This is a genomic window from Kocuria soli (assembly GCF_003797835.1).
Lineage (GTDB): Bacteria > Actinomycetota > Actinomycetes > Actinomycetales > Micrococcaceae > Kocuria > Kocuria soli.
In genome coordinates this window covers 1-115343 of the sequence record NZ_RKMF01000009.1, presented here as the reverse complement: position 1 = coordinate 115343, position 115343 = coordinate 1, and the positions used below count along the sequence as shown (strand labels likewise).

Here is a 115343-nt window from a genome sequence, read left to right as displayed (position 1 = left end):
CCGGACGTCACCGACCCCTACGGGCGGGACGACGCCGCGTTCGACGTCATGGTGGACCAGCTCATGCCCGCTCTGAGGACGATCCTCGACGCCGAGCGCGCGTGGCGCGACTGAAGGGCACCGCGTCGGGGCCGGGGCGTACGGGCTCCTCGCTCGGTCAGGCGCGTGCCGGGGTCACCCAGTTGCCGCCGTCGGAGGCCGGATTCCGGTTCTCGGTGTTGTCCGGGTACCTCGTGACGTTGTCGTAGCCGTTGTTCGTGATCAGCCTGGACCAGCGGATGGTGGGGTAGGCGCTCTGGCCGCCACTCCTGGTCCGGTAGACGTGCGGTGTGCGACCCGTGCTGTTGACACTGCTGGGGTGGCGGCGTGCCACGGTGTAACTCAGCGAGGAGTCCACCACGCTGCCCTGGTTGGACGGGACGGTTCCGGTGGAGGGACTCACGCTCAGGGTCCAGGCATTGTTCTGGGAGTAGTTGGTGGTCGGGGACTCGTTGGTGCCGCCGGTTCCCGTGCCGCCTCCGCTGACCTGGACCGTCCATGTCAGGACGGTTCCCCTGGGGACCACGCCTTCGGTCGAGGTCACGCCCAGGTAGATGCTGTGGGTCTGATAGCTGATCCTGCCGCCGCGGTAGAAGAGCTGACACACGCTGGTGGTGATCTGGTTCTGGGAGGCCGCGTAGGCCGGTGCCGCGGTTGCCGCCAGGACCGCCGGCGCGGTCCAGGCTGCGGTGGTGACGATGCGGCGTCGGGTGATCTGGTGAGTGGGCACGCCGGGCGCGGAGGAGGGGGGTTCCTGCGGCATGTTCGTCCTTGGATCAGTGACGGCTGCTCGATGAGTAGTAGTACGCATCTGAATAGTAACCGTACTCATTGGCCCCCGAGCCCTTGCGGGGAACCTGGTTGAGCACAGCTCCCAGGATCGTGGCGCCGACCGTGTGGAGCCGCGCGACCGCCTTGGTCAGGTCGTCCAGATTGGTCTTGTTGGCCTGCGTCACGATCACCACGCCGTCGGCACCCTTGGCCAGCACGGACGGGTCCGTGACGGGCAACAGGGGCGGCGAATCGATGACCACCATGTAGTCCTGCCCCATGCGCGCCAGCAGGTTGCGCATGGTCTTGGAGCCCAGCAGTTCGGAGGGGTTCGGCGGCGTCCGTCCCGCGCCCAGGAGATGGACGTTGGAACCGGGTTCCCAGTCCTGCAGGACGTCCTCGAGTTCGGCCGCACCGGCCAGGACGTCCGTCAGACCCGCACCCTCCGTGAGCCCGAACAGTTCGGTCTGCACAGGCCTCCGGAGGTCGGCGTCGACGAGCACCGTCGGCTGACCCAGGGCTCCCAGCGTGACCGCGAGATTGGCCGCGACGGACGATTTCCCTTCCCCAGCCACGGAGGAAGTCACGACGACGGTGCGTGGCGGATCGTCCACGTTGGCGAATGTCAGATTGGTCCGGAGCTGGCGGAAGGCCTCCGAGGTGGCCCAGGCCTCCCGGTCCTTGCGTGGGGGAGCGGTGGGGATGACCCCCCGCTTGGCCGTGAGTCGCTTGTCCAGCGGGATGGTGCCCAGGATTGCCAGGCCGGTGGCATTTGCGACGGCCTCCGAGGAACGGACCTTTCGGTCGAACAGGCTCCGGGCGAGCACGTAGAGGGCAGCCAGCAGCAGGCCGACGCCTACGCCCACTAGGAGGTTCAGGCGGAGATCCGGGGACACGGGGGATTCCGGGACGGATGCGGAGCTCACCGGGACGACCTGGACCAGACCGGTGCCGTCCTCGGAGGATTCGGGAGACGCTTCCTCCCCACCGTCTTCGGAGGGCGACGGGGACGGTGGCTCGTAGTTGTTGCCTTCCGTGGCGATCGACTCGATGCGTTGCACTTCCTGGGTCAGCGCCCCGGCGTAGGCGTCGGCGACCTTGGCGGATCCTTCGGGGGAATCAGAGCGGCCCTCGACCTTGATCTGAGAGGTTCCTGGGACCACGGAGAAAGCGACGTCGTGGACCGGGGTTCCGTCCAAGGACTCGGCCGCGATCTGGGCAACTTCGGGGGATCCCCCGAGTTGCATGTACGAGTCGGCTTTCGACAGGGAGACGCTGTCAGCGGTCATGTAATCGCCCAGCGTGTTGCTGTTGCCCGTGACCACCATGACGGTGTTCGTGGACGAATAGACCTTGGGCATGAGCAACGCGATGGCTGCTCCGGCTGCCACGGACAGGACAATCAGTGCTAGAGCGACTTTCCAGTACCATCCCGCGGCCCGGGCGACGGCCCGGAGTCTGTGCGCGATGTGCACGGGGGCGTCGAGGTATTGCTCGTCCGAGGTGTCCTGCTGGGGCACGGGGTCTCCGCTTCAAGAGTCGTGGGTGGACCGACCAGGGTGGTGGCCGACAGGTCGGCCTTGCCCCGGATGCCAAGCACCCCCCTGTGCAGCCCACACGGGGTACGTACTTGGAATGTCAACTATATTCTGTAGCATCGTGTTTGCCCATTTCGGCAGAGGCCACGGCCGGTCGGATGCTCGCCCCCCGAGGGCACCCGAGAACCCCGGCTGCCCCGTACCCCCCTCGGCCGCGAACACCCGCGGTGATGTCAAGGAGATCAGGCGTGGACGATTCCACTCGACTGTCACCGGTCACCGTCGTCATCCCGCATTACGGGGACCCCGCCCAGGCCGATGGGCTCATCCACCTGCTCCTCGGTGACGACAGCGACGACGGCGGGAAGCACGCCGGCCCCACCGGCGACGGTGACCGCCGCACGGGTGAGGCCGGTGCGCCGTCGATCATCGTGTGCGACGACGCCTCACCCTCACCCTTTCCGTTGCCGTGGCCCTCGCCCGAGCGACCCGACCCGCGGGTCCAGGTGATCCGCCGCTCGACCAACGGGGGATTCGGGGCCGCCGTCAACACGGCACTCGCGCAGGTCAACACGCCGTTGGCGCTCGTGCTGAACTCCGACGTCGTGATGACCGCCGAACAGGTGGCCGAGCTGGTCCGTGCCGCTGAACCCTGGCAGCCGGCCGTGGCCAGCCCGGCCGTTACCCACCCGGACGGGACCTGGCAATGGGCCGGACGCCAATTCCCCACGATCGCCCACCAGGTCACCGAGTGGCTCACGCCCCTGGCGCGCTGGCGGACCCACCTGCACGACGCCGTGGGGCACGACGTCCGCGCCCAACAGTCCGAGACGACCACGCCCGTGGACTGGGTCATGGGAGCCGCGATGCTGCTGCCCCTGGCGGAGGTTCGCGCCGTCGGCGGGTTCGACGAAGGGTTCCACATGAACTGTGAGGAGGTCGACCTGCAGCGCCGCCTCCGGATGCGCTCCGTGCCCTCCGTGCTGGTTCCCACGGTGCGGGTCTCCCACGTCGGGGGAGGCTCGTCCGCAGCCGGGAAGCGACGGGAATGGCTGGTCGAATCCCGGTTCCGCTACGCCCGGAAGTGGGGGCACCCCGAGGTGCTCCGCTGGAGTCTGCGAGCCGCGACTCTGGTGAACTTCTCCGTCAACGGCCTGCGGCGCCTCCGGGGCACTCCGGTACGCCCCGTGGAGGTTCTTCGGCAGGAAATGGGGCTGCTCCGATGACGCCCTCCGCCGACGGCCGTCGGCTCTTGTTGATCTCGCCGGCATTCCACGGCTACCACCACGGCATTGCCCGGGGTTTCGAAGAGGTGGGCTACGACGTCGTGACCCACCGCTACGACGCCCTGGACAGCTTCGCCATGAAGGCCCGGAACAAGGCGTGGTTGGAACTGCCCGAGCGTTGGGGAGTCGACCGGCACCGCGCCAGGTCCGACTGGGACACCCGCCGAGCGGTCGAGGCCGTGCGGAGGACCGAGCCGGACCGGGTGATCGTGATCAAAGGCGACACCCTGGGGGAGGACCTCTGGGGAGAACTGGCTGACCGGCGGATTCCCGTCATCCTCTGGCTCTACGACGACCTGGCACGGCACCGACACTCGATCGAGTTCCTGCGCACCGTGGGACCGGTGCTGAGTTACGCGGCAACGGAGGCCCAGCAGCTGCGAGCAATGGGAGTGCGGGCGCACCATCTTCCCAACGCCTACGACCCCCACCTGCTCCACACCGCGGCCCGTCCCGGACACGGCTGTGCAGCCGGAATCGGGGAGGTGGTCTTCGTGGGCTCCCGCTACCCGAACCGCGTGGACCTGCTGAACCACCTGCACGGCAACGGCGTCTCCGTGCGCGTCTACGGTCGGCAGTGGAGCGGGCACCCCGTGGACCGATTGCGCACGTGGGAATGGGCCCGCCCCGGCCTGCCGTGGCACCGTGACATCTCCCTGTCCGAAGCCTATGCGGTCCAGGCGGAGGCGGCGGCCGCGGTCAACATTCACGGCCGACAGGGGGGACTGTCCATGCGGACTTTCGAGGTGCCCGGGGCCGGTGGGCTCCAGCTGGTCGACCGGGCGGACGTGGCCGAGTTCTACGAACCGGCCAAGGAAGTGCTCGTCTTTTCCGATCGGGACGAACTGCTGGATCTGTCGCGTCGTGCCGTGGCAGACCCCGCGTGGGGCCGTCGCATCCGGGAAGCGGGACGGCGCCGGTCCCTGGCCGAGCACACGTTTGCCCATCGGGCTCACAGCGTCGAACAGTGGTGGGAGTCATGAGCCCGGGCCCCGCATTTCCCGGCCCGGCGTTTCCAAGCCCGGAGGACCTTGCCGCGTGGCACCGATGGCAGTGTGGGCGGCAACCCCTGCCGCGCCGGGCGCGGGCGGTCCTCCGAGCCGAGCGCGCGCCGCTGTACCTGCAGCACGACGGCGCCCCCGTGCACACCCTGGTCGCACTGGACTCGCTGGGTCCCACCCAGACGGCTGCGCTGCTCCGGCCGACGGAGCGCGCCGCTCTGCTTCAGGGCGTGGCGGACGGGGTCGCCTATCTCCTTCCGCAGGAACTGTCCGTGCGGGTGGTCACGGACATGGTGACCGGGTCACGGCACAGCCCACTGCCCACCCGAGCCCGGGTGGTGGACACGGTTGCGGACATCTCACGCGTCCCCGAGGTACTGCGACACCTTGACCAGGTCCTGGCGGTGGGCAACTACCTGGCCCCCGGAGCAGCTGCGTACCGCTGGGCGTGTGCCACCGGGGCCCGTTTCACTGTGGTGCAGCACGGGCTGTTGGCCCACCAGGTGCCGCCCTTGCCGGCGCAGTCGCACCTGCTGGCCTTCACCGAAAGGGACGCCGACTGGTGGCGGGCGGGGCGAACCGACGTGACCACGACGACCGTCGGCTCCCAGCTGCTGTGGGAGGCCGCCCGCGGCGTCGGGACCCCCGAGGAGCCGTCCCGGCCCGGAGCCGGCACAGGAGCCGGTACAGGAGCGGGCGCCGGAACCGGTGCCGACGGCGCGGCCACCACCTTCGATCCCGGGGTGTTCCTGGGCCAGCTCCACGGAGCGGAACTGGCCCGCCGCGATGCCGCCCGCGCCGCTCTGACGTACTGCCGGGCCACGGGTGCCGTGTACCGACCCCACCCGGCCGAGACCGACAAGCTCTCCCGCATGACCCACGCCGTGTGGCAGCGTCAAGGTCTGACGATCGGTTCCTCGGCCACGCCTTTGGCCCGCACCACGGGTCCCGTGGCGGCGGTCTTCTCGACCGGGGTGCTGGAAGCTGCTGCGGCTGGCCGTCCCGCGTGGGTCACCCACCCCGCACCGCCCGCGTGGCTGCTCGAATTCTGGGATCGGTACGGCATGACCAGGTGGCAGCCGGGGACGGATCCCACTCCCACCCTCGCCCTGCCCGAACCCACGACCGAACCGGCCACCGCGATTGCCGCTCACCTGTTCCCGGGCGCTGCGCCGCACACCGAGCGCGATTCCGGCTCCTCGTCCCACCATCCGGGGCCGAACACCCTGCGACCGAGAGGCGGACAGCCGTGACCATTCTGTGCGTGATCCCCGTACGCGGCGGGTCCAAGGGCGTCCCGGGCAAGAACATCCGTGACCTGGGCGGACTGCCGCTGGTCGCCTGGACCATCCGGTCCGCATTGGCCGCCGAGGCCGACCTTCGCGTGCTGGTCTCGACCGACTCTCCCGAGATCCGCGAAGTCGCCCTCGAACACGGCGCGGAGGTTCCGTTCCTGCGCCCGTCGGAACTGGCCGAGGACCTGACCCCCAGCGAACCGGTGATCGAACACGCACTGTCCCATCACCGCGCCGAAGCCGGCGAACCCGAGGGCGTGCTCTTCCTGCAGGCAACCAGCCCGCTGCGGTTCCCGGGGACCCTGGACCGAGCGGTGGACCAGTTCCGTGCCACGCGGGTGGATAGCCTGGTGGGGGTGGTTCCCGTGACTCCGTTCCTGTGGCGCTACGATGCCGAACCCTCAAAGGAGGCACCCACGGGGCACCCGGTGGCCGACTACGACGTCTACGCCCGCTTGCGGCGCCAGGACATGTCCCGGATCGACCTCCGGTACCGGGAGAACGGCTCGCTCTACCTGACCCGCCCCGGGATCTACGACCGCCTCCACAACCGCATCGGCGGCACGGTGGGCCTGTTCGAACTGGACGACCTCGAAGGAACCGACATCGACACCGAACTCGACTTCACCCTGGCCGAGCAACTGGTGGCCCGGCACGCCAAGGCGCTGGGGAACGACGGCGCCGCGACCACCGCAGCGGCGGCACCGTCGTCCGCGGATCGGCCGGGGGGCCGCCGATGATCATCGAACGTCGACTCACCCCGTACCTGGTCTTCGCCGAAGACTCAGTGCTGGTCGCGTTGCGGAAGATGACGGAGAACAAGGACCGGATCGTGTTCTGCGTGGACAGCCGCGGACAGCTCCACGGCTCCATCTCCGACGGCGACTTCCGCCGCTGGATCATCGCGAACCCGCAGGCCGACCTGGAGGTGGCCTCCGCCGTCGTGGCCAATCGAGACGTGGTGACGCTGCCGTTTGGGGCCGACACCGCCGAGATCCTGGCCGCCTTGCCCGTCGGCGCCGCGCACCTCCCGCTGCTGGACGAGCGCGGGCGGCTGGCGGCACTGGCGATCAACAAGGACGCCGAACTACGGATCGGCGAGCACGCCGTCGGCCCCGGACAGCCGTGCTTCGTGATCGCCGAAATCGGCAACAACCACAACGGCTCCGTGGACCTGGCGCGTGAGCTGGTCGACCGGGCGGCGGAGGCCGGGGCCCAGGCCGTGAAGTTCCAGCTGCGGGACATGGGCGCTCTTTACCGGCAGACCGGTTCGGCCGGGGAAGACCTGGGGGTCCAGTACACCCTGGACCTGCTGACCAAGTTCGCGCTGCCCGCCCCGGACCTGCTCCCCGTGTTCGACCACGCCCGGGACCGTGGACTGGCCGTCATGTGCACGCCCTGGGATTCCCCGAGTGTGAAGGCCCTGGCGGATTACGGCGTGGACGCCCTCAAGATCGCCTCCGCGGACCTGACCAACCACGACCTGCTGAAGGACGCGGGATCACACCGTCTCCCCATGGTGCTCTCCACGGGCATGAGCAGGGAGGAGGAGATCAGGGAATCGGTGGACCTGGTGCGCTCGTTGGGTGTCCCGTTCGCGCTGCTGCACTGCCAGTCGACCTACCCGGCACCGTTCAAGGACATCAACCTGGCCTACATGGACCGGCTCGGCGAGATCGGGGGCTGCCCGATCGGCTACTCCGGCCACGAACGCGGCATCCACGTCCCGGTGGCCGCAGTGGCGCGCGGTGCCAAGATCATCGAGAAACACCTGACCTGGGACCGTGCGATGGAGGGCAACGACCACAAGGTCTCCCTCCTGTCCGAGGAGTTCTCGCGCATGACCGCACAGATCCGGGAGGTCGAAGCGTCCCTGGGCAGCACCCGGCCCCGCGTGGTCTCCACGGGGGAGGCCATGAACCGGATCAACCTGTCCAAGTCCCTGGTGGCCAGCCGCCAGCTGGAACCCGGGCATGTGGTCGGGGAGGCCGACGTCGAGGTCAAGAGCCCCGGACGTGGCCTGCAGCCGAACTCGCGGCACCGCCTGATCGGCCGAACGCTGCACCGGTCCGTGGGACAGGGGGAGTTCTTCTTCGAAGGCGACCTGCACGACGTCGTCCCCACGGCCCGTCAGTTCCACTTCGACCGCCCGTGGGGTCTTCCCGTCCGCTACCACGACATCGCGGCGCTCACCACTGATTGCACGCCGGACTTCCTGGAATTCCATTTCTCCTACAAGGACCTGGAGATCGATCCGGCTGACGTCCTGCCGCAAGCGCTCACGGGACGCAGCATCCGGGCGTTCACCACCCACCTCCCGGATCTGTTCGCGGGGGACTTCCTGGTGGACCTGGCCTCCCGGGACGCCGAACACCGGGCGGAGTCCATCCGCCAGGTGCAGCGCACGATCGACGTCACCCGGGCCCTGAGCACCTGGTTCCCGGACGCCGACGACGAACCCCTCATGGTGGTCACGATGGGTGGCTTCACCACGGATCGTCACCTGGGTGCCGGCCGCCGCGCTCCGGCCTACGAACGGGTTGCGGAGGCCTTGGGGAAGCTGGACACGACCGGGGTGCGGATCGCGGCCCAGACCCTGCCGCCCTACCCCTGGCTCATGGGTGGCCAGCAGTTCCACAACCTGTTCCTTGACCCCGCGGACACGGCCGAGTTCGCCCGGACCACGGGCACCGGGTTGTGCCTGGACATCTCCCACACCAAGCTCGCCGTCACGTTCCTGGGGCTTTCGTTGTCCGAAGCCGTTGAGCAGTTGGCCCCGTACACGACGCACCTTCACCTGGTCGACGCGGTCGGTGTGGACGGCGAAGGCGTCCAGATCGGGGAGGGCGAGGTCGACTGGCCCGCCCTGGCCTCGCAACTGCGCCGTTCGGCCCCCGGGGTCCCGTTCATCCCGGAGATCTGGCAGGGCCATGTCAACGGCGGCGCCGGGTTCTGGACCGCCCTGGAACGTCTGGAGGAATGGCTGTGACGGCGATTCCGGAGCAACCTTTCGCGGACCCAGTGACGCTCTGGGCGGTCCCCGTCGGCGAGCTCGGCGGGGTGGGGCGGCATGTGCTCGACGTTGCGCGTACGGGACTCGACGGGCTCCGGCTGGTCGTGCTGTGCCCGCCCGGACCGTTGGCCCGTGAGTTGGAGGCCGTAGGGGCCGCGGTGGTCGTGTCGCCAGACTTCGGCCCGGCGGCCGGCGTTCGTGCCTCCGTCCGCGCGCTCCGCCGCAACGCACGCCGTGTGGGAGCGGCGGTGGTGCACACCCACCTGGCCTACGCAGACGTCGTCGCCGCCTGTGCCTTCGCCACGGACCGCAGCGTCCAGCTGATCTCGACCGAGCACGGTATTGCGGGCGAGGACCTCCTGTATCACGGCACCCGGTGGCGCTCCCGGCTCAGCACTCACCTGCACTCGGCACGGCTGCGTCGCTTCGACGCCCTGATCGCGGTCTCGGAATCCACCCGGCGCACCATGCTGGACAAGTGGAACGTGCCGCTGCCGGTCACTGTGATTCCCAACGCGGTGAACGCACGGCCCGTGCGGACCCGCGCGGAGGAGGGCGGTCCGCGGATCCTCTCCCTGTCCCGCCTGGCACCGGAGAAGCGCATCGACCTCCTGCTGCGCGCCATGCCGTTGATCCTGGAACGTGCCCCCGGGGCTCGTCTGACGGTGGCCGGCACGGGACCGGATCTCGAGTCCTTGCGTGAGCTGGCCGCCGACCTCGGAATCGTGGCGGCAGTCCGTTGGCCGGGTTTCGTGGACGCCTGGGAGGCCATGGGACGGCACGACGTCGTGGTCCAGCTCTCCGCATGGGAGAACCTGAGCTACACCCTGCTCGATGCTCGCGCGGCGGGTCTGCGCGTGGTGGCCACGGACGTCGGCGGCAATTCCGAGATCCTGCCGCCCGCGAACCTGCTCACGGGCCCGACGCCGCAACGGGTTGCCGACGCGGTGCTGACGGCCCCGGCCGTGACCGCTCCGGAGGACCGGCCCGGGTCGGTCGCCGACATGGTCCGGGCCATATCCGCCGTGACCACAGAGGTGATCCCGTGAGCCCGGTGACCCCCGTGACGCCGGTGACCGTTCCCGGCCGGAGCCGTCCTGCCCGGAGGCCACCGGGCCCTCGTTCGTTGACCCGCCAGCGGTGGCTGCGCGCCGTGCGCGCGGAGAAGACCCGGTGGCCCACCGCCGTGCTCGGGTTCTTCCTGGTCATGGACGGCAGCACCATGCCCTGGTGGCCGACCACCGTGCCACCGGCCCAGCTCGCCCTGGCCGGCCTGGCGGCCCTGGTGCTGTTGCGGATCACTCCGCCCACCCGTGGGACGCGTCTGCTGGCCATTGCCCTGGGCTGTGTGCTGGGCAGCGTGTTGCTCTCCACGCTCAGTGCCGGTCACGTGGAGGCCAAACGGTTGGGGACCGTGTTCGCGTGGGCGCTGGTCATGTACGGCGTGGCCCGCGGCAGCGTCTCGATCGCATCCCTCGCCCGCGGCATCGGGCTCGGCCTGTTCGTGGGGCTGGTCTACGGTGTGGTGTTCTGGTCCTCGAGTCTCTACGAGAACCGGCTGACCGGTGTCCTGGGCGATCCGAACACCGCCGGGCTGGCGCTGGCCACCTTGGGACCCCTGGCCGTCGTGTTCCTTCGGCACCGCTGGACCAGGGTGGCTCTGGCACTCACGGTTCTCACGGCGGTGATCCTGACCGCCTCGCGGACCTCCATGTTCGCCCTCGCCGTGGCCGGGGTCCTGATTCTGCTCGCCCACAAGCTCCACCCGGTGGTGGTGGCGGGCCTGCTGTGGCTGGCCGTGTGGTGGCTCTCCAGCACCGCGCACTCCGGAACGGCGGAGACGTTCTTCGACCGCGGGTACTTCGCCGACCGGGAGGGCAGCGACCACCTGCGCAGCATGCTCGCACCGCTCGAGGAACAGAAGCGCCTGGCCGGCGGTTGGTTCGGCCACGGACCTGGCGAGGCCTACGTGGTCCTGGGCAACGACTTCCAGATGTTCTCCCACGACAGCTACTCGGCCTTCCAGATGGAGTTCGGCAAGCTCGGGGTGGTGGCGCTCGTGCTCCTGGCGTTGACCCTGCTCCTGCGACAGCTCCACCGCGGCGGGTACTTGGACCCCCTGATGAACTGGCCGGTGGCCGCTTGCGGCGTGGTGCTGGTGTGTTCCACCAACCTGGGGGAGTCCCTGCTGACCCCGTCGGCCGCCGTCGCTGCCGGTGCGCTGGTCCTCGTCTCGCGCCACGCACGACGACGCCGTCCGCCCACCACCCGCCCCGAGCGTCCCCCGGCGACCGGTGGCCGCCAGGAGGCGGCGGACACGCACGGGGAGGTGGACACGCCCGTGGCCGACGCTCCGTGGAACACTCCGGCGCCGTGGCAGGTGGGGTCATGATCGTTCATCTGGCGGCCAATCACGGTGCGTTGGGCGGAGGTGAGGTCATGCTGATCCGTACCGCCCAGATCCTGCGCGACCTCGGACAGGACCCGCACGTCGTGTGCCCTGCGGCCCCCGCCGACCTCGCCGACCGTGCACGAGAGGCGGGATTCCCCGTTACCACACTGGGCGGGGCGGGGACTGTCAGCTACCTGTGGGCACTGCGGTGCTGGGCCACCCGGCACCGGAACGACCTCACATGGTGCCACGGCCTGCGGCCCTCCCTGGCGCTCGCGGGTCAGGACCGGCGGTTCGTACACCTGCACCAGATCCCGCGTGGCAGTCACCGGATCCTGACCCGGGTTGCGCGATGGCGCGCGTCCCGCACTCTGGTCCCGTCGGAGACCGCGGCGCTCGCCGTCCCGGGAGCCCAAGCGTTGGGCAACTGGACGGACGAGATTTCCACCGGGACGGGTGAGGACCGGAGTCCGGCGTCGATCACATCGCGCCCCGAGGAACTGACCGTGGGGTACCTCGGTCGGATCAGCGAGGGCAAGGGGGTCCCGGAGCTGCTGACGGCCTTCGAGGACTTCCGTCGCGCCGGGTGCCGGTCGGGCAGCGACGGCGGGGATCCCGGCAGCCCGGATCACGACGGCGGAGATCACGACGGCGCGGGCCACGTGTCCTCCGGCCCCCGCCTGCTGGTCGGCGGGGCGGCACGGTTCGTCCCGCCGGAGAAGGCCCGTGACCTGGACCGGCGCCTGCGTGATGTCCCGGGCGTGGAGCCCCTCGGATGGATCGCCCCGGCAGACCTGTTCGAGCGCGTGGACGTGCTGGTGTGTCCGTCGGTGGCGCCCGAGAGCTTCGGTCTGGTGGTGGCCGAGGCGATGGTCGCCCGCGTCCCCGTCGTCGCCACGAGTGTCGGAGCGCTCCCGGAGGTGCTCGGCACCGATCACCCGCTGCTCGTGGAACCCGGCGACACCGCTGGTCTGGTGCGAGCGCTGGATACGTTCGAGGCCATGTCCACCCGGCAGCGGGCGGAGCTGACGGATGCGCAGTACGACCGCTGGTCGGAGCGCTGGTCGCCGTCGGCCGGACGCCGGCGTGTCGCCGCATTGCTGGGACTGCCCTCGGATCCGGACCCGGAATCCGGCCCCGCAACGGTGGCAGGGGGTCGCTCATGACCGCAGCCCGCCTGTCTGTCCTGGTGCCCACGCACGGGGGAGCGGACCGACTGCCCGTCCTCCTGGCCGCCCTCGCCACCCAGAACCAGGCTCCGCCCTTCGAGGTCTGCGTGGTCGTCGACGGTGACGTGGACGGCACGGAAGCGGTCCTGACCGCTGCCGCGGCCCAATACCCCGATCTCGCGCTCCGGTACCGGATTCATCCCGGGAACCGCGGACGAGTCGCAGCACTGGAGACAGCCGCCGAGATGGCCCGCGGCGAGATCCTGGTGCGTTGCGACGACGACCTGGAACCCGACGAGCACTTCGTCGGACACCATGCCCGTGCGCACGCGGACGGGACGACGCGCGGCGTCGTCGGCCTGTACCGCAACCGGTACCCGGACACGCCGTACGCCCGTGCCTACGGCCGCGAGCAGGACCGCCTCTTCCGGCGCGAGGCCTACTCGGCCTCGAGCTCCCTGCGGTGGCGGTACTGGGCCGGTAACGCCTCGGTCCCCGCCGCCGCCTACCGTGAACTGGGTGGATACGACCCCGACTACCGACGCTACGGCTGGGAGGACGTCGACTTCGGCTACCGGCTCAACCGGGCCGGTGTCCCTGTCGTCCTGGAGCCCGCGTTGGAGACCGTGCACCGCGTCGCGGCCACCACGACGGCGCAGCGCGCGACGCGGGCCCTTCACGCCGGGGCGGCTCGGGCCACGTTCGTCGAGAAGCACGGGGCCGACGTCCTCCCCGGGCCCGCAACTCACGGCTTGTGGGGCCGCTGCATCCGACTTGCCGCGAGGGCCACGGGCGTGGGCACCACTCGAACCGTCGGCCACCTCATAGACTTCTTGCTTCCGGCATTCCCCCGGAAGATCGCCAGGAAGTGCATCGCCTTCATCATCGAGACGGCAGATCTTGCCGGCTTCCTGTACCCGGAGAGAGCACGTGACACGTTCTGAGAATCCCCCCAAGGGCATTGTGATCGCCCACGACTACCTCACCCAACGCGGTGGGGCCGAACGCGTCGTTCTCACCCTCCACCGGATGTTCCCCGACGCGCCGATCTACACGACCCTATATCACCCGGAGGGCACCTTTCCCGAGTTCGCCGAGGCCAAGATCATCACGTCGCGACTCAACCGGGTGGGGCTGTTCCGACACCATCACCGCGCGGCGCTGCCCCTGTTGCCGCTGGCGTCGTCGCTCATGAAGGTACCGTCGGGGACGGCCATCGTCTCGAGTTCCGGATGGGCCCACGGGTTCCGCTACAAGGGCCCCACCGTGGTGTACTGCCACACTCCCGCGCGGTGGGTCTACCTCATGGAGGAGTACCTGGGAACGCGCTGGTGGAAGCGCCCCCGCGGTGTGGCGGTGAAGTTGCTCCACCCGCTGCTCAAGCGGTGGGACCACCACGCGATGGCGCAACGGGACTACTACCTGGGTAACTCGACCGTGGTCCAGGAACGGATCCGGAACATCTACGGTCGGCAGGACGTGGGCCTGATCCACCCGCCGCACGCCGTGGACACCGGAGGGGAGCTGCAGCCCGTGCCGGAGGCCGAGCACCTCCTGGACGGCAACGGGTACTTCCTGGTTGTCTCACGCCTGCTGCCCTACAAGAACGTGGACGCGGTGATCGAGGCGGCAGCGGTCGCCGGGAAACGTCTCCTGGTCGTGGGCCGTGGTCCGCTGGAGATGGAGTTGCGCAGCATGGCCCACGACGACGTGCTGTTCGTCAAGGACCTCACGGAGCCGCAACTGCGGTGGGCCTACGCCCACGCCACAGCCTTGGTGGCCGTCAGCTACGAGGACTTCGGCATCACACCCCTGGAGGCCTCCGCCTGGGGTGTGCCGACGATCGCCCTGCGGGCCGGGGGCTACCTGGACACGATCCGCCCCGGGGTCAACGGGATCTTCACGGATACGGCCACGGCCCCGGACATCGCCCGCGCCATGCAGGAGGTCCAGGAGCTGCCGTGGGACCCCGAGGCCATGAAGGCGCACGCGGACCTGTTCTCCGAACAACGGTTCGCCCGGGAGATCGACGAATTGCTGAGGCGCTTCACCGGTCCGCCGTCCGACGCACCACCCCGGTGAGCTCGAGCTGGTGCAGGACGTGTAGCAGGCCGGCGCGTAGTTCATCGGCTTCCGGGGCCGAGCCGATGAAGCTGGTGCGCGACAGGAAGCCTTCTGCCAGCTCGTCCAAGGTCCGAGGGCGAGTCCCGGGCTCTTCGTCGTTTTGGGAGGTCTCGGTGCGGGTCGAGCCGTCGGGGTCGGCGTCCTGGTCACCGGCCAGGAGCTCCCACACCGTTGCCGCCGGCTCGTTCAGGACGTGGGGGACAGGGTGCGCGAAGTGCAGCACGGCCACGGTGCCGGTGGCCGTCCGGGTCCAACTGACGTGGTGCGCGGCCGCCCACCGGTCCCCGGGGCTCGTGGAGCCGTGCGTCGGTGCGGCGGGCACGGCGTCCTCCGTCGGTTTTCCGGTCATGACCCCTCCCGGACGTGAGTTGCGACGGCGGCGATCCTACGCCGGTACTCGCGCAGATAGTCCCTCCGGCGCGGCGCGCGGCCCAAGGCCATGTGCAGGTGAGCGCGGTTCACCACGACCGCGGCGGCCAGCACCCGCAGCTTCCGGGCGGGGGTGCGGGCCGCGTGCAGCCGGGCCGAGAGCAGCGTGGCCCGATCGGCGTCGTCGTGGACGGCCTGCCACACGCGGACCTGGCTGGGGTCTGCCCCCAGGTCCTCACCGGTGGCGACCAGCCACGGGTCCTCGGCGCCCCAATCGCGCACGCTGCGCTGCAGGGTTGCTCGCTGTGCTCCGGTGAGCCCGCTCAGGACGTGGTCCACGTCCTGCTTCCCGCGGCTCGGATTGCGCGCGGCATGCAGCACGATGATGAGCACGTGGTCCAGGGGCGCGGCGACAGGGCATGGCCAGTGCGCCACGTCCACGACGGTGCGACGGTCCCACAACGCCTCGAAGACTTCTGCGGGCCGTGCTCGGAACCCCGGCAGGTGCCGGTGAACGTCCACGTACCCCAGGTGGGCGTGCCACAGCGTGGCGGCGTGCCGGAAGATCGACCCTTCGTCGTACCCCGTTACCAGCTCCCACCCGGCGTTCTGCAGCGCGTCCAGCGCGGCGTCGGTACGGGTGGGATCGACGACGACGTCCACGTCCGAACTCGACCGTTCGGGCGGGAAGATCGTGGCCGCCGCGTAGCCCTTGACGTGCAGCGCGCGGATACCGGCCTGCTGCAGGGTGTGGTCCACCAGGCCATGGGAGAGGCGGATACGTGTTTCGAGGTCCACCTCGGCCTTCGCGGAGGTGCCGGGCGCCCCGGGGGAGGCGGGTTCGGGCGTGTGTTCTGCCGGCGTGTTCACCGGCCCCGCTCCAGAAGATCCAGGAGATAGCTGCCGTACCCGCTCTTGGTCAGGGGCTCCGCCCGCTCCCGCAATTCGTCGTCCGTCAGCAGTCCGGTCCGCCACGCGACCTCCTCGGGACAGCCGACCTTGAGCCCCTGGCGTGATTCGACCGTCCGGATGAAGTTGGAGGCGTCGTTGAGATCGGCGAAGGTCCCCGTGTCCAGCCAAGCCGTACCGCGGGGGAGGACCTGCACGTCAAGTGTCCCGCGGTCCAGATACACCTTGTTGACGTCCGTGATTTCCAATTCGCCGCGCGCGGACGGCTTGAGGTCACGTGCGATGTTCACGACGTCGTTGTCATAGAAATACAATCCCGGAACCGCATACTGACTCTTGGGATGCTTCGGCTTTTCCTCGAGAGAAAGAATTTTCCCCTGTTCGTTGAATTCCACGACGCCGTAAGAATGTGGGTTGCGGACCCAGTAACCGAATATGCTGCCGCCGTGGACGTCCCTGTGGGCGCGCAATTGTGTGCCCATGCCGGGGCCGTAAAAAATGTTGTCACCCAGGATGAGAGCAACATTGTCTGCCCCGATGTGGTCTTCGCCCAGCAAGAACGCCTGAGCCAGGCCGTCGGGTGACGGCTGTTCGGCATACGTGATGTTCACCCCGAACCGTGCGCCGTCGCCCAACAAGCGCCTGAACTGTGCGGCGTCCTGCGGCGTGGTGATGACCAGGATGTCCTGGATTCCCGCGAGTATCAGGGTCGACAACGGGTAATAGATCATCGGTTTGTCGAAAACGGCAACCAATTGTTTGGAGACACCCAAGGTGATGGGGTGCAGACGCGACCCCGTGCCACCGGCCAGAATGATGCCCTTCATCATGGGGCAACCCTACCGTGTGCCTCCGACGGTTCTCCCGGGCTCGTCAACGCTGCGCATCCGGAAGGCGTGCGAGAATGAGCCCATTCCCGGTCGACCCTCGCAGTCAAAGCCCTGCCGTGGTCGGGCGGTGAGTCAGTGGTGGCGAGAGCCCGAGTGGCCCGGAAAGGAAAAGTCGGTGGCGGTGCGTTTGTGGCTGTACACCCCGTGGGCACCGGCAGATCCTTCCGCCTGGTCCGGGGTGGTAGCACCCATGGTGAACGTGGTACAGGCATTGGCCGGCACTCAGCCTGACGTGGAAGTTCACCTGCTCGATCCGGTCACGGTCCGCGACGCGCCCGTCGAACGATTACGTGCCCGCATCCGGGGCCTGACCGGAGGCGGCCGGACCCTCCCGCGGCACACCCCGGCCACGGCACGGCGGCGCAGCAGAGCCCTGCGCGCGGAATATCTCCGACGCCGAGCCCGCCTGACCGCATCATCCGGGGACACCGGGGATCTCCAAGGTGACCGGGAGGTTGTGGACGTCATGGTCGCCGTGGCCGCATCGACCGACGTCCTGGACCTGCCCCCGGAACTCCACCTGATCCAGGTCACGGACGCCACGTTCCATGCCCTGGACGGTTTCTATCCCATGTTCCGTGACTTGGGGCCCGGTGACCGACGTCGTGGCCGCGCGGTCGAGCACGCGGCGGCGCAGCGCACCGATCGCTACCTCGTGGCCAGCGAATGGGCAGCCCGGTCCTTGACGAAGGACGTGGGCGTGCCCCCGGAGCGGATCCACGTGGCGCCCTTCGGCCCGGGTGTCCCCGCCGTGCCGTCCCGGTCGACACGGACAGACCCGGCAGATCAGCGGGAGGTGGGTGCTGCCGAAGCCGCAGGCCACCTCAAGGTCCTGTTCGTCAGCAGCGACTGGGTCCGCAAGGGCGGTGACCGAGCCCTTGCCGTCGTGGAAGCGGGGCGGCGTCGACGTCCGGTGGTCTTCACGGTCGTCGGCGATGTTCCGGAGCACCTGCCGGAGTGGGTCACCGGGACCGGGCGCGTGGATCGCGGCCACCTGAGCGAGCTGTATCGCAGGCACGACGTACTCCTGGAACCGGCCCGGGCAAACGCGGCGGGTGTGGTGATGACGGATGCGCTGACCCACGGGCTACCCGTGCTCGCGGCGAAGGTCGGCGGGGTCGAGAGCATCGTGATCGACGGCGTGACTGGGTGGCTGGTGACGGGAACAGACGGTGACACCGGCTCAGAGGAGGAGGCCGCCGCCTATGTCGAGGTTCTGACCTCCCTGGACCGGGCACGACTGGATGCGGCCGCGCAGGCCGCCCGCATGGATGCCTCGCGTCGCCTGACCTGGACTGCCTGGGTGGAGCGGCTGTCGGCCGTGGTGCACGAGGTGGCGGTAGAGGCCACCGCTCCCAGGGGCTCCGCCGTCATGATCTCGCCCGTGCTCCCCAGCGCGGTGGCCCAGGAATCGGCCGGAGAACTGTTCGCCCTGCGCCTGCACCAGGTAATCGCCAAGAACAGGCGGGTTCTCACGGTGGCAGTGGACGGCCCGGCCAACGGCCGCGCCGTGGCACGGGGAGGAACCCCTCCGCACCGGCTGATCGCACCGCACGGGCCGAACGGCGCGAGCCGGCTGTGGTGGCGCGTCGCCGGGATGCACCCCTGCCTGACACCCCGGGACCTGGAAACCGTGCGAGGTCTGCTGACACGTGCGGCGCTCATTGATCTCCAATGGGAGGAGCAAGCCGCACTGCTGCCCTGGCTGCGCCGACTCAATCCCACAGCGCGGATCGTGGTGACCTTGCACGACGTTCTCTCCCAACGCTTCGAACGCCAGTCCCGACTGGCCACCGGGCCGCTGCGCACCGTCGCCTGGCGCGGTCGGGCGTTCCTCGCCCGGCGGCTGGAACGACAAATCCTGGCCACCGCAGACGAGGTGATCGTGCTCAGTCGGAAGGACGCCGACCTGCTTCCTGCACCTGTTCACGGTGGCCGGACAGGAACGACTGCCCGGGTTTCCGTGGTCCCGGCGCCGGTCAGTGGGCAGCCTCGGGAGAAGGACCGGGCGCCGGAGGGCCCACCACGGTTGTTGTTCGTCGGGTACATGGCGCGGTGGGAGAACGAGCACGCGATCCTGTGGTTCGCACGGGAGGTCCTGCCGCTGATCCGCCAAGCGGTGCCGGAGGTAGTTGTGTCGGTCGTGGGTGAGGGCCGGCGGGACCCCGTGGCCCGGGAACTCGAGGCGGCCGGGGTGGAACTCTTGGGCTACGTCGAAGACCTCGACGTGCAGTACCGGGCGGCGTCGGCCGTCGTCGTCCCGCTGCGGCTGGGGGCGGGGGTCAAGTTCAAAGTGGTCGAGGCCATGCTGCGCGCGGTGCCTGTGGTCACCACGTCCGTCGGTATGGAAGGTGTCGGCGACGGCAGCTGGGCCCGAGTGGCCGATACCCCCCCGGAATTCGCTGCAGAGGTCCTAGAAGTGTTGGCGGCTCCTGCGGCGGCCGAGCAACGGGCACAGACCGTGGCACGGGAAGTCGCCGAAGTCTTCGGGCCCGAGGCCTTTGACGTCGCGGTAGGTAGGGTGTACCGATGAACGGGGCTACGAGCGGCTCGGTGTCGGTGGTCGTGCCGGTCCGCAACGCAGCGGCAACCGTGGCCACGCAGGTACGCGCCGTGTTGGCCCAGTTGCACGACGGCGACCGGGTGGTCGCGGTCGACAACCGTTCGACCGATGCCACGGCCCGGGTGCTCTATGAACTTCGCCGGGAGGACCCCCGGGTACGGATTGTCGAGGCCCCGTTGCGTGCGGGTGTGGCCCACGCCCGCAACGCGGGTGTCGCGGCCACGGACACGGACCTCGTGCTGTTCTGCGACGCCGATGACCGGGTCCACCCGGGCTGGCGTGACGCCATGGTGGACGGCCTGATGCGTCACGACCTGGTCGGGGGAGGGCTGCACCGTGTTTCCGGACATCGGCCGGGCCCGGGGGAGCAGGAGCGCACGCCCGACCTTGCGGTGGAGGTCCCGGGTGAGCTCCCCACGATCTTCGACCACCACAGATACCCGGTGGGCGCCAACATGGGCGTGCGGCGTACGGTTCTGCAGCGCATCGGAGGCTTCGACGAATCCTTCGTGCGGGGGCACGAGGAAACCGATTTCGCGTGGCGGGCGCAGGACACCGGGTACACCCTCGGGTACGTCCCGGATGCCGTCGTGGACTACACCGAGCGGGCGGACGCCCGGGGTGAGCTGCGGCGCTTCCGCCATTACGGCCGAACGTCCCTCCAGCTCTGGTGCCGTCATCGCGACAAGTTACCGCCCCACGGCGTGAGTGCCCGCGGTGCCGTGCGCGCGCTGGTCACCCTCTTGCCGAGTGCCCTGGGTCTTGTCCGGGGCACGGCGGAGCATCACAGTGCGCGCCGACTGGGTTGGGCGCTGGGCGTGGTGGAAGGCCACGCGCGATACCGCGTGCTGGGCCGCGTCCCGGAGGCGCGAATTCCTGGCTTCCCCGCTGGCTGCCCTACGGAGTGAACTTCGATGCCCGGTGAGGGCTAGATCGCGGCGGAAGAGTAAATGTCGGGGCGGTCAGAATCGAGGGTATCGGATTCCCCTTCTCCGGGCTGTCGACCATTCTCGTCGAGATCGTTCTCATCAATCTCGGTGGTCGACGACGGATCCTTGGGATCCTCTGGCGTCTTCGACGCCGCAGCGCCGGGGGTACCGCGGTCACTCGGCGTGTTGGTGCCGTCCGCGGCCTTGGCCGTTTCGGTGGAGGGACGGTCTGTTTGCTCGACGGCTGAATTCGGCACAGCAGAGGAAGCGGGCTGGCCTTGGGTCTCCGGTGCAGGGGTGCTGTCCATGATGGCTCTCTCTCGATCTCAGAAGTACGCGGTCAGATGTAAACGGGGCCGCGGCGGATCTCGTAGGTCCGGCCGTCGACAGTGGCCTTGCGGTAGGAGTAGACGGACAGGTCTTGCGCGCAGGCGGTATAGCTGGGGAGGCGGCCCGAAAAACGGGGTTGACCGACGGACAACAGGACGTTGTTGGCGGGGTCGTGACGCCATGTCCCCGAGTAACGGGTCGTGTACGCGGTGTACCCGGCACGCCGCGGTGCTGAAGCGTCCACCACGGGGACCGACCATCCCGTGTTGCCAGCGCGGGCGGACCAAGGGATGGTGCCCAAGCTGCTGGACAGATACACGGTGAGGCTGGCGCTGGTCACCGTCGAGTCGCCATCTCCGCCGATGACCCACAGGCCGCGGTCGGGGTATCTCCCGGACGTGGCATCGATGGTGACGACGCTGCCTTGGGTGGTGGACGAACAGCTCTTGGCGACGGACACCCACCCCTGTAGCCCGAGTTCCTCTGACGGAGAGGCCGCGTAGGCGGGCGCCGCGGTTGCGGCAACCACAACGGGTGTGGTCCACATGACGTTTCTGACGACGGTGCGCCTGGAAACGCCCTGACCGTCGCGTGTTGTGTTGGATTGGATTTCAGACATGCTCCCGCTCATCCCCCCAAAGGACATAGTCACCATGTCGGTGTGGCTGCGAGGTCCCCGAGCCAGACCAGCCCAAGTACCTACCGAGCAGTATCCTATGCGGTTTCAAAGAAGATCTGAAGATGAGTGCCACGGTTGCCAGTGATTGATCACGGTCTTGGGCCCCCTCTGCGGCCATCAAGATTTCGACCCGGTAGGTTGTTGGTGCAGGAGGCGCCGACGCGGTCACGGAGGCTGTGCGTGCTGAGAGGGAGGACGGGCTTGAGGACAGCATCACGGCATCTGCTGGTCACCGGGGGTGCCGGCTTCATCGGTGCGAACTTTGTTCGCCACGTCCTGCGTACCACGGAGGACCGAGTCACGGTCCTGGACAAGCTCACCTACGCGGGGGACCTGAGTTCCCTGGCGGGTTTGGACGAGCACCGGATGAACCTGGTGGTCGGGGACGTCTGCGACCAGGACCTGGTGCACTCCCTGGTGGCCCGGGCCGACGCCGTCGTCCACTTCGCCGCGGAGTCGCACAACGACAACTCCTTGGCCGACCCCGCCCCGTTCGTGCAGACCAATCTGGTGGGGACCTTCACCCTGCTGGAAGCGGTCCGGCGCCATGACGTGCGGTTCCACCACGTCTCGACGGACGAGGTCTACGGCGACCTGGAGCTGGAGGACCTCGCGCGGTTCACGGAAGCCACCCCTTACAACCCGTCGAGTCCCTACTCCGCGTCCAAGGCCGGCGCCGATCACCTGGTGCGCGCGTGGTCCCGGTCCTTCGGGGTCGCGGCGACCCTGAGCAACTGCTCCAACAACTACGGCCCGTACCAACACGTCGAGAAGTTCGTCCCGCGGCAGATCACCAACGTGCTGGACGGTCGCCGCCCCAAGCTCTACGGCGACGGTCGCAACGTCCGGGACTGGATCCACGTCGAGGACCACTGCGCGGCAGTCCTCCGTGTCCTGGACCGCGGAACCATCGGCAGGACCTACCTGATCGGGGCCGACGGCGAACACGACAACATCACCGTGATGCGCGCGATTCTGGAGCTCATGGGCCAAGATCCGGCAGCCTTCGACCACGTTCCGGACCGCGCGGGGCACGACCGTCGCTACGCGATCGACGCCGGCGCCGTCCGCTCGGAACTGGGCTGGTCCCCGACCCACGTCGATCTGCGCGCCGGGCTGGCCGACACGATCGAGTGGTACCGGGAGCACCAGGACTGGTGGCGGAGCAAGAAGGCCGTGACCGAGGACCGTTACGCGGAGACGGGCCGATGAGCGGCGGCCCCGTGGTTCACCGAACCTTGATCCCGGGCCTGTTGTTCGTGGACCTGCCCGTCCACGGGGACGCCCGCGGGTGGTTCAAGGAGAACTGGCAGCGCGCCAAGATGGTGCCCGCCGGGCTGCCGGATGTGGACTTCGTGCAACACAACATCTCCTTCAACGACGACGTCGGCACCACCCGGGGGATTCACGCCGAGCCGTGGGACAAATACGTGTCCGTGACCCAGGGCCGGGTCTTCGGGACCTGGGTGGATCTGCGTGAGGGGCCCGGATTCGGGGCTGTCGTGACCCGCGAATTCGGTCCGGACCAGGCGGTGTTCGTCCCGCGAGGGGTGGGCAACGGCTTCCAGACCCTTGCCCCGGGGACCGGCTACACGTACCTGGTCACGCAGCACTGGTCGCCCGCGGCACAGGCGGACTACGTCTACGTCAATGCCGCAGATCCCGAACTGGGCATCACCTGGCCCACCCCGTTGGACCGCGCAACCCGCTCCGCCAAGGACCTGGAGCACCCGCCCTTGCGGGACGTGTCGCCCGTGCCCGCCCCGCCGCTGGTGATTCTCGGCGCCGGGGGACAACTCGGGCGCGCGCTGACAAGTCGTTGCACCGAACGCGGCATCCCGTTCCTGGCCTTCGGTCACCGGGAATGGGACCTCAGCAGCCCCTCCACCTGGCCGCTGGACACCGTCTCACCGTCCCTGCGCGGGGTCCGGGCGGTGGTCAACGCCGCCGCCCACACGGACGTGGACTCGGCCGAGACCCCGGAGGGACGGCGTCATGCCTGGGAGGTGAACGCCACGGGGGTGGCGGCGCTGACCGCGGCCTGCCGAGAGGCCGACGTCCCACTGCTGCACGTGTCCACCGACTACGTGTTCGACGGCGAGGCACCGGCACCTGACACCGGAACGTCCCTCAGGACGGCCGACGGGGTCCGAGCCATCGGGTACCCCGTGGACCACCCGGTGGCGCCGCTGTCCGTCTACGGCCAGTCCAAGGCCGCCGGTGAAGCGGCGGTGCGGGCATGGCACAAGACCTGGATCCTGCGGACCAGCTGGGTGATCGGCGAAGGCCGCAATTTCGTGGACACCATGCGTGATCTCGCCCGACGGGGTGTGAACCCGCGGGTGGTCGACGACCAGACGGGGCGGCTGACCTTCGCCGGGGACTTGGCCGACGTCGTGCTGCAGATCGTGACCCGGCAAGTGCCCTACGGCACGTTCCACGTGACCAACGGCGGCCCGGTCGTGTCCTGGGCGGAGGTGGCCCGCTGGGTCTTCGAGATCGACGGGCACGACCCCGGGCGCGTGCAGGCCGTCAGCACGGCCGAGTTCTTCGGGGAGCGGCCGCACGCCCCGCGCCCGGCTCGCAGCGCGCTGGACACCTCGGCCCTGACGGCCGCGGGTATCCACCTCCCGGACGCCAGGGAACAGCTGGTCAACCACCTGGGACGTGAGCCCCGGTGATCCGCAGACTGCTCCGAGTCCACGATCAACTCCTGCCGTCGGAAGGCAAAGCCTGGCTGGTCTGGGCCGTCTTGGGGTCGCTGGTCGTGGCCCTGTTGGACATGGTGGGGATCGCGGCGATGATGCCGCTCATGCTTGTGGCCACCAGGGCACCGGGGCACGAGTCGGTGCTGGACCGGCTGGCCCCGTTCGGGGTCCACGGAGTCGGAGCCGGAATCGTCGTGCTGGCCGCAGCCGTGGGCGGCGTGTTTCTGCTCAAGACCGTGGCCGCGATCATGTTCCGGTGGTGGCTCCTGGGGCGCACCAGCCGGCTCGAAGGTCTGGCCGCGGCCAACATGTTGGAACGGTACGCGGAGGCGCCTTACGTCGTGCACCGCACGCGCAGCAATGCCCAGATGAACCGGCAGCTGGACTTCTCCATGTCGCAGGTTTTCGGGGGGCTGCTCAACGGGTACCTCATGATCACGGTGGACGCGCTGACCCTGATCCTGGCCACCGTGGTCCTGGCCTGGATCTCCCCGGTCGGCACGGTGGCCGCGGTGGTGGTCCTGGGCGGGGTGCTCGCGGTGATCCAGCTGGTCCTCAGATCGCATCAGCGGCGCATCGGGCGGGAACTCTCGGACGTCGCTGCGGAGCAGTGGAACGCGCGGATCCCGGTCGTGGAGGGCTTCCGGGACGTTCGGCTGACCACCAGCGTCCCCTTCTTCACCCAGCAGTTCCGGGAGACCCGGGCTCGCCAGGCACGAGCGGTCCGCAAGCTCTCGATCCTGTCGGAGGCGCCGCGGTACCTGCTGGAGGTCGCCATGGTCGTGGGCATCGGCGCCATTGCCGCTGCGATCCAGCTCATGGGGGACACGGGGCAGATGATCGCAATCCTGGGCGTTTTCACGGCCGCCGCCGGACGCATGTTGCCCACGCTGAACCGGCTCGGGGCCAACCTCGGCGAGGCACGCGCTGCCACGGTGGGGCTCGAGGAGACCGAGTCCACGCTGGCCGCACTCCCCGCCGCGGTCACGACGCACCACTCACCCCAGGACGACGGCAGCGGACCCGCCCCGTTGCAGGGGGACATCGAGCTGCAGGGGGTCGGCTTCCGCTTCCCGGATTCCCGCGACTGGACCCTGCGGGGAGTGAACCTGCGCATCCCGGAGGGCAGCACGGTGGCCCTGGTGGGTTCCAGCGGTGCCGGGAAGTCAACGGTCCTGGACGTGTTGCTCGGACTCTTCGCCCCCACCGAGGGGCGAGTCATGTGCGGCGGTCAGGACATCGCCGCGCGTCCCGCGGACTGGCACCGGTCCCTCGGCGTCGTCTCCCAGGACGTCTTCCTGATCAACTCCTCCTTGCGCCGCAACGTGGCCTTCGGGGTTCCGGAGGGGGAGATCGACGACGAACGCCTGGCCCGGGCCCTGCATTCCGCGCAGTTGGACGATCTGGTCGCCGATCTGCCGGAGGGTGCCGAGACCGTGTTGGGGGAACGCGGGATCCGCATCTCCGGTGGGCAGCGTCAGCGCATCGGGATCGCCCGGGCCCTGTACCGGGAACCGAAGGTCCTGATCCTGGACGAGGCGACGTCGGCCCTGGACAACCTCACGGAGAAGAAGCTGTCGATGACCCTGGAGGAACTCGCGGGTCGCCTGACCATCGTCATGGTTGCCCACCGTCTCTCGACGGTGCGTTCGGCGGACACGATCGTGTTCATGGACCAGGGCGAGGTGACGGACGTGGGGACCTTCGAGGAAGTGCGCCGGAGCAATGAGCACTTCGCCCAGCTGGTTGCGCTGGGCCGGGTCGGCTGATCCGCGACCGTAGGATGGGTCAGCCGAGACCCGTGCACGCACACCCTTGCAGCACGAACCCTCAACCGCGAACCCTGAACCACGAACCCTGGAGCCGATCCGCCATGACCCGAACGCCCGACCAACGCCGTCGGCGGCAGGCCGTCGGAGGCACGATGTTCGGCGTCGGCATCGTCCTGTTGTTCATGGCCACGTGGATGTTCCCGGAGGGACTGATCCACGTGGCACGGGCCACCGCGGAGATCGATCCGGTTCCGATGACGGGACGTGGGTGGTTCACCGCGATCTTCGGGTCCATCGCCCTGGTGGTCAGCGGCGTCCTGATCTTCTGGGGTTTCTGGCTTCGACAGGCCAACACCGATGCCGTGACAGACGAGGACCGTGCCCTGGACGAGGCCTGGGGCGAGGAGGCGTTCACGGACTACGACCTGGAAAGCTTCCACCCCACGCGGTTCAGTCCGGAGGACGACGGCGGAGCGGGCAGCCGCTTCCGCTGAGGGCAGGCGCCGAGTCGGGGGCAAGAGGGCATGAAAAGTGCCCGAGATAGGATTCGAACCTACGACTTCTTGCTCCGGAGGCAAGCGCTCTATCCACTGAGCTACTCGGGCATGACCGTCGCGGGATCACCGTGACGGACCCCAAGACTGTATCACCGGTCAGACGGTGTCACTGACCCAGCGGGGGCGCGACACCTTCCGGATACACTGTCCCGGTGACCCCCGAAGAACTGAGTGCCGCCGTATCCGCATGCCTGGGCGAGAGTGTTGCCCAGGGAGAGCTCTCCCTGGGCGAGGGCCAGGAGTTGCCTCCCGTGAAGGTCGAACGTCCCAGGAACCGGGACCACGGCGACTGGGCCACCAACATCGCCATGCAGCTGACCAAGAAGGTCGGCCGACCACCGCGTGAAGTAGCCGAGATTCTCAAGGGCCGCCTCGAGGCGCTCGACGGCGTGGCCTCCGTGGACATCGCCGGGCCCGGCTTCCTGAACATCACCCTGGACGCCGCCGCTGCTGGGGAGCTCGCCCGCACCGTCGTCGAGCAGGGGCGCGCTTACGGCCGTACGGACTCGATGGCCGGACAGGCCATCAACCTCGAATTCGTCTCCGCCAACCCGACCGGCCCCATCCATCTGGGTGGCACGCGCTGGGCAGCCGTGGGTGACTCCCTGGCGCGCGTCTTCGAATCCCAGGGCGCTGCGGTCACCCGCGAGTACTACTTCAACGACCACGGTGCCCAGATCGACCGGTTCGCCCAGTCGCTGCTGGCCGCCGCCCGCAACGAACCCGCCCCGGAGGACGGCTACGGCGGCGCGTACATCGCCGAGATCGCGGACCGGATCCTGGCCCAGGACCCGCAGGCGCTCGAGTCCGAGGACCCGCAGGAGACCTTCCGTGCCGCGGGTGTGGACTTCATGTTCGGCGACATCAAGGAGTCGCTGCGGGAGTTCGGGGTGGACTTCGACGTCTGGTTCCACGAGAACTCGCTGTTCGAGGACGGCGCGGTGGACACCTTGCTCGAACAGCTCAAGCAGCAGGACTCGCTCTACTTCAACGACGGCGCCTGGTGGCTGCGTTCCACCGACCACGGTGACGACAAGGACCGCGTGGTCATCAAGTCCGACGGCAACGCCGCCTACATCGCCGGGGACATCGCCTACTTCAAGAACAAGCGTGACCGCGGGGCCGACCTGTGCATCTACATGCTCGGTGCCGACCACCACGGCTACGTCGCCCGGCTCAAGGCCGTGGCCGCCAGCCTGGGGGACGATCCCGCCAAGGTCGAGGTCATGATCGGCCAGATGGTCAACCTGGTGAAGGACGGCGTGGCGGTTCGCATGTCCAAGCGCGCGGGGACCGTGGTGACCATGGAGGACCTGGTCGGGGCCGTCGGCGTGGATGCCGCACGGTACTCGCTCACCCGGTACTCGGTGGACTCCAACATCGACATCGACCTGGACCTGCTGGCCAAGCGCTCCAACGAGAACCCCGTGTTCTACGTCCAGTACGCGCACGCCCGGACCTGCGCCGTCGACCGCAACGCCGAGGCCGCCGGGGTCACCCGGGAGGCCTTCGACGCCGCGCTGCTGACCCACGAGACCGAAGGCGAGCTGCTCGCGGCACTGGGTGCGTACCCGTCGGTCGTGGCGGAGGCCGCGGCACTGCGGGAACCGCACCGCGTGGCCCGACACCTGGAGGCCCTCGCGGGCGCCTACCACCGCTGGTACGGTGCCTGCCGTGTGACCCCGCAGACGGAGGAGACTGTCACGGACACCCACCGCACTCGCCTGTGGCTCAACGACGCCACCCGACAGGTCCTGGCCAACGGGCTGGAGCTGCTGGGCGTGTCGGCACCCGAAAGGATGTGACGGTGAGCAATTTCGAGGAATTCGACCAGTACGACGACGAGAACGACGTCGTCACCACCGGCTTCCGGCTGCGTCCCGTTCCCGTGGTCGAGCCCGCCGCGGAGGACACCTGGCAGACCGGCGTCAACGACCTGGCTCCGGAATGGCTCTCCGTGCCCGGTACCTGGGACGAACTCGATCGCACCATCTGGCCGGAGGCGTTCGGGCGCGCCGACACGGGTGAACTGACCGTGTCCGGAATCAGTGCGACGTCGTTGGCCGAGACCTACGGAACCCCGCTCTACGTGCTCTCCGAGGACACCTTCCGGGAACGCGCCCGCCGCTTCCGTGAGGCCTTCGAGGACGCGTTCTCCGGGATCGGCGCGGAGGTCTCCGTGTACTTCGCGGGCAAGTCCTTCCTGACCCCGGAGGTCGCCCGCTGGGTGCGTGAAGAAGGCCTGTGCCTGGACACGGCCTCGGGCGGGGAAATGGCCTGCGGCCTGCGCGGCGGCATGGACCCCGCGCGCATGGCATTGCACGGCAACAACAAGTCGGCGGCCGAGATCACTCGCGCGTTGGACGCCGGGATCGGGCGGATCGTCGTCGACTCCCTCCCGGAGATCGAACTTGTGGGCCGACTGGCCCGCGCCCTGGGGGTCACGGCCGCCGTGATGCTCAGGGTCACCCCGGGGATCCACGCGGAGACCCACGAGTTCATCGCCACGGCACACGAGGACCAGAAGTTCGGGCTGTCCTTGGCCGCCGCCGAAACCCCGGAGGACACCTCCGGGGTGGGCGCGACCGCCGACGGGGCCGAACCGTCTCCGGCAATGCGCGCGGTGAGCGCCTGCGTGGCCCACCCCAACATCGACCTCCAGGGGATCCACTGCCACATCGGGTCCCAGATCTTCTCCCCAGACGGCTTCGCGCAGGCGGCCGAGCGCGTCCTGACCTTCATGGCCGAGGTCAAGGACAGGTTCGGTGTCAGCCTGCCCCAGGTGGACCTGGGCGGCGGCTACGGCATCGCCTACACAGAGGCGGACACACCGCGTTCGGCCAAGGACGTGGCCCAGGCCCTGGCCGCATCCGTCGGCGAGACCTGCCGGCGCCTGGACCTGCCGGTCCCACACTTCTCGGTCGAACCCGGGCGTGCGATCGCCGGGCCTTCGGGGGTGACCCTCTACACCGTGGGAACGCTCAAGGGTGTGACCGTGGAACCCGGCCGTCAGCGCCGCTACGTCTCCGTGGACGGTGGCATGTCCGACAATCCCCGGCCCGTGCTCTACGGCGCCGACTACTCCGTCGTCGTCGCCGACGAACGGGCGGGCGAGAACCACTCGGAACCCGTGTTCTCCCGCGTGGTCGGCAAGCACTGCGAATCCGGGGACATCGTGGTCAACGCGACCTACCTCCCCGCCGACCTCGCCCCCGGCGACCTGTTGGCCGTGCCCGCGACCGGCGCGTACTGCTGGGCGTTGTCGAGCAACTACAACTGGTTGCCCCGCCCCACTGTGGTGGCCGTCCGCACCGTGGACGGCGTGCCGGAAGCCCGCGTCATCGTCCGCGGTGAAACGGAACAGGACCTGTTCGCCCGCATGAGCTGACCCGCTCGCCGCCGGAACCACCCGACGTCGATCCCTCGACCCACGCCCGCTGTGCCCCGCTAGACCTCTGGAGCCCCACGTGTCCCGACCGGATTCCGAAACCTCGCCCGCGCCCCACACCGCAGCATCGACGGCTGCCGTGCACCGGGCCGATCTACCCCTCGTCAGGGTGGCACTGCTGGGTGCCGGGAACGTGGGGGCCGAGGTTGCGCGGATTCTTCTCGAGGACTCCGAGGAACTCGGCGACCGGATCGGAGCCCGCCCGGAACTGATCGGAATCGCGGTTCGTGACGTGTCGGCACCGCGCACCGTGGACCTGCCCCAGGAACTCCTGACCACCGACGCGGAGGCCCTGATCGAGGCGGCGGACGTCGTCGTGGAGCTGACCGGCGGAATCGAACCGGCCCGCACCCGCATCCTGTCCGCACTGCGTGCGGGCAAGCCGGTGGTCTCCGGCAACAAGGCGCTGCTGGCCCAACACGGCCCCGAACTGCATGCTGCGGCCGCGGAGGCGGCGGGGACCAGCATCTCCTACGAAGCCGCAGTCGCCGGGGCCATCCCGATCGTGCGCCCGATGCTCGATTCGTTGTCCGGGGACAAGGTCAACCGCGTTCTGGGCATCATGAACGGGACCACCAACTACATCCTGGACCAGATGGACTCCACGGGTGCCGACTTCAACGACGCCCTGGCCGAGGCCCAACGCCTGGGCTACGCGGAGGCCGACCCAACCGCGGACATCGAAGGCCACGACGCCGCGGCCAAGGTGGCGATCCTGGGGTCCATCGCCTTCCACTCGTCCTACACGATCGATGACGTGTACTGCCGCGGGATCACCGGGGTCACGGCCGAGGACGTGGAGGCGGCACGGGACGCCGGTTACGTCATCAAGCTGCTCGGAGTGGCCGAGCGGGTTACCGCCGAGGCACACGACGACGGGTCCGGGGCGACTGCTGCGACACCGACCTCGACATCCGCGGGCGTGAACCTTCGCGTGGTCCCCACCATGATTCCCCGTCAGCATCCTCTGGCCGGTGTCCGCGGGGCGTTCAACGCCGTGTTCGTGGAGGCGGAGAACGCCGGGGAACTCATGTTCTACGGGCCCGGTGCCGGCGGGGCGCCCACCGCGTCGGCGGTCATGGGCGACCTTGTGGCCGCCCTGCGTCGCTCTGTGGCCGGTGGCCCCGCCGTCGCCCCGAGTTTCCACGCGGGACTGCCCGCGACCAACGTCGACGACGTGCGGACCAGCTTCTCCCTGACCCTGCTGTGCCCGGATCGCGCGGGAGTGCTGGCGGCGATCTCCACGGTCTTCGCACAGCACGGCGTGTCCATTTCGACCATGCAGCAGCGTGACCTCCCCGATGCCCCCGAGCGCCCGGGAGAGTGCCTGGCCGAACTGCGCATCGTGACCCACCGCGCGCGCAACGCGGACCTGGTGCGTACCGTGGAGACCATCCGTGAACTCGACGAGGTGTTGGACCTGCGGGGTCTGATCCGGGTCGAAAGCGCCGACTGACCGCACTCGTCACTGTTTCCAGTCCAGACCACTTTCACACCAAACTTCTTTCACTACCTCTTTCAGTCCAGCTCTTTCAGTCCAGGAGATGAACCCATGGCCCACCTGTGGCAAGGCGTGATCAACGAATACCGCGACCGCCTCCCGGTCACCGACTCGACCCCCGTCGTCACCATGGGGGAGGGCGGGACCCCGCTGATCCAGGCGCGGGCGCTGTCCGAGCTGACCGGCAACCAGGTGTGGGTCAAGTTCGAAGGCATGAACCCCACCGGTTCCTTCAAGGACCGCGGGATGACCATGGCGATCACGCGGGCCAAGGAGGAAGGCGCCAAGGCAGTGGTGTGCGCGTCCACGGGCAACACCTCCGCCTCGGCTGCGGCCTACGCCAAGCAGGCCGGGATGCGTTGCGCCGTCCTGGTCCCCGAAGGCAAGATCTCCATGGGCAAGATGGCCCAGGCTGTGGCCCACGGTGCCGACATCATCCAGATCGACGGCAACTTCGACAACTGCCTGGACGTCGCGCGCAAGCTCTCCGACTCCTACCCCGTGTTCCTGGTCAACTCCGTGAACCCCTACCGCATCGAAGGCCAGAAGACCGCGGCGTTCGAAGTCGTGGACGCCCTCGGGGACGCCCCGGACTACCACATCCTGCCCGTGGGCAACGCCGGGAACATCACCGGCTACTGGAAGGGCTACACGGAGTACTCCCGGCCTTACGTCAATGCGGTCGGCGAGGAACTGCCCGCCGTGGCCACCAAGACCCCCGTCATGTGGGGTTTCCAGGCGGCCGGAGCCGCACCGTTGGTCGCGGGGCACCCGATCGACCAGCCGGAGACGATCGCCACGGCCATCCGCATCGGCAACCCCGCCTCCTGGGACTCGGCCATCGGCGCCCGTGACGAATCCGGCGGCCTGATCGAATCCGTCACCGACGAACAGATCATCGAAGCACAGCGCTTCCTGTCCTCCCGCGACGGCGTGTTCGTGGAACCCGGGTCTGCCGCGGGCGTGGCCGGTCTGATCAAGAAGTATCGTGAGGGAGCCGCCCCCACCGGCGCCAAGATCGTGATCACCGTGACCGGTCACGGCCTCAAGGACCCGCAGTGGGCCGTCAAGGGTGCCGAACTCGAGGACCCCACCGCGGCCGAACCCAAGCGCGTGGACTTCGACGTCGTCTCCGTGGCCGCCGCTCTCGGACTGGACTGAGGCCCGGCCGTGGGTGCAGCGATGGGGAAACCGAAGGACTGGCGCGAGGTCCTGACCGTCGGTGAGGCGATCACGGTCGACGTGCCCGCGTCCTCGGGCAACGTGGGGCCAGGATTCGACAGCCTGGGCCTAGCCCTCGGGCACTACGACACGGTGGAAATCGCCGTGCAGGAGTCCGGGCTCGCGTTCGAACTGCACGGGGAGGGCTCGGAATCCGTCCCACGGACCGAGGAGCACCTGCTGGTCCGCTCCGTGCGAGCGGCGTGGACCGCTGCGGGCCTGGTCGACCAGCCCGGGCTGGCCGTCGTGGCGCGCAACCGGATCCCGCACGGCCGGGGCATGGGGTCCTCCGCCTCCTGTGCGGTGGCGGGCGTTGTTGCGGCCAATGCCCTCCTGGCGCCGTCCGCGCGACTCGACGACGCAGCGATCCTGCAAGTTTGCGCCGGGATGGAGGGGCATCCGGACAACGTGGCCCCGTCCCTCTACGGGGGCCTCACGATTTCCTGGGGGGAGCCCGGTTCCTGGCACAGTGCGCCCGTCGCCGTCCATGACGACGTCGTCCCCGTGGTGGCCATCCCGAACTACGAGGTTTCGACCGCCCTGGCCCGTTCCTTGCTGCCCGCCCAGGTGGATCACCGCAGCGCCGCAGCGAACGCCGGACGGGCTGCGCTGCTGGTCGAGGCGATGACCCGTCGACCGGACCTGCTGCTGCCCGCAACGGCCGATGCCCTGCACCAGCGGTTCCGTGCACCGGCCATGCCGCCCAGCGCAGCACTGGTCGCCACCCTGCGTGAGCAGGGCCATGCGGCCTTGATCTCCGGAGCCGGCCCCACGGTCCTGACCCTGGCGCCCTCCGCAGAGGACGCCGCCGAGGTCGAAGCGGCCATCGCCGAATTCGTCGCGCACCCCGACGCGGAGAGGGAACACGTCACGTGGCGTGTTCTCAGGCTGACCGTGCCCGCGCATGGTGCTAGGGTGGTCACGCACCCACAGTAGTAATTCTCCGGGTGCGTCCAATGTTCACCGGCCGACAGGGCTCGGGCTCGATGACTTCGAGTTGTCCACCGGAGAACATGTCTTGGATTCGATGGTGTTTTGACCACGGGCGCTTCGGCGGTTTCCCAGAAACGGCTGAGCCGAACGGTTCACCCACATCCGCTGGGTGAACACCCGGTCGAATCAGCTCCTCCGCCACGACCACCGCCTTTCGGTGGGATTCGGTGTGCCTGACCGGTGCATCGGATCTGGGTGGACCGAGCGCCGTCGATCCGGTCGCACCCGTCTGAGAGTGTGCGGCCCGGCCCGCTTGTCAGCGGCCCGAACCACCAGTAACGGCCACCGGCGTCTGAGTGCCGGGGCTCCCATCGAGGGAAAAGGAAACCTTCGTGACCGAAACCACCGACCTGAATGCAGGTACGGAACAGGCCACCTCTGAGGCCAAGAGCACCGGGCTGTCCGGGCTCAAGCTTGCCCAGTTGCAGGCCCTTGCGGGCCAGCTCGGCATCACGGGTGCGCGCCGCATGCGGAAGTCCCTGCTCGTGGACGCCATCGAGGCCCACCAGCGTGGCGGCAGCGTGGCCGACCGTGACCGCAAGGTCACCGAGCAGATCGAACAGACCGCGCAGCGGGCTTCCGCCAAGGCCGGCGTGACCCAGCCCCAGGACACCGCAGCAGGCTCCGAGGGCAACGACGACGCGTCGAGCTCCGAGGCCCCCGCAGTGGCCGCCCGGACCGGTCGCGGACGCAGCCGCCGTGCATCATCGTCGGCAGGCTCCAACGGGTCGCAGTCCAACGGGTCGCAGTCGAACACTTCCGACTCCGCTTCCACGGACTCCACCTCCAATGACTCCTCCGCGGCCGATTCCGCGGATGCCGCCGGCTCCGGCGAGTCCTCGCGTGAGGAATCCGGTGCCAAGGACGGGGAGTCCGGCAACGGCCGTGAGCGCCCGTCGCGTTCGCAACGCCGCAACCGCCAGGGCCGCAACCAGGACGGACAGGGCGAGTCCAACGGCACCGCCGACGGCGCAGAGGGTTCGCAGCAGGACGACGGCGAGGGCCGCTCGGAGGATGCCAACCGCGGTGACTCCGGCAACCGCCGTAACCGCCAGGGTCGCAACCAAGACGGTCGCAACCAGGACGGCCAGAAGAACAACCGCAACAACGACCGGAACAACGATCGCAACGGCGACCGTGACGATTCGGACCGCAACGACCAGGGCGGCAAGAACGACCAGGGCGGCAAGAAAAAGGAAGGTCAGCAGGGCGGCAAGAACAAGCAGGGCCAGCAGGGCGGCAACAACAACGGTCCGGACGACGACGGCGGATCGCGCCGCAACCGTCGTAACCGGAATCGCAACGACCGCAATGACCGTCGCAACCGTCGCAACCGCAACCAGGGCCCCGAGGTGGACGACACCGAGCCCACCGAGGACGACGTCCTGCTGCCGGTCGCGGGCATCCTGGACGTGCTGGACAACTACGCGTTCGTCCGCACCTCCGGCTACCTCCCCGGGCCCAACGACGTCTACGTCTCCTTGGCCCAGGTCAAGAAGAACAACCTGCGCAAGGGCGACGCCGTCGTGGGTGCCATTCGTGCCCCGCGCGACGGTGAGGACAACAACCGCAACCAGCGGCAGAAGTTCAACGCCCTGGTGCAGCTGACCAGCGTCAACGGCAAGAAGCCGGAGGAACTCACCGACCGCGTGGACTTCTCCAAGCTGGTGCCGTTGTACCCGCAGGAGCGGCTGCGCCTGGAGAACGAGCCCAAGAAGATCGGCCCGCGCGTGGTCGACCTGGTGGCTCCGATCGGTAAGGGCCAGCGCGGTCTGATCGTCTCCCCGCCCAAGGCGGGCAAGACCCTCATGCTGCAGTCGATCGCCAACGCGATCACCACGAACAACCCCGAAGTCCACCTGATGATGGTCCTCGTCGACGAACGTCCCGAGGAAGTCACAGACATGCAGCGCACGGTCAAGGGTGAGGTCATCGCCTCGACCTTCGACCGTCCCGCCGACGACCACACCACGGTGGCCGAACTGGCCATCGAGCGCGCCAAGCGCCTGGTGGAGCTCGGCATGGACGTTGTGGTCCTGCTGGACTCGATGACCCGCCTGGGTCGCGCCTACAACCTGGCCGCCCCGGCCTCCGGGCGCATCCTCTCCGGTGGTGTGGACTCCGCCGCGCTGTACCCGCCCAAGCGGTTCTTCGGCGCAGCCCGCAACATCGAAGGCGGCGGTTCCCTGACCATCCTGGCCACCGCCCTGGTGGAGACCGGTTCCAAGATGGACGAGGTCATCTTCGAGGAGTTCAAGGGCACCGGCAACATGGAGCTGCGCCTGTCCCGCCAGCTGGCGGACAAGCGGATCTTCCCGGCCGTGGACGTCAACTCCTCGGGCACCCGCCGCGAGGAGAACCTCATGTCCGGCGACGAGCTCAAGATCATGTGGAAGCTGCGTCGTGTGCTCTCGAGCCTGGACCAGCAGCAGGCCCTGGAACTGCTCACCAACCGGCTGCGGGACACCCAGTCCAACGCCGAGTTCCTGATGCAGGTCCAGAAGACCACGCTCAACGTGAAGGCCGACGACGACCGCTAGCCGACGCATTCCGGCCCCGGGGCTGCCCGCCCGTCGTACCCAGCGCCACCGGCGCACGGTCGACGACGGCGCAACCCCGGGGCCGTCGTCGTCGGTGCGAAACACACCGCGACCCGACCCGGGTGACCAACCCATTTTTCCGACCCAGTTTCCGACCCGTTGAAAGGAAGCCGCCCGCGTGGCCGATCCCATCCAGGCGCTGCTCGACGAGCACGCCGAACTCCAGGTGCGCCTCGCCGACCCCGCGGTGCACGCCGATCCTCTCCTGGCCAAGCGGCTCAACCGCCGGTACTCGGAGCTGGACAAGGTGGTTTCCGCCCACGGTGACCTCACCCGGCTGCGGGAGGACCGGGACGCCGCGCAGGAACTGGCGGGGGAGGACCCCGAGTTCGCCCGTGAGGCCGAGGCTTTGGAACCCCGGATCGAACAGGCCCAGGAGAAGCTGCGACTGCTGTTGGTCCCCAGGGACCCCGACGACGCCCGGGACGCGATCCTGGAGATCAAGGCGGGCGAAGGCGGAGCCGAATCGGCCCTGTTCGCCGGTGACCTGCTGCGCATGTACCTGCGCTACGCCGAGTCCAAGGGCTGGCGGACCGAGATGCTGGGGGAAACCCCGGCCGAACTCGGCGGGTACAAGGACGTCCAGTTCGCGGTCAAGGGCCGTTCGGACGACCCCGCCGAAGGGGTGTGGGCGCACCTGAAGTACGAAGGCGGCGTGCACCGGGTGCAGCGGGTTCCCGCGACCGAGTCCCAGGGCAGGATCCACACCTCTGCTGCGGGCGTGCTGGCCTTCGCGGAGGTCGAGGCCCCGGAGGAGATCGAGATCCAGCAGAACGATCTCAAGATCGACGTCTACCGGTCCTCCGGGCCCGGTGGGCAGTCCGTGAACACCACCGACTCCGCGGTGCGCATCACCCACCTTCCGACGGGCATCGTGGTGGCCATGCAGAACGAGAAGTCTCAGCTGCAGAACAAGGAAGCCGCCATGCGTGTGCTCCGTGCGCGGTTGCTGGCGCACCAACAGGAGCAGCAGCAGGCGGAGGCCTCCGCGGCCCGGCGTTCCCAGCTCCGGACAGTGGACCGTTCCGAGCGCATCCGCACCTACAACTTCCCGGAGAACCGCATCGCGGACCATCGCACGGGTTACAAGGCCTACAACCTGGACCAGGTCCTGGACGGGGACCTGGGTCCGGTGATCGCGTCCGCGATAGAGATGGACGAACAGGACCGTCTGGCTGCCATCGGTCAGCAGGACTGAGGAGCGGACGCCATGACGACCTCCCTTGCGCAGGCGTTGCGGTGGGCGACCACCGAACTCGATGCCGCGGGCCTGGCCTCCGCGGAAGCTGACGCCGTGCTGATCGCCGCCCACCTGCTCGGCCTGGACCGGGGGGAGGTGCAGGCCAAGGCCATCATCGGGGCACCCGTGCCGCAGGGCTTCGAGGACCTTGTCCGACAGCGCGCCCGGCGGATCCCGCTGCAGCACCTCACGGGCACGGCCCCGTTCCGGCGGATCGAGCTGGCTGTCGGGCCCGGAGTTTTCGTGCCGCGTCCGGAGACGGAACTGCTCGTTGAACTGGCGGTCCAACGGCTGCGCACCGATCAGGGCGAAGGCGTGACCCGCCCCGTCGTCGTCGACCTGTGCACCGGATCCGGGGCCATTGCGGCGGCCCTGGCTGACGAGGTCCCGCACGCCAAGGTGCACGCGATCGAACTCTCCGAGCAGGCCCACGCCTGGGCGCTCCGCAACCTGGAAGGCCGCCGCGTGGACCTCCGCCTGGGGGATGCCACGGTGGTTCCCGAGGACCTCCGAGGCCGGGTCCACGTGGTGGTCTCCAATCCGCCCTACGTCCCGGACCGCGAGCCGCCCACGGACCCGGAGGTGGCCGAACACGATCCCGCCCTGGCCCTGTGGGGTGGCGGCGAGGACGGGATGCGGGTCCCGGACGCGGTGATCGCCGCCGCGGCCGGGCTGTTGGTGCCCGGTGGGTGGTGCGTCGTCGAACATGCCGAATCCCAGCGCCAGGCGATCGCGGCCGCCTTCCACCGGCACGGGTTCGTGGACGTCGAATGCCACAACGACCTCACCGGACGCCCCCGTGCCACGAGCGCGCTCCTCCCCGCCCTGAATCATCCGCAACAGCAGGAAGTGCAACAATGACCGGCGTGAATGAGACAGCCCAGGAGAGCTCACCGCAAGGAGCGACCGACTCGGAGCAAGCGCCAGAGACCGCGACGACGTACGACGTCCGCGATGCCAAACAGCGCCGGGTCGCGATCAAACACGCCCAGCAGGCCCTGGCGGCCGACGAGTGCGTGGTCATGCCCACGGACACGGTGTACGGGATCGCGGCCAACGCGTTCTCCGCCACCGGGGTGCAACGGCTCCTGGAGACCAAGGGCCGCAACCGCAACATGCCCCCGCCGGTGCTCATCGCCCACGCGGGTGTTCTGGACGGGCTGGCCGACCAGGTGTCGGAGGAGGCCCGGGCCCTGGCCGAGGCCTTCTGGCCCGGCGGCCTGACCTTGATCTGCCACGCCCAGCCCTCCCTGCAGTGGGACCTGGGTGAGACCAGCGGCACCGTGGCCCTGCGCGTCCCGGACGACGAGGTCGCCACCGAACTGCTCGGTCAAACCGGCCCCCTGGCCGTCTCCTCGGCCAATCGCACGGGGCTCCCCGCGGCGGGTTCCGCCGAGGAGGCCCGCGGAATGCTGGGCGACAAGGTTCAGGTCTACCTGGACGCCGGACACCGCGGGACCGTGGCCGAGGGCCTGCATCCGGTGGCCTCGACCATCGTCGACTGCACGGGGTCCACCCCGGTGGTCGTGCGAGACGGGGCGGTCTCACTGACGCAGCTGCGCTCGGTCGTCCCCTCGGTCATCGGCGTCGACGGGCAGGCCCCGGCGGATTCCGCCCCGGAGGATTCAGGCGACCGGGACACCGACGACGCCGCGGGCACGGGTGCGAGTGAAGCCGGCGAAACCTCGGCCGAGGACGTGCCGGAGGGGGACACTCTCGTCCATCCCCGGCCGGAGCCGGTCGAAGCCGAGGAGGACAAGACCTCCGCGAACGCGCTCCCCGAAGACACGACGCCGGAGGACGCGCCGTCGGGACACGAGACTCCGGCTGAACCCACGGAAAGGCAAGAGGCGCACTCGACGCGCCCCGCCCCGTCCTCGCCGGCTCGCGACGCCGCAGCGGCGCTCGTCGCCGGTGCGGGGCAGGCCGTGGGCGCTCGGAGCGGGGAGGGATTGCCGGATCAGGACCGGACGCGCCCCCGCCCGGCGCAGGCCAAGGACGGCGTGGTGCAGCCCCTGGACCGGGCCACCGCGGCCGCGATCGTCGCCAGCGGGGTCACGGACGAACACCCCGGTCCGGAAGGCACCGACCAGGCCCGCTCCTGAGCCATGAGCCCTGAGCCCTGGGTCGTGGATCCAGGCCTCAGGCCCGGTCCAGGTGCACGGAGCGCAGGAGCTCGGAGATCCTGGGGGTCGGGAGCAGACCCTGTTCCTGGCCCCACCCGGGGACCTGGTTCTGCCCGAACCAGGTGACCTCGATCCGTCGAACGGCCCCGTGCCACCGGTTCTGGGCCAGCCCCGAGAGGACGTAACCGGTGGCCACGGCCGCGCAACACAGGACCGTGGGCAGCTTGATCGGGTTGCGACGTCCGGCGTCACGCAGGATGGACGACGTCGTCGCCCCCTCCCACGGGAGCAGCACGATCTGCGGGACCTCGCCGCGGTGCGAACCGACGGTGACCGTGAACTCGGCCAACGCGTCGACCGAGGTCACCGGGGTGTGCGCGGTGCCGTCACCGGCCACCGAACACAGGGGGGAGGACGCGAACGCCGCGAGCCGCTTGGTCGTGGCGCGGCCGCGACCCTGGACCGAGGTCGCCCGCAGGATCACGAGTTCCGGGTGCGTCGGGCGGTCCTCGCGGGCGGCCAGGCGCTGCAGCGCTGACTCACCCAAGGCCTTGGAATAGGAGTACGGGGAGAACGGCGTGGTGCGGGAGGTCTCGTCCAGGAAGTGCGTCTTGCCCTGCACGGCCGCGGAGCTGATGTGCACCACGCGCTTGACACCGGTGCGTTCCGCCGCGGCCAGAATCAGGACGGGCAGCATCGCGTTGGCGCCCACCAGAGCATCCTGGTCCTTGCCGTCCGGTGCCGCGATACCCGCGGCGTTGACCACGATGTCCGCCCCGGCAAAGGAATCCGCCAGGTAGTCGATGACGGACTCCAGGTCACGGGCGCGGCCCAGCAGATGGTGGACCGTGCGGGCTCCGCTCGAGAGCCGGGGGGCCGAAACGGCCTGAACGGTGTGGCCGTCCGCACGCAGTCGTTGCGTCACCGCGGAGCCGACGAACCCCGTTGCTCCCACCACGCGCCATGCTCTGGACGTCACAGACGTTCTCCTCTCGATCGAGTCGGGCCCTTGGCTGTACCCGTCGCCATATCGTACAGAGAACAACCTGGCACGAGCCTCAGGAAGCGGCTCATGACCGGGTGCTAATCTCGGCTGGTCCGGTCCTCCGGGGCGCTCCGGCCTCGGCGGCTCCCCGCTCGAACCGGAGGGGACAACGGATGCGGAGACCGACGAAGAGAGCTAGGTGGTTGGGGCGTGGTCGTGAGGCCGGCACCGCGTGTGGTCGCGGTCGTGGTGAGTTTCAACAGGCGCGAGCTGTTGGAGTCCACGCTGCGGGGAATCATGGGGGCCAACCTGGTTCCGGACGTGACCGTGGTGGTGGACAACGCGTCCACGGACGATTCCGTGGAGTTCATCCGGAGTTTCAGCGCCGATCATCAGGCCTCGGGCGCGCCGGGTGAGATCGAACTCATCACGCTGACCGGGAACCTGGGAGGTGCCGGTGGTTTCACGGTCGGCATCGACCGGGCAGCCAACGGCTTGCAGGCCGACCTGGTCTGGGTCATGGACGACGACACGGAACCCCTGCGCGAAACCCTCGAAGAAGCCGTCCGCGCCTGGCGGAACTACGACGCCGACGGCGCACGGCGCCCCGTGTTCGTGGCCAGCCAGGTGCTGTGGACCGACGGGAGCGAGCACCCGATGAACTCGATGATCGAGCGGATCGGCGCGGGCCGCGACCGAAAGGCACGCGCGGCAGCCGTGGGCGGTCGCAGCATCCGTTCGGGCTCCTTCGTCTCCCTGCTCATGGACGGCGACGCCGTACGCGCCGCCGGTCTGCCCGTGGCCGACTACTTCATCTGGAACGACGACTTCGAGTTCTCCACCCGGCTGGCCCGGTGGGAGGACGCCATCCAGGTCCCGGCCTCCAAGGTCATGCACCACACCAAGCAGCCGGGCAACACGGACGCCGACCCCGGCCAGCGTTTTTACAACGACGTGCGCAACAAGCTGTGGGTCTTCACGCGCTCGCGGTCGCTGGCGCCGTGGGAGAAGGTGCTCTACGGCGGGGCCACGGCGCGGTTGTGGGTGCGCACGCTGCGTGGCTCGGCGGACCGCCGCGCCGTTGTCGAGCGGTTCGGGCGCGGTGTGCGTGACGCCCTGAAGGCACCGCGGAGCAACCAGGACGTCCTGCGAGGCGTCTGGGAACTGCACGAACAGGGCACGGGCGCCACGGCGCAGGACCCCTCGACCGACGCGCAGGGCCGCCCCGAGTTCTCCCTGTTGATGCCCGTCTACGGGGGAGACACCCCCGAACGCTTCCACCGCGCACTGGTCTCGTCGACGCTTGAACAGGCCGTGGCGCCGTCGGAGGTCGTGATCGTGCGCGACGGCCCCGTCGCACCCGAACTGCAGCGGGAGATCGACGCCCTCACGGAGCGTCTGCGCGCGGCCACACCGCCGATCGCCGTCGTCCGGGAGGACCTGGAGGTCAACGCGGGGCTGACCAACGCCCTGCGACGGGGCCTGGAGCTGTGCTCCCATGACGTCGTGGCCCGGGCGGACGCCGACGACGTCTCCTACCCCGACCGCTTCGCCCGTCAGCTGCCCCTGATCCAGGACGGAGCCGACGTCGTGGGTGCCGGGATGGACGAGATCGGCGACGACGAGACGCAGCCGCTGGCCCACCGGGAGGCGCCCGTGGGTGCAGCGAACATCCGGCGGGTGTCCAAGCTCCGCAACCCCGTCTCCCACCCGACGGTCGTGTTCCGGCGGCCCGCCGTGGAGGCCGTGGGCGGGTACGAGTACGTTCCCCTAGCCGAGGACTACTGGCTGTGGGTCCGCATGCTGCGCGCGGGAGCCGACATCCGCAACATCGCCGACCCGTTGGTCGGCTACCGGGTGTCGGGTGGCGCCTATCAGCGCCGCGGTGGACTACGCGTTTTCCGTGCGGAGATCGAGTTGCAGAGCCGCCTTCACGGAATCGGGCACCTGAGTTTCCTAGAATGGGGCAGAAACGTCGCCGTGCGGGGCGGGTACCGATTCGTGCCCCGTGTTCTTCGGGAACGTGCCTACCGGAACATGGTGGGCGGTTACCCCAACACTCGGTAGGTCCACCTCGATCGTGGACGTGACCGACGCCGACCCACGTGGCCGGTCGCCGAGTGCCCACGACGCGCGGCTGACAACGAACGCACAGGGCGACGGTCGACCCCTCGGACCGGCCCCGCCCACGGAAGGACCCCCACATGCAGAGCCCGGACGACAGCGGGACCCCAGGTCCTGGAACGGACGGGCCGACGAATGCGTCGGCGTCCGGTGTTCGGCAGAACACCCGACCGACGGCGCGCCGGGCGCAGGGAGGGTCCGAGGCGGAACGCCCCACCGCCTGGCTGTGGATCCAGATGATCCTGGACTCCATGGCCTGGGTGGCGGCCATGGGCGTCGCGCTGGTCCTGCGCTACGAGCTCAGCGTCCAGTTCATCAACGTTCCGAGCCTGTTGATCGTGTGCCTCGTGGCCGTCGGTGCGCAGTTGGCGATCGGGTACTCCTTCGCGCTGTACCGCGGGCGCTATTCCTACGGCAGCTTCGACGAGGGCAAGCTGCTCATCGTCGTCACCCTGATCGTGACCGGGCTGCTGCAGATCGTCCTCCTGGTGGCGGGCAACGCGATCGGGATTCCACGGTCCGTGGCCATGATCGCCTTCCCCTTCGCGGCCTTGTTCATGGCGGCCTTCCGCTACCTCAAGCGCATGTACCAGGAATCGACGTCGAAACCCCAGGGCAACGCGCAGCACGTGGTGGTCTACGGTGCCGGGCAGTCCGGGACGTTCATCGTCCAGCGCATGATGCAGGACCCGGATTCGGAGTACCTGCCGGTGGCCCTCCTGGACGACGACCCGGCCAAGAAACACCTCCGTGTCTCCTCCGTGCCTGTTCTGGGCACCATCGCCGATGCCCCCGACGTCTTGGCGCAGACCCGTTCCAGCATTCTCCTGGTGGCGCAGTCCAACGCCTCCTCCAAGCTCATGCAGCGGGTGTCCGACATCGTGGCCGGGACCAACACGCGCGTGATGACGGTTCCGCCGGTCCGGGACATGCTCACCGGCTCGGGGACCAGCGTGGACATCCGCGACATCAGCCTCGAGGACCTGATCGGGCGCACCCCCGTGGACATCGACGTCGCGGGGATCGCCGACTACATCTCGGGCAAGCGCGTCCTGGTGACGGGTGCCGGTGGATCCATCGGGTCCGAACTGTGCCGCCAGTTGCTGGCCTTCGATCCCGGTGAACTCATGATGCTGGACCGGGACGAGACGAACCTGCAGGCCACGCAGATCTCCATCACCGGCCGCGGTCTGTTGGACGGGCAGGACACGGTGCTCGCCGACATCCGCGACGGGGAGAACCTTGCCCGGATCTTCGAACGCCGCCGCCCCGAGGTCGTTTTCCACGCCGCCGCCCTGAAGCACGTGTCACTGCTCGAGACCTACCCGGACGAGGCCTGGAAGACCAATGTCCTGGGCACGCTCAACGTTCTCGAGGCCGCCCGAGCGGCCGACGTCGAGGTCTTCGTGAACGTCTCCACGGACAAAGCCGCGAACCCGACCACCACGCTGGGCCACTCCAAGCGGGTGGCAGAGAAACTGACCGCGTGGATGGCCCAGCAGACGGGGAAACGCTACACCTCCGTGCGCTTCGGCAACGTGTTCGGCTCCCGTGGTTCGATGCTGCCCCTGTTCACCGAGCAGATCCGCCAGGGCGGGCCGATCACCGTCACGGACGAGAACGCCACGCGCTACTTCATGACCATCCCGGAGGCCTGCCAGCTGGTGGTCCAGGCCGGGGCGATCGGAAGCGGCGGAGAGGTGCTGATCCTGGACATGGGGGAGCCCGTGCGGATTCTCGACGTCGCCAAACGGCTCCGTTCGCTCTCCGGCCAGGAGGGGATCGAGATCGTGATCACCGGCCTGCGCCCGGGGGAGAAGCTGCATGAGGAACTCATCGGTCTGGGGGAAACCGACCGCCGTCCCTTCCACCCCAAGATTTCCCACGCCCAGGCCGACGCCCTGGCCCCGATCAATTTGGACCGACACATCTGGAAGGTCCGCGGTGGTATGGCCACCACGGGCACCATCCCGGTGGTCCGGACCTCCACGCAGCCCGCGCTGACCAAGTTCCACGGTGCGCGCAAGTCCGGCGTGCAGGCTGAAAGCGTGCAAGCCGAAGAGGACGGGACCGAGCCGTCGCCGTCGGGGAGGGCGTCATGATCGGCATGCCGAGCGTTCTCTCCGTCAACCCGGGTGCCACGCCCACTCCGGAGGAGCTGCGTCATCTCCTGATGCTGGTGGCGACCTTCGGAGTGGCGGCCTTCGTCCTCAGCGTGCTCCTTCCGTTCCTCGTCAAACCGCTGCTGACGCGGTGGGGCGTGGTGGACATCCCCAATGAACGCTCCTCCCACACGCGCACGGTCATCCGTGGCATGGGCCTGGCGGTCGCGATCGCCGTCGTGGTCGTGCAGCTGGCCGGGGTTCTCACCGGAACCGTGGCCACGGACCGTTCGATCGCGTTGACGGTCCTGGCCGGGACGGCAGCCTGTGCGGCGCTGGGCTGGACGGAGGACTTCAAGGGAGTTTCCGTCCGAGTGCGTCTCCTGGCGCAGGTCCTGATCGGCGGTGGCTGTGCAGCCGTCCTGGTGTGGGCCATCGGCACCACGCCGCTGTGGTGGATCGTGTGCACCGTCGCCGTGGTGGTCTACGTCAACGTCGCCAATTTCATGGACGGGGTCAACGGCATCTCTGGGCTGCACGGCGTCGTGGTCGGACTCCTGTACGCCTGGGCCGGGGCCTGCAACGACCTCCCGTGGATGATGGTCGCCGCCTTGGTGGTCGCGGGGGCCTTCGCCGGCTTCCTGCCCTGGAATCTCACCCGCGGTGCAGTGTTCCTGGGGGACGTGGGCTCCTACCTGTTGGGTGGGGCGATCATCCTGATTGCCGTCGCTGCCTTCCTCGCCGGCGTCTACGTCGAATACCTGCTGCCCCCGCTCTCCGTGTACCTGGCCGACACCTCCTGGACCCTGCTCCGCCGCATCCGCGCGGGGGAGCCCTGGTGGCGGCCGCACCGTCAACACACCTACCAGCGGTTGACCGACGTGGGCTTCTCACACGTCGCCTCCTCCCTGGTCGTGGCGGGCACCACGGTCCTGGTCTCCCTGATCACGCTCGCGGGACTCCGGCTCAGCGGGGTGGCCCTCGTCGCCGCGGGGACCGTCGTGGTTCTTCTGTTGGTCCTCTACCTCGCGCTGCCGTCGCTGATCGGTCGCCGGTCCGAACACCGTCGGGAAGCTGGTACCGAGCAGGAGGCGGCTCGGCCGTGAGCATTGGATTCAGGAACCGCCCCGGGGCCACCGTGGCCGGTAACGTCTGGTCGCGGATGTTGCGGATCTCCGTGACCGTGGGCGCGATCATTGCTGCGGGTTGCGTCGCACCGGCAGCACTCATGGCCGGGGCGGCCGGAGCCGGCAGCGCGGGCTTGGGCACGGTGATCGTCGCCGTCGTCTTCACGATCTCACTTGCAGGGCTGTGGTGGTCCGCTCGATACCCCGCCCCCGTCGCCGCTCTGGTCATGCTCGTGCTCTACGCCGCTCTGGTGGCCGCCGGGACCATGATTCTGTTCAGCGCACCGAAGCCCGACTGGGTGCTCCCACCCTGGATGGGGGCGGCGGTCATCGGACAGGTCGTGGCCTGGCTCGGCGGGTCCGCCCTGGCCCTGCGCCGTAGTCGGCTTCCCGTGTTCGACGTCGACACCCGTCCGCGGCCCACCGAGGAGGCCGCATGACATCCCCCAACCAGCCTGCGGGGCAGCCCATGGAGGGCTCCGACAAGGAACCCGGCACCGCCTCGGGGCCTGCATCGACCGGCCCCTCCGGTGACCCTGCAGGAGCGGACTCGCGGGTCCCGACGACGCCTGGCACGAGCGACCGTCGTGGCTCCCGATTGAGCACCGTCGGCGAACTCGTGGAGGCCGGAGGAAACCGCGGCGCGCTGGGCATCCTGGCCTACCTTGTGATTGGGACCGCGTTTTGGAGTCTGGTAGGGTTTCTGCTGGATTACCTGGTGGGGACGCAGTGGCTTGTCCTGCTCGGGGCAGGTCTCGGTCTAGCCGCCGGGGTCACACTTGCCTACCTCCACCTGCAAGCCGGACTGGGAGCCAATGACGGTTCAGCAGCCGGTGATGACGCCCGGAACCGCACCGCAGATTCGCACCACCGTGACCACGGCCAGGGCCCTGCGGGTGGAAGCAGAAAGGACCGCCATTGATCGTCGCCCCAGTTCTTGAGGGACAAGGCTTCCAGGCTCCCAGCGTTTCGGACATGCACCTCCCGCCGTTCTTCGAGATCGGCTCCTTCGAATTCGGCAAGCACACCGTGCTGATCCTGCTCTCGGTCGCCCTCATCGCGGGCTTCTTCCTCTGGGCGATCCGCAAGCAGGCACTCGTGCCGTCCAAGGGCCAGTACCTGGGCGAGATCGGCTACGGGTTCGTTCGCAACTCCCTGGGCCGCGACATCATCGGCGAGAAGGAATTCCGCCCCTGGATCCCGCTGCTGTTCACCTTCTTCTTCTTCATCCTGGTGAACAACCTGTTCGGCTCCATCCCGGTCTTGCAGCTCCCGACCTTCTCACACCCGGGCTCGGCCTACGTCCTGGCCGGCGTCGCCTACGTCGCCTGGGTCTTCATCGGCATCAAGCGGCACGGCTTCGCCCACTTCATGGGCAAGATGACCATGCCGCCGGACGTGCCCAAGGTGCTCTACGTCTTCCTGATCCCGATCGAGTTCATCTCGAACCTGATCATCCGTCCCGTTACGCACGCACTGCGTGTGTTCGCCACCATGTTCGCCGGCCACATGGCCATCATGGTCGCAGCGGGTCTTCTCGGTTACCTGGTCAGCGAGGTCGGGGGTCTGGGGATTCTCGGTGGAGCGGGGGCACTGTTCCTGGGCATCTTCATCTTCTTCCTCGAAATCCTGATCCAGGTCCTGCAGGCCTACATCTTCACCCTGCTGTTCGCCGTCTACGTCGACGGTGCCCTGCAGGAAGGCCACTGACCCCAAGATTTGGCTCGGCTGCGGCCGGGTCGACCAACGGAGCACTCTCCGACACGTCAACCGCCATTCGTGGCACACGGCCCGCACCCGGGCAGTACGAAAGGAAACACCAAGAATGGACATCACCGGTTCCCTCTCCGTCATCGGTTTCGGTCTCGCAGCCATCGGCGGTGGCATCGGCGTCGGTCTGATCTTCGCCGCCTACATGCAGGCAGTGTCCCGTCAGCCCGAGACCCAGCGCATCATCCAGCCGATGCTCTTCATGGGCTTCGCCGTGGTTGAGGCCCTGGCCATCCTGGGCTTCGTGCTGGCACTGATCTTCTGATTCTTCCTCCGGGAAGGTTCAGGAAGTTCAGCCCAAGAGAACAGGAAATTCGTCCATGACCACACACATCATGGCGGCCAGCGAGAATCCGCTGATCCCGAACGGTTGGGAGATGCTGATCACCGCGATCGGCTTCTCCATCCTGCTGTTCGTTGCTGTCAAGTGGATCGTGCCCATGTTCGAGCGGACCTACGCCGAGCGCACGGACGCGATCGAGGGCGGCCTGGCCAAGGCCGAGGCAGCCCAGGCCGAGGCCGACAGGGCCCGCGACGAGTACAACCAGCAGTTGGAGTCCGCTCGCCTCGAGGCCCAGAAGATCCGTGAGGAAGCTCGCGCCGAAGGCGAGAAGATCCTGGCAGACTTCAAGGACCGCGCCAACGTGGAATCCGCGCGCATCACCGAGAACGCTCACACGGCCATCGCCGCCGAGCGTTCCGCCGCCGTGGCCTCCCTGCGCAACGAGGTCGGTTCGCTGGCCATCCAGCTGTCCTCCAAGGTCGTGGGGGAGTCCCTGTCCGACGACGAGCGTTCGCGCCGCGTCGTCGACCGGTTCCTCGCCGACCTTGAGCAGAACCCGACCGATGCGGGTGCTCAGCGGTGACGGGGGCAGGATCCGACGGAAACCGTCTCGACCTGTCACGGGTGCTCGAGCGCTGGACCGGTGCGGCCCAGCCCGCATTGGCACGTGATGTCTTCGGGATCGCCGCCGTGCTCGACGAGCAGGGCAGCCTCCGCCGGGCCCTGACCGACCCTGCCCACTCCGACGACCAGCGCGTGGCCCTGGCCTGGCGGGTCTTCGAGGGCCGTACCTCGCGGGAAGCCTGCGAGGTACTGGACGCTCTGGTGCGTCAGCGCTGGAGCGGGGACCGCGGTCTGGCTGACGGGCTCGAAGCAGCGGGCGTGACCCTCACCGGTCACGCGGCGGAGAATCGCGCGGGTGCCGAGGGCCTGGACGCCGTCGTCGACGATCTGCTGGGCGTTCAGAGCCTGTTGGATTCCGACGCCGAGCTCCAGCGCGCCTTCACCGACGCCCGTGCCACGGACGATGCCAAGCGCATGTTGCTCGGTCGCGTCGCCCCGAACCTCAGCGAGGAAGGGCGCGTGCTCGTGGAGCAGGCGGTGACCCATCCCCGCGGCGCCCTCCCACAGCGGCTGCTGGGCGACTTCGCGGACCGGTTGGCCGAACTGCGCGAACGCTGGATCGCCCGAGTCGCCACGCCCTACCCGCTCGATGATTCCCAGGTGGAGCGCCTGCGCGTGGCTCTGGGACGCATCTACGGTCGGGACCTGAAGGTCGTGGTGGACACGGACCGATCGCTGGTCGGTGGGTTGCGCGTCACGGTGGGGGACCAAGTCATCGATGGCTCTGTCGCCACCCGACTCAACGAACTGCAGCTCAAGCTCGGGGCCTGAACCGCCGCGCACCCGCGCGTCGGATCGAGTCACCCCGATGCCGAACAACTGAAGCCACAGCCACTAGGGCACCGTACGGAATCTGTCGGGGCACGACAGAATCCGTCGGACGAAACAGCTGGTCATCGGCACGATGATCACGAACCAGGAAGCAGGGACACCAGATGGCCGAAGTGACCATCAATGCCGATGAGGTCCGCAGCGCGCTACAAGAGTTCGCCGCGTCCTACGACCCCGGCACCACCGAACGTAAGGAAGTCGGCCGCGTCATCTCCGCAGCTGACGGCATCGCCCGTGTGGAGGGCCTGCCCTCCGTCATGGCCAATGAGTTGCTGCGCTTCGAGAACGGCGTGCTCGGTCTGGCTCAGGACCTGGACACCCGTGACCTCGGCGTCGTGGTCCTGGGTGACTTCCAGGAGATCGAGGAAGGTCAGACCGTCGAGCGGACCGGTGAGATTCTCTCCGTGCCGGTCGGCGACGGCTTCCTGGGACGTGTGGTCGACACGCTCGGCCAGCCCATCGACGACCTGGGCCCGATCGAGGCCGAAGGTCGGCGCGCTCTGGAGCTCCAGGCACCCGGTGTGACCATGCGTAAGTCGGTTCACGAACCGCTGCAGACCGGCCTCAAGGCAATCGACGCCATGATCCCGATCGGTCGTGGTCAGCGTCAGCTGATCATCGGTGACCGTCAGACGGGTAAGACCGCCATCGCGATCGACGCGATCCTCAACCAGCGCGCGAACTGGGAGACCGGGGACGCGGACAAGCAGGTGCGTTGCATCTACGTCGCGATCGGTCAGAAGGCTTCCACCATCGCCTCGGTCCGCAAGACCCTCGAGGACAACGGTGCCCTGGAATACACCACCATCGTGGCCGCTTCGGCCTCCGACTCCGCGGGCGTCAAGTACCTGGCCCCCTACGCCGGCTCGGCCATCGGCCAGCACTGGATGTACGGCGGCAAGCACGTCCTGATCATCTTCGACGACCTGTCCAAGCAGGCGGAGGCCTACCGTGCGACGTCGCTGCTGCTGCGCCGCCCGCCGGGACGTGAGGCCTACCCGGGTGACGTGTTCTACCTGCACTCCCGCCTGCTCGAGCGTTGCGCCAAGCTCTCGGACGACCTGGGCGCGGGTTCCATGACGGGCCTGCCGATCGTGGAGACCAAGGCCAACGACGTCTCCGCGTTCATTCCGACCAACGTCATCTCGATCACCGACGGGCAGATCTTCCTGCAGTCGGACCTGTTCAACGCCGACCAGCGTCCCGCCGTCGACGTGGGCATCTCGGTGTCCCGCGTGGGCGGTGCGGCGCAGGTCAAGGCCATGAAGAAGGTTTCCGGCACGCTCAAGCTCGAGCTGGCCTCCTACCGCTCCATGCAGGCCTTCGCGATGTTCGCCTCCGACCTGGACGCCGCCTCCCGTCAGCAGCTGACCCGTGATGCGCGTCTGACCGAGCTCCTGCGCCAGAAGCAGTACAACCCGTACTCCGTCGAGGAGCAGGTCGTCTCCATCTGGGCCGGCACCAACGGTCACCTGGACGAGATCGAGGTCGCCGACGTCCTGGACTTCGAGTCCGCTCTGCTGGACCAGGTCCGGCGGACGACCAACGTCATGGACTCGATCGCCTCGACCGGCAAGCTCGAGGACGACACCGTGTCAGCACTGGAGACGGCCGTGGCCGAGGTCAAGCGCGACTTCAAGGGTCACAACCGCGACATCCACGCCCCGGGCCGCGAGGAGCACCAGGCCATGGATTCCGAGGACGTCGCCCAGGAACAGCTGTCCGCCGGCGGCTCGACGGCCAGCCGCTGATCAGCCTCGAACTGCAGTCTCCGCCCGGGTGCCGCGTCATGCGGCGCCCCGGGCGGTAACGAAAGGAAGCTACATGGGAGCGCAGATCCGGGTCTACCGGAACAAGATCTCCTCCACGCAGTCGATGAAGAAGATCTTCAAGGCGATGGAGATGATCGCGACCTCGCGTATCAACAAGGCTCGCCAGCGGATCAGCTCTGCCTCGCCGTACGCCAACGCACTGACGCGACTGCTGTCGCAGGTGGTCACCCAGACCTCGGGTGATCACCCGTTCCTGCGCGGCACCGACGACGTCCGGCGCTCCGCCGTCGTCGTCTTCAGCTCCGACCGCGGTCTGGCCGGGTCCTACTCGGCCAACGTGCTCAAGCAGGCCGAGGGACTCCTGGAGATGCTGCACAACGACGGCCGTGAGGTGAAGATCTACCTGGTCGGACGAAAGGCCAAGCAGTACTTCGACTTCCGCGGACGCGATTACGAGAAGTTCTGGGAGGGTGAGACGGACAACGCCAGCACGGAGCGTGCGCACGAAGTCGCCGACGTGCTGCTGGACGCCTTCACTGCGGACTACGAGGCCGGTGGGATCGACGAGATTCACCTGGTCTACACGCGGTTCCACTCGATGGTCACCCAGGAGCCGAAGGTTCTCCGCCTGCTTCCGCTGGAAGTCGTGGACGCCAACGCGCTCAACGACGACATCACCAAGTCGTTGCCGGAGCTGGAGAGCAACTCCCAGGAGTTCGAGTTCGAGCCCAACGCCGAGGAGTTCCTTGACAAGGCGCTGCCGCGGTACTTCCGGGCCCGGATCTACTCGTGCCTGTGCCAGGCCGCTGCCTCCGAGCTCGCCTCGCGTCAGCGGGCCATGAAGTCGGCCGGTGACAACGCGGATGAACTCATTCGCAAGTACACGCGTCTGATGAACAACGCCCGCCAGGCCGAAGTGACCACCGAATTGACCGAGATCGTTTCCGCCTCCGAAGCACTCTGACCGTCGTCGGGCCCTCGGGCCCGCCAACGACGGCGACGCGCGTCACGCGCCCACCCCACACCCGCCACACACGACAAGTGAAGTGAGAGACATGACTGCCACCATCAACGAGCAGCAGGACACCCAGCCTGCCGCTGGCGCCATCGGCCGCGTCGCGCGCGTCAAGGGCTCGGTCGTGGACATCGAGTTCCCCGAGAACCAGATGCCCGACATCTACAACGCTCTGACCACCGAGCTGACCTTCGAGGGCGAGTCCAAGACCATCTACCTGGAGACCGCTCAGCACCTGGGTGACAACCTGGTGCGTGCGATCTCCCTGCAGCTGACCGACGGCCTGGTTCGCGGCACCGAGGTGCAGGACACCGGCGCCCCGATCTCGGTCCCCGTGGGCGACGTCGTCAAGGGCCACATCTTCAACGTCGTCGGCAACGCCCTGGACGTGGACAACAGCGAACTTGAGATCAAGGACCGCTGGCCGATTCACCGCCCTGCACCGGGTTTCGCCGATCTCGAGGGTTCGACCGAGATGCTGGAGACCGGCATCAAGTCCATCGACCTGTTGACCCCCTACATCAAGGGCGGAAAGATCGGTCTGTTCGGTGGCGCCGGTGTGGGCAAGACCGTGCTGATCCAGGAAATGATCACCCGTGTGGCCCGCAACTTCGGCGGTACCTCCGTGTTCGCCGGTGTGGGCGAGCGCACCCGTGAGGGCAACGACCTCTGGGTCGAGATGGAAGAGGCCGGGGTGCTCAAGGACACCGCCCTGGTGTTCGGCCAGATGGACGAGCCCCCTGGAACGCGTCTGCGAATCGCCCTGACCGGCCTGACCATGGCGGAGTACTTCCGCGACGTTCAGAACCAGGACGTGCTGTTGTTCATCGACAACATCTTCCGGTTCACCCAGGCCGGTTCCGAGGTCTCGACCCTGCTGGGCCGCATCCCCTCGGCCGTGGGCTACCAGCCCACCCTGGCGGACGAGATGGGTGTGCTCCAGGAGCGCATCACCTCGACCCGTGGCCACTCGATCACCTCCATGCAGGCGATCTACGTCCCGGCCGATGACTACACGGACCCGGCACCGGCCACCACGTTCGCCCACCTGGACGCGACCACCAACCTCTCGCGTGACATTGCCTCCCGTGGCCTGTATCCCGCGATCGACCCGCTGGCCTCGACCTCGCGCATTCTCGACCCGCAGTACGTGGGCCAGGAGCACTACGACGTCGCCACCCGTGTGAAGTCGATCCTGCAGGAGAACAAGGAACTGCAGGACATCATCGCGATCCTGGGTGTAGAGGAGCTCTCCGAGGAGCAGAAGGTCGTCGTGTCCCGTGCCCGGCGCATCGAGCAGTTCCTGTCGCAGAACACCTACACCGCCCTGCAGTTCACGGGTGTCGAGGGCTCGACCGTTCCCGTGGCCGAGACCATCGACTCCTTCAAGAAGATCTGCGACGGCGAGCTGGACCACGTTCCCGAGCAGGCGTTCTACAACGTCGGTGGCCTGGACGACGTCATGGCCAAGTGGGACGAGATCAAGCGCTCCACCGGAGAGAAGTGACCATGGCTGCTCCGCTGATCGTCGAGATCGTCGAGCTCTCCGAGCCCGTGTGGCACGGCGAGGCCCGCCAGGTCATCGTGCGCACCACCGATGGTGACCTCGGCATCCTCTCGGGTCGCGTGGCCACCGCCGGTGTGCTGGTTCCCGGGCGGGTCGTGATCGACCCCGTGGACGGGCAGCGCATCGAAGGCCAGATCGACGGCGGTTTCGTCTCCGTCGACGGCAATCGTGTGACGATCGTCGCCGACCACTACGAAGGCCCCGGCGAAAGCCGCTGACCGGTATCCGTGCGAAGCCCCCGTACAGTCTGTGCGGGGGCCTCGCTCTGTGCGGGCCCCGGACAGCACCCGAGAAGACTCGAGCCGGCAAGTGCAGGAGAAGTGATGGAAGAGAAGATCGTCGTCCACGGACCGACCGCTGTGAACGGCACGCTTCCCGTGTACGGAGCCAAGAACAGTGTTCTGAAGCTCATGGCCGCAACTCTGTTGGCCGTGGGGCGCTCCCGCATCACCAACGTCCCGGAGATCCAGGACGTGACCATCATGGCGGAACTGCTCCGTCGGCTGGGTTGCCAGGTCACCTACAACCGCGGTGAGCGGTGGGTTGACATCGACGTTCCGGAGTCGCTGCACCACCAGGCCGACTACGACCTGGTCCGGGCCATGCGCGCGTCGGTCTCCGTCCTGGGGCCGCTGATCGCGCGGTGCAACGCCGCGGAGGTCGCGTTGCCCGGAGGCGATGCCATCGGTACCCGTGGCCTGGACATGCACCGGGCCGGACTCGAGGCGATGGGTGCCCGGTTCCGCACGGAAGCCGGGTACCTCAAGGCCTCCGTGTCGGACCACCTGCGCGGAGCAGAGTACCACCTGTCGTACCCGTCCGTGGGCGCCACGGAGAATCTCATGACTGCTGCCTCCCTGGCGGACGGGGTCACCGTTCTGGAGAACGTGGCCCGGGAGCCGGAGATCGTGGACATCTGCCAGATGTTGGTGGAGATGGGTGCACAGATCGAGGGCATCGGCACCTCACGCCTGACCATCACGGGTGTGGAGTCCCTGCGTCCGGTCGAACACCGAACGGTTCCGGACCGGATCGTGGCGGGAACCTGGGCGTTCGCGGCGGCAATCACCGGTGGGCGTGTGTTCGTCCAGGGTGCCGAGGCCGAGCACCTGAGCATCGTGCTGGACAAGCTGCGGGGTGCCGGATGCGAGATCACGCTGCGTCAGGACGGGTTCGAGGTCCAGGGACCGGAGCGGCCCAAGGCGGTCAACATCTCGACCTTCCCGTATCCGGGGTTTCCCACGGATCTCCAGCCGTTCGCCGTCGCCATGAACGCAGTGGCCGAAGGCTCCGGAATGATCACGGAGAACGTGTTCGAGGCCAGGTGGGGATTCACCGCCGAACTCGAGCGGCTCGGGGCCTACGTGCGACTCGACGGTCACCACGCCTGGCTGGACGGCATGGAGCAGCTCTCCGGGGCTCCGGTCGAGGCCAAGGACATTCGGGCCGGTGCGGCTCTGGTCATTGCGGGCATGCGCGCCGAAGGCGCCACCGAGGTGATCGGCATCGGGCACATCGACCGCGGGTACGAACACTTCGTGGAGAACCTCACCAACGCGGGTGCCACCGTGGAACGGCACCTGGCGGCGCCGCTGTTCTGAGCCCTGAGTGGGTCAGTCCGCAACGGACAGCCGGACTCAGAACAGCCGGGCGTCCTTGTCGTCGACGTCGCGCATGGCGTCGTAGTCCAGGGTCATGCAGTCGATCCCGCGGTCGGTAGCCAGCACCTTGGCCTGCGGTTTGATCTGCTGGGCCGCGAAGATGCCGCGCACCGGGGCCAGACGCGGATCGCGGTTGAGCAGCTCCAGGTACCTGGTCAACTGCTCCACGCCGTCGATGTCCCCGCGACGCTTGAGTTCGATCGCAACCGTGGCACCGTCGGCGTCGCGGGCCAGGATGTCCACGGGACCGATGGCGGTCGGGTACTCCCGGCGGATGAGGGTGGATCCCGTGCCGACCAACTCGATCTGTTCGGCCAACAGACGCTGGAGGTCCGCCTCCACGCCATCCTTGGTCAGTCCGGGGTCCACACCGAGTTCGTGGGAGATTTCCTCGTGCACTTCATGCACCAGGATGCGCAGTTTGTCGTCCGACTTGGTGGCCGAAACGGTCCAGACGTCGGTCACCCCCACGGCGGCCTGGTCCGGGGTCGGGGCCGCCGTGGTCAACCGGGCCGGGGGTGACATCCAGTTCAGGGGCTTGTAGCTGCCGCCGTCGGAGTGCACCAGCACGGAACCGTCAGCCTTGAGAATGAGCAGGCGGCGGGCCAGCGGCAGGTGGGCCGTCAGACGGCCTTCGTAGTCCACGGAGCAGTCAGCGATCACAACACGCACGGCGGACAGTCTCCCACAGGGGACGGGGGTGGTCGTCCCGCGCAACGGGGGAGTCCGACGGCGGTTCTGCCCGCCTCCGGGGACACCATTAGACTCGAGCCCATGAGCATGAACCCGCAGAATCCCGCAGCCCGTGCCCAGCCCGACGACGCCGTTCCCGCCTCGGTCCGAGGGGCCGTGGACCTGGGTGCCGCAGCCACGGTGGGTGGCCACGCCGGGACGAACTCGGCAGCCCCCCAGGCGGGACCGGACGGCTCGACGCCGGGGGACGCGGGGGCGTCGTACCGACGGGACGTGGGGGACATCCAGCAGTTCCAGGAGGTCGCAGAACTTTCCGCCCAGGTGCCCGTGGTTCTGGTTCTGACCGCGAGCTATTCACCCGAATCCACCCAGTTCGCCGATCAGGTCTCGGCGGAGATCGACCGGTTCGACGGGCGGCTTCTGCTGGCGGTGGCGGACATCGAGCGACTGCCCGAAATGGCTCAGGCTCTCCAGGTGCAGTCGGTGCCCACGGTCGTCGCAATGATCGGTGGGCGACCCGTCCCGATCGCCCAGTCCACGGTCCCCGTCGAGCAACTGGCGCCCGTGTTCACGGAACTGCTGACGCTGGCCGAACAGAACGGCGTCAACGGTCGCGTCGAACCCACCACGTCCGCCGAGCCGGAACCCCTGCCGCCGCTGCACCAGGAGGCGGTTGACAAGCTGGAAGCGGGTGATCTCGACGGCGCCCAGGCGGCCTACGAACAGGCCATTCGGGAGAACCCGGGGGACAACCAGGCCAAGCTCGCCCTGGCACAGGTGCAGTTGCTCAAGCGCGTGACCACCATGGACGCCAACGCCGTCCGGAAGGCCGCCGCTGATGACCCGGCGGACGTCACGGCCCAGCTCGACGTGGCGGACCTGGATGTCTCCGGCGGCCACGTGGAGGACGCCTTCCGTCGCCTGCTCGACGTGGTCCGTCGTACCGCGGGTGAGGAACGCGAAACCGTGCGGCAGCGCCTGGTCGAACTCTTCGGCGTGGTGGGGGCGGAGGACCCCCGCGTGGTGTCCGCCCGTTCACAGCTGATGCGCGCCCTGTTCTGAGGCCTTGTCCCGGGGTCCCCCGGGAGGAGGAGGCGCAGGTGACCTCGCGGGGGAGACGGTGCTCCGGTGACGTAGGAGCTCATCCTTTCGACGGGTGGGGTGGTGTGAGCCCGGTCGCTAGCCTGGACGTATGAGCCAAGAGTCGCCTCCTGTCCAGCCCACCGAACAAGAGTCGCCATCCGGTGCGGCCGCGCCTTACCCCGGATCGGGCGAGGTCCGCACGGGCTTCCTGCCACCGGCCCCCGGTCCTGAGCCCGACCCGAACTCGGCGGTGAGCCTGCGCGGTCTGACCAAGGTCTTCGGCATCGGGACCGCCCAGTCCAAGATCGCGGTGAACCGCCTCAGCCTGGACGTTCCGCACGGGGCCTTCTACGGGCTGGTCGGGCGTAACGGCGCGGGCAAGACCACGGCGCTGTCCATGCTCACCGGACTGCTGCGGCCGACCGAAGGACGCGCCACGGTGTCCGGCATCGACGTCTGGGGTGATCCGCGGGCGGCAAAGATGGCGATGGGCGTGTTGCCGGACGGCATGAATCTCTTCGAGCGCCTCTCCGGCCGCCAGCTGGTCACCTACGCCGGGCTGTTGCGCGGAATGGACCGTGACACGGTGCGGGAACGGACCGAGGACCTGCTGCGCGCCATGGACCTCACCGACGACGGCGGAACGGCCGTCCAGGACTACTCGGCCGGTATGCGGAAGAAGATCATGCTGGCCGCCGCCATGGTGCACGCACCGGGACTGTTGGTGCTCGACGAACCGTTCGAGGCCGTCGACCCCGTCTCCGCGGCCAACATCCGCGAACTGCTCCAGGACTATGCGGCCTCCGGCGGCACCGTGATCGTCTCCAGCCACGTCATGGACCTGGTGCAGCGCATGTGCGACCACGTGGCCGTCGTGGACAACGGGCGGTTGCTGGCGGCGGGCACGGTCGAACAGGTCCGGGGTGATTCGTCCCTGGAGGAGACCTTCGTCGACCTGGTCGGTGGACGGACGCACGTGGGAGAGGGGCTGACATGGCTTCGTCCTCGGTGACCAGTCTCGGCCCCGGCACGGCGCCGTCGTCGGGCCGCGCCACCACACCGTCGCCTGGCCGTGAATCCGCACACGGACGCGGGCCCGGGACGTTGCGGACGGCACGATTGCTGTTCGGCCTCAAGGCGCGCCTCACCTGGGCCGTACTCACCCGCAGCATCGCCGTGATCGTCGGCGTCGCCCTGGGTGGGCTGTGGGGCCTGTTCATGATGTCACTCGCGGGCATCGCGCTGGTGAGCGTACCGGGCATCCTTCCACCCGAAGGGGTCCGCGCGACGGCGATCCTGGTCGCCGCGGGCGGGACGGTCCTGTGGTGGGTGTTCGCCATCGTGTCCGGCCGGGCGGATGCCACTCTGCACGCGAGCCAGTTCGCGGTGTTTCCGTTGCCGCGGAGGGGAATCGCCACGGGCCAGATCCTGGGTGCCCTGGTCGGAATCGCGGGGCCCCTGACGCTGGTCGCGTTGATTGTCCACGCGTTCGTCTGGCGTCAGGATGCAGCTGCGTTGGTGACGGCCCTCCTCCTGGGCCCCGTCGGTTGGTTCTTCATGGTCCTGGGCAATCGTTGTCTCACGGCACTGGCCGAGAGGATCTCCGCCAAACGGCGGGTGGGGGATGCGATCACCCTGATCTTCCTGGTGTTGCTCATGCTGGCCGGGCCGATCCTCACGGGGCTGTTCGCCGGTGTGGACTCCCTGGGCGAACGGTTGTACTCGATCGCCGACGTCGTGGCCTGGACACCGGTGGGTGCCCTGTGGGCAGTTCCCGCGGACGTGGCCGCCGGGAACTGGTTGGCCGCGGCCGCGCGGTTGGCCGTCGTCGTGCTGACGGTGGGCTTGCTGCTGTGGGCGTGGGACGCTGCGCTGCGCAGGTCCCTGGAGCAGGCAACGGGTGCGGTCAATTCCGGTGGGGGACGCAACCGGATCAAGGGAGCGGGACTCTTCGACCGGCTTCCGGCCAAACCGTGGGCGGCCGTGACGGCCCGTACGCTGACCTACTGGCTCAAGGATCCCCGGTACTCGGGTTCGCTCGTGATCATCCCGGTGATGTTCGTGCTGTTCTGGTTCTCCTCCATGAACGGGGCCAACCTCCTGATCTTCGCGGGGCCCTTCGTGGGGTTCCTGATGGCCTATGCCATCTCCGCGGACGTGGCCTACGACCACAAGGCCTTCGCCCTGCACCTGTTGACCGGTGTTCCCGGGTGGGCGGATCGACTGGGGCGGGTGATCGGCATGCTGCTGCCGGGTGTCCCGCTCACCGGGCTCGGTGTGGCTCTGTCGGCAATCTTCACGGATCGGCTGGACCTGCTGCCCGCCCTGGTGGGTGTGGCGACCATGTCTCTGCTGGGCGGTGCCGGGCTGAGTTCCGTGGTCTCGGCCCGGTACACGTACCCGGTGCCGCTGCCGGGCCAGTCGCCGTTCAAGACACCGCAGGGTTTCACCGTGCTGAACGTCCTGGTCCAGTTCGTGGTCTTCGCGGTCATGGTCGTGATGGCGTTGCCCGTGGTCGTACTGCTCATCGTGCAAATGGTCACAGGGGCACCCGGATGGGGATTCGCCGCGCTGGCGGTCGGCGTCGTTCTGGGGCCCCTGCTGTGCGCCGGTGGCGTGTGGTTGGGCGGCAAATGGCTCGACGCGCGGGGCCCCGAGCTGCTGGCCACGGTCTCCACGTATCGGTGAACCGGCATGCCCCGGGTCGCGGCGTCGTCGGGCCCGGCGAGTACACTGGCGCGCATGACTTCCCACGATTCGCACCTGACCGTGGCCGGCCCCTGGCCGTTCTCCCGCAGCACCTCCACGGAGCCCGTGGGCGGCACCTCCACGATCGAACGCGAGGAGACGCGGGAACTGCAGGAGCCGGGCGACCACGAGCGGTTTGCCCACTACGTGCGCAAAGAGAAGATCATGGAGTCGGCGTTGTCCGGGGAGCCCGTGATCGCGTTGTGCGGCAAGGTGTGGGTCCCCGGGCGTGACCCCCAGAAGTTCCCGGTCTGCCCCACCTGCAAGGAAATCTACGACGGGTTGAAGGCACCCAAGGACGGCGGGGACACCCCCTCCAACTGACCGGCCCACCCCGCCCCGTCCCACCCCTGCCGAGTGTCCGAGTTCGGACATTTCCGCCCCCGTTGGGCGACCGTAAACGGACACTCGGCGGGATTGTCATGTGTGAAAGGTTCTGCTTCGCCCGTGTCCGATGAGATGCAACCCACGCTCTTCGGCGGTTCAGCCGCCGAAATGCCTCCGGCATACCCCGAACGAGCGGCGTGGGGCACTGCGGGCAAGTTGCGCGCCTGGCAGGCAGAGGCACTGGAGCGCTACTTCGCCACCCAGCCCCGCGACTACATGGCCGTGGCCACCCCCGGTGCGGGGAAGACCACCTTCGCCCTGCGCCTCGCCCGGGAACTCGTGGACCGCGGTGCGATCAACCGGATCACCGTCGTATGCCCCACCGAGCATCTCAAACGCCAGTGGGCGGATGCCGCCGCGCGGGTGGGCTTGGCCATCGACCCCAATTTCAAGAACGCCGACGGCCAGCACGCCCGGGGCTACATCGGCGTGGCTCTGACCTACGCGCAGGTCGGCATGAAGCCGCTGCTGCACCGGGCCCGGACCGAGCAGGGCCGCACCCTGGTCATCATGGACGAGATCCATCACGCCGGTGACTCCCTGTCCTGGGGCGACGGGCTCCGCGAGGCCTTCGAACCGGCCGCTCATCGTCTGTCCCTGACGGGTACGCCGTTCCGCTCGGACACGGCACCCATCCCGTTCGTGACCTACCAGGAGGACGCGGACGGCATCCGGCGCTCCAAGGCCGACTACACCTACGGGTACGGGGACGCGCTCAAGGACCACGTGGTCCGCCCCGTGATCTTCATGGCCTACTCCGGGCAGATGCGGTGGCGCACCTCGGCCGGCGAGGAGATGGCCGCGGAACTGGGAGAGGGCTTCACCAAGTCCATCACCGGCCATGCCTGGCGTACCGCGCTGGCCCCGGACGGGCAGTGGATCCCGGCGGTTCTGCAGGGGGCCGACCGTCGACTCTCCGAGGTACGACGCACGGTCCCGGACGCCGGCGCCCTGGTGATCGCCACGGACCACCAGGACGCCAAGGCCTATGCACAACTGCTGGAGAAGCTCACTGGCGAGAAGCCCACGGTGGTGCTTTCCGACGATAAGGAGGCCTCGCGTCGGATCGAGGAGTTCTCCGAAGGCGAGCAGCGCTGGATGGTCGCGGTCCGCATGGTCTCCGAGGGCGTGGACGTTCCGCGTCTGGCGGTCGGGGTCTACGCGACGTCGACCTCCACGCCGCTGTTCTTCGCCCAGGCCGTGGGGCGCTTCGTCCGCGCCCGCAAACGCGGGGAGATCGCCTCCGTATTCCTGCCGTCCGTCCCGGTCCTGATGGGCCACGCCAACTCGATGGAACAGGAGCGCGATCACGCGCTGGACCGCCCCGCACAGGACAGCGGGGAGATCATCGACCTGGCGGAAACCGGATGGGACGACGACGCCCTGGAGGCCGCCAACCGATCCGAACGGGCCTCCTCCGAACTGGCGGACGGCAAGTTCAAGGCCCTGGAGTCCGATGCCTCCTTCCACGGGGTGCTCTTCGACGGCGGTGAGTTCGGTGGTGGTGTGGCGGCCGGTTCGGAGGAGGAGGCGGACTACCTGGGGATCCCTGGCCTGCTGGACGCCGAGCAGGTCACGACCTTGCTGCGGGAGCGGCAGTCCGAGCACGCGCGCAAGCGGTCCAACGGCCAGTCACGTCCGCAGGAGAAGTCGTCCGTCCCCGACCACCGACGGATGAAGGAACTCCGGCAGCAACTGGCCAAGAACGTTTCGGCCTGGTCGGCGCGCACCGGCAAACCGCACGGTGTGATCCACAACGAGCTGCGGAAGGCCTGCGGCGGTCCGGCCGTCGCGCAGGCCACCCAGGAGCAGCTGGAAGCGCGACTGGCCAAGATGCAGAACTGGTTCATCGGCCGCAAGTGAGTCCGGCCGGGTGAGTCGGACCAGCAGATCCGGACCCGCTGACCCGGCCCCCACCGATCAGTCCCGAACCACCTCGACGCCCGCGTCGGCCATGTCGGTCAGGGCGCGCTCCACCGACTCCGGCGTGATCCCGGCGGTCAACGCGACCAGCACGCGGGTGTCGTACCCGGCGTCGACGGCGTCCAGTGCCGTTGCCTTCACGCAGTGGTCGGTGGCAAGCCCCACGACGTCCACGGAGTCGATCCCTCGTCCCCGCAACCAGTCGTCCAGGCTCTGCGACGGGCCGTCGGTTGCTGCGGATCCCTCCGCCTCGTCCTCGGCTGACTCACCCGTGTTGGCGAATCCTTCGTCGTCGGCGGTCTCCTCCTCGAACACGCCCATGGGCGTGGAGGTGTCCGGGGCGAGGACGCCTTCGAAGCCCGAGTAGGCGGCCTCGTACTCGCCCTTTCGGAACCACGCCTCGACCCGGTCGGTCTCGAAGTCCTCGTGCGGTTCGGCGCCTTCGGTGTCGGCCACGCAGTGCACGGGCCAGGAGTCCACGTAGTCCGGAGTCTCGGAGAAATGCGCCCCCGGGTCCACGTGCCAGTCCTGGGTGGCCACCACGGCGTCGTAGTCCCCGTGCCGGTCCTCGATGTGCTCCGAGACGGCAGCGGCCACGGCCGCGCCTCCCTCAACGGCCAGGGAGCCGTTCTCACAGAAGTCGTTCTGGACGTCCACCACGATCAATGCTCTGGACATGTCGGCAATCCTCTCGTCTCCGGGTCGGTTCCGTTGGGTGTTGGCTCGCGTGAGGTCAGGATTCCAGGACCGTCGGGATGACGGGTTCGCCCTCGGACAGCCGCGCGGCCGCCCGGGGGAGTTCGGCCATGGTCCCCGCGTGCCGTCGTTGCGCTCGCAGGACGGCATCCGGCCCGGTCCATCCGTCCAACAGTTCCCCGTCGCGAACGAACGGCTGCATGAGGGGGCGGTCGTCGCCGTCGTCGACGGGGACCGTGTCGATGCCCACGATCTCGTGGGTGGCCACGCCTTGGGCGTTGCGACGACGCAGGGCGGTCTTGCGGCCGCCGATCGACCCCTTGCCCGTGGCCTTCTTCGCCACGGGCTCCAGGTCGCCCGCGGCGTTCTCGCGGGCCACCAGCTTGTAGACCATGGAGGACGTGGGAACTCCGGAGCCGGTGACCAGGCGAGTGCCCACCCCGTAGGAGTCGACCGGTGCCGCAGCCAGGCCCGCGATGGCGTATTCGTCCAGGTCGGAGGTCACGGTGATCTTGGTGTCCGGATTGCCCAGTTCGTCCAACAGTTCCCGGACCCGCACCGCCTGGACGGCCAGGTCACCGGAGTCCAGGCGCACCGCACCGAGTTCCGCCCCGGCCAGCTCCACGGCCTTGCGGACGGCTGCTTCGACGTCGTAGGTGTCCACGAGCAGGGTGGTGCCCAGGCCCTGGGCCTGCAGCTGGGAACGGAAGGCCGACTCTTCGTCGTCGTGGAGCAGGGTGAAGGAGTGTGCCGCCGTCCCGATGGTGGTCACCCCGTACCGGTACCCGGCCTCGAGGTTGGAGGTCCCCGTGAATCCTGCGATCACGGCGGCGCGGGCCGCGGCGACGGCGGCCTGGTCGTGTGCTCGCCGGGAACCCATCTCCAGGCAGGGGCGGCTGCCCGCGGCCGAAGTCATACGCGAGGCCGCGGAGGCGACGGCGGAGTCGTAGTTGAGCACGGAGAGGATGTAGGTCTCCAGCACGCAGGCCTCGGCGAAACTGCCTTCGACGCGCAGCACGGGGGAGTTGGGGAACCAGGCCTCGCCCTCCGCGTATCCGTCGATCTGGCCCGTGAACTCGAACTCGGCCAGCCAATTGGCCGTCGCGGAGTCGATCACTCCCGTGCGTTGCAGGAAGTCCAGGCGAGGTCCTTCGAAACGGAACTCCCGCAGGCCTTCGAGGAACCGTCCCGTTCCGGCGACGATGCCGTAGCGTCGCCCGGCGGAGAGGCGGCGGGAGAAGACCTCGAAGACGCTTCGGCGTTCGGCCGTGCCGTCCCGCAACGCGGCCTGCAGCATGGTCAGTTCGTAGTGGTCCGTGAGCAACGACGTCGGTGCCGGGGTCCAGGTGGAAGTCTGTGCGTTCACACGCGCCACTCTAGTGGGAGGGCCCGTACCATGGAGCAATCATGATCTTCACGAAGCACCCTCCGCACGGTGGCCGATCCGCTCGCGCGGCCCTGCCCCTGTCGGTGTGTTCTACCGCAACCCTGGGGCCCGCCGTGGACGAGCGGACGGAGACCAGCGCATCGGAACAGGTCGCCACGGACACACCGTGGCAGGTCGTGGTGTGGGACGACCCCGTGAATCTGATGAGCTGGGTGACGTGGGTTTTCCGCACCTATTTCGGCTTCCCGCAGTCCAAGGCACACACGCTCATGATGGCCGTCCACACCGACGGGCGAGCCGTCGTGACCTCCGGGACCCTGGAGGAGGCGGAGAAGCACGTGGCTGCTCTGCACGGTTACGGGCTCTGGGCCACGTACGAACGCGCCGGGGGACAGAACGACGGAAACGCCGGTGGAAACCAGGAGGGTCGGCACTGATGGCGCAGCCGTTTCGTTCCACGTCGCACGGATTGATCGCTCGGTTGGACCCCCAGGAGAGGGGCCTGCTGCGGCGGCTCTTCGAAGACGTCGTCACGATGCTCGAAGGTGACCACACGACTTCGGAGGATCCGCTGGAGCAACTGGTCGGGCTCTCCGGAGACGTCGAGGCTCCCCAGGATCCAGCCCTTCGGAGACTGTTGCCCGAAGGTTCCACCGATCCAGAGCGCGCCGAGGAGTTCCGGCGCTACACCGACCGCAGCCTGCGGGAGGAGAAGGTGGGTGCCCTGCGTCGTGCCGCGATGGCCGTGGAACACGATCCGGTGCAGCTGGAGGGCGACGGGGCCGTGGACTTCTCCCGCGCACTCAATGACGTCCGGTTGGTCCTGGCCACGCGACTGCACGTCGAATCCTCGGACGACGCCCGCAGGATCGAGGAACTCGCCGCGTCCGTGGACGTCAACGACGTCGACAACCCCGAGACCTACATGTCGGTGGTCTACGGATTCGTTTCCTGGCTACTGAATTCATTGGTCGAGGCGATGTTGCTGGACCTGCCGGGGGATCACATCAAGCGGTGATCTGCGTCTCATTCATGAAGTGAGGTGCGTCTCTCGGTTCGAGGGGTCGGTGGAAAGCCGACTACTCTTTGGGGTCTATGCACCCCGATTTGAGCGTTCCGGTCGACGACGACCGCCCCACAGTGCGTCCCGTGGCGGATGCACCCATCGGAGTGTTCGATTCCGGTGTGGGCGGTCTCACCGTGGCGCGAGCGATCATCGATCAGTTGCCCAATGAACGCATCGTCTACGTGGGGGACACCCTCAACGGCCCCTACGGTCCGCTGCCGATCGCGGAGGTCAGGGCCCACGCGTTGCGCATCATGGACGAACTCGTGGACACGGGAGTCAAGCTCCTGGTGATCGCGTGCAACACAGCCTCGGCGGCCGTGCTGCGTGACGCCCGCGAGCGCTACACCCGGACCTACGGGATCCCCGTCGTCGAGGTCATCCAGCCGGCCGTCCGTCGCGCCGTGGCCTCCACCCGCAACGGGCGGGTCGGCGTGATCGCCACACAGGCCACCGTCGGGTCGAGGGCCTACGAGGACACGTTCGCCGCCGCCCCGCAGCTGGAGATCCATTCCGTCGCCTGCCCGCGGTTCGTCCCGTTCGTGGAATCGGGCGTCACCACGGGCCCCGAGGTCCTGGCCACCGCTCAGGAGTACTTGGCTCCGCTGCAGGAGCGCAGCATCGACACCCTGGTCCTGGGCTGTACCCATTACCCGCTCCTGACGGGCGTGATCTCCTACGTCATGGGCGAGGGGGTCACCCTGGTCTCGAGTGCGGAGGAGACCGCCAAGGACGTGTTCCGCGCCCTCATGGGTCACGACCTGGCCCGTTCTGTCCCCGCTGACGAGCCGCACGAATTCCTGGCCACCGGGGACCCCGAACCCTTCGAGGAACTCGCGCGGCGATTCCTGGGCCCGGAGGTGCTGCGGGTGCGGCATGTCGGCTCCGTGGCCGAGCAGTTCCCCACCGGATCGCTGTCCAAGATCACCCCGGAAATGTTGATGGAGGCCCGCAACGGAGCGCGGCCCGTCCCTTCGACCCCGAAAGGTAACAAGGCATGAACCTCACCGTCATCGGCTGCACCGGCTCGTTCGCGGGCCCCGATTCGCCGGCCTCGAGTTACCTGTTGACGGGCACCGACCACGACGGGCGGGTCTGGCACGTGCTCATGGACATGGGCAACGGTTCCCTCGGTTCCCTGCAGCGCCACATCGACCTGCACGAACTCGACGCCGTGATCATCAGTCACCTCCATCCGGACCACTGCGTGGACCTGGCCGGGCTGCACGTCGCCGTGAAGTGGGACCCCCGCGGGTGGCCCGGTGACCGCATCCCGGTCTGGGCGCCCAAGGGGACTCACGAATACCTCGCGGCGGCCCAGGCCATGGAGGCCGACCCGGGGATGTCCACGGAGTTCATCTTCAACGAATGGCAGGACGAGGTGCAGGTCCAGATCGGACCGTTCCGCGTGACCCCCTACCGGGTGAACCATCCGGTCGAGGACCCTTATGCCTTGCGGGTCGAATACGACGGCGGCCAGGGCCGCAGCGTGCTGACCTATTCCGGAGACACGGACTCGTGCGAGGGCCTGGTACGGGCGGCCCGCGACGCCGACCTGTTCCTGTGCGAGGCCGCCTACCAGGAAGGCCGCGACGAATACCGCGACGTCCACCTGACCGGTCTGCGCGCGGGTCAGGCAGCCCAGGAAGCTGAAGTGGACGAGTTGATGCTCACCCACATCCCGGTCTGGAACTCCCCGACCAAGGCCGTCATCGAGGCCGCCTCCGCGTACGACGGCCCGATCGCTTTGGCACAGCCCGCCACGACTTTCCGCATCGTCGCCGACTCCGAACGCCTGGCCGGCCGCGCGGTCAACGGCCGCGTGGGTGCTCGCGAGGGCTGATCACCGGCCCGTCCGCGTTGGTGTGAGTCCTGCGCGGGACTATCCTGAGTCGCATGAGCTCCGACGCCTCCGCAGCGAACGCCGCAGTGACCACCGAAACCACGACCCCGTCGGACGTCGTTGGTTCGGCAGCCGGTGATTCCACAGTCGGTGATTCCACGCAGGTCACCGCCGGCACCGGCTTCCGCCGAGCGGACGGCCGCACCGTGGACCAACTGCGTCCCATCACCATCACCCGCGGGTGGTCCCAGCAGGCCGAAGGATCCGCTCTCATCGAGTTCGGCGGAACCCGGGTCCTGTGCACCGCGTCCGTGACCGAAGGGGTCCCGCGCTGGATGCGTGGGGAGGGCCGAGGCTGGGTGACCGCCGAGTACGCCATGTTGCCGCGGGCCACCTCCACCCGCTCGCAGCGCGAATCGGTCAAGGGCAAGATCGGTGGGCGGACCCACGAGATCTCACGGCTGATCGGTCGGTCCCTACGCGCGATCATCGACCTCCAGGCACTCGGGGAGAACACCGTGGTCCTGGACTGCGACGTCCTGCAGGCCGACGGTGGAACCCGTACGGCTGCCATCACGGGCGCCTACGTGGCCCTGGCCGAAGCAATGGTCTGGGCACGCAAGGAGGGACTGGTCAAGGGCCAGCCCCTGGTCGATTCCGTCTCCGCGGTCTCTGTCGGCATCATCGACGGCGTCGCGATGCTGGACCTGCCGTATCCGGAGGACGTACGGGCCGAGACCGACATGAACGTGGTGGTCACCGGGTCCGGGGCCTTCGTCGAGGTCCAGGGCACGGCGGAGGGTGCGCCCTTCGACCGTCAGGAACTGGACAGCCTGCTCGACCTGGCCGTGGCCGGTTGCGCGGAACTGGCGCAGATCCAGCAACAGACACTGGGGGAAACACGAGATGCCTGACCCGGAACCCGACTCACCCGCGAGTCCTCGTCACGATCGGTCCGAGCATGCCGTCGCGGGGGACGGAGACGACCCGTCCCCGGCTCCTGACGGTGCGCGTCTGGTCCTCGCGACGCACAACGTGGGCAAGTTGTCGGAACTTCGGGACATGGTTGCCGCGGCCGCCCCGGAGCTGGACGCCCAGGCAGCCGTCGTCGACGCCGGATCACTCGGCCTGGTGGAGGCCGTCGAGGACGGAACCACGTTCGAGGCCAACGCCCTGATCAAGGCGCGTGCCGCGGCCGCCGCTTCCGGACTTCCGGCCGTGGCAGATGACTCCGGGCTGGCGGTGGACGTGCTCGGCGGCGCTCCCGGGATCTTCTCGGCTCGGTGGTCGGGCACCCATGGCGCGGACAGGGCGAACCTGAAACTGCTGCTGGCTCAGCTGGGGGACATCGCCCCCGAGCACCGCGGTGCCCAGTTCGTGTGCGCGGCAGCACTGGTGACTCCCGACGGGTACGAGCACGTGGAACACGGGATCCTGCGTGGGACGCTACGGACGGAGCCCGCCGGTCAGGGCGGTTTCGGCTACGACCCCGTTCTTCAACCCGACGGGCTCGATCTGACCTGCGCGGAACTCACGGCGGAGCAGAAGAACGCGATCAGCCATCGTGGCCGGGCCGTTCGTGCCTTGATGCCCCACGTCCTCCACGTGCTTCGAGCGGGGAAACCTGCCGAAGGCTCCGCACCCGCCGGACCGGAGAACCAGCCGTGGTAGCCCAGATGCTCCGCAGGATGATGCCGTTCGCGGACGTCGTGGACGCCGTGCTGGCAGAACTCGGGGAGAAGAGCGACTGCACACGGTGGTCCGTGGTTCCCACCGGTTCCTCCCACCTGGTGGTGGAGATCGACAAACGCATCACCGTGCGGATCGCCAAGAACCCGTCGGCCCGCAAGAACCTGGCGCGCCGAACGGAAGTGCTGCGCCGCTTGCCGGAGTACGACTTCGCCGTTCCCCGCCCGCTGACCAGCACCATTTCGGCCAAGGGCCACACCGCGGTGGGACTGACCTGGGTCCCCGGCTCCCACCGGGGCGCGGGGGTTCCGGCAGCCGGCCTGGGGCGCCTGCTCGAACAGATCTGGGCCACCGACACCTCGGACTTCGACGGCTTCCTGGACCGTCCGGGACAGCACTGGGGAGGCCACAAGCGTCGGCACGTCATGCTGGAGGAGGTCGTCCCCATGCTGCTGCCGCGTAACCGTGAACTGGCACGGGAGGCGATCAACGACCTGGCGCACCTCGAGGTGGTCACACCTCGGTTGGTCCATTCGGACCTGATGAACCACAACATGCTCTGGCAGGGCGACGATCTGTCCGGGGTCATCGACTGGGACCACGCCTGCCTGGGGGATCCGGCGCAGGACGTGGCCACGTTGGCCCTGTGTTTCGGGTGGGACACCCTCGAAAGGGTGGTTCCCCCGGAGATCCTGCAGCGCGCCCGGTTGCACGCCCGGATCATCCCCATGCAGTCCGTGGCCTACACCCTGGTCCAGGAGATGGACACGGCCCAGGTCAATCAGGCGGTTACGCGAGCCGACGAGTGGATCGACACCCGGCTGCGCCAGCTGCTCAAGAACTGACGTTCCATCCCAGTTCGTCGCACCACCGGCGCCCGGCCGCCTGCACGGCCGAACCACCGTGCAGTGCTCGCGCCCACCGTGTCGACACGCCCGGGTCCGGCAGCCCTGCACCGGTGAGGGCACCGGCCACCGACCCGACCGCGTGCGGATTCTCGACGGCGACCTTCGCGCCCGAGTGCAGCGCGTGATCCATGCGGTCAGCTTCCCCACCGTTCCGTTCGGCGACCAGGGCTGCCCAGACCCCGGCGGCCAGGGCCTCGGGAGCCTCATGCTGATCAGTACCCAGCCGTTCGAGCAGCTGCTCGGGGCTCACCGCGCCGTCGGAGGTGTCCAGGGCCGTGCGCAACGCCGCGATCGTGTGTTCCCCGGGACGGGTGACGGTCGGCAGCACCTCCAGCGCGGCTTGCACTCCTGCTCGCACCGGTTCGGTGATGGCGCGCTGTGCAGCGTTGACCGTCGCCTGGATGCTCAACGCATACGCGACGGCGGCCACTTGCGCCTCGGGGTGGCCGTGGGTGATGGCTGCTCCGTTGACGGTCAGCGTGGTCAGGGACTTCCACCCCACGGGGAGCAGACCGAAGGCCACCGACCGGGACATGGCACCCGGCCCCATCGCCCCGGGGACCACCGGACGCTCGACCTCTCCCATGGCTCCCGTGGACAACGCCGCCAGCGTCTGCGCATCGGGCCGCCGCGTCACGGCCAGTGCTGCCTCGGCGTCGATCCAGCGTGGGAGGGGTGACGGGGCGTTGTCGGGCCACGGGTGGTCCTGTGTGCGCAACCAGCGCAGGTACGCCAACCACAGGCAGGCGGTCTCGTCGGCCGGCTGGCCCACATTGGCCCATTCGACGGCTTCCAGCAGGCCGTCCAGCGTGTAGAGGACCAATTGCGTGGTCCCGGACAGGGCCAGCGGTGGGCCGGCCGAAGTATCCGTGGCACCGCTCCCGTCCAAGGCGTCAGCTCCGGCCTCGGCAACGGCGTCGCCCAGGGCGCTACCCAGTAGCACGGCCTGAACACATTCAGGCAGCGAGTGCGCTGCGGCTGGGTGAGGTGGCAGCCCGACCTCCGGATCCAACAGAGGTTCCGAGGGGTGGCCGGAGGCGTATGGTGCAGGAGTGCCGGTGGACATGCCCACCAGTCTAGGAACTGGACCGACCGGTAGCCCCGCGGCCCCGCTGCGCGTCCCTCCCGGTAGTCTGGGCCCGGTGCCACGCGCGTAGCACGACCGTCGACCGGAAGGAGGGTGATGAGCACGGGAAGCCAGCCCGAAAACACCACGCCCTCCGCGGGTCCCTCCGTGGGTCCCTCGAGCCCTGACCCGGAGCCCGGCGACGCGGTCCCGGCCGAGTCGCCGTCGGCCCCCGTGCGCTCCAGAATTCAGCTCACCGGATCACCCGGTCTGGCCGCGGAGCCGCGGCCCTCGTGGAGCGAGATCCTGTTCGGCGACTTCCGTCGCCTCCAGTCGGTGGTCGGCCGCTGGTACCTGGTGCTCACGCTGCTGGTCCGCCTCCCGAGCGTGGTCATGCCGTTGAGCGTCATGGTGTACGTCGCGGTGGCCTCCGGCTCGGGTTCGTGGGGGGCCTTGTGTGCCGCCGCCATCTATCTCGGACACGCCGTGTCGACCGGAATCACGGGTCTGTACGCACCCTGGAAGTACTTCCAGTGGGGGATCCTGGTTCAGACCGTGCTCCAGGTCCTGACGGTGCTCTGGCTGGTGCAGACCCTGGTGGCTCGCGCCCATGACCCCTTCGGTCCCTGGCCCTGGTACCTGTGTCTGTTGGTGGGTGCCGCCTCACCTCAGCTGGGCATTGCCACAAGGCTGCGGTGGCCCTCGATCCTCCGCCACCACCGCGACCAGTCACTCCCGGCCCTGACCATGCGGCACGACGCCGTCATGGACGCTTTGGCCATGGTCCTGGGCGCACTCGTGGCCGGGGTGATCGCCATCATGGCCGGGTCCCTCGTCGGGGTCATGGCCGGCTCCGGGCTCCTGGTGATCTCGACCGCCATGCTGCTGCTGCATCCCACCGCCGGTCTCCCCGTGTGGGGCACAGCCCTGTGGGTGAGCTCGAGCAAGAACCTGAACCGCGCTGAACGTCGTCGTCGGCGTTCACGGCGCATCGTGCGGTTCCTTCCGGTTCTCGGTGGGGGTTGTTTGGGTCTGTTGTGGGGCTCCGTGCAGATCGGCCTTGTCTATTTCGCCGCCAGCATCGACGTCGTCGAGAGCATCGGCGCCCAGTTCGCGGCGCTCGGTCTCCTGTCGGCGATCTCCGCGGTGATCACGGCCGGATTCGGTATCCGCCGCCCGTGGAACCTGTGGATCCTGTGCGCCGCCGCGAGTGTGCTGGCCACCATGCTCATGTCGGTTCCCTCGGGACCGTTCAGCATGCTGCTGGTGCTCGCGGTGATCGGGGCCGCCACCGGCCCCACTCTGGTGGCCGTGTTCGGGATCGTGCCCATCATCAGCCCGCGGCGCCTCACGACCGGGCTGAGCGCGATCACGTACGTGCTCATCCAGGTCGGCATGGCCGCGGGCCTGGTGCTGGCGGCGTGGCTGGGGAATTACGGGGGCTACCAGACCGTGGCGCTGCTGCCCGTCATGGCTTCGACCCTCCTGCTGGCCACGGCCTTCCTCTTCATCGACCGACGACGTCGTGTGGCGCTGGACATGCCGGCCAGTGCCCACTGGGCCCCGGGCGGTGACTTCTCGACCTCCGTCGGCATGTGAGTGACAGACCCTGTACGCACCGGGGACCGACACCGATCGGTGTCGGCCCCCGGTGCGCCTTGCGGGCGTTCGCGGATCAGTGGCCGCGGTCCAACCATTCCTGGACGTGCCCGGCCTCTGAGCCGATCGTCGTCGAGTCGCCGTGCCCGGTGAGCACCACGGTTTCTGGAGCCAGGACCAGAAGGCGCTCGCGGATCGACTCGACGATGGTGGGGAAGTCCGAGTAGGAACGGCCCGTTGCGCCGGGGCCACCCTGGAAGAGGGTGTCACCGGAAAACACCACACCCAGTTCCGGGCTGTGGAAGCACACGGAACCGGGGGAGTGGCCCGGCGTGGACAGAACGGTCAGCCCGATGCCGTCCAGTTCGAAGACCTCCCCGTCGGTCAACTCGTGATCCGGGGCGGTATCGGGATGGACGCTGTCCCAGAGCATCCGATCCGCTGGGTGCAGATGGATCTGACCACCGATGAGCGCTGCGGTGTCCTGCGCGGCGCGGATGTGGTCGTCGTGACCGTGGGTCAGGAGGATGCCTTTGACCGTGCGTCCACCGACCGCCTCTGCGACGACGGCCGGGGAGTGGGCGGGATCGATCACAAAGCACTCGTCGTCGTTGCCCACGACCCACACGTTGTTGTCCACGTCCCACGTTCCCCCGTCCAGGGAGAACGTGCCACTGGTGACGCAGTTCTGGACCCGAACGCGGCCGTCGGCCGATTCCTTGACGATCTCGGTCATCACTGGACCTCCTGGTCGGCGAGGGTGTGCAGATTCTCCAGTTCGACCACCGAGCGCAGGACCTTGCTCTCGCGCATCTTGGTGAAGGCCGGTTCGACGTCGTTGATCGAGATACGTTCGGACACGAACCCGTCCAGGTCCAGGTTCCCCAACCGGTAGTGGTCAACGAACATCGGGAAGTCACGATTGGGCAGGCAGTCGCCGTACCACGCGGACTTGATGGACCCGCCGCGACCGAACACCTGGTCCAGCGGAATCTCCCACGTGGTCCCCGGATCCGGAACCCCGACCAGGACCATGCGCCCGGCCAGGTCGCGTGCTTCGAAGGCCTGCTGGAAGGTCTTGGCAATGCCCACGGCGTCGATCACCAGATCAGCCCCGTTTCCGTCCGTCAGTTCCTGGATCGCGGCCACCGGGTCCTGGTTGCGTGAGTTCACGAGGTCGGTGGCACCGAATCCCTGCGCGGTGGCAAGCTTTTCGTCGTCCAGGTCCACGGCGATGATGCGCGTGGCTCCGCCCAGCTTGGCCCCGGCGACGGCGGCCGTCCCCACCCCGCCGCAGCCGAAGACGGCCACGGTCTCACCGCGCTTGAGCGCCCCGGTGTTCAACACGGCGCCCAGCCCGGCGGTGACGCCGCAGCCCAGCAGGCCAACGGCCGCGTACTGCGAGGGTTCCAGGTCGCCGTCGATCTTGGTGCACTGCCCGGCGGCCACCAGCGTCTTCTCCGTGAAGGCGCCGATGCCCAGAGCGGGGGTGAGCTCGGTTCCGTCCTGCAATGTCATCTTGGTGCTCGCGTTGTGGGTGGCGAAGCAGTACCAGGGCTCTCCGCGACGGCAGGCCCGGCATTCACCACACACGGCGCGCCAGTTGAGGATCACCCGATCGCCGACCGCCAGGCCCGTCACGCCCTCGCCCAGCGCGGACACCACGCCCGTGGCCTCGTGCCCCAACAAGAAAGGGAAGTCATCCGAGACACCGCCCACCTGGTAGTGGTGGTCGGTCTGGCACACTCCGCAGGTGAGAACGTCCACCAGCGCCTCACCGGGGCCCGGGTCGGGAACCAGGATCGTCTCGACGACGGCGGGTTCGTTCTTGGCCTTGACGACGACGGCCTTGACCTCATGCATGGATTGACTCCGCTTTCGTGGTTGGCGTGCAGGGTGCCACCAGTCTAGGGGCACAAAGGACACGGCCAACCGGTCAGCTTCATCAGGAAGCCACCCGGTCGGCCGTGTCCTCGACTCGTGTCCGACGCCCGGTGCGTCAGCGGGTACGGGTCCGCTCGCGTTCCAGGACCTGCTTGGCGTCACCGTCAAAATTGGCGACCTCCGCGCGGCCCTCGGACCCCCCGTCCTTACCCTGAGAGCGGTAGTCCACGGTCTCGTTGGCCAGGCGGACCTTGCGGCCTTCCTCGACCAGCTTCTCGTGCTTGGTCAATGCCTTGGTCACCGTCTTGACGTCTCTGGGAGGCAGGTGAAGCATCTCCTCGGACGGGATGCCCGCCTCGAGTTCACGGCCACGCTGGATCTCGGCATCGATTTCAGCGCCCAACAGCAGGACGTTGTTGAAGATCCAGATTCCCAACAGGCCCAGGATCACGCCACCGATGACCCCGTATGTCGAGGTCTGGGAGGCGAACTGGGTGGCATAGACGGAGAAGGCCGCGCCGGCCACGATCGCGCCGACAATTGCGAACAGCGCACCCGGGGAGACCCACTTGAACTTGGGCTGCTGGACGTTCGGCGTGAAGTAGTAGAGCACTGCCACGAGCAGGACCAGCAGCAACAGGATCACGGGCCACTTGGCGATGTTCCACACCATCACGCTGGTCTCGCCGAGACCGATCAGGTCACCGACCGATCGAGCGATCCCGCCGGACAGGAGGACCATGAGGAAGACCAGGACCACGGTGATGACGACGAACAAAGTCACCCCCAGCATGGTTGCCTTGTGTTTGACGAATCCGCGGCCTTCGGAGATGTCGTAGACCCGGTTCATGGCGCGGGAGAACGCACCGACGTAGCCCGATGCCGTCCACAGACCGGATGCGACACCGATGATCAATGCGGCCAGGCCGGCTCCGCTCGAGCTGGCGAGGTTACTGATCGTGGGTTCCAACAGCGTGTTGAGTTCGGCCGGGACCCTGCCGGAGAGGAAGTCCGTGATCGCCTTGGTGGTCTGCTCACCCTGCCCGAAGACACCCAGCAGAGACACCACGGCCAGCAGACCGGGGAAAACGGACAGGACGGTGAAGTAGGTCAAGGACGCTGCCAGGTCCGTGCAGCCGTCCTGCGTGAACTCAGCCAGTGCGCGCTTGAAGACGTACATCCAGGAGCGCTTGGAGACGTCTCCGGGGCTGTTGGGTTTGGACCTGCTCTCCGTGGCGGGTGCCTCCGCCCGCTCGAGGGTTTCGCGAAGGGTGTTCTTGGACACGTCGTCTCCATTCCTGTGTGACAGGGTCACCCCGTAGCTGCTCATCGATGGGGGACCGACGAGTGGTGTACAGCATGAAGGATGCCTCCCATCAGTTTACTGATGGGAGGCATCTGGACGTGCCACATCACGCCGTCCGGTCTTGGGCGATGCAGACCAGGTTGCGGGTGACGCGCAAAAGCTGTCGGGTCAGTCTCGAAGGCTCTGCCGTAAGCGGTCGGACAAACGGGTCAGGATCCGCAGTTCCTCCGGGTCCAGACCGTTGGCCATGAGTTCGTGCACGTGGCGGTCGAAGTGCTCAGCGATCCGCGCCTGTAGGTCATGACCGTCCTCGGTCAGACGGATCCGCAGGCCCCGCAGGTCCTGGGGGTCCTGCCAGCGGTGGACCAGGCCTTTAGACTCGAGACGTTCCAGCATGCGGGAGAGGCTCGACTGGGTCAGCAGGACGTACTCGTTGAGTTCGTTCAACCGGATTCCGCGGTCATCTGCCCGGGAGAGGTTGAACAGGACGTCGTACTCGCGCATGGAAAGATCAGCGAATTCTTCGCGACGCTGCAACCGACGCATCACCGTGACCTGTGCACGGTACAGCGCTTCCCAGGCTGCCGTGGAGGTCTCCACGGGGTCATTTGTGGTTTCTCTGATGGGCACGGAGCAATAGTAAGCGAAGTGATTCCGATTGGCCGGGCCTGGTCGTCCGCCATTGTGTGGCAATTTCGTTGAATTGGCATAGACCATCACAAGTGGATCTCGGGGGGGGGTCAGTCGCGTTCGGGCCCGGAAACGGGCATCGACGGCGACGGCCGGTGCGGCGTCGCCGTCGATGACTGCTTCGTGCGGCAGGTGACGGGCACTTCCCCTGGAGGTCAGTGCGTGAAACTCACTTGATGCCCAGAACTCCGCCGGTGTGTCCCATGATCTCGTCGGCCAGACGCGGATCGTCGTCGAGCGTGCGGCCGTAGGCGGGGATCAGTTCCGTAAGTCGGGACTGCCAGGTGCCCTTGTGCTGCGGGAAACACTTGGCCAACAGGTCCAGCATGATCGGCACAGCGGTCGAGGCTCCGGGGGAGGCACCCAGCAGCCCGGCGATGGACCCGTCCTCGGCGGTGATGAGCTCGGTCCCGAACTGGAGGACGCCGCCCTTCTCCTTGTCCTTGCGCATGACCTGCACGCGCTGACCGGCGTGAACTAGCTCCCAGTCGTCGCCGTCGGCCGTGGGGTAGTACTCCTGCAACGCCTCGACCCGCTGTTCCTTGTTCTTCATGAGCTCCGAGATCAGGTACTTGACCAGATCCAGGTTGGCCAGGCCCGCGCGGGTCATGGGGTACAGGTTGTCGGTGCGCACGGAACGCGGCAGGTCGAAGAGCGAGCCCTGCTTGAGGAAGTTCGGCTTGAAGCCGCCGTAGGGGCCGAACAACAGCGACTTCTCGCCGTTCTCGAACCGGGTGTCCAGGTGCGGGACGGACATCGGGGGAGCGCCCACGGAGGCCTGGCCGTAGACCTTTGCGTTGTGTTGTTCGGCGATCTCCGGCTTGGTGTTGCGCAACCAGAGACCGGAGACGGGGAAGCCGCCGAACCCCTTGATCTCCGGGATCCCCGACTTCTGCAACAACGGCAGTGCTCCGCCACCCGCGCCGACGAAGACGAACTTGGCCCGGATCTCCCGACTGTCCTCGGAATCCAAACGATTGGTGGTGCAGGCGGTCCAGGTTCCGTCCGACTCCTTGTTGAGGTTGCTCACCTGCGTTCCCGTGCGGACCTCGGCACCGTTGGCCGACATGTGGGCGACCAGCTGACGGGTGAGTTCACCGAAGTTGACGTCAGTGCCTTCCGGCGCGAACGTGGCCGCCACGGATTCGGAGCCGCGGCCGCGCATGGTCAAAGGAGCCCACTGCGCCAGCTGGTCACGGTCCTCGGAGTACTCCATGCGTTCGAAGAGCTTGTGCTGCTTGAACGCCTCGTGGCGTGCCTTCAGGTAACGCACGTGATCGTCGTTGAAGACCATCGAGATGTGCGGGACGGGGTTGATGAAATCGGAGGCCTGGCCCAGCTTGCCTTCCTCAACCATGGTGGCCCAGAACTGGCGGGAGGTCTGGAACTGCTCGTTGATGGTCACGGCCTTGGCGGTGCCAACGGTCCCGTCGGCCTTCATGGGGGCGTAGTTCAACTCGCACAGTGCGGAGTGGCCCGTGCCTGCGTTGTTCCAGACGCCCGAACTCTCCTTGCCGATCTCGTCCAGGCGCTCGACAAGGGTGATCTTCCAGGTCGGCTCCAGCTCGGTGAGCAGGGCACCCAAGGTGGCCGACATGATGCCGCCTCCCACCAGCAGTACGTCTGTGGACTCGGTGGTTGTCGCGTGCTTCACTACGTGCTCTCCTGTCGTCTCGCGCGGGCCTTTCTTCGCGATCCCGGTCCCGCGCACATAGATACCACCAGGTTAGTCCTCGCTGCGCCCGCGGTGCACACCGACCGGATGGAGCTCCCGGTATCAGTCCTGGTTGATCTGGATCGCGTTGAAATCCTCGAATCCGGTCGAGCTGAGAGGGAAGGATGCCGTGCGGGAATCAACGGCCACGCCGCTGGTGGGGAACGCGAGCGGGAGGGCCGCCTTTTCCATCGTCGCCCTGCGGTTGACCCGCCGGTACAGGTCCTGCCGATCGTCCCCATCCGACGACTGGGCCGCCTGATCCACCAGGTCGCGCAGCATCTCGGAATCCAGGTCGAGCTCCGGGGTGGGGGCACTGAACAGCGTCGAGGCGAAGTAGTCCGGGTCGCGGAAGCCGCCGTCGGCACCGAACAGGAACATGTCGTGCTCCTCCGAACGGGTGCGAAGTGTCTCCGCGTACACGCTCCACGGGACGGGTACCGGGGTGATCTCGAACCCCGCACGGGCGAGGGAGGCGGAGATGTCCGCGTAGAGCCGTTCCGGTTCCAATGCCCATTGGCGGGAGGCGCCCGTGGGATACAGGAAGCGTAACGGTGTCCCGTCGTACTTCGACTTCTTGAGCAGGTCGCGTGCCTGCTGGGGGTTGTACCCGGGGTAGCCGAGGTCGTCGTCGGGGACGTTGAACCGCGCGGGCAGGAACTCCTGTGCGATCGTCGTCCCCTCCGGGAAATGGTCGCGGACGATCGCCTGCCGGTCCACGGAGGCCATGAGGGCCTCGCGGAGGTTGATGTCGCTGAGCAGCCCAGAGCCACCGTGAATACCCAGGTATGCCACGGAGTAGGGGTCGCGCTGGAGCACCTGTACGGCCTCCCGAGCCAGGGGGGCGAAGGCGTCCAACCCCACGAGGTCGTATCCGTCCACTCGTCCAGTACGCAGTGCGACGTAGCGCAGCTCTGAGTCCGGGATGGCCACGAACTCCAGGGTTCCCAGGGGGCCCAACTCGCCCCAGTACGTGTCGGCCACCTCGAGAATCACTGACTGCCCGGGTCGCTGACCCGCACCGGCTTCAAGGCCCTCCCGGACCTTGAAGGGCCCGGTCCCGACAGGCGAGGTACCCACGGAGTCCGAACTGATGCAATTGGGGGCCGCGATGCCGAACGCGGGATGGGTCAAGGCCTTGGGCAACGCCGGGTAGGGGCGGGTGAGGTGGATCCGGATCTTGTGCGAATCCACGGCCTCGCAGGCGCGATAGACCGATCCCTGGGGTGTTCCCCGACGAAAAACGGCATCGAACAAGCTGTGTCGGCCGGTCGAGGTGTCACGCACCGAGGCGGCGGCCCAGCGGTCCAGGTTACGCACGACCGCTTCGGCGTCGAAGGTGGACCCGTCGTGGAACAGGACGTCGTCGCGCAGGGCGAAGTCCCAACTCAACCCGTCCTCGGACGCGCGCCAGGCCGTGGCCAAGGCGGCGGTCGGGTCTCCGGTGAGCGGGTCGGGTGCGACCAGACCGTCGAGTACCTGCCGGGCGATGCGGTTGGTCTCGAGGTTGTCCGTGAGGGACGGATCAAGCGTCGGGGCCGTGGCGGCATTGGCGAACACGTAGTGCGCCTCGGGCACCTCGCGTGAGGGGGTGCTGTCGGGGTCGGAACCCTCTGAAGTGCCGCAGCCCGCCAGGACCGTCACGGTCGCTCCGGCCAGGAAAGCGCGTCGGGAGTACCGGCTCACCACGCAAACTCCCTTCCTGGTTCCCTCACGAACCGGGCACGGAGGCCCGTCGGTGCGCGAGGCGGGACTTGAACCCGCACGCCGGAGCACAGGAACCTAAATCCTGCGTGTCTGCCAATTCCACCACTCGCGCGTAGGCCCCGCGGTGTGCTGCGGGGCCGAACGATTGTACCGAGAACTCGGGGCCGCCTCAGTCGGACAGGCCGAGGTCCCGGCGCAACTTGGCCACGTGACCCTTGGCCCGCACGTTGTACTGCGCGACTTCCACGGCACCCGACTCGTCGACGACGACAGTGGAGCGGATGAGCCCCTCGTAGACCCGTCCGTAGTTGTTCTTCTCGCCCCAGGCGCCCCAGGCCTCCGCAACGGCGTGGTCGGGGTCCGACAGCAGCGGGAAGGTGAGGGACTGCGCGTCCGTGAACTTCTGGAGGGCAGCCTGGCTGTCCGGCGAAATGCCGACCACGCGGTATCCGTCCGAGGTGAAGCTGGCCAGGTTGTCGCGGAAGTCGCAGGCCTGAGTGGTGCACCCGGGCGTCGAGGCCTTGGGGTAGAAGTAGACGATCACCTTGGTGCCGGCGAAATCGGACAGCGACACAGGGGAACCGCTCTGATCGGTCAGGGTGAAGTCGGGAGCCTTCTGGCCCGGGGTCAGTGCGTGGCGCATGGGAGTCCTTTCCTTTCGTGCACTCTGCCTGCAGAGTCCTTGATTCATCATGCCCTGCTCGGGGGACACCGCGATGGCTCGTGATCGGCCGTGCGCTTCCGAGGCCTCGCCCGGTGACCCCTGGTGTACGGCAGCGGTGCGTTGTAATGTGTAAGCACCCTTAGTCAAGTGTTTCCCTCGTCATGGGTATAATCACGTCATGCCCAAGAATTCCCAGTGGCCCACCAATCGGCTCTTGTCCACAGCGGCGCGCCTCGTCGAACATTCGTGGAATGAACGCCTCGCCTCGCTGGGGATCACGCATGCCGGTGTCATGGCTCTCGACGTCCTGGAGGCCCAGGGCGGACTGACCCAGGCTCGTCTCGCGCAAGAGGTCCGCGTCCAGGCCCAGACCATGGGCAAGACGCTGCACCGCCTCGAAATCCACGGTCACGTGACGCGGAGCCGGAACCTCAATGACCGACGCAGCCACCTCGTCGTCATCACCGAAGAGGGGCGTCGCGTCCTGGCCGAGGCCACGCGTGTGGAAGAAGATCTCACGGGGGACGGTGCCCTTGCGGACGAGCAGTTGCGGCGCTCCCTGGCTCACATCGTCACCACGCTCGGCGGAACCCGGTGGAAGCTGAAGGTGGACTCCGACGGTGAGGTCCACGAAGTCGGAGGTTCCACGGCGCCGAGTTCGGAAACGCCAATGGTCGGTGTTGATCCGGAGATCGCCCCGCGTTGATCTGCCTCCGCGCACAGTTCTGAGTCACGCCCCGCGAAGCTCCTGCTCGGTGCTTCCCGGGGCGGTTCTGTTTCATCCGGCATCAATTCTGACCGGCGCCGAACGCAAAAAAGCTTGTGGCCCGCATCGAAACGTCGATGCGGGCCACAAGCTGTGTGGTGCGCCCCCACGGACTCGAACCGTGAACCCGCTGATTAAGAGTCAGCTGCTCTGCCAATTGAGCTAGAGGCGCATGTCGTGGCTGCTGGCCACGGCGGTAAACAGTACCACATTCCGGGGCGGTTGTTCGCCACCTCTGCCTGCCGTCCGGTCGCAGGTGAATCACCCGGAGGGCGATTCCCATGGACCTTCTGGCGGTGCCGGAATGTTGTACGCAGACCGTCTGGGCCGGACAACGAGCCGGTACTTTACGCCGTCGGTCCGCGGAGGTCCATTCGAGGCGGGAAATGTGGGTTGTCTCACGATGTGAAACACGCTGACCGCTGTTTGACACGGGTCCCGTAGCGGCGGACCATGAACTCATGCAGTGCATCACGGTTGAGGCAGAGGCGCCCGTCGACAAGATCGTCGGCGAGATTCTCGATGTCGTAGTAGAGCCGGTCGTCCTCGTCGGACGACGGGCCTGACGCCGTACACCGCACGCGCACCGGGCCCCGAAAGCCGCTCCACCAGGCGGCCGGGGCCTTCTTCGTGTCTGACCCACACCGCGGACGACGGCGGGGCGAGTGCACCACAACCATGGATCCTCGAGCGGGCACGGACGGCGCGGGAGCGACCCCCTTGCCCGGCCTTGCGGATGCGACCGGCCAGTATCGATGGAATCGATTGAATTGAAGGACGCGAGATGAGTAAGGGACAACCCATCAGCCCGGCACTGATGGCCAACAAGCGGACCGGCACGTCCCCCGCCGAGCGGCGTGCCGCCGGCGAAGCCTCGGGCGTCGTCGTTCCGGAGGTCCCCGGAGACCAGAACGTCGTGGAACCGGTGTCGATGACCGGTTCGCAGGCCGTCATCCGTTCCCTCGAGGAACTCGGTGTCACGGACGTCTTTGGCCTTCCCGGCGGGGCAATTCTCCCGACCTACGACCCGCTGCTCGAGACGGAGACCATCAATCACATCCTGGTCCGCCACGAGCAAGGTGCTGGGCACGCCGCGCAGGGATACGCGTTGGCTTCCGGGAAGGTGGGTGTGTGCATCGCGACCTCGGGACCGGGTGCCACCAACCTCGTGACAGCGCTGGCCGACGCGAACATGGACTCGGTGCCCATGGTGGCCATCACCGGTCAGGTGGCCTCCACCCTGATCGGCTCCGACGCCTTCCAGGAGGCGGACATCGTGGGCATGACCATGCCCATCACCAAACACTCGTATCTGGTGACCAAGTCGCAGGACATCCCGCGAGTCCTGGCCGAGGCCTTCCATCTCGCCGCCACCGGGCGTCCGGGCCCCGTGTTGGTGGACATCGCCAAGGACGCCCAGGTGGGTCAGATGGAGTTCTCCTGGCCGCCCGTGCTCGACCTTCCGGGGTACCGTCCGGTGGCTCGGGGCCACTCCAAGCAGATCCGTGAAGCGGCTCGTCTCATGGCGCAGGCCCAGCGTCCGGTCCTGTACGTCGGTGGCGGTACGGTCAAGGCCGATGCGGCCGACTCCCTGCTCGAGTTGGCGACGGCCACGGGCGCCCCCGTGGTGACCACGCTGACCGCCAGGGGAGTGTTCCCCGATTCCCATGACCAGCACCTGGGCATGCCCGGGATGCACGGCACCGTCCCGGCCGTGTACGCGATGCAACAGGCGGATCTGCTCATCACGCTCGGGGCTCGCTTCGACGACCGTGTCACGGGCGTGCTCAGCACCTTCGCTCCGGGTGCCAAAGTGATCCACGCCGACGTCGACCCCGCGGAGATCTCCAAGAACCGCACCGCCGACGTGCCGATCGTGGGCGACCTGGCCTCGATCATTCCCGAACTCACGGAAGCCTTCCGGGCGGAGACGGAGGAGGCCGGTACGCCCGACCTGTCCGCCTGGTGGCGCGTGCTCAGCGGCCTGCGCGATTCCTATCCGCTGGGATGGACGCCCACCGAGGACGGGCTGCTGGCGCCGCAGTACGTGATCCAGAAGCTCTCCGAACTCACCGGGCCCGACGCCTGCTACGTGGCCGGCGTGGGGCAGCACCAGATGTGGTCCGCCCAGTTCGTCAAGCACGAGCGTCCGCGCCAGTGGATCAACTCGGCGGGTCTGGGAACCATGGGCTTCGCCGTCCCGGCGGCCATGGGCGCCAAGGTGAGTCAGCCGGACCGGGTCGTGTGGGCCATCGACGGCGACGGCTGCTTCCAGATGACCAACCAGGAACTGGCGACCTGCGCCCTGAACAACATTCCGATCAAGGTCGCGGTGATCAACAATTCGTCGTTGGGCATGGTGCGCCAGTGGCAGACGCTGTTCTACGACGGCCGCTACTCCCACACCCACCTGAACACGGGCCACGACACCGTTCGGATCCCGGACTTCGTGAAGCTCGGTGACGCCTACGGCTGCGCAACCTTCCGCTGTGAGCGCGAGGAGGACGTGGAAGCCACCATCAAGGCGGCACTTGAAGTCAACGACCGCCCCGTGGTCATCGACTTCGTGGTCTCGGCCGACGCCATGGTGTGGCCCATGGTGCCCGCGGGTGTGTCCAACGACCAGATCCAGATCGCCCACAACATGACCCCCGAGTGGGTCGGAGAAGACGAAGGAGCAGGGGCATGAGCCGCCACACCCTTTCCGTGCTGGTCGAGGACAAACCGGGCGTCCTGACCCGTGTGGCCGGCCTGTTCGCCCGCCGCGCCTTCAACATCGACCAGCTTGCCGTGGGCAACACCGAAGTTCCCGGCCTGTCCCGCATCACGGTCGTCGTCGACGCCGACGGCGAAGCCCTGGAACAGGTCACCAAGCAGCTCAACAAGCTCATTCACGTGATCAAGATCGTGGAGTTGGCACCGGAGACCTCGGTGCAACGCGAACACATCATGATCAAGGTCCGCGCCGACGCCGCAACCCGGCTTCAGGTCACCCAGGCCGCGGACCTGTTCAGAGCCTCGATCGTCGACGTCTCCACCGACTCGGTCGTCATCGAAGCCACGGGGGCCACGGAGAAACTCAAGGCCTTACTCGACGTCCTTGAGCCATTCGGCGTTCGAGAGATCGTCCGGGCCGGTACGCTGGCGCTCGGACGTGGCCCCAAGTCGATGTCCGACCGGGCGCTGCGGCACTGAGCCGCTCGCCCCGGGCCCGGGCACCTCGTACTTCTCACCACACACCACGACCTGCAGTGGGCAGGTCGAGCAACTGCAGCACTAAGGAGACACATCCCCATGGCAGCTGAGATCTTCTACGAAGACGACGCAGACCTCTCGATCATCCAGGGCCGCAAGGTCGCCGTGATCGGTTACGGCTCCCAGGGCCACGCCCACGCCCTCAACCTGCGAGATTCCGGCGTCGACGTCCGTGTGGGCCTGTCGGAGGGCTCCTCCTCCCGGGCCAAGGCGGAGGCCGAAGGCCTGACCGTCAAGACCGTCGCCGAGGCCGCGGCCGAGGCCGACGTGATCATGATCCTGACCCCGGACCAGGTCCAGCGCACGGTCTACGCGGACGCGATCCAGCCGAACCTCAAGGACGGCGACATCCTGCTGTTCGCCCATGGGCTGAACATCCGCTTCGGCTACATCGAGGCCCCGCAGGGCGTCGACGTCGCCATGGTTGCCCCCAAGGGCCCCGGGCACACCGTGCGCCGCGAGTACGAGGCCGGTCGTGGCGTTCCCTGCCTGGTCGCCGTCGAGGTGGACGCCTCCGGAAAAGCCCAGGAAATCGCCCTGTCCTACGCGAAGGCCATCGGCGGTACCCGCGCCGGCGTCATCAAGACCACCTTCACGGAGGAGACCGAGTCCGACCTGTTCGGCGAGCAGGCCGTCCTGTGCGGTGGCATGTCCCACCTGGTCCAGTACGGCTTCGAGACCCTGACCGAGGCCGGCTACCAGCCGGAGATCGCCTACTTCGAGGTCCTGCACGAACTCGAGCTGATCGTCGACCTGATGGTCGAGGGCGGCATCTCCAAGCAGCGGTGGTCCATCTCCGACACCGCCGAGTACGGCGACTACGTCTCCGGTCCGCGCGTGATCGACCCGTCCGTCAAGGAGAACATGAAGGCCGTGCTCTCCGACATCCAGGACGGCACCTTCGCCCGCCGGTTCATGGAGGACCAGGACGCCGGAGCTCCCGAGTTCAAGCAGCTCCGCGAGAAGGAGGAGGGCCACCCGATCGAGGCAACCGGTCGCGAACTGCGGAAACTTTTCGTTTGGACTGACTCGGATTCCGACTACACTGAAGGAACCGCTGCCCGCTGAGCCCCCGCTCGGCGTTGAGCAGGCACATCATGTGCCACTGAGTTTGCGTGGAGTACTCGGTTCAGATCTTCCCGTCTTCCCTGACTGAGGTTTCACGACGACGGCGCCCCGCTCACCTGATCAGGTGGGCGGGGCGCCGTCGTTCTTGGGGTCGGGGAGACCCGGCCGGATCAGCTCAGGAGGCTGCCGAGGCCCCCCGAGCTGCCGGACGAGGAAGCCCCGACCACGGGGGTGCCCTCCGAGGGCTGCACGACCACGAACCCTGGGCCGTGGAAGGCCAGCTGGAAGGCTTCACCGGAGCCCCCGCGGAACATTCCGGAGAAGTTGAAGTCGTTCTTGATGGACGGAGCCAGGTTGGCCGACCAGCACACGGCCGCCTGGGGATCCACGAAGGTCGGTTGCTGTGAGGCGTCCAGGACCATGGGGTCGCCGTCGGAACAGACCGCCACGTATCCGTGGCCGGAGAGTTCCAGGTTGAACAGGCCACCGGCGAGCATGCCCGCGCCCTGGACGCGACGGATGTCCCAGCTCAGGGACGAATCGAAGGCCAGCAGCGAGGATGAGTTGACCGTGATGGCTTCGCCTTCCAGCAACAGCAGGAAGATGAAGCGGCTCTGGCGGGCGAAGAAGACCTCACCCTGGCCGGAGACGCGCATCATGGGTGCGTCCTCGTTGGTCAGTGCCTTCTTGAGGAACTTCCCCACGGAGCCCGAGCCTTCGTGCTTGAACGACATCTGACCCTGGTAGGCGACCATGGCGCCCTTCGTCGCGATGATGTCCTGCGTCATGTTGACCCGGAGCATCTTCTTGGACTGAAGCGCCCACTGGTCCTGGGTCTGGCGTTCCATGTGTTCGGGGGCGAAGAGTTCGCTGCGCATGAGGATCCTTTCAGGAGGGCCCGGACCGGGCCGGGAGAGTTCCGACGGTGCCAGCTTGGCACGTCCGATTGCAAATGTAAATCCATGACGCCGGTGGGATTCGCGCGTTGCTCTCGACGCTACGATGGGGCGCGTGACTTCCGAGGTAACCGCAGCCGAGACCGATGCCCGCCCCACGTTCTACGTGACCACCGCGATCTCCTATCCCAACGGCGCCCCTCACATCGGACACGCCTACGAGGCCATCGCCACGGACACCCTGGCGCGCTTCAAGCGACTGGACGGGTACGACGTCCGGTTCATGACCGGCACGGACGAGCACGGTCAGAAGATGCAGCAGACCGCGGAGAAGGAAGGCATCAGCCCCAAGGAACTGGCCGACCGCAATGCCGCCGCGTTCAAGGCCATGGACGACGCACTCGGCGTGTCCTACGACCGCTTCATCCGCACCACCGACGACGACCACACCGTGGCCTCGCAAGCGATCTGGGAACGGATGGAGGCCAACGGGGACATCTACCTGGACTCGTACTCCGGGTGGTACTCGGTGCGTGACGAGGCGTTCTACGGCGAGGACGAAACCGAGGTCCGTGTCGACGGGCTGCGCTACTCCAAGGAGACCGGGACCGAGCTGACCTGGACGGAGGAGGCCTCCTACTTCTTCCGACTCTCGGCCTACCAGGACCGGCTGCTGGAGCTCTACGAGGGGGAGGGGTTCCTGTACCCGGAGGCACGGCGCAACGAGATCGCCGAGTTCGTCCGTTCCGGATTGCGTGACCTCTCCATTTCCCGGACGACCTTCGACTGGGGGGTTCCCGTGCCCGGGGACCCCGAACACGTCATGTACGTGTGGGTGGATGCCCTGACCAACTACCTCACCGGCGTGGGTTTCCCGGCCACGGACGACGACGCCTTCACCCGCTACTGGCCGGCCGACGTCCACGTGATCGGCAAGGACATCGCCCGCTTCCACTCCGTGTACTGGCCGGCGTTCCTGTGGTCGGCCGGACTGGAGTTGCCGCGCAAGGTCTTCGCCCACGGGTTCCTCTACAACCAGGGCGAGAAGATGTCGAAGTCCGTGGGCAACGTGATCGACCCGCACGCGCTCATCGGTGAGTATGGGCTGGATCAGGTGCGCTTCTTCCTTCTGCGCGAAGTCTCGTTCGGGCAGGACGGGTCCTATTCGCACGACGGCATCGTCTCGCGGATCAACGCGGATCTTGCCAACGACCTGGGGAACCTGGCCCAGCGGTCTTTGTCCATGGTGGCCAAGAACTGCGACGGGGCCGTGCCGGACATGGGTGAGCTGACGGAGGCCGACCGCGCCATCCTGGACGCCGCCCACGACCTGCTGGGGCCCGTCCGGGAAGCCTTCGACGGACTCCAGTTCCATCGAGCGCTCGAGGCCATCTGGCGCGTGGTCGCCGACTGCAACCGCTACTTCACGGCCCAGGAGCCCTGGGTTCTGCGCAAGACCGATCCGGCCCGGATGCAGACCGTCCTGTGGACCACCCTGGAAGTGGTGCGCGTGGTGGCGCTGTTGGTGCAGCCCGTCATGCCCACGTCCGCGGAAAAGCTCCTGGATGTCCTGGGGCAGCCCGAGGACCGCCGCCAGATCGCGGACATCTCCGAACGCATCGTGGTGGGCACGGCCCTGCCGAAGCCCACGCCAGTGTTCCCGCGTTACGAGGAGCCGGCTGCCCTCCAGGGGTGAGCATTCCGGGGCGAGGTCCCTGGCTCCCGACTGGTCCAGATAGTGAGATGATCTTTTGACATGTGGGACAGCCGTCACGAGCGGTCCTAAGGTTGTGAGCATGAGCGAGCCCACATCTCCCGCACCCCCGGAAGCCTCGGAACCCGCAGCCGGGACGTCGCCAGAAGGCGCAGGGGTGTCCACGACCCATCGGATCGCGGTCATCCCCGGAGACGGCATCGGACCGGAGGTCGTGGCCGAGGCCGAGAAGGTCTTGGAAGCGGCATGTGTGCCCGCGGGTATCGCTCTCGAGAAGAAGTCCTTCCCCCTCGGCGCCGAACACTGGCTGGCCACGGGCCAGACCCTGCCCGAGGAGACTCTCGAGGAGATCCGTGATCAGGACGCCATCCTGTTCGGCGCGGTGGGGGCCGCTCCCGGGGACACCCGGATCCCTTCGGGGCTGATCGAGCGTGACATCCTGCTCAAGTTGCGTTTCAGCCTCGACCACTACGTGAACCTTCGACCCTCCGAGCTGTTTCCCGGCACGGTTTCGCCGTTGCGCGATCCCGGGGAGGTCGACTTCGTCGTCGTCCGCGAAGGTACCGAGGGGCCGTACGCGGGTAACGGTGGGGTGCTGCGCCAAGGCACGGACCAGGAGATCGCCACCGAGGTTTCGCTGAACACGGCCCACGGGGTGCGGCGTCTGGTGCGGTTCGCCTTCGAACTGGCCAACTCCCGCGAGCGCAAGAAGCTCACCCTGGTGCACAAACACAACGTCCTGGTCAATGCCGGGCACCTCTACCAGCGGACCGTCAATGCCATGGCGGCCGAGTACCCGGACGTCACGGTCGACTACCTGCACGTGGACGCCGTGACGATCTTCATGACCACGGACCCGTCCCGGTTCGACGTCCTGGTCACGGACAACCTTTTCGGTGACATCATCACCGACCTTGCCGGAGCCATCACGGGCGGGATCGGCCTGGCACCGTGTGGGAACATCAATGCGGACCGTACGGCGCCGTCCATGTTCGAACCGGTGCACGGCTCCGCCCCGGACATTGCGGGGCAACAGAAGGCCAACCCCGTGGCCACCATCCTGGCCGGGGCCATGATGCTCGAGCACCTCGGTCACCCCGAGCAGGCCGAGCAGATCCGTGGCGCGGTGCGTCATGACCTGGAGGTCAACGGTGTCCAGGCCAGGTCCACCGCCAAGATCGGCGACGCGATCGTCGCCGCGCTTCAGGCCTGAACCGCCACTGCCGTGCCGTAGCGGCCGGCCGCAGCACAACCGACGGGGCGCAGCTCCGAACTTTTCCCGAGGACCCGATGCACATGACTCACGAACCGTCTTCCACAGCCCCCTCGACCAGCACCGCTGGGGTCGATTCCCGGGAGTTCGTCAAGACCCTGAACCCCGCCCCGGCGACTTCGGCACGTCGGGACGCGATCCTGGCGAATCCGGGCTTCGGCCAGTACTTCACCGACCACATGATCCAGATCCAGTGGACGGGGAACATCGAACAGGGCACCGGGCAGTGGCAGCAGCCGACCCTGGTCCCGTACGGCCCGCTCGCCCTGGACCCGGCTGCGGCCGTCCTTCATTACGGTCAGGAGATCTTCGAAGGTCTCAAGGCCTACCGGCACGACGACGGCTCGGTTTGGACCTTCCGCCCGGAGAAGAACGCGGCCCGGCTCAACCGTTCGGCCGAACGCATGGCGTTGCCCGCTCTGCCCGAGGACCTGTTCCTGGACTCCTTGCGCACGCTGGTCGAACAGGATCGTGACTGGGTGCCCGACGGGGAAGGGCAGTCGCTCTACCTGCGGCCCTTCATGATCGCCAACGAGACGTTCTTGGGCGTGCGGCCCTCCCGCGAGGTGCTCTACTCCGTGATCGCCTCCCCGGCCGGGAACTACTTCGGCGAGGCGAAGGCCGTGGACATCTGGTTGTCCGAGCACTGGGCCCGGGCGGGCCGTGGCGGCACTGGTGCCGCGAAGTGCGGCGGCAACTACGCCGCGTCCCTCATCGCGCAGATGGAGGGCGATGCCCACGGCTGCCAGCAGGTCATCTTCACCGACCCCGACAGGGACGAGGCCATCGAGGAACTCGGCGGCATGAACGTCTTCTTCGTGTTCGACGACGGCACCCTGGTCACCCCCGAACTGACGGGAACGATCCTCGAGGGCGTGACCCGCGATTCCATCATCCAGCTGGCCAAGGACCGGGGTATGACGGTCGAGGAGCGGGCCTTCACCCTGGAGGAATGGCGCGACGGTGTGGCCTCCGGGAAGCTGACCGAGGTCTTCGCGTGTGGAACGGCCGCCGTGATCTCCCCGGTCGGTCGTCTGATCAGCGCACAGGAGACCATCGGACCCGAGGACGCAGAGCCGGGCGAGGTCACCATGTCCTTGCGCAAGGAGCTGCTGGACATCCAGACGGGTCGTGGCGAAGACCGCCACGGATGGCTCACGCGCCTCGCCTGACCGGCTTGGTTCGCCCCCGCCGTCGGATTCACTAGCCTGGACCCATGCGTATCGCCCGTTTCACTGCAGAAGACGAGATCCACTACGGCCTGGTCCAGGGAGAGGAAGGCGAGGAGCGCGTCGTGCCCCTGGCCGGTGACCCGTTCTTCAACGGCATCCAACCGGTCGAGGGGACCTCGTGGGCGCTCGAGGACATCCGTCTCCTGGCCCCCGTGATCCCGCGGTCGAAGATCGTCTGCGTGGGCCGCAACTACGCCGACCACGCCAAGGAGATGGGCAACGAACTGCCCACCAGCCCCTTGCTGTTCTTCAAGCCCAACACCTCGGTCACGGGTCCCGGTGACCCCGTGACCCTGCCGTCGTGGACCGAAGAAGTGTCCTACGAAGCCGAACTGGCGGTCGTCATCGGCCGAATCTGCAAGGACGTTCCGGTCGACAAGGTCGACGAGGTGGTCTTCGGTTACACCTGCGCCAACGATCTGACGGCGCGGGACGCCCAGCGCACGGACGGCCAGTGGGCCCGGGCCAAGGGCTTCGACGGCGCGTGCCCGCTGGGGCCCTGGATCGAGACCGAGCTGGACACCTCCGAGCTCCAGGTGCGCTCGTTCGTCAACGACGACCTCAAGCAGGACGGGAACACCTCCCAGATGGTGTTCGGCGTGGCCGATCTGATCTCCTACGTCTCCAGCGCCTTCACGCTGCTGCCCGGGGACGTGTTGCTCACAGGCACCCCGGCCGGGGTGGGAACTGTCGACGAAGGTGACCGTCTGGACGTGGAGATCGAAGGCATCGGGAAGCTCGCAACCGTCCTGCGGCGCTGAGCTCCGCTCGGGGGATCGGCGGCTGCCAATAGAATGGCGACCATCATGACTGAGACACCCCAGACCGATCCCGCCACAGACCTGACCTCCGATGCGGCTGCCCCTGAGTCGGCCGCCTCCGAGCCGGCCGCCGTCGACACGGCGTCGACCAAAGACCTGCCGCTGACCGCTTCGGCGGTTTCTGCGGGTACCGAAGAAGCCACGGGGGCAGACGTGCGTGTGCGCTTCTGCCCGTCGCCCACCGGCACGCCGCACGTGGGGCTCATCCGCACCGCGCTGTTCAACTGGGCCTACGCGCGCCACACCGGCGGCAAGCTCGTGTTCCGGATCGAGGACACCGACGCCGCCCGCGACTCCGAGGAGTCCTTCGAACAGCTCCTGGACGGCCTGGGTTGGCTGGGCATCACGTGGGACGAGGGCGTGACGGTCGGTGGCCCGCACGAACCGTACCGCCAGTCCCAGCGTGGCGAGATCTACCAGGACGTCATCGCCAAGCTCAAGGACGCCGGGGCGATCTACGAGTCCTACTCGACCCCCGAAGAGGTCGAACAGCGCCACCGTGATGCCGGACGCGACCCCAAGCTGGGCTACGACAACTTCGACCGGGAGCTGTCCGCAGAACAGATCGCAGCGTTCCGCGCCGAAGGCCGTGAACCCGTGCTGCGCCTGCGCATGCCGGACGAAGCCATCGTCTTCAACGACCTGGTCCGCGGGGAGATCACCTTCGCCGCCGGTTCCGTGCCGGACTTCGTCGTCGTGCGAGCCAACGGCAAGCCGCTGTACACCCTGGTCAACCCCGTGGACGACGCGCTCATGCGGATCACCCACGTGCTGCGCGGCGAGGACCTGCTCTCCTCCACACCCCGACAGATCGCCCTGTACCGTGCCCTGGTGGCCATCGGCGTCGCCGAGCGCGTGCCCGAATTCGGTCACCTGCCGTACGTCATGGGGGAGGGCAACAAGAAGCTCTCCAAGCGCGACCCCGAATCGAGCCTGTTCAATCTTCGGGACGCGGGCTTCATCCCGGAGGGCCTGCTCAACTACCTGGCGTTGCTCGGCTGGTCCCTGTCGGCCGATCAAGACGTCTTCACCCAGGACGAGTTCGTGGCCGCCTTCGATGTGCACGACGTGTTGGCCAATCCCGCGCGCTTCGACCTCAAGAAGGCCACGGCCATCAACGGTGACCACATCCGTCGCCTGGACCCGCAGGACTTTCGTGATCGCCTGGTGCCCTACCTGCAGGCCGGGGGCGTGCTGGGCGAGGAACTCACTGCCCGGGAGAACGAAATCCTGGACCAGGCGGCGCCGTTGGTGCACACCCGCATGGACCTGCTGGGAGATGCCGTGGGGTTGCTGCGTTTCCTGTTCGTCAGCGACGAGTCCCTCGAGTACGACGACAAGGCCGTGTCCAAGCTCAAGGACAACGCAGGCGAAGTGTTGGCCGCCACTCGCGGAGCACTCGCGAACCTCGAGGACTTCACGGCAGAGCCCATCCAGGCAGCATTGCGTCAGGTCCTGGTGGAGGAGATGGAGATCAAGCCCCGCCTGGCCTTCGGCCCGGCCCGGGTGGCGGTCTCCGGACAGCAGATCTCTCCGCCGCTGTTCGAGTCCATGGAGATTCTGGGCCGGCAGTCCACGCTCGCGCGCCTCGACCGCCTGGCCGGGATGATCGGCTGACGAGCCGCCCGTCACTGCGGGGCCCGGAGATTTGCCGGGCCCCGCAGTGACGGGTATAGTCTTAGCTCGTTGCGCGCGGCCGGCGAGGTTCCGACCTCCGGTACGACGTGCGCAGTGGGGTATGGTGTAATTGGCAACACAACGGTTTCTGGTACCGTCATTCTAGGTTCGAGTCCTGGTACCCCAGCGGCCCCATCGTATAGCGGCCTAGTACTCCGCCCTCTCACGGCGGCAACACCGGTTCGAATCCGGTTGGGGTCACTCCGCTTACATTTCCTCACCGCATCAGCGGTGGGGAAATTCTGCTGAAAGCACGCCGCAACGCGTGTTCCGGTGGTTCAACCACCACATGCCCGGCTTGCGCCGGTCAGCCGCGGCCCCATCGTATAGCGGCCAAGTACTCCGCCCTCTCACGGCGGCAACACCGGTTCGAATCCGGTTGGGGTCACACCTGCCGAATGCCTCGGACGCCCATGACGGGCTCCGGGGCATTGGTCGTTCCCGGCCCTGTTCGGCGGCCTCCCACGGGACCTGACTCCAGAACCGTGGCGGCCCATGTCGGCCGGGCGATCTCCCGGCCCACGGGGAGGGCATGGGGCATGATGAAGCCTGTGAGCACATCCGATCATGAGTCCGACGCCGACCGATCGTCCGGTCCGGCGGACGGCCAGAGCACGCCGACGTCCTCGGCCCCTGCGGGCATGCCCTGGGGCAGATCCGAAGAGGCCAGTTCCGAGACTCCACAGACCGAACGTCCCGACGACGGCGCCCGTCCGATCGGCGACGACCTCCCCACGCAGGCAGAGCAGCCCGACCGGGAGCTCGGGCGATCGCACCTGGGTGCCGCGGAGGCCACCGCCCTTGCGGTGGACGATCTGCGTGGCCTGCTCAGGCAAACACACCTGCCGTTGGAGACGTCTGGGGCCGAATCCGGTCGAGACGTCGTCCGACGCACCCTGGCGCAGGTCGAGGACTACGTCCTTCCTCGTGTGAAGTCCTTGGATGCCCCGCTTCTGGCCGTCGTGGGCGGTTCCACCGGTGCGGGCAAGTCCACCCTGGTCAACGCATTGGTGGGTCGTCCCGTGACCCGCGCCGGCGCGGTCCGTCCGACCACCCGGCAGCCCATGCTCATCCATCACCCGCTGGACGGGGCCGCCTTCGAAGGCACCCGTGTGCTCCCGCACCTGGCCCGTGTGCGCGGCCAACTGACCGGGTCCGTGGGCGCCGGTGGCGCGTCGTCGGGCGAAGGCCCGGAAAGCACCGGAGGGGACACCCGCACCAACGCCGCGGAACCCACCCACAGCCTGGTGCTGCTGGCCGATTCGGGGATGGACCGGGGCATCGCCCTGCTCGACGCCCCCGACATCGACTCGGTCTCCGAGGAAAACCGCCGCCTGGCCGCCCAACTCCTGGCGGCCGCCGACCTGTGGCTGTTCACCACCACCGCGAATCGCTACGCCGACGCCGTTCCGTGGGAACTGCTGGTCGAGGCCGGGCGACGGGACATCACCGTCGCCGTCGTGCTCGACCGTGTTCCCGACGGGGTGGCCGACGAGATCCTTCCCGACCTCCAGCGGATGCTCACGGAGCACGGCCTCGGGGAGGCCCCGGTGTTCGTCATTCCGGAGGCCCCGCTGAACGCCGCGGGCATGCTGCCCACCGGGACCGTGGACCGGCTGCGCACCTGGCTGGCGGACCTGGCCGCGGACTCGGCGGCCCGCGCCGAGGTGGCCCGACGCACCGTGGGCGGTGCACTGCGGCAGGTGGCTGACCGCGGTGTGGACATCGCCGACGACGTCGCCGAGCAGGAATCCGTCGCCGGACAGCTTCGCGCCGACGTCGTGGAGGCACACGAGCGCGCCCTGCAGGAGATCATCGCCTCCACCAAGGACGGATCCTTGCTGCGCGACGAGGTGCTGGCCCGCTGGCAGGACTTCGTGGGGACCGGGGAGTTCTTCCGCGGCCTGGAGGCCCAGATCGGCCGATTGCGTGACCGGATCGGCGCGGCCCTGCGCGGCAAACCGGCGCCGGAGGTTCAGGTCGAGCAGGCGCTCGAGACGGGCCTGCAGGCGGTCATCGTCGAGGAGTTGGCCAAGGCCGGGGAGAACACACAGCGCCGTTGGCGTTCCGAACGGGCCGGACGCTCGTTGCTCGGTGACGAGGACCTGGGTCGGCTGCCCGATGATGCCCAAGAGCGCTCGGCGGCCGTGATTCGTGCCTGGCAGGGCGATGTCATGGAACTGATCCAGCAGGAGGGTGCGGGTAAACGCACCCAGGCCCGGGTGCTGTCCCTCGGCCTCAACGTGGTGACCGTGGCCCTCATGGTCACCGTGTTCTCCATGTCCGCCGGGCTCACGGGTGCCGAGATCGGCATCGCTGGGGCATCGGGTGTGGTGGGCACCAAGCTGCTTGAGGCGGTCTTCGGCGAGGACGGTGTGCGACGCATGGCGGACAAGGCGCGCCGTAGCCTGGAGAAGCGATTGCGTGAATTCGTGCAGTCGCTCGAAGACCCGTGGCTGGAACGCCTCGAGATCCTGACCGATCCGTCCTCCGGCGTCGTCCGCGAGGCCGCCAACCGCGTGAAGACCACGGGAGACCAGCTGTGATCCGGCTCGGCCGTAAGAAGACCCAGACGTTCAACATCGATCAGCGACTTGTCGGATTGCGCGACGCGGTCGACGCCGGACGCGGCAGACTGGACGACGACGCCGTCAACGGTGCCGACGACGTCCTGCAGCGCGCCGTGACCCGACGCTCGCTGTCGGCCGACCACACCGTCGTCGGTTTCTTCGGGGCCACCGGTTCCGGCAAGTCCTCGCTCATGAACGCCGTGGTCGGCCGCCCGGTGGCGCAGGCCGCCGTCCGGCGCCCGACCACGACCTCGCCGCTGGCCGTCCTGGCCAGCCCGGAGGGGGCCGACCCGCTGCTCGACTGGCTGGGCATCGAATCGCGCTACGTGCTCGACGACTCCCAGGACTCTCCGTGGTCCACCGGGGTGGCCGGGCTGTGGACGGAGGTCCCGGCCGGTCTGGTGCTGCTCGACCTCCCGGACGTCGACTCCGTGGCACGGGAGCACCGCGCCATCGCCGAACGACTGGTGGGGATGGTCGACGTCGTCGTGTGGGTCGTGGACCCGCAGAAGTACGCGGATGCCGTCCTCCACGACGACTTCATCGCCCCGCTGTCCCGGCACGCCGCTGTGACGCTGGTGGTGCTGAACCAGGCCGATCGGCTCTCCTCCGAACAAGTGCAGTCGGTGTTGAGTTCCCTGCGGCAGCTGCTCAAGGAGGACGGACTCGAGGCCTCCGGACGCGCGGCGCCCATCGCGACCTCTGCCGCCACCGGCGCCGGGATCGGAGCGGTCCGGGCCCGGATCACCGAGGTGGTCGAAGGCAAGGAGGCCGCCGCTGCGCGCCTGTCGGCCGATCTCGAAGGGTCCGTCGAACGGTTGCGAACCTCGCACGGAACCGGGCAGCCGACGGGCGTCACGCCGTTTGCCCGCGACGGGCTCACCGAGGGCCTGGTGCGCGCCGCCAACGCCGACGGCATCGCCCAGGCCGCCCGCCGCTCCTACGTGCTCAACGCCGGCAAACGGACCGGGTGGCTTCCTGTGCGGTGGGTCAGCGGCTTCCGCAAGGACCCCCTGCGGCGGCTGCACCTCCAGGACCTCGACGACGATGCCAGGGACCCTTCACTGCGCCGTAGTTCCCTGCCGCCGATGTCGGCCGCGCAACGTGCGGCAGCCGACACCGCGGTCCGTCACTTCGCCGACGAGGTGGCCGAGGGGTCCTCTCCCGCCTGGGAACGCTCGATCCGGGAGGCTGCCCGGTCACGGCAGGACACGCTGCCGGACGCCCTGGACCAGGCTCTGGCCCACACGGATCTGCGCCGCGGCTCCAAGTCCTGGTGGTGGATCCCGCTGGACGTACTGCAGTGGCTGGCCCTGCTGACGGCCGTGGCCGGTCTGTTGTGGCTCACCGGGCTGTTCGCGTTGCAGTACCTGCAGGTTCCGGTCCCGGCACCGCCGACGGTCGAGGGGACCGACATTCCCGTGCCGACACTGTTGGTGGTCACGGGGCTGGTCGTCGGCATCGTGATCGGCCTGCTCGGTGCGATCTTCGCCCGGTGGGGCGGAACCTGGCGGGCGAAGCGGGTGTCCAAGCGACTCCGGGAGCAGATCGCCGTTGCCGCCAACGACAACGTGGTGGTCCCCGTGGAGGAGGAGCTGAGTCTCCACGACAAGGTCGGACGGGCACTCGAACAGGCCTCCGTGCTCAAGTGACCGGCGTTCCCCGGTAGAGCCTGAAACCGCCCGCGCTGTTCCGAAAGGAACTCCGCGGGCGGTTCGTGTTCGGGGCGGTGGGCCGGCGTGTCAGGTGCCGGGGCGGATCGCCTGGGTGAGCTGCCGGGCCGCGGTGACCACGGTCTCGGCGTGCTGGCGCCCCGGTTGCCGCGTGAGTCGTTCGATCGGCCCCGAAATGGACACGGCGGCGATCACGCGTCCCCCGGGGCCTCGGACTGGGGCAGACACGGAGGCGATCCCTGACTCGCGTTCGCCGATCGACTGGGCCCAGCCGCGGCGTCGTACACCGGCGAGCATGGTCGCGGTGAAGCGGGCGCCGTTGAGCCCCTCCAGCAGACGGTCGTGGTCCTCCCAGGCCACCAGGACCTGCGCGGCGGAACCGGCCTTCATGGACAACTGGGTGCCCACGGGAATGGTGTCCCGCAGGCCGATGGGGCGTTCGGAGGAGGCGACGCAGACGCGCCATTCGCCCTGCCGCCGGAAGATCTGGGAGGACTCACCCGTGGCGTCGCGGAGCTGCACCAGGACGGCTCCAGCCGCGGCGATGAGCCGGTCCTCACCGGCGGCGGAGGCGAGTTCGACCAGGCGGGAGCCCAGGACGAACCGACCTTGAATGTCGCGCCCCAGGAGACGGTGGTGCGCCAGGGCGGAGGCCAGGCGGTGCACGGTCGGGCGCGAGATGCCCGTGGCCGAGACCAGTTGGGAGAGCGACGCCGGACCCGCCTCCAGGAGGTCGAGGATCAGTGAGGCCTTGTCGATCACTCCCACCCCGCTCGGTGAGAACGAGGACTCCGGGTCCTGCTGATCGATCTCCGTGGCGGGTGGCTTACGGCCGATGATGTCCATGTGTTGATATTAGCGTCTCATTATTCGAGAAGTGTGCGAAAGTTGTGGCGCCGCTCGCGTGCGCTCCGGATGCTTGTCCTACAGCTTCATCCGCAATCGCCACCACCCGTACGGGTAGACACCCCGGGCTGTGGCACCCGCCTCCGGAGGACAACATCATGCCGAGCAGCCCGAGCCCGTTCACGGCGGCCGTCGCTTCCGACTCCGCGCCGAAAACTCTTGCCGAGAAGGTCTGGGCGGCCCACTTGGTGCGCAAAGGGGAGGGCGGTCAGCCGGACCTGCTCTACATTGACCTGCACCTGATCCACGAGGTGACCTCGCCGCAGGCCTTCGAGGGGCTGCGGTTGGCCGGGCGCGGACTGCGGCGGACCGATCTCACCCTGGGCACGGAGGACCACAACACCCCCACCCAGGACATCTTCAAGCGCATCGCCGACGAGACCTCCCGCAAGCAGATCGAGACCTTGCGCGCCAACGCGGAGGAATTCGGTGTCCGGCTGCACTCGCTCGGCGACGACGAGCAGGGAATCGTGCACGTGGTGGGCCCTCAGCTCGGCATAACCATGCCCGGCATGACGGTGGTGTGCGGTGACTCCCACACCTCCACCCACGGTGCCTTCGGGGCGCTGGCCTTCGGCATCGGTACCTCAGAGGTCGAACACGTGATGGCCACGCAGACCCTTCCGCTGGCACCGTTCAAGACCATGTCCATCCGCGTGGACGGGCACCTGCGTCCGGGAGTCTCGTCCAAGGACATCATCCTGGCCGTGATCGCCAAGATCGGCACGGGTGGCGGGCAGGGCTACGTCCTGGAATACCGCGGCAGCGCCATCGAGGAACTGTCCATGGAAGCCCGCATGACCATCTGCAACATGTCGATCGAAGCGGGCGCCCGGGCCGGAATGATCGCCCCGGATCAGACCACCTTCGACTACGTCCAGGGCCGCCCGCACGCCCCGCAGGGGCAGGACTGGGAGGAGGCGGTCGAGTACTGGAAGTCTTTGCGTACCGATGACGGTGCGATCTACGACGCCGAGGTGGTCATCGACGCCGACCAGCTCGAGCCCTTCGTGACCTGGGGGACCAACCCCGGCCAGGGGGTTGCGCTCTCCGAAGCGGTTCCCGACCCCGAGGCCTTCGGTGAGGACAACGACAAGGCCGCGGCTCGACGCGCACTCGAGTACATGGACCTGGTCCCGGGCACTCCCATGAAGGAGATCCCGGTTGACGTCGTGTTCCTGGGCTCGTGCACCAACTCCCGGATCGAGGACCTCAGGCTGGCCGCCGACATCGTCAAGGGACGTTCCAAGGCCGCCAACGTGACGATGATGGTGGTGCCCGGCTCCCAGAAGGTCCGCATCCAGGCGGAGGAGGAAGGTCTGGACCGGGTCTTCAAGGATTTCGGTGCGGACTGGCGCTTCGCGGGTTGCTCCATGTGCCTGGGCATGAACCCGGACCAGCTGGAATCCGGGCAGCGCTGCGCATCGACGTCGAACCGCAATTTCGAAGGTCGTCAGGGCAAGGGCGGGCGGACGCACCTGGTGTCCCCGGTGGTGGCCGCCGCAACGGCCGTGCGAGGCACCCTTGCGGCACCGTCCGACCTGGACCCCGTCGACGCCTGAGCCGCGACGCCGCCCCACCGTTCGACCGAGCCGCCCGCGCTGACCCGGCGCCATCGATCCCAGCACACAGCAGGAGCACCCATGGAAAAGTTCACCACCCACACGGGCGTCGCGGTTCCGCTGCGCCAGTCCAACGTCGACACCGATCAGATCATCCCCGCGGTCTACCTCAAGCGGATCACCAAGACCGGCTTCGACGACGCACTGTTCGCCTCCTGGCGCAAGCAGGAGAACTTCGTGTTGAACCAGGAGCCGTACCGCAACGGGTCGGTCCTGGTCGCCGGCCCTGACTTCGGGACCGGATCATCCCGCGAACACGCCGTGTGGGCGCTGCGGGACTACGGGTTCAAGGTGGTCATCTCCTCCCGATTCGCGGACATCTTCCGCGGGAACTCGGGCAAGCAGGGGCTGCTGGCGGCACAGGTCGACCAGTCCGACGTCGAACTGATCTGGAAGCGCATCGAGGAGGAGCCCGGAACCGAGGTCACGGTGGACCTGGAAGCGCGCACGGTGAGCGTGGGATCACTCACGGTCCCGTTCCAGATCGACGACTACACGCGCTGGCGGCTCATCGAGGGCTTGGACGACATCGGTCTCACGCTCCAGCACGAAGAGGACATCGCCGCTTATGAGCGGCAGCGTCCGGCCTGGCTGCCGCGGACGCTACCAGCGCGAACCTGAATCGGACCTGGCTCTCCGAGAGAACGTGGACGGGGTGAAGCTACGGGTGAGTAGGCGAACTGGCCGCGACCCACGCGCGGCGTCGTCGAACGCCCGTCAATCACCCCTAAGATGGGGCAGTGCTGAATCCGGGGCAAGGCTCGGCACTGCCCTCGGAGGACAGAGGGCATCGACGACAGATCGGGAGACCATGACCAGCGCACTGCAGATCACCGGCGGCGTTCCGCTGGAAGGCACCATCGAGGTGCGCGGCGCCAAGAACTTCGTGCCCAAGGCCATGGTCGCCGCACTGCTCGGCTCCACGCCCTCCGTGTTGCAGAACGTGCCGGAGATCAAGGACGTCAAGGTCGTGACCGACCTGGTGGCTCTCCACGGCGTCGAGGTCAACAACGACGGTCAAGGTGCGCTGACCCTGGATCCATCGAACGTGACCCGCGCCCGCTACGCGGACATCGACGCCCACGCGGGCGATTCGCGCATCCCGATCCTGTTGTGCGGTCCGCTGCTGCACACCCTGGGGGAGGCTTTCATCCCGGACCTGGGTGGGTGCAAGATCGGCGACCGGCCCATCAACTACCACCTGGACGTGCTGCGCAACTTCGGCGCAAAGGTGGAGAAGCTCGAATCCGGCATCAAGATGTCGGCCCCCAACGGCCTGCACGGCGCCAAGGTCGAGCTGCCCTACCCGTCCGTGGGTGCGACCGAACAGGTGCTGCTGTCGGCCACACGCGCTCGCGGTCGCACCGAACTGCGCGGGGCCGCAACCGAACCCGAGATCATGAACCTGATCGCGGTCCTGCAGAAGATGGGCGCCATCATCACCGTGCAGACCGACCGGGTCATCCACATCGAAGGCGTGGAGGAGCTCAAGGGCTACAACCACCGCGCCATGTGCGACCGGATCGAGGCCGCGTCCTGGGGGTCGGCCGCGCTGGTCACCGGCGGCTCCATCTTCGTCAAGGGCGCCACCCAGTCCGACATGATGACCTTCCTCAACGTGTTCCGGAAGACCGGTGGTGACCTGGACATCCGCGACGACGGCATCCAGTTCAGCCACCCCGGCGGGTCCCTCAACCCGCTGGTGGTGGAGACGGACGTGCACCCCGGCTTCATGACCGACTGGCAGCAGCCCCTGGTGGTCGCCCTGACCCAGGCCGACGGCGTGTCGATCGTGCACGAAACCGTCTACGAGAACCGGTTCGGTTTCACCCGCGCACTCAAGGGCATGGGGGCCAACATCCAGTTGCACCGCGACTGCCTGGGCTCCACCCCCTGCCGGTTCGGCCAGTCCAACTTCGTGCACTCCGCGATCATCTCCGGGCGGACCCCGCTCAAGGCCAAGGACATCCACGTCCCGGACCTGCGCGGCGGCTTCTCCCACCTGATCGCGGCGCTGGGGGCCGAGGGACGGTCGAAGGTGACCGGCGTGGAACTGATCCAGCGCGGTTACGAGCGCTTCACCTCGAAGCTCGAGGCCCTGGGCGCGAATTTCGACGTCGTCGACGCCTGAGGCGCGGTGGACCGGTGAAGCCCCGCACTGTCCACCGGACGGATGACCCCAACACCACGCGGTTGGTGCGGTTCCTGGCCGCCTTCATCCAACCGGCTTACGTTGCACTGGCCGGGCTCGAGTACGAAGGCATGGAGCATCTCCCGCGCAGTGGGCCGTTCGTGCTCACACCGAACCACACCTCCGAGCTGGATCCGATGACGGTCGCCATGGCGGTGGTCGACTACGGACTCAACCCCACCTTCCTGGCGAAGGATTCACTGTTCTCGGTCCCCGTACTCGGTACGATCCTGCGCCGCACGGCCCAGGTGCCGGTCAAACGCGGGACCGCCGACTCCGTGAAGTCGCTGTCGGCGGCGCAGAAGCACATTGCCGCGGGCGGGAGCGTGATCATCTACCCCGAGGGGACGCTGACCCACGACCCCGAGCTCTGGCCGATGCACGGCTTCCCGGGTGCCGCGCGGCTGGCGATGTCCATGGACGTCCCCGTGATCCCCGTGGCCCACTGGGGCGACGAGCAGATCCTCGGCCGCGGCCCGGACCCGCAGCGCAAACGGCACTTCCGACCCTTTCCCCGCAAGACGGTGCGGGTGAAGTTCGGGCCACCCGTGGACCTGTCGACCTGGGCGCCGAGCACTGCGGAGCTCGCGGCTTTGAGCCCGGACGAGCGGCTGCGCATGATCCCGCACGGCAAGACGGTGGCCGCGGCCCGGGCGATCACCGACGACATCACGGCTCTGTTGGCCGACCTGCGGGGCGAACAACCGCCCGCGAAGCGATGGGACCGACGTCGAGGGGAACGGCGATGAACACAACCGGAGTGACCGGACCGTCCCAGCCGGTGGATGCCAGCCGCGTCCGGAGCGAGCACGACGGTGGATTCCGGAAGGCCGCGGTGCTCGGGGCCGGATCCTGGGGAACCACCTTTGCCAAGGTCCTGGTGGACGCCGCGTGGGACGAGGAACGACGACGACGGGATGCCTCCGCGGGCCCGTCCCCCGAGGCAGTGGACGCGCTGCAGGGCACTGCCGAGAGCGTCGTCCTGTGGGGTCGCAATGCGGACGACATGACCCGTACCGCAAGGACCCGCGTCAACCAGAAGTACGTCCCCGGACTGCACCTGCCGGACCCGTTGGAGATCACCGCCGACCTGGGCGAGGCCCTGGACGGCGCCGACCTGGTGGTCCTGGCACTGCCCGCCCAGACCTTGCGCGGAAAGTTGCCCGCCATCGCCGAGCACCTGAACCCGGACGCAGCGCTGGTTTCCCTTGCCAAGGGCCTGGAACAGGGAACGGGCCTGCGGATGACCGAGGTGGTGGCCAAGGTCCTGGCCGAACACCGGCCCGAGGCCGACGGCGGCCATGACGCCGCGGGGTGGTTCGCACGGACCTGCGTGCTGTCCGGTCCGAACCTGGCGATGGAGATCGCCGACGAGCAGCCCACGGCCTCCGTCGTCGCCGCCCGGGACCCGGAGCTGGCGGCGGCAGTGGCCCGCGCCTGTGCCGCACCCTACTTCCGGCCGTACACCAACACCGACGTGGTCGGCACGGAGATCGCGGGGCTGACCAAGAACGTGATCGCGGTGATCGTGGGGATCTGCGAGGGACGCCACTACGGGGACAACTCCAAGGCCTCGATCATCACCCGCGGCCTGGCCGAGTCCACGCGACTGGCCATGGCGCTGGGCGGGAAACCGGAGACCATGTCCGGGCTCGCCGGCATTGGAGACCTGGTGGCCACGTGTTCCTCCCCGTTGTCCCGCAACCACACCGCGGGGCGCCTGTTCGGCCAGGGCAAGACGCTCGACGAGATCCACCGGGAGATGACCCAGACCGCGGAAGGTCTCAAGTCCGCACCTGCGGTGCTCGCCCTGGCACGCGCCCACGGAGTGGACATGCCGATCACCCAGGCCGTCGTGGCTATCCTGGAGGGTCGCATCACCGTCGAAAACCTGGCCCCGCTCTTGCTGGGCCGACAACTCAAATCGGAGGCAACCCCCTCATGACCTCTGGCAACACCATGCCCACGGCAGCCGACGATTCGTCCGTGGCCGCTTCTTCCGCTGGAGTGGGTCACTCGGGAAAGCCCTGCGTGGCGGTCCTCTTCGGTGGGGTCTCCTCCGAGCACAGCATCTCGTTGATCACCGCGCGGGGCGTCCTGGGTGCCATCGACCGGGACAAGTGGGACGTCATCACCATCGGTATCGCCCGGTCCGGTGAGTGGTTCCTGTACTCCCAGGAGGAACTCGAAGCGCTGCTCGACGCCCAGACGATCACCGAACTGCCCGTGGGGGAGCAGCGTGTGACCTTGCCCCTGGGCCGACGTGAGAGCGAACTGCTGGTGCAGAAGGACAACTCCCCGGTCTCCGAGATTTCACGGTTCCGGCACGTGGACGTGGTCATGCCGCTGTTGCACGGTCCCTACGGTGAGGACGGGACGTTGCAGGGTTTCCTGGAGCTGGCCCACGTGCCCTACGTGGGCTGCGGCGTGACCTCCTCGGCGATCGGCATGGACAAGCACTTCATGAAGATGGCCTTCGAATCGGCCGGACTCGAGGTGGGGCCGTACGTGGTCATTCGTGACCGGGCCTGGCGGGCGGACAAGAACGCCGCCATGGCGGCCGTTGCCGAACTCGGGGGACCGGTGTTCGTCAAGCCGGCCCGCGCCGGTTCGTCCTTCGGCATCACCAAGGTCGAGGACCCGGCCGATCGGGCGGCTCTGGAAGCTGCCGTCGAGGAGGCACGGTCCTTCGATCCCAAGGTGGTCGTGGAAGCGGGAATCGTGGGCCGAGAGATCGAATGCGCCGTCCTGGAGGGTCACGGCACGCAGGCGCCGCGGACGTCGATGCCCGGTGAGATCGAAGTGGTCGACGAGCACGATTTCTACGATTTCGAGGCCAAGTACGTGTCCCAGGCCTCCGCGCGGTTGAGTTGCCCGGCGGAGTTCCCGGAGCACGTGATCGCCACGATCCGGGAGCGCGCCGCTCAGGCCTTCGAGGCGATCGAGGGCGAAGGGCTGTGCCGCGCGGACTTCTTCGTGACCGAGGACGAGCGTGTGATCATCAACGAAGTCAACACGATGCCCGGCTTCACGCCCATCTCGATGTACCCGCGCATGTGGGCGGCGTCTGGACTGGAGTACTCCGAGCTGATCGACGAGTTGCTCACGCTGGCCCTGGAACGCCCCGTGGGCCTGCGCTGACGGGTCAGCCTGCGTCCTCCAGGGTCTCGTCCACGGAGAGACACTCGCGGTCCTGGTCCACGGTTTCCACCGCGCTGCTGAGGTCGATGAGTGCGGTCGACGAGGCAACCACGGTCGTGTCGAAGGTGACCTCGAAAGCGGGTTCCCGGCCGTAGGTGGTGGCCTTCCAACGGTTCTCCTGGTCCGTCTCACGGATGATCCAGTCCACGCCGTTGACGCGGCTGCACATGTCGGTCGTCGGTTCCGGGGGAGTGACGCCGCACCGTACGATCAGGGAAGCAGGGTCCCCGTAGGCCGTGGTCGCCTGGCTCGTGGTCTCGCGTTGGGCCTGGTCGGAGATCTCCCCGGGCATCGCGAGCATGGCGGATGCACAGTCCGCGTTGGCAGCGTCCACCGCGGGTTCGACGACGACGGCCCCCGGGCCACAGCCGGTCAGCGCAGCGGCCGTCGAGACCGCCAAGAGCGCGGTCAGTGTTCGACGACGGAGGCGAGCGCGGGCACGCGGGAGGACGGCGGGGGCGGAAGGCATGTCTGCAGTCTAGTGAGATCTGCGGTCTCGCGAGGTCTGCGATGGCGGCAGGAACCGATGGTGGAAGGATTCGAGGCGGTGCGCCCAGTGGCAGAACGGACCCCGCGGGACGAGCCCCCGAGGTCCTCGGCCGATGCCGACCGAGGCGGCTTGACCGTCGACCAGCTCAGCGAGACCCAGCTGATCGCCCGCTTCGCCCCGCACCTACGGGCTCACGAGCCTGGTGGCGGGTCACGGTACGAGATCCTGGGCCCGGGGGACGACTGCGCGGTGGTCGCCGCGCCCGACGGACGATTCGTGATCTCCACCGACACCCAGGTTCAAGGGCAGGACTTCCAGCTGACCTGGCCCAACGGCGTCGTCTCCACGGGTTTCGACACCGGCCACAAATGTGCCACCCAGAATCTTGCGGACGTGGCCGCGATGGGTGCGGTGCCCTCCTCCCTGGTGGTCTCCCTGACCCTCCCGGGCCGTACCAGCGTCAGGTGGGTCGAGGACTTCGCCCGCGGTCTACGCGCCGGCGCCATCGCGTGCGGAGCCGTTCACTGCGGCATCGTCGGGGGTGATCTGGGGCGCGGTGGAGAAATCTCGGCCACGGCCACCGTGACGGGCGACCTGGAGGGGCGTGCGCCGATCCGCCGGAACGGGGCCCGTCCGGGAGACCTGGTGGCGCTGGCGGGGACGGTGGGCCGGTCCGCCGCCGGGCTGGACCTGCTCCAGGACCCCTCCACCAAGGGAACGGTCGAACCGCACCTGGTCGAGCTCATGGACAACCAGCTCCGTCCGGTGTCGCCCACGCCGTTGGGTGCACAGTTGGCCGAGGCGGGGGCCACTGCGATGATCGACGTCTCCGACGGTCTGGTGCGTGACCTGACGCGGGTGGCGGAGGCCTCCGACGTCGTCGTGGACCTGGATCCCGCCGCGCTGGACGACCTGGCGCGGCCGCTGGCCGCGGCGGGGGAACGGCTGGGACGAGACCCGCTGTACTGGGTGCTCCACGGCGGAGAAGATCACGGATTGTTATCCACCGTCCCCGCCGGAACGCGACTGCCGCACGGGGCACGTCCGTTAGGCTCGGTGAGGGCTGTGCCTCCGGGCTGGGGGGCGACGGTCGTCGTCACCACCGGAACCGCACGGGAATCTGTCGCCGACCGTGTCCGGGTCGGGACGACACCAGTACGTGAGCTCCCCGCGGAGCTCCGGGGACGAGGATGGGACCACTTTGAACCAGAGGATGGCGTCTAACACGACGGCGGTGCGCCGCTGGTTGGAGACCGCCGCCCAGGATCTTCGGGAGTACACGGAGGTGCTCAACGCCCTCAACGTCTTCCCCGTGGCGGATGCCGACACCGGCACCAACCTCGCAGCGACCGTCGAAACCGCCGCCCAGGCCGCGGCGGTGCTGGAAACTCCTGACCTCAGCGAACTCGTGACCCTGGTGGGGCAGGCCGCGCTCGAGGACGCCCGAGGGAACTCCGGCACGCTGTTCTCCGTGTTCCTCACCGCACTGGGCGGGGGACTCGACGGAGCCGAACGGCTCACGGCCCAGTCTTTGTCCAACGGGATCGGAGCAGGATCCGTGCGGGCTTGGTCGGCGCTGACAGATCCCGTTCCCGGAACCATGCTGTCCGTGGTGAAGGCCGCCGCAGACACCCCTATTCCGGAGGTCGGCGAAACCGGGTCCAACCACCAGTTCGCCGAATACCTCCGGGCCATGGTGACCGCAGCCAAGGACGCGGTGCTCGCCTCGACCGAGGACCTGGAAGTCCTGCACGGGACGCACAAGGTGGACGCTGGTGCTCTGGGCATGTTGATCGTGCTGGACGCGCTGCGCCGCGCGGTCACGGGGCAGGAAGCCTCCGGGGCACACCTGTGGGCCGGTGCGGAGAGCGACGCAGCCGCCCCCGACGATCAGGCGATTCCGGTGAACGTCCAGCCCGTGGCGGACATCCTGGAGGAGATGGGGTACGCCTACTACCCGCCCGCGCATGACGAGGACGCCTCGACCCTGGAGGCGCTCCAGGACGCGCACACCGGGGTGGAGGTCATGGCCACGGTGGACCTCACGGCACTGGACGCCGCGCAGATCCGACACGAACTGGCCGAAGCGGGGGACAGTGTGATCGTTTCCGCCGTGTCCCAGATCGACGAGGACACCTGGCGGTGGCGCGTGCACGTGCACGTCCAGGAACAACGGCAGGCCGTGGACGTGCTCCGGGGCCGCGGCACTCCGCGCAACATCACGGTGACCGGGCTGTCCAAGGACGACCGAGGCCGCCAGTTCCGCGTGGACCCCACGGACCTTGGCTGACGTGAGCAGCCCCGTGGACGCCCACAGGGGCGATCTGGACACCCCGCTCGGCAAACTGCTGGGGGCACAGACGGCCCAAGCCATGGCCAAGGGGTTGGACCTGAACACGGTGGGCGAGCTGCTCGACCACGTGCCCCGGCGGTTGGTCCAACGCGGAGAACTCACCTCGTTCGCGGACCTGGAGCTGGAGGCCCACGCCACCCTGGTGGCCGAGGTGGTCTCCGTCAACACCCGCCGGATGCGCAACCGGCGCGGATCCATCACCGAGGTGGTCATCACGGACCGCTCGGACCACCCGGGCAGCGACCTGCTCGGGCGCCGGGAGAACCGCATGACACTGAGTTTCTTCAACGCCTGGACGGCCGCGCGGGAACTCACGGCCGGAACCCACGCGTTGTTCAGTGGCAAGGTCACGCACTATCGCGGGAGCCTGACCATGACCAACCCGCACTACGCGCCCCTGGACGTCGACGACGACGTGGACACCCGCGAGGCCATGCAGAACGCGACCCGGCCGATCGCGGTGTACCCGGCCACGGCCAAGGTCACCAGCGACCGGATCGCCACCGCCGTGCACACTGTTCTGGGCGTGATCGACTGGCGGACGGTCCCGGACCCCCTGCCCGCGGAGATCGCCGACCGCCACGGCTACACCGATCTCCCGACCGCCTACGAGCACCTGCACCGCCCACCCGACGAATCCGCCTGGTACCGAGCCAAGGCACGCTTCCGCCACACCGAGGCGCTGGTGCTGCAGACCGCCCTGGTGCGCCGTCGTCGTGCGGTTGAACTCCGACCGGCGCCCGCCCTGCCGGGGAAGCCCGACGGCGTGGCGGCCCGGTTCGAGGCCGCGTTGCCGTTCCGGCTGACCGACTCCCAGGTCGCAGTGGGCGAAGAACTGGCCGCCGACCTTGCCCGCGAGCACCCCATGAACCGGTTGCTGCAAGGCGATGTCGGCGCAGGGAAGACCGTGGTGGCCCTGCGTGCGATGCTGCAGGCCGTTGACTCGGGTGCCCAGGCCGCGCTGCTGGCACCCACGGAAGTCCTGGCCGCCCAGCACTTCGCGTCGATCGAATCCGCACTGGGACCCCTGGCCCATGCCGGAACCCTGGGCGGTGACCCGGACGGGACCACCGTGGTCCTGCTGACCGGCTCCATGCCCCAGTCCGCCCGCAAACGGACCCTGTTGCAGATCGCCTCGGGTGAAGCGGGCATCGTGATCGGCACGCACGCCCTGCTCTCCGACACCGTGCAGTTTGCCGATCTCGGGCTGGTGGTCGTGGACGAGCAGCACCGGTTCGGCGTCGAACAACGCGACAGGTTGCGGGAGGCGGGTCTAACCGTGCCGCACCTTCTGGTCATGACCGCCACTCCGATCCCGCGGACCGTGGCGATGACCGTGTTCGGTGACCTCGACGTCTCCGTGCTGCAGGGTCTCCCTGGCGGTCGGCAACCGATCTCCACCCACGTGGTGGGACTGCTCGAACACCCCACCTGGGAGGACCGGATCTTCGCCCGCGCCCGCGAGGAGGTCGAGGCCGGGCGCCAGGTCTATTTCGTGGCCCCCAAGATCGGTGACGACGACGCCGTGCCACCCATGGGCCTGGCCGATTCCGCCCGCGCGCTGGCCGAGATCCCCGAAGCCACCGACCCCGTCACGGGCGCCCAGGATTCTGCCGAGCAGGCCCCGGGGCCGGAGGAGGCCATGGTCTCCACGGCCTGGCTCGCGGAACTGGTCGAACAGTCTCCCCAGCTCGGAGGAATCCCCAGCGCTGTGTTGCACGGGCGCCTGGACCCCACGGACAAGGCAGAGGTCATGGCAGCTTTCGCCGACGGCCGGACCGGGGTCCTGGTGTGCACCACCGTCGTGGAGGTCGGTGTGGACGTGCCCAACGCGACCTTCATGGTGGTTTTCGACGCCGACCGGTTCGGGATCTCGCAACTCCACCAGCTCAGGGGCCGGATCGGGCGCGGCTCCCACGCGAGCACGTGCCTGCTGGTCACCCGGCGCGAACAGGGGCATCCCTCCAGGGAACGGCTCGACGCGGTTGCCGCCACCACGGACGGTTTCGAGTTGGCCCAGGCGGACCTGAACCTGCGGCGCGAGGGAGACATCCTGGGGGACGCCCAGTCCGGTGGACGCAGCACCCTGCGGCTGTTGCGGGCGCTCGACGACGTCGCCGTCATCGAGGAAGCACGCACGGAGGCGACGGAGATCCTGGAGGCCGATCCCGACCTGGAGAACCATCCCGGGCTGGCGGCCGCGATCGCGGCCTCTCTGGACGAGGACACCGAGAAGTACCTGGAGCGTGGGTGATGAGCCGCATCGTGGCCGGAGCAGCCGGTGGTCTGAAACTGCGTTCCGTTCCGGGCAACGCCACCAGACCCACCACGGACAGGGTCAAGGAGTCGCTGTTCTCCCGTCTCGAGTCCTGGGGGATGCTGGCCGACGCGCGGGTTCTGGACCTGTTCGCGGGCTCCGGTGCCCTGGGATGTGAAGCCGGCAGTCGGGGTGCGGCCTCCGTGCACCTGGTCGAGCGCGAGGCGCGAGCGGCCGCGGTATGCCAACACAATGCCCAGACGGTGAATCAGGCCTTGCAGCGCTCCGGCCGTTCCACCGAAGGCGGCGCAGATGACGGCATAGATGGCCCAGCGGAGAAGCCGGTGGTCACAGTGACCCGCCGCAGCGTGTCGAGCTTCCTGACCGAGGCGACCGGCCCGTGGGACCTGGTCCTGGCCGACCCTCCCTACCCGCTCACGGAGGTGGAACTCACGGACGTGCTGGCGCCCCTGGCCGGAAGGCTGGGGCCCGGGGCGGTAGTCGTCGTCGAACGTTCCTCCCGCTCCCCGGAACCGACCTGGCCGCTGGGGCTGCGTCGCTTGGAGGTCTCGAGGCACGGAGAGACCACCCTCTGGTACGCCGAGGAGGATCCGGACGGCCCCGCGATCTCCACATGTATGGCCACATGAGGCTACAAATCGCGGCCATGTCATCGACGATTCATGTTGGACACCTATCGTGGGACGGGCGCCGCTTCGCGGCGCAGGTCTGAGCACCACCGAGGAGGATCCCCGTATGAGAATCACCGTCCTGGGCACCGGATACCTGGGGGCCACCCACGCGGCGGCCATGGCCGAGATGGGCTTCGAGGTCATGGGTGTGGACGTGGACGAGGCGAAGCTCGAAGCGCTCGCCGCCGGGGTCCTGCCGTTCCACGAACCGGGTTTGGGCGAACTGGTCCGGAAGCACGTGGAATCGGGGCGGTTGCGGTTCACCTCCGACTATGCGTTGGCTGGGGAATTCGGGGATGTTCATTTCGTAGGGGTCGGTACCCCACAGCGAGCAGGTTCGTACGCGGCGGACATGACGTTCGTGGACTCCGCGGTGACATCCATCGCCCAGCACGCCACTCATGACGCCGTGATCGTGGGCAAATCCACCGTGCCCGTGGGATCCGCCCGGCGGCTGCGGGCACTGGCCAAGGACAACGCCCCCGAGGGCGTGGACGTGGACCTGGTCTGGAACCCGGAGTTCCTCCGGGAAGGTCACGGAGTTGAAGACACCCTGCGCCCCGACCGCATGGTGCTGGGACTGCCCGGACACGGGAGCACCGGCGACGGTGACCGTGCGAACGACTCCCGGCTAGAAGCCATCCTGCGGGAGGTCTACGCACCGCAGCTCGAGGCGCAGACACCGCTGATCGTCACGGACTACGAGACCGCCGAACTGGTCAAGGTCGCGGCGAACTCCTTCCTGGCCACCAAGATCAGTTTCATCAACTCCCTGTCCGAACTCACCGAGGCCGTGGGCGGCGACATCCGGACCCTGGCGGACGCGATCGGGATGGACGAGAGGATCGGTCGCAAGTTCCTCAATGCCGGTGTGGGCTTCGGCGGTGGTTGCCTGCCCAAGGACATCCGGGCGCTGCGGGCCCGCGCCTCGGAACTCGGACTGGACCAGTCCGTGCGGTTCCTGGTGGAGATCGACGACATCAACGTGCGTCGTCGTGACCACACCGTGGGGGTGGTCACGGACATGCTCGGGGGGTCGATCATGGGGCGTCAGGTGGCGGTGCTCGGTGCAGCCTTCAAGCCCGAGTCCGACGACGTCCGCGACTCACCCGCCCTGGACATCGCGGCCCGGTTGCACTCGATCGGTGCCGACGTGCACGTCTACGACCCGAAAGCCAATGCCAACGCTGCCAAGCGGTACCCGCGTGTGGACTACGTGGACTCGCTGCCGCAGGCCGTGGCCCGCGCGGAGGTGGTGGTCCTGCTGACCGAATGGGACGAGTTCCGTTCCATGACACCCGAGCAGTTGGCGCCTCTGGTCAAGACCCGGCAGATCCTGGACGGGCGCAATGTTCTGGACCCGGTGCAGTGGGAGCAGGCCGGTTGGACCTACCGCGCACTGGGGCGCAAGGGCTGACCGCCCTCCTCGGAAGCGGCCGCGGGGCGGGACTCAGGGCGGATTCAGGGCGGTTTCAGGCCAGGGAGGTCTTGAGCCTGTTCATGGCTTCGACCAGGACCTCTTCCTGCTTGCACGCCGCCACGCGCATCCACCCGTCGTACAGAGCCGCGTTCCGCGCCGACGCGAAGGCTCGGACCGGCAACAGGGCCACCCCGGTGTGTTCGATGAGCGAGGGGGAGAGTTCCAGGCTGTCGCGCACCCCCAGTCGGTCGTGGAAGGGCGAGAAGTCCGCCACCACGTAGTAGGACCCTGCGGGGTCGGCCACGGTCAGGCCCAGGTCCCGCAGCGCGTTGACGACCAGCGCCGAGCGGCGGCCCTGTTCGGCCGCCAGGTCCTCGACCCACGGACGAGGGTTCTCGAGGGCCTGCGCCACGGCCAGTTGCAAGGGCGCGGCGGGGGAATGCGTCAGGTAGGTCTTGATCGCTCGGGCGCCCGTCACCAGTTCCCGCGGCCCGGTGAGCCATCCGATCCGCCACCCGGTCGCGCGGAAGGTCTTGGAGGCGGAGGAAACCACCAGGGTGCGTTGCGCGATCGCCGCGGCCAGCTCGGGGTCCAGCGACGAGCGCCCGCCGCCGGCGGCCAGGCTCGTGTGCGCGCCGTCGAAACGCAGGTGTTCGTAGACCTCGTCCGTGATCACGACGGCGTCGTTGGCAAGGGCCTCCCGGGCGATGATCTCTGCCGTTGCCGCGTCCAGGACGGTCCCCGTGGGATTGTGCGGGTCGTTGACCAACACCGCCGCCGTCCGGGGTGTGAACGCCTGCCGTAATTCCTCGGGATCCGGGGTGAAATGCGGCGGACGCAGGGGGATCGGACGCAGGTTGGCCCCGATGAAGGACACCACCGCCGCGTACAGGTCGTAGTAGGGCTCGAGGACCACGACGTCGTCGCCGGGCTTGACCACGGACAGCAAGGCGGCGGTCAAGGCCTCCGCGGCACCGCAGGTGACGAGCACCTGGGTGTCCGGATCCAGCTCCCGGCCCTGGGTCTCCCGCTGCTGGGCGGCCACGGCCGCGCGCAACCGCGGGTGGCCGACCGCGGGGGTGTACTGGTTCTGCCCCGACCGAATCGCGGCCACGGCGGCCTCCGTCATGGCCTCCGGGCCGTCCTGGTCCGGGAAACCCTGGCCCAGATTCACGGCACCGTGCCGGGCCGCCAGGGCGGAGGTCTCGTCGAAGATCGTGGAGCGGAAGGCACCCGTTGCGTCCAGGAGCCCACCCCCGGAGGCCATGGCCCGCCACGGGGCCGCCGCCGGAGTTGCATTGTCGGTGCTGGGGATCATGCAGTGAGTCTAGGAAGTCCGTCCGCGCGAATGCCCATTACGGTGGGGTGCATGTCGGATTCACCACGCCGCGCGATCTGCCCGGGCTCCTTCGACCCCATCCACCGGGGGCACGTCGAGATCATCAAACGTGCCGCGGAGATGTTCCAGGAAGTGGTGGTCGCCGTGAGCGACAACCCCAAGAAGTCGTACCGTTTCGGGCGGCCGCAGCGTCTGGACCTCGCCGAGCGGGCGCTGGAAGGCGTCTCCGGCGTCGTCGTCGAACCCCTGGACACGGGGCTGCTGGCCCAGTACGCGGCCGATCGCGGTGCCGTGGCGCTGGTCAAGGGGCTGCGTTCCGGTCAGGACTACGACTACGAACTGCCCATGGCCGCCATGAATCGCGCCCTGACCGGGGTGGAAACCGTGTTCCTCCCGGCGGACCCGGACTTCCTGCACGTGTCCTCGAGCCTGGTCAAGGAGGTCCACTCCTTGGGCGGTGACGTGCGGCCGTTCGTGCCGTCGCCGGTCTTCGCGGCCCTGAACGAAGGGTGAGGCGCGGCCCGCGTCCGGGCTGACCGCCAGATCCTCGGTCGGCTCCACCGGGGGACAAACACGAGACATCCGCCACGCCACATCCGCGGCGGTTGAGCCCGGGGACACGGACCGAGTAACATGGGCCGCTGGTATTGGACCCACAGGAGTTAATCATCGCTCGCGAGACCCCGTCCCCCTTGGCCATCAACGTCAGGGATCTGGAACACCGTCCCGGGACGATGCGCACCTGGCAGGAGACAGTGCCCGCGCCGAGCGAATTCGGCAACGCACTGATCGGAGCCCCCGAAGGCTCCGACATGGTCTGCGACCTGAGACTCGAATCCGTCCACGACGGAATCCTGGTTTCCGGGGACGTGACCATTACCCTTGAAGGTCAGTGCAGTCGCTGCCTCGACCCGATCACCGATCAGATGGTCGTTGAGGTACAGGAACTCTTCCTGTTCGACGCCCCCTCCGAAGTGCCGGAGGACGACGACGAGGCCGACGAGATGTACGAAGTTCAGGACGAGACGATCGACCTGGAACCGATGCTTCGGGACGCGGCGATCACCAAGCTGCCGTTCCAACCGGTGTGTCGGGAGGACTGTGAAGGTCTGTGCGCCCAGTGCGGCGTACGACTGGACGAGAACCCCGGACACCGACACGAAGTGCTCGATCCGCGGTGGAGCGCCCTTGAGGGGTTGTTCGACGCGGACGACGACACCACGAGAGAAGAGAGATAGCAGTGGCTGTTCCCAAGAGGAAGCTCTCGCGTGCCAACACGCGTATGCGCCGTTCACAGTGGAAGGCGAAGGCCCCCAAGCTGGTCCGTTCGGTCGAGAACGGCAAGACCGTTTACAGCTTGCCGCACCAGGCCAAGCTGGTCACCGACTCCGCCGGCACCGCCCTGTACTACGAGTACAAGGGCCGCAAGGTAGCCGACGCCTGATTTCGGTGCCCGAATTTCAGGACCTTGAGAAGCGGGGGGGGGGGGGGGGGGCCCCCCCCCCCCCCCCCCAAGGCCCGGCGCCCCCGGCCCACGGCGACCACGCCCC

At 68.1% G+C, this 115343-nt stretch carries 101 protein-coding genes and 6 tRNA genes (1 of these 107 running past the window's edge); 81 read left to right on the top strand and 26 right to left on the bottom strand.

The features are described 5' to 3' along the window. Positions 1 to 114, top strand: partial view of an arsenate-mycothiol transferase ArsC gene (locus EDL96_RS13365; protein ID WP_158609551.1) — the end only. 489 nt of this gene lie to the left of the window's left edge; 114 of the gene's 603 nt are visible here — the last part of the coding sequence; the start codon falls outside the window, past its left edge; it ends in the stop codon at positions 112 to 114. 43 nt (positions 115 to 157) lie between these two features. Here EDL96_RS13365 and EDL96_RS08015 read toward each other — a convergent pair whose 3' ends face one another. Together EDL96_RS08015 and EDL96_RS08010 are read right to left on the bottom strand one after the other, a co-directional pair. After that, positions 158 to 802, bottom strand: coding sequence for a hypothetical protein (locus EDL96_RS08015; protein WP_123825263.1), 645 nt, complete (start codon positions 800 to 802; stop codon positions 158 to 160). 13 nt (positions 803 to 815) lie between these two features. Further along, positions 816 to 2330, bottom strand: coding sequence for a polysaccharide biosynthesis tyrosine autokinase (locus tag EDL96_RS08010; protein ID WP_123825262.1), 1515 nt, complete (start codon positions 2328 to 2330; stop codon positions 816 to 818). A 266-nt stretch (positions 2331 to 2596) separates the two neighbouring features. Between EDL96_RS08010 and EDL96_RS08005 the strand changes: the two genes are divergently transcribed. Genes EDL96_RS08005 through EDL96_RS07960 form a run of 10 tightly spaced genes read left to right on the top strand, consistent with a single transcriptional unit; the run spans position 2597 to position 14586 of the window. Beyond that, positions 2597 to 3574: a glycosyltransferase family 2 protein gene (locus EDL96_RS08005; RefSeq protein ID WP_233568772.1), complete on the top strand. Its 978-nt coding sequence runs from the start codon at positions 2597 to 2599 to the stop codon at positions 3572 to 3574. Beyond that, positions 3571 to 4617, top strand: coding sequence for a CgeB family protein (locus EDL96_RS08000; protein WP_123825260.1), 1047 nt, complete (start codon positions 3571 to 3573; stop codon positions 4615 to 4617). The genes EDL96_RS08005 and EDL96_RS08000 overlap by 4 nt, the downstream gene beginning before the upstream one ends. Beyond that, a complete protein-coding gene (locus tag EDL96_RS07995; protein WP_123825259.1) occupies positions 4614 to 5888 on the top strand; it encodes an RNA-binding protein in 1275 nt (424 codons plus the stop codon). Before EDL96_RS08000 ends, EDL96_RS07995 begins: the two co-directional genes overlap by 4 nt. Next, complete coding sequence (locus tag EDL96_RS07990; protein ID WP_123825258.1) at positions 5885 to 6670, top strand: acylneuraminate cytidylyltransferase family protein; 786 nt, start codon at positions 5885 to 5887, stop codon at positions 6668 to 6670. Before EDL96_RS07995 ends, EDL96_RS07990 begins: the two co-directional genes overlap by 4 nt. Then, the gene (locus EDL96_RS07985; RefSeq protein WP_123825257.1) at positions 6667 to 8919 is read left to right on the top strand and encodes an N-acetylneuraminate synthase family protein; all 2253 of its coding nucleotides are present in this window, start codon (positions 6667 to 6669) and stop codon (positions 8917 to 8919) included. Before EDL96_RS07990 ends, EDL96_RS07985 begins: the two co-directional genes overlap by 4 nt. Continuing rightward, complete coding sequence (locus EDL96_RS07980; RefSeq protein WP_233568771.1) at positions 8916 to 9992, top strand: glycosyltransferase; 1077 nt, start codon at positions 8916 to 8918, stop codon at positions 9990 to 9992. The genes EDL96_RS07985 and EDL96_RS07980 overlap by 4 nt, the downstream gene beginning before the upstream one ends. Then, positions 9989 to 11335 (top strand): hypothetical protein, encoded by a 1347-nt coding sequence (locus tag EDL96_RS07975; protein WP_123825255.1) that lies wholly within the window; start codon positions 9989 to 9991, stop codon positions 11333 to 11335. Before EDL96_RS07980 ends, EDL96_RS07975 begins: the two co-directional genes overlap by 4 nt. Next, positions 11332 to 12501 (top strand): glycosyltransferase family 4 protein, encoded by a 1170-nt coding sequence (locus tag EDL96_RS07970; RefSeq protein WP_123825254.1) that lies wholly within the window; start codon positions 11332 to 11334, stop codon positions 12499 to 12501. The genes EDL96_RS07975 and EDL96_RS07970 overlap by 4 nt, the downstream gene beginning before the upstream one ends. Beyond that, positions 12498 to 13448 (top strand): glycosyltransferase family 2 protein, encoded by a 951-nt coding sequence (locus EDL96_RS07965; RefSeq protein ID WP_123825253.1) that lies wholly within the window; start codon positions 12498 to 12500, stop codon positions 13446 to 13448. Before EDL96_RS07970 ends, EDL96_RS07965 begins: the two co-directional genes overlap by 4 nt. Next, the gene (locus EDL96_RS07960; protein ID WP_199732563.1) at positions 13435 to 14586 is read left to right on the top strand and encodes a glycosyltransferase; all 1152 of its coding nucleotides are present in this window, start codon (positions 13435 to 13437) and stop codon (positions 14584 to 14586) included. The genes EDL96_RS07965 and EDL96_RS07960 overlap by 14 nt, the downstream gene beginning before the upstream one ends. Here EDL96_RS07960 and EDL96_RS07955 read toward each other — a convergent pair. From EDL96_RS07955 to rfbA, 3 genes are read right to left on the bottom strand one after another with little or no spacing between them, the layout of a single operon-like run. Beyond that, positions 14552 to 14977, bottom strand: a complete 426-nt coding sequence (locus EDL96_RS07955; protein ID WP_123825252.1) for a hypothetical protein — start codon at positions 14975 to 14977, stop codon at positions 14552 to 14554. The two genes, EDL96_RS07960 and EDL96_RS07955, sit on opposite strands and share 35 nt — an antisense overlap. After that, on the bottom strand, positions 14974 to 15867 hold the full coding sequence (locus EDL96_RS07950; RefSeq protein ID WP_158609549.1) for a nucleotidyltransferase family protein: 894 nt from the start codon (positions 15865 to 15867) through the stop codon (positions 14974 to 14976). Before EDL96_RS07950 ends, EDL96_RS07955 begins: the two co-directional genes overlap by 4 nt. Continuing rightward, the gene (gene rfbA, locus EDL96_RS07945; protein WP_123825320.1) at positions 15864 to 16733 is read right to left on the bottom strand and encodes a glucose-1-phosphate thymidylyltransferase RfbA; all 870 of its coding nucleotides are present in this window, start codon (positions 16731 to 16733) and stop codon (positions 15864 to 15866) included. Before rfbA ends, EDL96_RS07950 begins: the two co-directional genes overlap by 4 nt. 253 nt (positions 16734 to 16986) lie before the next feature. Here rfbA and EDL96_RS07940 point away from each other — a divergent pair, with 253 nt between their 5' ends. Both EDL96_RS07940 and EDL96_RS07935 read left to right on the top strand, forming a co-directional pair. After that, positions 16987 to 19329 (top strand): glycosyltransferase, encoded by a 2343-nt coding sequence (locus EDL96_RS07940; RefSeq protein WP_158609547.1) that lies wholly within the window; start codon positions 16987 to 16989, stop codon positions 19327 to 19329. After that, a complete protein-coding gene (locus EDL96_RS07935) occupies positions 19326 to 20267 on the top strand; it encodes a glycosyltransferase (RefSeq protein WP_123825249.1) in 942 nt (313 codons plus the stop codon). The genes EDL96_RS07940 and EDL96_RS07935 overlap by 4 nt, the downstream gene beginning before the upstream one ends. A gap of 20 nt (positions 20268 to 20287) precedes the next feature. Here EDL96_RS07935 and EDL96_RS07930 read toward each other — a convergent pair whose 3' ends face one another. Together EDL96_RS07930 and EDL96_RS07925 are read right to left on the bottom strand one after the other, a co-directional pair. After that, complete coding sequence (locus EDL96_RS07930) at positions 20288 to 20596, bottom strand: hypothetical protein (protein WP_123825248.1); 309 nt, start codon at positions 20594 to 20596, stop codon at positions 20288 to 20290. A gap of 32 nt (positions 20597 to 20628) precedes the next feature. Then, on the bottom strand, positions 20629 to 21237 hold the full coding sequence (locus tag EDL96_RS07925) for a hypothetical protein (RefSeq protein WP_123825247.1): 609 nt from the start codon (positions 21235 to 21237) through the stop codon (positions 20629 to 20631). 261 nt (positions 21238 to 21498) lie between these two features. Here EDL96_RS07925 and rfbB point away from each other — a divergent pair, with 261 nt between their 5' ends. From rfbB to EDL96_RS07905, 4 genes are all read left to right on the top strand, one after another. Next, positions 21499 to 22509, top strand: a complete 1011-nt coding sequence (gene rfbB / locus EDL96_RS07920; RefSeq protein WP_123825246.1) for a dTDP-glucose 4,6-dehydratase — start codon at positions 21499 to 21501, stop codon at positions 22507 to 22509. Continuing rightward, on the top strand, positions 22506 to 23978 hold the full coding sequence (locus EDL96_RS07915; protein WP_123825245.1) for a sugar nucleotide-binding protein: 1473 nt from the start codon (positions 22506 to 22508) through the stop codon (positions 23976 to 23978). The genes rfbB and EDL96_RS07915 overlap by 4 nt, the downstream gene beginning before the upstream one ends. After that, entirely contained in the window at positions 23975 to 25774 is a 1800-nt protein-coding gene (locus EDL96_RS07910; protein WP_123825244.1) for an ABC transporter ATP-binding protein, read from the top strand. Before EDL96_RS07915 ends, EDL96_RS07910 begins: the two co-directional genes overlap by 4 nt. Positions 25775 to 25878: 104 nt before the next feature. Beyond that, the gene (locus EDL96_RS07905; protein ID WP_123825243.1) at positions 25879 to 26271 is read left to right on the top strand and encodes a hypothetical protein; all 393 of its coding nucleotides are present in this window, start codon (positions 25879 to 25881) and stop codon (positions 26269 to 26271) included. Between the two features lie 38 nt (positions 26272 to 26309). Here EDL96_RS07905 and EDL96_RS07900 read toward each other — a convergent pair. After that, positions 26310 to 26382, bottom strand: a tRNA-Arg gene (locus EDL96_RS07900). 104 nt (positions 26383 to 26486) lie between these two features. Between EDL96_RS07900 and argS the strand changes: the two genes are divergently transcribed. The 9 genes from argS to EDL96_RS13945 all read left to right on the top strand — a co-directional run bounded on the left by argS (position 26487) and on the right by EDL96_RS13945 (position 39442). Then, positions 26487 to 28139, top strand: coding sequence for an arginine--tRNA ligase (argS, locus tag EDL96_RS07895; RefSeq protein WP_123825242.1), 1653 nt, complete (start codon positions 26487 to 26489; stop codon positions 28137 to 28139). A gap of 83 nt (positions 28140 to 28222) precedes the next feature. Further along, complete coding sequence (locus EDL96_RS07890) at positions 28223 to 29722, top strand: diaminopimelate decarboxylase family protein (RefSeq protein ID WP_199732568.1); 1500 nt, start codon at positions 28223 to 28225, stop codon at positions 29720 to 29722. 139 nt (positions 29723 to 29861) lie between these two features. Further along, positions 29862 to 31238, top strand: coding sequence for a homoserine dehydrogenase (locus EDL96_RS07885; RefSeq protein ID WP_123825318.1), 1377 nt, complete (start codon positions 29862 to 29864; stop codon positions 31236 to 31238). A gap of 96 nt (positions 31239 to 31334) precedes the next feature. Then, positions 31335 to 32444, top strand: a complete 1110-nt coding sequence (gene thrC, locus EDL96_RS07880; protein ID WP_123825241.1) for a threonine synthase — start codon at positions 31335 to 31337, stop codon at positions 32442 to 32444. A gap of 21 nt (positions 32445 to 32465) precedes the next feature. Continuing rightward, a complete protein-coding gene (gene thrB, locus EDL96_RS07875) occupies positions 32466 to 33440 on the top strand; it encodes a homoserine kinase (protein ID WP_123825240.1) in 975 nt (324 codons plus the stop codon). A 389-nt stretch (positions 33441 to 33829) separates the two neighbouring features. Continuing rightward, a complete protein-coding gene (gene rho / locus EDL96_RS07870) occupies positions 33830 to 36037 on the top strand; it encodes a transcription termination factor Rho (protein WP_123825239.1) in 2208 nt (735 codons plus the stop codon). 178 nt (positions 36038 to 36215) lie between these two features. Then, positions 36216 to 37295 (top strand): peptide chain release factor 1, encoded by a 1080-nt coding sequence (gene prfA / locus EDL96_RS07865; protein WP_123825238.1) that lies wholly within the window; start codon positions 36216 to 36218, stop codon positions 37293 to 37295. Positions 37296 to 37307: 12 nt separating this feature from the next. Further along, positions 37308 to 38198: a peptide chain release factor N(5)-glutamine methyltransferase gene (prmC, locus tag EDL96_RS07860; protein WP_123825237.1), complete on the top strand. Its 891-nt coding sequence runs from the start codon at positions 37308 to 37310 to the stop codon at positions 38196 to 38198. A 5-nt stretch (positions 38199 to 38203) separates the two neighbouring features. Continuing rightward, complete coding sequence (locus tag EDL96_RS13945) at positions 38204 to 39442, top strand: L-threonylcarbamoyladenylate synthase (RefSeq protein WP_325049543.1); 1239 nt, start codon at positions 38204 to 38206, stop codon at positions 39440 to 39442. Positions 39443 to 39479: 37 nt separating this feature from the next. Here EDL96_RS13945 and EDL96_RS07850 read toward each other — a convergent pair whose 3' ends face one another. Next, positions 39480 to 40442 (bottom strand): NAD-dependent epimerase/dehydratase family protein, encoded by a 963-nt coding sequence (locus EDL96_RS07850; RefSeq protein WP_123825235.1) that lies wholly within the window; start codon positions 40440 to 40442, stop codon positions 39480 to 39482. Positions 40443 to 40658: 216 nt separating this feature from the next. Here EDL96_RS07850 and EDL96_RS07845 point away from each other — a divergent pair, with 216 nt between their 5' ends. The 14 genes from EDL96_RS07845 (at position 40659) to murA (EDL96_RS07780) (ending at position 55264) form a co-directional block, all read left to right on the top strand. Next, entirely contained in the window at positions 40659 to 42515 is a 1857-nt protein-coding gene (locus EDL96_RS07845) for a glycosyltransferase (RefSeq protein WP_325049542.1), read from the top strand. 137 nt (positions 42516 to 42652) lie between these two features. Continuing rightward, complete coding sequence (locus EDL96_RS07840; protein WP_123825234.1) at positions 42653 to 44674, top strand: polysaccharide biosynthesis protein; 2022 nt, start codon at positions 42653 to 42655, stop codon at positions 44672 to 44674. Then, positions 44671 to 45780: an MraY family glycosyltransferase gene (locus tag EDL96_RS07835; RefSeq protein WP_123825233.1), complete on the top strand. Its 1110-nt coding sequence runs from the start codon at positions 44671 to 44673 to the stop codon at positions 45778 to 45780. The genes EDL96_RS07840 and EDL96_RS07835 overlap by 4 nt, the downstream gene beginning before the upstream one ends. Then, positions 45777 to 46241, top strand: coding sequence for a hypothetical protein (locus EDL96_RS07830; protein ID WP_123825232.1), 465 nt, complete (start codon positions 45777 to 45779; stop codon positions 46239 to 46241). The genes EDL96_RS07835 and EDL96_RS07830 overlap by 4 nt, the downstream gene beginning before the upstream one ends. Then, positions 46238 to 46723, top strand: coding sequence for a hypothetical protein (locus EDL96_RS07825; protein WP_123825231.1), 486 nt, complete (start codon positions 46238 to 46240; stop codon positions 46721 to 46723). Before EDL96_RS07830 ends, EDL96_RS07825 begins: the two co-directional genes overlap by 4 nt. 53 nt (positions 46724 to 46776) lie before the next feature. Next, positions 46777 to 47511 (top strand): F0F1 ATP synthase subunit A, encoded by a 735-nt coding sequence (atpB, locus tag EDL96_RS07820; protein WP_123825317.1) that lies wholly within the window; start codon positions 46777 to 46779, stop codon positions 47509 to 47511. 115 nt (positions 47512 to 47626) lie between these two features. Then, a complete protein-coding gene (locus EDL96_RS07815) occupies positions 47627 to 47836 on the top strand; it encodes a F0F1 ATP synthase subunit C (RefSeq protein WP_123825230.1) in 210 nt (69 codons plus the stop codon). 55 nt (positions 47837 to 47891) lie between these two features. Next, the gene (locus EDL96_RS07810) at positions 47892 to 48437 is read left to right on the top strand and encodes a F0F1 ATP synthase subunit B (protein WP_123825229.1); all 546 of its coding nucleotides are present in this window, start codon (positions 47892 to 47894) and stop codon (positions 48435 to 48437) included. Continuing rightward, positions 48434 to 49249 (top strand): F0F1 ATP synthase subunit delta, encoded by an 816-nt coding sequence (locus tag EDL96_RS07805; RefSeq protein WP_233568769.1) that lies wholly within the window; start codon positions 48434 to 48436, stop codon positions 49247 to 49249. The genes EDL96_RS07810 and EDL96_RS07805 overlap by 4 nt, the downstream gene beginning before the upstream one ends. 164 nt (positions 49250 to 49413) lie before the next feature. Continuing rightward, positions 49414 to 51060, top strand: coding sequence for a F0F1 ATP synthase subunit alpha (gene atpA, locus EDL96_RS07800; protein ID WP_123825228.1), 1647 nt, complete (start codon positions 49414 to 49416; stop codon positions 51058 to 51060). A gap of 73 nt (positions 51061 to 51133) precedes the next feature. Next, positions 51134 to 52045 carry a F0F1 ATP synthase subunit gamma gene (locus tag EDL96_RS07795; RefSeq protein WP_123825227.1) on the top strand — a complete coding sequence of 304 codons (912 nt, stop codon included), beginning with the start codon at positions 51134 to 51136 and terminating at the stop codon, positions 52043 to 52045. 91 nt (positions 52046 to 52136) lie between these two features. Further along, positions 52137 to 53603: a F0F1 ATP synthase subunit beta gene (gene atpD / locus EDL96_RS07790; protein ID WP_123825226.1), complete on the top strand. Its 1467-nt coding sequence runs from the start codon at positions 52137 to 52139 to the stop codon at positions 53601 to 53603. 2 nt (positions 53604 to 53605) lie between these two features. Further along, positions 53606 to 53881 (top strand): F0F1 ATP synthase subunit epsilon, encoded by a 276-nt coding sequence (locus EDL96_RS07785; RefSeq protein ID WP_123825225.1) that lies wholly within the window; start codon positions 53606 to 53608, stop codon positions 53879 to 53881. Between the two features lie 105 nt (positions 53882 to 53986). Beyond that, positions 53987 to 55264: a UDP-N-acetylglucosamine 1-carboxyvinyltransferase gene (gene murA, locus EDL96_RS07780; RefSeq protein ID WP_123825224.1), complete on the top strand. Its 1278-nt coding sequence runs from the start codon at positions 53987 to 53989 to the stop codon at positions 55262 to 55264. Between the two features lie 36 nt (positions 55265 to 55300). On the opposite strand, the gene nucS is transcribed toward murA (EDL96_RS07780), so the two are convergent. Next, positions 55301 to 55996 (bottom strand): endonuclease NucS, encoded by a 696-nt coding sequence (gene nucS, locus EDL96_RS07775; protein ID WP_123825223.1) that lies wholly within the window; start codon positions 55994 to 55996, stop codon positions 55301 to 55303. Positions 55997 to 56098: 102 nt separating this feature from the next. On the opposite strand from nucS, the gene EDL96_RS07770 reads away from it, so the two are divergent. The 5 genes from EDL96_RS07770 (at position 56099) to EDL96_RS07750 (ending at position 62098) form a co-directional block, all read left to right on the top strand. Further along, positions 56099 to 57079: a co-chaperone YbbN gene (locus EDL96_RS07770; RefSeq protein WP_123825222.1), complete on the top strand. Its 981-nt coding sequence runs from the start codon at positions 56099 to 56101 to the stop codon at positions 57077 to 57079. A gap of 130 nt (positions 57080 to 57209) precedes the next feature. Continuing rightward, positions 57210 to 58112: an ABC transporter ATP-binding protein gene (locus tag EDL96_RS07765; RefSeq protein ID WP_123825221.1), complete on the top strand. Its 903-nt coding sequence runs from the start codon at positions 57210 to 57212 to the stop codon at positions 58110 to 58112. Next, the gene (locus EDL96_RS07760; RefSeq protein WP_123825220.1) at positions 58094 to 59788 is read left to right on the top strand and encodes a hypothetical protein; all 1695 of its coding nucleotides are present in this window, start codon (positions 58094 to 58096) and stop codon (positions 59786 to 59788) included. Before EDL96_RS07765 ends, EDL96_RS07760 begins: the two co-directional genes overlap by 19 nt. Before the next feature lie 54 nt (positions 59789 to 59842). Continuing rightward, positions 59843 to 60172 carry a DUF3039 domain-containing protein gene (locus EDL96_RS07755; RefSeq protein ID WP_233568768.1) on the top strand — a complete coding sequence of 110 codons (330 nt, stop codon included), beginning with the start codon at positions 59843 to 59845 and terminating at the stop codon, positions 60170 to 60172. A gap of 135 nt (positions 60173 to 60307) precedes the next feature. Continuing rightward, positions 60308 to 62098 carry a DEAD/DEAH box helicase gene (locus tag EDL96_RS07750; RefSeq protein ID WP_123825314.1) on the top strand — a complete coding sequence of 597 codons (1791 nt, stop codon included), beginning with the start codon at positions 60308 to 60310 and terminating at the stop codon, positions 62096 to 62098. 57 nt (positions 62099 to 62155) lie between these two features. Here the strand turns inward: EDL96_RS07750 and EDL96_RS07745 are convergent, their stop codons facing one another. Both EDL96_RS07745 and EDL96_RS07740 read right to left on the bottom strand, forming a co-directional pair. Beyond that, positions 62156 to 62836 (bottom strand): isochorismatase family protein, encoded by a 681-nt coding sequence (locus EDL96_RS07745; protein WP_123825219.1) that lies wholly within the window; start codon positions 62834 to 62836, stop codon positions 62156 to 62158. Between the two features lie 55 nt (positions 62837 to 62891). After that, the gene (locus EDL96_RS07740; protein WP_123825218.1) at positions 62892 to 64220 is read right to left on the bottom strand and encodes a nicotinate phosphoribosyltransferase; all 1329 of its coding nucleotides are present in this window, start codon (positions 64218 to 64220) and stop codon (positions 62892 to 62894) included. A gap of 41 nt (positions 64221 to 64261) precedes the next feature. On the opposite strand from EDL96_RS07740, the gene clpS reads away from it, so the two are divergent. The 7 genes from clpS (at position 64262) to EDL96_RS07705 (ending at position 69684) form a co-directional block, all read left to right on the top strand. After that, positions 64262 to 64678 (top strand): ATP-dependent Clp protease adapter ClpS, encoded by a 417-nt coding sequence (clpS, locus tag EDL96_RS07735; RefSeq protein WP_123825217.1) that lies wholly within the window; start codon positions 64262 to 64264, stop codon positions 64676 to 64678. Beyond that, entirely contained in the window at positions 64678 to 65259 is a 582-nt protein-coding gene (locus EDL96_RS07730) for a DUF2017 domain-containing protein (RefSeq protein ID WP_123825216.1), read from the top strand. Before clpS ends, EDL96_RS07730 begins: the two co-directional genes overlap by 1 nt. 77 nt (positions 65260 to 65336) lie before the next feature. Beyond that, positions 65337 to 66308, top strand: a complete 972-nt coding sequence (gene murI, locus EDL96_RS07725; protein WP_123825215.1) for a glutamate racemase — start codon at positions 65337 to 65339, stop codon at positions 66306 to 66308. Continuing rightward, positions 66305 to 67150, top strand: coding sequence for an MBL fold metallo-hydrolase (locus EDL96_RS07720; protein WP_123825214.1), 846 nt, complete (start codon positions 66305 to 66307; stop codon positions 67148 to 67150). Before murI ends, EDL96_RS07720 begins: the two co-directional genes overlap by 4 nt. Positions 67151 to 67203: 53 nt before the next feature. After that, entirely contained in the window at positions 67204 to 68064 is an 861-nt protein-coding gene (gene rph, locus EDL96_RS07715; protein ID WP_123825213.1) for a ribonuclease PH, read from the top strand. Then, positions 68057 to 68821, top strand: a complete 765-nt coding sequence (gene rdgB / locus EDL96_RS07710; protein ID WP_123825212.1) for an RdgB/HAM1 family non-canonical purine NTP pyrophosphatase — start codon at positions 68057 to 68059, stop codon at positions 68819 to 68821. The genes rph and rdgB overlap by 8 nt, the downstream gene beginning before the upstream one ends. After that, positions 68815 to 69684, top strand: coding sequence for a phosphotransferase family protein (locus EDL96_RS07705; protein WP_123825211.1), 870 nt, complete (start codon positions 68815 to 68817; stop codon positions 69682 to 69684). Before rdgB ends, EDL96_RS07705 begins: the two co-directional genes overlap by 7 nt. On the opposite strand, the gene EDL96_RS07700 is transcribed toward EDL96_RS07705, so the two are convergent. Then, on the bottom strand, positions 69674 to 70813 hold the full coding sequence (locus tag EDL96_RS07700) for an ADP-ribosylglycohydrolase family protein (protein ID WP_123825210.1): 1140 nt from the start codon (positions 70811 to 70813) through the stop codon (positions 69674 to 69676). The genes EDL96_RS07705 and EDL96_RS07700 overlap by 11 nt on opposite strands. 117 nt (positions 70814 to 70930) lie before the next feature. On the opposite strand from EDL96_RS07700, the gene EDL96_RS07695 reads away from it, so the two are divergent. Beyond that, entirely contained in the window at positions 70931 to 72412 is a 1482-nt protein-coding gene (locus EDL96_RS07695) for an MFS transporter (RefSeq protein WP_123825209.1), read from the top strand. A gap of 76 nt (positions 72413 to 72488) precedes the next feature. Here the strand turns inward: EDL96_RS07695 and EDL96_RS07690 are convergent, their stop codons facing one another. The 8 genes from EDL96_RS07690 to bcp all read right to left on the bottom strand — a co-directional run bounded on the left by EDL96_RS07690 (position 72489) and on the right by bcp (position 80356). Next, on the bottom strand, positions 72489 to 73148 hold the full coding sequence (locus tag EDL96_RS07690) for an MBL fold metallo-hydrolase (RefSeq protein ID WP_123825208.1): 660 nt from the start codon (positions 73146 to 73148) through the stop codon (positions 72489 to 72491). After that, positions 73148 to 74275, bottom strand: coding sequence for an S-(hydroxymethyl)mycothiol dehydrogenase (locus tag EDL96_RS07685; RefSeq protein ID WP_123825207.1), 1128 nt, complete (start codon positions 74273 to 74275; stop codon positions 73148 to 73150). The genes EDL96_RS07690 and EDL96_RS07685 overlap by 1 nt, the downstream gene beginning before the upstream one ends. Positions 74276 to 74411: 136 nt before the next feature. Beyond that, positions 74412 to 75581 carry a YihY/virulence factor BrkB family protein gene (locus tag EDL96_RS07680; RefSeq protein ID WP_233568767.1) on the bottom strand — a complete coding sequence of 390 codons (1170 nt, stop codon included), beginning with the start codon at positions 75579 to 75581 and terminating at the stop codon, positions 74412 to 74414. A 189-nt stretch (positions 75582 to 75770) separates the two neighbouring features. Beyond that, the gene (locus EDL96_RS07675) at positions 75771 to 76232 is read right to left on the bottom strand and encodes a MarR family winged helix-turn-helix transcriptional regulator (RefSeq protein ID WP_407656922.1); all 462 of its coding nucleotides are present in this window, start codon (positions 76230 to 76232) and stop codon (positions 75771 to 75773) included. A gap of 229 nt (positions 76233 to 76461) precedes the next feature. After that, positions 76462 to 77946 carry a malate:quinone oxidoreductase gene (locus EDL96_RS07670; protein ID WP_123825204.1) on the bottom strand — a complete coding sequence of 495 codons (1485 nt, stop codon included), beginning with the start codon at positions 77944 to 77946 and terminating at the stop codon, positions 76462 to 76464. 123 nt (positions 77947 to 78069) lie between these two features. Beyond that, positions 78070 to 79692 carry an ABC transporter substrate-binding protein gene (locus EDL96_RS07665; RefSeq protein ID WP_158609545.1) on the bottom strand — a complete coding sequence of 541 codons (1623 nt, stop codon included), beginning with the start codon at positions 79690 to 79692 and terminating at the stop codon, positions 78070 to 78072. 53 nt (positions 79693 to 79745) lie between these two features. Then, a tRNA-Leu gene (locus EDL96_RS07660) sits at positions 79746 to 79825 on the bottom strand. 57 nt (positions 79826 to 79882) lie between these two features. Further along, positions 79883 to 80356 carry a thioredoxin-dependent thiol peroxidase gene (gene bcp / locus EDL96_RS07655; RefSeq protein ID WP_123825202.1) on the bottom strand — a complete coding sequence of 158 codons (474 nt, stop codon included), beginning with the start codon at positions 80354 to 80356 and terminating at the stop codon, positions 79883 to 79885. 199 nt (positions 80357 to 80555) lie between these two features. On the opposite strand from bcp, the gene EDL96_RS07650 reads away from it, so the two are divergent. Further along, positions 80556 to 81083, top strand: coding sequence for a MarR family winged helix-turn-helix transcriptional regulator (locus EDL96_RS07650; RefSeq protein ID WP_123825201.1), 528 nt, complete (start codon positions 80556 to 80558; stop codon positions 81081 to 81083). A gap of 156 nt (positions 81084 to 81239) precedes the next feature. On the opposite strand, the gene EDL96_RS07645 is transcribed toward EDL96_RS07650, so the two are convergent. Then, positions 81240 to 81315 (bottom strand) — tRNA-Lys (locus tag EDL96_RS07645). Between the two features lie 612 nt (positions 81316 to 81927). Here EDL96_RS07645 and EDL96_RS07640 point away from each other — a divergent pair. The 3 genes from EDL96_RS07640 (at position 81928) to ilvC (ending at position 85466) form a co-directional block, all read left to right on the top strand. Next, a complete protein-coding gene (locus tag EDL96_RS07640) occupies positions 81928 to 83832 on the top strand; it encodes an acetolactate synthase large subunit (protein WP_123825200.1) in 1905 nt (634 codons plus the stop codon). Next, complete coding sequence (gene ilvN, locus EDL96_RS07635; RefSeq protein ID WP_123825199.1) at positions 83829 to 84338, top strand: acetolactate synthase small subunit; 510 nt, start codon at positions 83829 to 83831, stop codon at positions 84336 to 84338. The genes EDL96_RS07640 and ilvN overlap by 4 nt, the downstream gene beginning before the upstream one ends. A 99-nt stretch (positions 84339 to 84437) precedes the next feature. Beyond that, positions 84438 to 85466, top strand: coding sequence for a ketol-acid reductoisomerase (gene ilvC / locus EDL96_RS07630; RefSeq protein WP_123825198.1), 1029 nt, complete (start codon positions 84438 to 84440; stop codon positions 85464 to 85466). Positions 85467 to 85636: 170 nt separating this feature from the next. Here the strand turns inward: ilvC and EDL96_RS07625 are convergent, their stop codons facing one another. Then, positions 85637 to 86344: an AIM24 family protein gene (locus tag EDL96_RS07625; RefSeq protein ID WP_123825197.1), complete on the bottom strand. Its 708-nt coding sequence runs from the start codon at positions 86342 to 86344 to the stop codon at positions 85637 to 85639. A gap of 133 nt (positions 86345 to 86477) precedes the next feature. Between EDL96_RS07625 and metG the strand changes: the two genes are divergently transcribed. The 10 genes from metG (at position 86478) to EDL96_RS07575 (ending at position 97301) form a co-directional block, all read left to right on the top strand. Further along, on the top strand, positions 86478 to 88058 hold the full coding sequence (gene metG, locus EDL96_RS07620) for a methionine--tRNA ligase (protein WP_233568766.1): 1581 nt from the start codon (positions 86478 to 86480) through the stop codon (positions 88056 to 88058). A gap of 100 nt (positions 88059 to 88158) precedes the next feature. Further along, positions 88159 to 89289 (top strand): 3-isopropylmalate dehydrogenase, encoded by a 1131-nt coding sequence (locus tag EDL96_RS07615; protein WP_123825195.1) that lies wholly within the window; start codon positions 88159 to 88161, stop codon positions 89287 to 89289. 83 nt (positions 89290 to 89372) lie between these two features. Next, complete coding sequence (locus EDL96_RS07610; protein ID WP_199732562.1) at positions 89373 to 90521, top strand: branched-chain amino acid aminotransferase; 1149 nt, start codon at positions 89373 to 89375, stop codon at positions 90519 to 90521. Between the two features lie 44 nt (positions 90522 to 90565). Beyond that, on the top strand, positions 90566 to 91342 hold the full coding sequence (locus EDL96_RS07605; RefSeq protein ID WP_123825193.1) for a fumarylacetoacetate hydrolase family protein: 777 nt from the start codon (positions 90566 to 90568) through the stop codon (positions 91340 to 91342). 45 nt (positions 91343 to 91387) lie between these two features. After that, a complete protein-coding gene (gltX, locus tag EDL96_RS07600; protein WP_123825192.1) occupies positions 91388 to 93019 on the top strand; it encodes a glutamate--tRNA ligase in 1632 nt (543 codons plus the stop codon). Between the two features lie 115 nt (positions 93020 to 93134). Next, positions 93135 to 93206: transfer RNA gene (locus tag EDL96_RS07595), tRNA-Gln, on the top strand. A gap of 1 nt (position 93207) precedes the next feature. Then, positions 93208 to 93280, top strand: a tRNA-Glu gene (locus EDL96_RS07590). Between the two features lie 114 nt (positions 93281 to 93394). Continuing rightward, positions 93395 to 93467: transfer RNA gene (locus EDL96_RS07585), tRNA-Glu, on the top strand. Positions 93468 to 93630: 163 nt separating this feature from the next. Continuing rightward, complete coding sequence (locus tag EDL96_RS07580; RefSeq protein ID WP_233568765.1) at positions 93631 to 95625, top strand: dynamin family protein; 1995 nt, start codon at positions 93631 to 93633, stop codon at positions 95623 to 95625. Continuing rightward, on the top strand, positions 95622 to 97301 hold the full coding sequence (locus EDL96_RS07575) for a GTPase (protein ID WP_325049541.1): 1680 nt from the start codon (positions 95622 to 95624) through the stop codon (positions 97299 to 97301). Before EDL96_RS07580 ends, EDL96_RS07575 begins: the two co-directional genes overlap by 4 nt. 90 nt (positions 97302 to 97391) lie before the next feature. Here the strand turns inward: EDL96_RS07575 and EDL96_RS07570 are convergent, their stop codons facing one another. Next, a complete protein-coding gene (locus EDL96_RS07570) occupies positions 97392 to 98168 on the bottom strand; it encodes an IclR family transcriptional regulator (RefSeq protein ID WP_233568764.1) in 777 nt (258 codons plus the stop codon). A gap of 158 nt (positions 98169 to 98326) precedes the next feature. On the opposite strand from EDL96_RS07570, the gene leuC reads away from it, so the two are divergent. The 6 genes from leuC (at position 98327) to EDL96_RS07540 (ending at position 105182) form a co-directional block, all read left to right on the top strand. Beyond that, entirely contained in the window at positions 98327 to 99790 is a 1464-nt protein-coding gene (leuC, locus tag EDL96_RS07565; RefSeq protein WP_123825191.1) for a 3-isopropylmalate dehydratase large subunit, read from the top strand. A gap of 81 nt (positions 99791 to 99871) precedes the next feature. Continuing rightward, entirely contained in the window at positions 99872 to 100471 is a 600-nt protein-coding gene (gene leuD / locus EDL96_RS07560) for a 3-isopropylmalate dehydratase small subunit (protein WP_123825190.1), read from the top strand. 190 nt (positions 100472 to 100661) lie between these two features. Further along, positions 100662 to 101981: a UDP-N-acetylglucosamine 1-carboxyvinyltransferase gene (gene murA, locus EDL96_RS07555; RefSeq protein WP_123825189.1), complete on the top strand. Its 1320-nt coding sequence runs from the start codon at positions 100662 to 100664 to the stop codon at positions 101979 to 101981. 14 nt (positions 101982 to 101995) lie between these two features. Next, entirely contained in the window at positions 101996 to 102790 is a 795-nt protein-coding gene (locus EDL96_RS07550) for a lysophospholipid acyltransferase family protein (protein ID WP_233568763.1), read from the top strand. Then, positions 102787 to 103986, top strand: coding sequence for an NAD(P)H-dependent glycerol-3-phosphate dehydrogenase (locus EDL96_RS07545; protein WP_123825188.1), 1200 nt, complete (start codon positions 102787 to 102789; stop codon positions 103984 to 103986). The genes EDL96_RS07550 and EDL96_RS07545 overlap by 4 nt, the downstream gene beginning before the upstream one ends. Further along, entirely contained in the window at positions 103983 to 105182 is a 1200-nt protein-coding gene (locus EDL96_RS07540) for a D-alanine--D-alanine ligase family protein (protein ID WP_233568762.1), read from the top strand. The genes EDL96_RS07545 and EDL96_RS07540 overlap by 4 nt, the downstream gene beginning before the upstream one ends. Positions 105183 to 105186: 4 nt before the next feature. Here EDL96_RS07540 and EDL96_RS07535 read toward each other — a convergent pair whose 3' ends face one another. After that, the gene (locus EDL96_RS07535) at positions 105187 to 105711 is read right to left on the bottom strand and encodes a DUF3515 family protein (RefSeq protein ID WP_123825187.1); all 525 of its coding nucleotides are present in this window, start codon (positions 105709 to 105711) and stop codon (positions 105187 to 105189) included. Between the two features lie 150 nt (positions 105712 to 105861). On the opposite strand from EDL96_RS07535, the gene thiL reads away from it, so the two are divergent. The 5 genes from thiL to EDL96_RS07510 all read left to right on the top strand — a co-directional run bounded on the left by thiL (position 105862) and on the right by EDL96_RS07510 (position 112451). Then, positions 105862 to 106956 carry a thiamine-phosphate kinase gene (gene thiL / locus EDL96_RS07530; protein ID WP_233568761.1) on the top strand — a complete coding sequence of 365 codons (1095 nt, stop codon included), beginning with the start codon at positions 105862 to 105864 and terminating at the stop codon, positions 106954 to 106956. After that, positions 106946 to 108022 (top strand): DAK2 domain-containing protein, encoded by a 1077-nt coding sequence (locus tag EDL96_RS07525; protein ID WP_233568760.1) that lies wholly within the window; start codon positions 106946 to 106948, stop codon positions 108020 to 108022. The genes thiL and EDL96_RS07525 overlap by 11 nt, the downstream gene beginning before the upstream one ends. Before the next feature lie 82 nt (positions 108023 to 108104). Then, positions 108105 to 110339 carry an ATP-dependent DNA helicase RecG gene (locus EDL96_RS07520; RefSeq protein WP_123825307.1) on the top strand — a complete coding sequence of 745 codons (2235 nt, stop codon included), beginning with the start codon at positions 108105 to 108107 and terminating at the stop codon, positions 110337 to 110339. After that, on the top strand, positions 110339 to 110992 hold the full coding sequence (gene rsmD, locus EDL96_RS07515) for a 16S rRNA (guanine(966)-N(2))-methyltransferase RsmD (RefSeq protein ID WP_123825185.1): 654 nt from the start codon (positions 110339 to 110341) through the stop codon (positions 110990 to 110992). Before EDL96_RS07520 ends, rsmD begins: the two co-directional genes overlap by 1 nt. A gap of 106 nt (positions 110993 to 111098) precedes the next feature. Next, positions 111099 to 112451 carry a UDP-glucose dehydrogenase family protein gene (locus tag EDL96_RS07510; protein WP_123825184.1) on the top strand — a complete coding sequence of 451 codons (1353 nt, stop codon included), beginning with the start codon at positions 111099 to 111101 and terminating at the stop codon, positions 112449 to 112451. Between the two features lie 55 nt (positions 112452 to 112506). On the opposite strand, the gene EDL96_RS07505 is transcribed toward EDL96_RS07510, so the two are convergent. Continuing rightward, the gene (locus EDL96_RS07505; RefSeq protein ID WP_233568759.1) at positions 112507 to 113772 is read right to left on the bottom strand and encodes an aminotransferase class I/II-fold pyridoxal phosphate-dependent enzyme; all 1266 of its coding nucleotides are present in this window, start codon (positions 113770 to 113772) and stop codon (positions 112507 to 112509) included. 51 nt (positions 113773 to 113823) lie between these two features. Here EDL96_RS07505 and coaD point away from each other — a divergent pair, with 51 nt between their 5' ends. The 3 genes from coaD to rpmF all read left to right on the top strand — a co-directional run bounded on the left by coaD (position 113824) and on the right by rpmF (position 115237). Then, positions 113824 to 114306, top strand: a complete 483-nt coding sequence (gene coaD, locus EDL96_RS07500) for a pantetheine-phosphate adenylyltransferase (protein WP_123825183.1) — start codon at positions 113824 to 113826, stop codon at positions 114304 to 114306. A 179-nt stretch (positions 114307 to 114485) separates the two neighbouring features. Next, on the top strand, positions 114486 to 115031 hold the full coding sequence (locus EDL96_RS07495) for a YceD family protein (protein WP_233568758.1): 546 nt from the start codon (positions 114486 to 114488) through the stop codon (positions 115029 to 115031). Between the two features lie 2 nt (positions 115032 to 115033). Beyond that, the gene (rpmF, locus tag EDL96_RS07490) at positions 115034 to 115237 is read left to right on the top strand and encodes a 50S ribosomal protein L32 (protein WP_047690457.1); all 204 of its coding nucleotides are present in this window, start codon (positions 115034 to 115036) and stop codon (positions 115235 to 115237) included. The last annotated feature ends 106 nt before the right edge of the window (positions 115238 to 115343 follow it).

What these genes read in the sequence shown, in the direction of transcription:
- EDL96_RS07625 (WP_123825197.1), bottom strand. Translation starts at nt 86,344, where the DNA reads ATGCGCAGCGAACTCTTCGCCCCCGAACACATGGAACGCCAGACCCAG.
- murA (WP_123825189.1), top strand. Translation starts at nt 100,662, where the DNA reads ATGACCAGCGCACTGCAGATCACCGGCGGCGTTCCGCTGGAAGGCACC.
- EDL96_RS07965 (WP_123825253.1), top strand. Translation starts at nt 12,498, where the DNA reads ATGACCGCAGCCCGCCTGTCTGTCCTGGTGCCCACGCACGGGGGAGCG.
- rfbA (WP_123825320.1), bottom strand. Translation starts at nt 16,733, where the DNA reads ATGAAGGGCATCATTCTGGCCGGTGGCACGGGGTCGCGTCTGCACCCC.
- EDL96_RS07995 (WP_123825259.1), top strand. Translation starts at nt 4,614, where the DNA reads ATGAGCCCGGGCCCCGCATTTCCCGGCCCGGCGTTTCCAAGCCCGGAG.
- EDL96_RS07535 (WP_123825187.1), bottom strand. Translation starts at nt 105,711, where the DNA reads ATGCCTTCCGCCCCCGCCGTCCTCCCGCGTGCCCGCGCTCGCCTCCGT.
- EDL96_RS07700 (WP_123825210.1), bottom strand. Translation starts at nt 70,813, where the DNA reads ATGTCCACCGGCACTCCTGCACCATACGCCTCCGGCCACCCCTCGGAA.
- EDL96_RS08000 (WP_123825260.1), top strand. Translation starts at nt 3,571, where the DNA reads ATGACGCCCTCCGCCGACGGCCGTCGGCTCTTGTTGATCTCGCCGGCA.
- EDL96_RS07835 (WP_123825233.1), top strand. Translation starts at nt 44,671, where the DNA reads ATGATCGGCATGCCGAGCGTTCTCTCCGTCAACCCGGGTGCCACGCCC.
- EDL96_RS07720 (WP_123825214.1), top strand. Translation starts at nt 66,305, where the DNA reads ATGAACCTCACCGTCATCGGCTGCACCGGCTCGTTCGCGGGCCCCGAT.
- leuC (WP_123825191.1), top strand. Translation starts at nt 98,327, where the DNA reads ATGCCGAGCAGCCCGAGCCCGTTCACGGCGGCCGTCGCTTCCGACTCC.
- EDL96_RS07905 (WP_123825243.1), top strand. Translation starts at nt 25,879, where the DNA reads ATGACCCGAACGCCCGACCAACGCCGTCGGCGGCAGGCCGTCGGAGGC.
- EDL96_RS07815 (WP_123825230.1), top strand. Translation starts at nt 47,627, where the DNA reads ATGGACATCACCGGTTCCCTCTCCGTCATCGGTTTCGGTCTCGCAGCC.
- EDL96_RS07540 (WP_233568762.1), top strand. Translation starts at nt 103,983, where the DNA reads ATGACCTCTGGCAACACCATGCCCACGGCAGCCGACGATTCGTCCGTG.
- atpA (WP_123825228.1), top strand. Translation starts at nt 49,414, where the DNA reads ATGGCCGAAGTGACCATCAATGCCGATGAGGTCCGCAGCGCGCTACAA.
- EDL96_RS07640 (WP_123825200.1), top strand. Translation starts at nt 81,928, where the DNA reads ATGAGTAAGGGACAACCCATCAGCCCGGCACTGATGGCCAACAAGCGG.
- prmC (WP_123825237.1), top strand. Translation starts at nt 37,308, where the DNA reads ATGACGACCTCCCTTGCGCAGGCGTTGCGGTGGGCGACCACCGAACTC.
- EDL96_RS07650 (WP_123825201.1), top strand. Translation starts at nt 80,556, where the DNA reads ATGCCCAAGAATTCCCAGTGGCCCACCAATCGGCTCTTGTCCACAGCG.
- EDL96_RS07615 (WP_123825195.1), top strand. Translation starts at nt 88,159, where the DNA reads ATGAGCGAGCCCACATCTCCCGCACCCCCGGAAGCCTCGGAACCCGCA.
- EDL96_RS07695 (WP_123825209.1), top strand. Translation starts at nt 70,931, where the DNA reads ATGAGCACGGGAAGCCAGCCCGAAAACACCACGCCCTCCGCGGGTCCC.
- EDL96_RS07915 (WP_123825245.1), top strand. Translation starts at nt 22,506, where the DNA reads ATGAGCGGCGGCCCCGTGGTTCACCGAACCTTGATCCCGGGCCTGTTG.
- rsmD (WP_123825185.1), top strand. Translation starts at nt 110,339, where the DNA reads ATGAGCCGCATCGTGGCCGGAGCAGCCGGTGGTCTGAAACTGCGTTCC.
- EDL96_RS07750 (WP_123825314.1), top strand. Translation starts at nt 60,308, where the DNA reads ATGCAACCCACGCTCTTCGGCGGTTCAGCCGCCGAAATGCCTCCGGCA.
- EDL96_RS07785 (WP_123825225.1), top strand. Translation starts at nt 53,606, where the DNA reads ATGGCTGCTCCGCTGATCGTCGAGATCGTCGAGCTCTCCGAGCCCGTG.
- EDL96_RS08015 (WP_123825263.1), bottom strand. Translation starts at nt 802, where the DNA reads ATGCCGCAGGAACCCCCCTCCTCCGCGCCCGGCGTGCCCACTCACCAG.
- gltX (WP_123825192.1), top strand. Translation starts at nt 91,388, where the DNA reads ATGACTGAGACACCCCAGACCGATCCCGCCACAGACCTGACCTCCGAT.
- EDL96_RS07610 (WP_199732562.1), top strand. Translation starts at nt 89,373, where the DNA reads ATGACTCACGAACCGTCTTCCACAGCCCCCTCGACCAGCACCGCTGGG.
- EDL96_RS07955 (WP_123825252.1), bottom strand. Translation starts at nt 14,977, where the DNA reads ATGACCGGAAAACCGACGGAGGACGCCGTGCCCGCCGCACCGACGCAC.
- EDL96_RS07730 (WP_123825216.1), top strand. Translation starts at nt 64,678, where the DNA reads ATGGCGCAGCCGTTTCGTTCCACGTCGCACGGATTGATCGCTCGGTTG.
- thrC (WP_123825241.1), top strand. Translation starts at nt 31,335, where the DNA reads ATGGCCCACCTGTGGCAAGGCGTGATCAACGAATACCGCGACCGCCTC.
- EDL96_RS07690 (WP_123825208.1), bottom strand. Translation starts at nt 73,148, where the DNA reads ATGACCGAGATCGTCAAGGAATCGGCCGACGGCCGCGTTCGGGTCCAG.
- murI (WP_123825215.1), top strand. Translation starts at nt 65,337, where the DNA reads ATGCACCCCGATTTGAGCGTTCCGGTCGACGACGACCGCCCCACAGTG.
- rdgB (WP_123825212.1), top strand. Translation starts at nt 68,057, where the DNA reads ATGCCTGACCCGGAACCCGACTCACCCGCGAGTCCTCGTCACGATCGG.
- EDL96_RS07605 (WP_123825193.1), top strand. Translation starts at nt 90,566, where the DNA reads ATGCGTATCGCCCGTTTCACTGCAGAAGACGAGATCCACTACGGCCTG.
- EDL96_RS07510 (WP_123825184.1), top strand. Translation starts at nt 111,099, where the DNA reads ATGAGAATCACCGTCCTGGGCACCGGATACCTGGGGGCCACCCACGCG.
- EDL96_RS07970 (WP_123825254.1), top strand. Translation starts at nt 11,332, where the DNA reads ATGATCGTTCATCTGGCGGCCAATCACGGTGCGTTGGGCGGAGGTGAG.
- rph (WP_123825213.1), top strand. Translation starts at nt 67,204, where the DNA reads ATGAGCTCCGACGCCTCCGCAGCGAACGCCGCAGTGACCACCGAAACC.
- thrB (WP_123825240.1), top strand. Translation starts at nt 32,466, where the DNA reads ATGGGGAAACCGAAGGACTGGCGCGAGGTCCTGACCGTCGGTGAGGCG.
- EDL96_RS07795 (WP_123825227.1), top strand. Translation starts at nt 51,134, where the DNA reads ATGGGAGCGCAGATCCGGGTCTACCGGAACAAGATCTCCTCCACGCAG.
- EDL96_RS07520 (WP_123825307.1), top strand. Translation starts at nt 108,105, where the DNA reads ATGGCCAAGGGGTTGGACCTGAACACGGTGGGCGAGCTGCTCGACCAC.
- EDL96_RS07545 (WP_123825188.1), top strand. Translation starts at nt 102,787, where the DNA reads ATGAACACAACCGGAGTGACCGGACCGTCCCAGCCGGTGGATGCCAGC.
- EDL96_RS07925 (WP_123825247.1), bottom strand. Translation starts at nt 21,237, where the DNA reads ATGTCTGAAATCCAATCCAACACAACACGCGACGGTCAGGGCGTTTCC.
- EDL96_RS07525 (WP_233568760.1), top strand. Translation starts at nt 106,946, where the DNA reads ATGGCGTCTAACACGACGGCGGTGCGCCGCTGGTTGGAGACCGCCGCC.
- ilvN (WP_123825199.1), top strand. Translation starts at nt 83,829, where the DNA reads ATGAGCCGCCACACCCTTTCCGTGCTGGTCGAGGACAAACCGGGCGTC.
- EDL96_RS07935 (WP_123825249.1), top strand. Translation starts at nt 19,326, where the DNA reads ATGAACGGGGCTACGAGCGGCTCGGTGTCGGTGGTCGTGCCGGTCCGC.
- EDL96_RS07685 (WP_123825207.1), bottom strand. Translation starts at nt 74,275, where the DNA reads ATGCATGAGGTCAAGGCCGTCGTCGTCAAGGCCAAGAACGAACCCGCC.
- EDL96_RS07770 (WP_123825222.1), top strand. Translation starts at nt 56,099, where the DNA reads ATGAGCATGAACCCGCAGAATCCCGCAGCCCGTGCCCAGCCCGACGAC.
- EDL96_RS07930 (WP_123825248.1), bottom strand. Translation starts at nt 20,596, where the DNA reads ATGGACAGCACCCCTGCACCGGAGACCCAAGGCCAGCCCGCTTCCTCT.
- atpB (WP_123825317.1), top strand. Translation starts at nt 46,777, where the DNA reads ATGCACCTCCCGCCGTTCTTCGAGATCGGCTCCTTCGAATTCGGCAAG.
- EDL96_RS07755 (WP_233568768.1), top strand. Translation starts at nt 59,843, where the DNA reads ATGACTTCCCACGATTCGCACCTGACCGTGGCCGGCCCCTGGCCGTTC.
- ilvC (WP_123825198.1), top strand. Translation starts at nt 84,438, where the DNA reads ATGGCAGCTGAGATCTTCTACGAAGACGACGCAGACCTCTCGATCATC.
- EDL96_RS07570 (WP_233568764.1), bottom strand. Translation starts at nt 98,168, where the DNA reads ATGGACATCATCGGCCGTAAGCCACCCGCCACGGAGATCGATCAGCAG.
- EDL96_RS07985 (WP_123825257.1), top strand. Translation starts at nt 6,667, where the DNA reads ATGATCATCGAACGTCGACTCACCCCGTACCTGGTCTTCGCCGAAGAC.
- EDL96_RS07810 (WP_123825229.1), top strand. Translation starts at nt 47,892, where the DNA reads ATGACCACACACATCATGGCGGCCAGCGAGAATCCGCTGATCCCGAAC.
- EDL96_RS07505 (WP_233568759.1), bottom strand. Translation starts at nt 113,772, where the DNA reads ATGATCCCCAGCACCGACAATGCAACTCCGGCGGCGGCCCCGTGGCGG.
- coaD (WP_123825183.1), top strand. Translation starts at nt 113,824, where the DNA reads ATGTCGGATTCACCACGCCGCGCGATCTGCCCGGGCTCCTTCGACCCC.
- clpS (WP_123825217.1), top strand. Translation starts at nt 64,262, where the DNA reads ATGATCTTCACGAAGCACCCTCCGCACGGTGGCCGATCCGCTCGCGCG.
- EDL96_RS07840 (WP_123825234.1), top strand. Translation starts at nt 42,653, where the DNA reads ATGCAGAGCCCGGACGACAGCGGGACCCCAGGTCCTGGAACGGACGGG.
- EDL96_RS07760 (WP_123825220.1), top strand. Translation starts at nt 58,094, where the DNA reads ATGGCTTCGTCCTCGGTGACCAGTCTCGGCCCCGGCACGGCGCCGTCG.
- leuD (WP_123825190.1), top strand. Translation starts at nt 99,872, where the DNA reads ATGGAAAAGTTCACCACCCACACGGGCGTCGCGGTTCCGCTGCGCCAG.
- EDL96_RS07825 (WP_123825231.1), top strand. Translation starts at nt 46,238, where the DNA reads ATGACATCCCCCAACCAGCCTGCGGGGCAGCCCATGGAGGGCTCCGAC.
- EDL96_RS07765 (WP_123825221.1), top strand. Translation starts at nt 57,210, where the DNA reads ATGAGCCAAGAGTCGCCTCCTGTCCAGCCCACCGAACAAGAGTCGCCA.
- EDL96_RS07745 (WP_123825219.1), bottom strand. Translation starts at nt 62,836, where the DNA reads ATGTCCAGAGCATTGATCGTGGTGGACGTCCAGAACGACTTCTGTGAG.
- EDL96_RS07940 (WP_158609547.1), top strand. Translation starts at nt 16,987, where the DNA reads ATGGTGAACGTGGTACAGGCATTGGCCGGCACTCAGCCTGACGTGGAA.
- murA (WP_123825224.1), top strand. Translation starts at nt 53,987, where the DNA reads ATGGAAGAGAAGATCGTCGTCCACGGACCGACCGCTGTGAACGGCACG.
- atpD (WP_123825226.1), top strand. Translation starts at nt 52,137, where the DNA reads ATGACTGCCACCATCAACGAGCAGCAGGACACCCAGCCTGCCGCTGGC.
- bcp (WP_123825202.1), bottom strand. Translation starts at nt 80,356, where the DNA reads ATGCGCCACGCACTGACCCCGGGCCAGAAGGCTCCCGACTTCACCCTG.